The following is a 112,971-nucleotide window of genomic DNA, read 5'->3' as shown; positions in this document are numbered from 1 at the left end:
CGTTCGCCGGATCGTCTCAAGCGCGGAGGCGATGCTGCGCCGGGTGTCGCTGAGCGCAAGGCCGAGGGTTTTCGTGCCCGCATCGATCCCGATCAGGCGCCCCGAAGCAACCAGCCCCGCAAACGTTTCCGCATCGTCCGTGGTGATGCCGCGCGGAGGTGTGGGAGACGGATCGGTCATGGGGGGCTCGCTCATAGGGCTTCGGTTATGGGGCCTCGGGCTCGGGTCGCCAACATCGTAGTCGATGCCGCCGCGATACGAGACCGGCCCGATGCGTGTGCGCTCTAACGTACGTGACCGGAGGGGGTTAACCGCGCCTCGTGCGCCGATGCAATGTTCTTGTGCGCAACCCCTGACAGGACGGCCCATCCCGTTTATGGTCCCGGCGGCGGCGAAGGCCGCACCGGCAGCTTTTTGGCGGGAAAGCGGCGAGGTCCAACGGCGCGAGGTCCAGGGGAAACAGTGACGACACCTTCCGAAATTGAGCCCATCGCCCTGGGAGGCGCAACCGCACATCGCGCTTGGGGCACCTTAGGGATCTTCACGGCCACCACGTTCCTTTCGGCCTTCCTGCTGTTTCTGATCCAGCCGATGTTCGCCAAGATGGTGCTCCCGCTGCTAGGCGGTGCGCCGTCCGTGTGGGCCGTGGCTCTGCTGTTCTTCCAGGGCGCCCTTCTCGTCGGATACGGCTATGCGCATCTGCTTGTGCGTCATGTGCCGGCCGCGTCTACTGGCTTTATCCATCTCGCCCTTTCCGCCTTCGCGTTCCTGTTCCTCCCGATCGCCATCCCGGCAGGCTGGTCCGAGCCGCCCCCCGGCGATGCCTACCTCTGGCAACTCGGCCTGTTTGCCGTTGCCATCGGCATTCCCTTTGCCACCGTGGCCGCAAACGCGCCGCTGCTTCAGGCCTGGTTCTCGCGTGCCGGACACAAGGCGAGTGCGGACCCCTATTTCCTCTACGCCGCCTCGAACCTCGGCAGCCTGATCGCGCTCCTTGGATATCCGTTCGTCTTCGAGCCCGTCTTCGGCCTGAAGACGCTCGCGATCGTCTGGACGGCGGGGTTTGCGGCGCTGGTGGTGGCGCTGGGCCTTTGCTTCCTGCGCGTTCGCGCCGTGGCAGCCGAGGGAGAGAACGGCGCGGACGCGGCGAGCCCGGCAGCAACCGCCGCGGCCTCGCTTCATGCGCCGGCCTGGAACGCCCGTTTGGGCTGGGTTGGCCTCGCGTTCGTCCCGTCCGCGTTGCTCACGGCGTTTACGAACCACATCGCGACCGACGTGGCCTCCGCGCCCCTCGTCTGGGTGGTGCCGCTCGCGCTCTATCTGCTGACGTTCGTCATCGTGTTCCGCGAGCGTGCGCTCATCCCGCGTTCTGTGCTGCTGACGGCCCATGCCGTGGCGGTCGTCCTGGCGTTGCTCCAGCTCTCTCAGACGGAAAAGGAGACCTGGTTCTATGCCGCGGGTTACGGTATCGCAGCCTTCGTAGCGTCCACGCTCGTTGCCCACCGCACGCTCTACGAGGCCCGCCCGGACGCGCGCAATCTCACCGAATTCTACATGTGGATGTCGGTCGGCGGCGTGCTGGGCGGCATCTTCGCGGCTCTTCTCGCGCCTCGCATCTTCTCGGAAGTGTTCGAATACCCGCTGCTGCTCGCCCTCACGTTCGCCTGCCGTCCGGGCGCGATGGATCTGATGAGCCGCTCGCGCGTCCAATGGGCGGGCATGGCCGCGCTCGTCGTCGGCGGATGGGCGCTCATCGCCTGGGGCCCCACGCTCGCGTTCGATTACGATCTCCACTTCGGCCGCTGGGGCACGACGACCGACATCGCGGCAATATTCGCACTTGTCGCTCTCGCGCTCTGGTATTTCCCGCCGCATATGCTGGTGGCGGCGCTCGGCATGTATTTGACGGTCGTTCTCCTGCCGTCCGGCGTCCATCGCGGCGACGCGCAGCGCAGCTACTTCGGCGTCTATCGCGTCATCCAGTCGATGGACGGCGAGTTCAACGTGCTCCAGCACGGCACGACGCTGCACGGCGCCCAACGCATCCGGGACGAGGAAGGCAAGTCCGTCGCCGACGTGACGCCCGCGACCTACTACCACCCCGAGAGCCCGATGGCGTCCGCGATCCGGCTGACGAGCATGATCAACCAGCACGAGGGCGTGAAAGGCAAATTTGGTGTCATCGGCCTCGGTGCGGGGTCTCTCGCCTGCTACTCCGCTCCCGGCGAGACGTGGCGCTTCTTCGAGATCGACCCCGTCGTGGTCGAGATCGCGAAGTCGCGCAACTTCACCTTCCTCTCCAACTGCCAGCCGAACGCGGAGGTGGTGCTTGGCGACGCGCGTCTCACGTTCGCGAGAGAGGAAATCGACAGCTACGACCTCATGATCGTGGACGCGTTCTCCTCCGATGCGATCCCGGTCCACATGATGACGGCCGAGGCGCTCACCCTCTACGCCTCGAAACTGAAGACGCGCGGCGTGGCCGTGCTCCACATCTCGAATCGCTACCTCGACCTCGAAGAGGTCCTCGCCGCCACCCTCCCCACCCTCGACGTGGAGCTCCATGCCCTGGTCATCGAGGACTTCGTGGACGACGGTTACGTCAAGACCGGCTCGACGGTCGTGCTGATCGGCAAGGACAAGGCGACCATCGAGCGCTTCCGGCACGTCGAGGGCTCGCGCGACATCGTCCGCCCCACCGTCCGCCCCTGGACCGACGATTTCTCCGATATTCTAGGGCCCTTCATGGCTCAGTATCGGAAATACTGAGTGCCGGGGCCGCTGTTGCGCGCGTCTGTCGCTCCCGCTATGAGGAACCACGCGGCGGCTCCGCCGCGTCCCCTTTTGGTATCAGGGCGGCCCCATGCAGGTTGACGAGAACACCGTGCGGCGCATCGCGCGTTTGGCGCGGATCAGCATCACGGACGACGAGGCGAAAAGCCTCGAAAGCGAGCTTACGGGCATTCTGACCTGGGTCGAGCAGCTCGGAGAGGTCGACACGAACGACGTCGAGCCGATGACGCGGGTCGTGGCGCAGAAGCTCAAGACGCGGGACGACAAGGTGACGGACGGCGAGATCGCAGACGACGTGGTGAAAAACGCGCCCGTGGTCGACGATCGTTATTTCGTTGTGCCGAAGGTCGTCGAATAGCCGGAGAGATCGAAGATCGGACGGGTACGGAGGCTGAGATGACGAAGATTTTCGCGTTCCTCGCCGTTGCGCTGATCGCGACAGGCGCACTCGTTCTGGCCGTCCCGCGCGAGGAGCCGGGCGGGCCGGGCGCACGCTCGCTTTCGCCGCAAGCCGCCGTCGAAGTGCCCACCTATCTTTTAAAGGCGCGCGAGGTGGCCGAGCAGGTCAATGCGCCGTTGTCCATCCTGTTCGGGTTCGTGAGCCTCTATTACTCGCGCCGCAGCTACAACATCAATAAGTCGAGAGCCGAGGCCGAGAAGGCCCGCTCGGTCTGACGGAGCCCCGGCCTCTCCACGCGCTGCGACGCCAAGAAGGGAAAATAGAACGTGAGTGATCTGACGCAGCTGACGCTCGCCGAGGCGCGCGACGGGCTGAAAAACAAATCCTTCTCCGCCACGGAGCTGGCGGAAGCGCATATCGAGGCCATCGGTGCGGCTAATCCCGCGATCAATGCTTATGTGCTTGTCACGCCCGAGCACGCGCTCGCGCAGGCCAAAGAGAGCGATGCGCGGATCGCGAAGGGAGACGCGCGTGCCCTCGAAGGCATCCCGCTCGGCAACAAGGATCTGTTCTGCACCGACGGCATTCGCACGACCGCCTGCTCGAAGATTTTGGGCGAGTTCACGCCGACCTATGAATCGACCGTCGGCTCAAATCTCTGGAACGCCGGCGCCGTCATGCTCGGCAAGCTCAACAACGACGAGTTCGCCATGGGCTCGTCCAACGAGACGAGCGCGTTCGGCCCGGTCGTTTCGCCCTGGCGGCGCACGGGCAAGACGGACAAGCTCGTGCCGGGCGGTTCCTCCGGCGGCTCGTCGGCGGCTGTCGCGGCGGGCCTTTGCCTGGCCGCCACCGCGACCGACACCGGCGGCTCGATCCGCCAGCCCGCGGCCCTGACCGGCACGGTCGGCATCAAGCCGACCTACGGACGCTGCTCGCGCTGGGGCATCGTAGCCTTCGCCTCGTCGCTCGATCAGGCCGGCCCCATCGCCAAGACGGTGCGGGACGCCGCAATCATGCTCGGCTCGATGGCCGGTCATGACGCGAAGGATTCCACCTCCGTCGATGTCCCCGTCCCGAATTACGAGGCGGCACTCGGCAAAGGCATCAAGGGCCTGCGCGTCGGCGTGCCGAAGGAGTATCGCGTCGAGGGGATGTCGAAGGAGATCGAGGATCTCTGGACCAAGGGCATCGCGTGGCTGAAGGATGCGGGCGCCACGATCCACGAGATCAGCCTGCCGCACACGAAGTATGCGCTGCCTGCCTATTACATCGTCGCCCCCGCCGAGGCGTCGTCCAACCTCGCCCGCTACGATGGCGTGCGCTACGGTTTGCGCGTGCCCGGCCGCGACATCACCGAGACCTATGAGAACACGCGCGCGGCAGGCTTCGGCAAAGAGGTGCGGCGCCGCATCCTCATCGGAACGTACGTTCTGTCGGCTGGCTACTACGATGCCTACTACTTGAAGGCCCAGAAGGTCCGCACGCTCATCAAGCGCGACTTCGACGAAGCCTGGAATACGGTCGACGTGGTGCTGACGCCGACGACGCCGTCGCCCGCGTTCGCGTTCGGGGAAAAGTCTGGCGATCCGCTCGCCATGTACCTCGAAGACATTTTTACGGTGACGGTCAACATGGCGGGACTGCCCGGCATTTCGGTGCCGGCCGGCCTCTCGACGGAAGGCACGCCGCTCGGGCTTCAGCTCATAGGCAAGCCCTTCGACGAGGGCACGCTGTTTGCGGCGGGCGAAGCAATCGAGAACGCGGCGGGCCGCTTTATCGTGCCCGAGCGATGGTGGACGGGTGCCAAGAACCCGGGAGACAACTGAGATGGCGGACCCGAAACGTCCTTCCGAATGCACGGACATGAGCGAGGTCCGCGCCGAGATCGACCGCATTGACGCGGCACTCGTCGACCTCATCGCCGAACGCTTCGGCTACGTCGAGCGCGCCTGGCAGCTCAAGAAAGATCCGAGCGAGGCGAGCGTGCCCTGGCGCATCCAGCAGGTCATCGACAAGGTGAAGACGCAGGCGCGTCAGCGCGGCTTGCCGGCTGAGATGATCGAGATGGTCGGCGCGCAGTGGCGCAACATGATCGGCTGGTTCGTGCAGTACGAAGAAGAAAAGCTGCGCAAGCTGGAAGCGAGCAGCGGCGGGCCGCGGAAATGATCGCCATCAATTCGTTCGATCCGCTGACGCTGGTGCTGATCGCGGCGCTGAACCCGGCGACGATTGTCGTCGCGTTCCTGATGGGCCGGCGCGCTGACCAGTGGCAGAAGCTGCCCGTCGTCGCGTTCGCGGCCTCCATCGTGGGTTTTATTCTTTATTGGCTGAGCGGCCAGGTCGGCCTCGTCAAGGTCCATGCGCTGGGCGGTGAGGCAGCGCTCTTCACGCTGCAGTTCGCGTTCGGCTTGGTTTGGGCGCTGGTGGGATATGTGTTGCGCCCGCGCTAAGCAGGGCGAGAGGAGACGGCGGAAATGCAGGACACCGCAAAGAGCGGCGGCAAGGGCAAGAAAGCGGCGAACAACCTGATTCCGGGCGCAACCGGCGATTGGGAAGTCGTGATCGGCATGGAGGTGCACGCCCAGGTCGCCTCGGAATCGAAACTGTTCTCCGGTTCGTCCACCGCGTTCGGCGCCGAGCCGAACAGCCACGTCTCGCTCGTCGATGCGGCGATGCCCGGCATGTTGCCCGTCATCAACTCCGAGTGCATCGCCCAGGCGATCCGCACCGGCCTAGGCCTCAAGGCTGCGATCAATCTGAAGAGCGTGTTCGACCGCAAGAACTACTTCTATCCCGACCTGCCGCAGGGCTACCAGATCAGCCAGTATAAGCAGCCGATCGTCGGCGAGGGCGAAATCGAGATCGATGTGGACGGCGAGGCGAAGCGCGTCGGCATCGAGCGCCTGCATCTCGAACAGGACGCCGGCAAGTCGATCCACGACCAGCATCCGGAGTATTCGTTCGTCGATCTCAACCGCTCGGGCGTGGCTCTGATGGAGATCGTCTCGCGTCCCGACCTGCGTTCGGCGAAGGAAGCGCAGGCGTACGTCACCAAGCTGCGCACGATCCTGCGCTATCTCGGCACTTGCGACGGCGACATGGAGAAAGGCAACCTTCGCGCCGACGTGAACGTGTCGGTGCGAAAGCCCGGCGGCGACCTCGGCACGCGCTGCGAAATCAAGAACGTCAACTCGATCCGCTTCATCGGCCAGGCCATCGAGGTCGAGGCGCGCCGCCAGATCGACATCATCGAGGACGGCGGCACCATCGACCAGGAGACGCGCCTGTTCGATCCTGGGAAGGGCGAGACACGCTCGATGCGGAGCAAGGAGGAAGCGCACGATTACCGCTACTTCCCCGATCCCGACCTGCTCCCGCTGGAGCTTGACCAGAGCTTTGTCGACGAACTGGCCGGGCACCTGCCGGAGCTGCCCGACGAGAAGCGCGCGCGCTTTATGAAGGACTACGGGCTCTCCGCGTACGATGCGACCGTGCTCGTCGCCGAGCGCGAGAATGCTGATTTCTTCGAAGCGGTCGCCAAGGGGCGTGATGGTAAGCTCTCGGCCAACTGGGTCATCAACGAGCTGTTCGGCCGCCTGAACAAGGAAGGCAAGACGATCGACGAGAGCCCCCTCTCGGCCGCTCAGCTTGGCGGACTTGTCGATCTCATCTCTGCTGGCACGATCTCGGGCAAGATCGCCAAGGACCTCTTTGAGATCCTCTGGACCGAAGGCGGCGATCCGGCCGAGATCGTCGAAAGCCGCGGCATGAAGCAGGTGACGGACACGGGCGCCATCGAGCGCGCCGTGGACGAGATCATTGCCGCAAATCCCGAGAAGGTGGAGCAGGCGAAGGCCAAGCCCTCCATGCTCGGCTGGTTCGTCGGGCAGGTCATGAAGACGACGGGCGGCAAGGCCAACCCGGCCGCCGTCAACGAGATCCTGAAGACGAAGCTCGGCATCTGATCGTCGAAACATTTGCGATTGCCAACGGGCGGGCTCGGGCACGGCATCCTGGGCCCGCCCGACGCATGTCCGCGCTCTCCCTCGTGAGGCGCAATCGACACACGGCGCCCGTGATCGAACCCCAACGTGACCCCGGCGGTTGAATCCACGCCACGCCTCGTCATCGTTGTTGAAAAGGGGAATCGGGAATCCACCCCAAGGGGGCCTTATGAACCGTCTGCAAAAGCTCGTCGCGCAGAGCTGGTCTTGCGCCGCCGTCGTTCTCGCGATGGCCCTGCTCGGCGCAACGGCGGCACCGGCCGTGGACGGCGCAGCACCTTCGCCCCCGGATGCAACCGCGAGCCCCTTCGCGAATCTCGCGGGATGGTGGGGCGGCAGGGGGCGCATCCGCTTCACGGACGGCAAGACGGAAGATGTGCGGTGCCGCGCGACGTACTTCGTCGAGGGCGAAGGCAACGCGCTGCGCCAGAACATTCGTTGCGCGTCGCAGAGCGGCAAGATCGAGCTGAAAAGCGCAGTGCGCCATACCGAGGGCGCGATCTCCGGTGAATGGAGCGAGGACGTCTACAACGTGCGTGGCAGCCTCGACGGCAGCGTGACGCCGCACGGCTTCCGCGTCGGCGTTCAGAGTGCGGACGGTGGAACGCTCAGCGCCAATATGGACATCATCGTCAAAGACACGCGTCAGATGGTGGAGATTCAGTTTTTCAGCGAAACGCTCGTCGGCCTGACGCTCCTGCTCGAAAAGGGCTGATTGTCCGCGGTAGTCGTTTTTCCGACTCCAGAGGCCGGAATATTGTGCGCCACTTTGCCCCGCGGCGCCTCGAAGGCGTGCCCTTGAGCACCCCTGCAAACGATGCCAGAACAAAAGTCGAGCGGCGGGCCCGTCGGGATGAGGCTGTCGAATGTCTGCATTTCGCGCTTGAGATCGCAGTCGCGCGCCTTGCGGAGCAGGCAGGCCTCGGTTAAGTGCTGTCGTACCTGCTTGGCCCAAGATTTTTCGCAGCATTGATGCGTGTTCAACGGTGAACCGCACCGGAGGCGAAAACACTAGAGCGGGGCTGACCAAGGTCAATTCCCTGCAGGGTGCGTCGCGAGTACAACATCCTCGAAATTTGGAGGGCCACGTGGCAAGCGAAGTCGAAGACGTCAATCGCCGCGATTTTCTGGTGATCGCCGGGAACGCGTTCGTGGCCGTGGGAGCGGCCGTCACCCTGTGGCCGTTCGTTGCGCAGATGAATCCCGACGCCGGCGCTCAGGCTCTGGCCTCCATCGAGGTGGACCTGTCGCCGATCCAGCAGGGGCAGGCGGTCACTGTGATGTGGCGCGGCAAGCCGGTCTTCATCCGCAACCGCACGCCCGAAGAGATCGAGACGGCCGAGGCCGACAAGCTCGACGATTTGCCGGATCGCTCCGCCCGCAACGAGTTGCTCCCCGAAGCGACGCCCGCCACCGACGCAAATCGCGTGAAGGAGGGCCACGCCAATTGGCTGGTTCTCGTCGGTATCTGTACGCACCTCGGGTGTATCCCGAAGGGACAGGCGATGGGTGACGCAAAGGGCGAGTTCGGCGGCTGGTTCTGCCCCTGCCACGGTTCGCACTACGATACGTCAGGCCGCATTCGTAAGGGCCCGGCGCCGCGCAACCTCGATGTGCCGCCTTACGAGTTCGTCTCTGACACAAAAATCAAGATCGGCTAAGGGGGCAGCGTCGGATGGACCATACGTCGAGCTACGAGCCGCAAACGAAATTCGGCAAATGGTGGGATGACCGTCTTCCCGTCGCACGCCTTGCCCACGGGCAGTTCGTTGCTTTCCCCACGCCGCGCAATCTCAACTACTGGTGGACCTTCGGCGGCATCCTGACGTTTTTCCTCGCCTCGCAGATCGTGACGGGCATCGTGCTTGCGATGCACTATCAGCCGAGCGGGGCCGAAGCGTTCAACTCGGTGGAGGCGATCCGCCGCGACGTGAACTTCGGCTGGCTGATCCGCAACCTGCACGCGGTCGGCGCCTCGATGTTCTTCATCGCCGTCTACATTCACATCTTTCGCGGCCTCTATTACGGCTCCTACAAGGCGCCGCGCGAGGTGCTGTGGATCCTGGGTGTGCTCATATTCCTGGCCATGATGGCGACGGCCTTCATGGGCTACGCGCTTCCCTGGGGCCAGATGAGCTTCTGGGGCGTGACGGTCATCACCAACCTGTTCTCGTCCGTCAACGAGATCATCCCTGGCCTCGGCACCGCCATCGTCGAGTGGCTGTGGGGTGGCTTCGCCGTCTCCGGCACGACGCTGAACCGCTTCTTCGCGCTTCACTATCTGCTGCCGTTCGTGATCGCGGGACTCGTGATTCTGCACATCTGGGCGCTGCACGTCGCGGGCCAGAACAACCCGACCGGCCTCGACATCAAGACCCGCGAAGACGCGGTCCCGATGTACCCTTACGCGGTGGCCAAGGATGCGGTGGGCCTCTTCGCGTTCCTCATCCTCTTCGCCTGGTTCGTGTTCTTCCTTCCGGATTACCTCGGCCACGCGGACAACTACATCGAAGCGGACCCGCTGGTGACGCCGCCGCACATCGTGCCGGAGTGGTACTTCCTGCCCTTCTACGCAATTCTCCGCGCGATCCCCTCCAAGCTCGGCGGCGTGATTGCCATGTTCGCCGCAATCGCGATCCTGGTCGTCGTGCCCTGGCTCGACACCAGCCGCGTGCGCTCGGCCAAGTACCGCCCGGTCTACAAGTGGTTTTTCTGGCTGCTCGTGATCTCGTGCCTTGCGCTCGGCTACCTCGGCGCCATGCCGGCAGAAGGCGCGTACGTCACCTGGTCGCGGATTTTCACGTTCTACTACTTCGCCCACTTCCTTCTGGTGATGCCGATTGTGGGCCTGATCGAGCGACCGCGACCATTGCCGCGCTCGATCTCGGAGTCCGTGTTGAAGAGTGGAGCGGGTGCGCCCGAGGGTGCCGCCGCGGCCCCAGAGACGCGCTGAGGGGAGAGACAACGATGCGTGTGACCAAAGCCTCTCTCGCTGCGCTGGCCTTTCTCTTCGGCGGAGCTCTCGCGACGCCGGCTCTCGCAGCCGGCGACGCCGTCCACATTGACCGTCAGGCCTGGAGCTTCTCGGGTTTCACCGGCCAGTTCGACCAGGCCCAGCTTCAGCGCGGCTTCCAGGTCTACAAGGACATCTGCGCGGCTTGCCATGGCCTCGACCGGGTACGCTTCCGCAACCTCTTCGAGGCCGGCGGACCGGAGTTCGACGAGGAGGCGGTGAAGGCGCTGGCCGCAAGCTGGCCGAACCAGATCACCGACGGGCCCGACGATCAGGGCAAGATGTTCGAGCGGCCCGCGCTTCAGTCCGATCCTGTCCGCGGTCCCTTCAAGAACAGCAACGAGGCGCGCGCGGCCAACAACGGCGCGCTCCCGCCGGATCTCTCGTTGATCGCCAAGGCCCGCACCACGCACTACACGGGCACATGGTGGGCGCATCCGTTCTCGATGTTGCGCGATATCGCGACCGGCTACCAGGAAGGCGGCGCGGATTATCTCTATGCCCTGCTGACGGGCTATCAGCCGGCCCCCGAAGGCTTCCATCTGGCGGAGGGCATGTCCTACAACGCCGCGTTCCCCGGCCACCAGTTCGCTATGCCGGAGATGCTGTCGAAGGACAGCTTCGTGACGTATCAGGACGGCACCGGCTCGCTCGATCAGAACGCGCGCGACGTTGCTGCTTTCCTTGCGTGGTCCGCAGATCCTTCGTTGAACGAGAGGAAGCGGATCGGCTGGCTGGTCATCCTCTATCTGATCGTGACCACGGGCCTGCTCTACGCCGGCAAGCGCCGCATCTGGGCGAAGGCGCACTGACGCGTATCGCAGAGAAACGGACAAAGAAGATGGGCTCCGTTCGCGGGGCCCTTTTCATATGCGCAAACGCGTCCATCCGCATGCGATGATTGCCCGCTTCAATCCGCAGAAGAACACTTGTACGGTTTCCCCGCACGTCGAGCCATGGCGATAGAAGGGAAGTTCGAATGACGAAAACGGTGCTCGGCATCATCGGCGGAAGCGGTTTTTACAACCTTCCCGGCATCGAAAACGCCCATTGGGAAAAGGTGATGACGCCGTGGGGTGCGCCGTCCGACGAGATCCTGTTTGCGGAGATCGCGGGCTTGCCCGTCCGCTTCCTGCCGCGCCACGGCCGCGGCCACCCCGTGCCGCCGTCCGCCATCAACTTCCGCGCCAACATCGACGCCCTGAAGCGCGCGGGCGTGACCGATCTCGTATCGATCTCGGCCTGCGGTTCGCTGCGTGAGGATCTGGCGCCGGGTCATTTCGTGCTCGTCGACCAATTCGTCGATCGTACCTTCGCGCGCGAGAAGAGCTTCTTCGGCCCCGGCCTCGTCGCGCACGTCTCCGTCGCCGACCCGGTGAGCCCGCTGCTGGTCGACGCCGTCGCGAAAGCAGCCGACGCGGCGGGCGTCGTCTACACGAAGGGCGGAACCTACCTCGTGATGGAAGGCCCGCAGTTCTCCACCCGGGCCGAAAGCTATCTCTATCGGAGTTGGGGCATGGATGTGATCGGCATGACCAACATGCCCGAAGCCAAGCTCGCGCGCGAAGCGGAGATCTGTTACGCGACCGTCGCCATGGTGACCGACTACGACTGCTGGCACGACGACCACGACGACGTGGATGTCGCATCCATCATCGCCGTCATGAAGAGCAACACGGAAAAGGCGCAGCGTCTCGTGACACGCCTCGCGCAGGATTTCCCGCGCGAGCATCCCGAATGCCCAATCGGCTCGGATCGGGCCCTCGACGTCGCGATCATCACCGCGCCCGAAGCACGCGACGCCTCTCTCGTGCGCAAGCTCGATGCGGTGGCCGGGCGCGTCCTCGGCGGATAGATCAACGAGAATGGCTGCTAAGGTTTGCCGGTCAGCGTTTCGATATAGTCGATGATGCGGCCCAGGTCGTACGGCTTGGGATAGAAGGCGTCGGCCACTTTCGAGACGCACCGCGGAGGCGGGCGTCCGGACGCGACGATGACCTTGGTCTCCGGCCACTGGGCGCGGACCATCCGCGCCAGCACCATGCCGTCGCGCGGGCCGGGCATCTGCACGTCCGTGATCAGGACATCCACCGGCGCGCCGGCGGCCAGAACGATCTCGGCCTCGGCCGTGCTGCCGGCTTCGAGAACCTGGAAACCCGCCGCGTCCAGCTCCGACGCAAGCGCGTAGCGGAGCAGCGGCTCGTCCTCGACCACCAGCACGGTCGCAGGGCTCTCGTCCTCGGTACGGGTGCTAAGTTTCTTTGCCATCATCATTTTCACCTTTGGAGCAACGTGGCCCCTAGGTGAAAGTTCCGGCCGTGAAAGACAGGGAGAAAGACTGTTGCGGACCGGGGATACGCGGAGAGCGTGTCCTCCCTCCGCGCCTCGATCCGACAGTGCTCAGTGGCCCTCGACCTCGTTGGCCGGGTCGGCCTGGAGCAGGCCGTAGTTCTCGATGCCGATCCGCGAGATCAGGTCGAGCTGGGTATCGATGAAGTCGATGTGCCCTTCCTCGTCCTTGATGAGATCTTCGAACAACGCCATCGTCACGTAATCCTTGGCGGCCCGGCAGATGTCGCGCCCGCGGATGTAGGTCTCGTGCGCGATCTTTTCGCCCTTGAGATCGCATTCGAGAACTTCCGTGAGGTTCTCGCCGATCATCAGCGGTGCCACGTACTGAAGGTTGGGGTGTCCTTCGAGGAAGATGATGCGTTCGACCAGACGGTCCGCATGCTGCATTTCCTCGATGGATTCGGCGCGCTCCTTCTTGGCGAGCTTCGTAAAGCCCCAGTTTTCCAAGAGCCGATAGTGCAGCCAATACTGGTTAACTGCGCCGAGCTCCAGCTTGAGCGCCTCGTTGAGGATTTCGATGACCTCGCTTTTGCCCTGCATGGGATCTCCCTTCACCGCCGGATCGAAATAAAAAGCCGTCCGCCTCCGGCCACCCGCCGAAAGCACTCATTAGAACAATTCTAAAATGGATTAAACCAGCCCCGCAGACAGGTCAAGCGCGATCCGCGGGGCCGTTGGACGAGACTGCCAGTTTTCCGCGAGGCCGCGCCAACATTCAAGCTGCCGTTGTCGGTTCCCATCGGTTTTTCGTGTCCCCGCCGGAACAGCGGCACAGATCCTGCTGACATAGCGTGCCCGGAAATGAAGTCGGGACACGATTGGGGTGTGTCATGCAGTCGAGTGAGAGGACATTCGGAACGGAGCGAGGACGCGTAGGCGTGCTGCTCATCCATGGGCTCTGCGGCTCGCCGGGTGAGATCCGCTTCGTCGCCAACGGCCTCGTCAGGGAAGGCTACGAGGTCGTCACCCCGACGCTCGCCGGTCATGGCGGGAGCGAGGCCGATCTCGTGGCGACCACCTGGCAGGACTGGTACGCGAGCGCCGAGAAGGGCCTCGAAGAGCTGCACGCAACCTGCGACACGGTGATCGTGGGCGGGCTCTCCACCGGTGCCGTCCTCAGCCTCATGCTGGCCGCCCGCCACCCCGATAAAGTCCAGGGCGTGGCCCTTTATTCGCCCACCCTGTGGCTGAGCGGCCGTCAGGTCCCCTGGTATGTGCCGCTGTTCCGCCTGATCGACAGCAAGAAGGTCGCCAACCTGTTCCGGTTTCCGGTGCCGGTGCACGTCGGCATCAAGGACCAGCGCATCCGCGACTTTATCCGCAGCGCGATGGCGTCCGGCGGCGGAACGAAGGCGGCCCAGGTCTCGACGCCGGGCGGCGCGGTGCTTGAGCGCCGCCGCCTGGCCGATGTGGTCATTCGCGAACTCGATGCGGTGACGCAGCCTGTCCTGATCGTCCATGCGCGCGACGACGACTACGCTGGCCTCGACAACGCCACGTATCTGCAACGCAAGATTGCAGGCCCCGTCGATCTCGTGGTGCTCGACGACAGCTTTCATATGGTGACCATCGACCGGGAGCGGCACACCGTGCTGGCGCGCACGGCGGCCTTCGTGGCGCGGATCGCGGGAGCCGTTGCAGGACGCCGCGATGACGCGAGTGTCGAGAACGCCTGTGCCGAACTGGTCCAGTCGGCAGCCTGAGACCGCGCCCCGAACCAAGATCGAGAATTTTTGCAGGTGTTTCGCCCGGAACAGCGGTCCGGGCGGCGTCCCGTCATTGTGAGCTTCAAGAGATCACGACGGCACCCGCTGGGCCGCACCTGAAACACAACGAGTTCAAAGGAGAGACGACCATGGCCACGAAGCTCACCATCGCCGCAATCGCCGCCACCGTTATCGCCAGCCTGGCAGTCACCCCGGCCGCCAACGCAGGCAGCCGTGGCATCGGCATCGGCCTTGGCATCCTGGCAGTCGGCGCCATCGCCCATTCTGCACACCAGGCGAAGAAGGCGGATCGCGCCCGCGCCAAGGCCCATGCTCGTTCTCAGGCCAAGGCGAAAGCACGTGCTCAGGCACAAGCGCAAGCCAGGGCGAAAGCCCGCGCGCAGGCTCAGGCCAAGGCAAAAGCCCAGGCTGCCGCAGCAGCCAAGCGTCAGCAGGCCATCGCCGCCGCTGAGAAGGCGAAAGCCGCCGACGAGAATTGGATCGAGCAGGACGAGGTGGCCAGCGAAACGACCACGAACGATAAGCCGAGCACGTACGTCGCCGCCCCGTCGAGTTCCGCAGCCCTCACGCAGGTCGACGTGGCCCGCGACAGCGCAACCGCAACGACTGAGCCGGTTGTGTCGGAAACCACCGAGCAGGCGCCCGCAACTGTCGCCGCCGCACCTGAGAACACCGCGCCCGAAACGTGCAAGCGCTACCTGCCGACATTGGGCGTCGCGGTCTCGGTCGGCTGCTGAACGCACGACACCGAACGTGTCAGGAAAGAGCAAGCCGGCCCCGGAACAGGGGCCGGCTTTTTCGTGTGATGCGCGCGATCGGGAAGCTTAAGCCGGCGTCAGCCGCACGCATCATCTCCTTGGCATCCGTGAACGATTTACTCGCGCGATTGTTACGCGCGGAACTGCTCCGCACCCATTCAGCGCGCACGGTGACATCGGATCGTAGCGACGCCGGACATGCGTGCTGGCCCGCGCGTCACCTGACGCCGAAGGAGAGTTTCATGATCACGAAGTTCGCTGCCCTCGCCACCATCCTTGCAGCAGGAGTGGCGGTTGCCCCGGCGGCCGATGCGGCAGGCGGTGTCCGTCTTGGCTTCGGCGGCCCGCTCGGAACCTTCACGGCGACCCCGTCGAAGGGTGCCGCGTCGCGAGCCGTCCACGGTCCCCGTGTCGTACATGCCGGGCGCAAGTCTCGCGCGCGCGCACCCGTTCGCGAAGCTGCAAAAAAGCCCGAAAAACTTGCCCGAATTGCGTCCGCCGAGCGCGCACCGCGCGAGGTCGTGGCGAAGGCCGACATTACAAGCAACCGTGTCGCACCGCTCACGGGCAGCTCCGCCCTGATCCAGTCGGCATTGCCCGATAGGGAGGCTCAAGAGATGCCGGCGCAAACCGGCACTGGCGCGACGGCCGAAGCTCCCGCCGAACGGAAACCGACGGCAGACACCGAGGCGACGGAATCGGGGCCCGCTCAAGAGGCAGCCCGAGGGACGGCAACGTGCTCGAAGTTCATCCCCGCTGTCGGCATGACCGTCACGGTGGCATGCGACGAATAGCGAACGACGACGGCGCGCGGAAAGGAAGCACCGAACGGAAAAGGCGCTTCCGGTGCGTTGACGGCGGGCCCGAATAATCGTCAGAAGTTCTCGACGGACGCTGGACGTGGCACCCGGTTCAGCGCACAACTCGTGCGTTGCCTGAGCGGAGAGGGACATGAGCAAGAGGAACGCAGCGGCTGGCAAGGGGAAGGTCATAAAGATGGCCCCCAAGATCGCCTACCGGAACCTCTTTCACGACAGGATGAGCTTGATCGTCACCCTGGTCGGCATCGTCTTTTCGGTGGTCCTCGTGGCCATCGAGGTGGGCCTCTACAAGGGATCCGAGAACAAGATTGCGACCGTCCTCGACAAAGCGCCCGCCGACTTGTGGATCGTGCCCTACGGCACCAAAAGCTTCGACGATCCCTCGCTCCTGATCGGCCATGAGAAGTATGCGGCGCTTTCGACGCCGGGCGTGCAATACGCCGAGGACATGATCGTGAGTTTCTCGTCGTGGCGTAAGCCGGCTGGCGGCAAGAAGTCGTTTATCCTGATCGGTCTCGATTGGCCGAACGGCGGAACGCGCCCGTGGAGTCTTGAGGAAGGCGCGGTAGAGGATCTGCAATTGCCGAACGCCGTCGCCGTCGATCGCTCCTACTTCGAGGATCTCGGCATAGAAGGCCGAGGCGATTATGCCGAGATCAACAATCACCGCATTCAGGTGACGGCCGTCACGAAGGGTATCCGCTCGTTCACGACGCTGCCCTATATCTTCACGCCCATCACGACGGCCCGCAAGTTTGTGGGCGCAAGCGCCGTGCAGGCCACCTACGTTCTTGTGCGATTGGAAAAAGGCGCCGACGTGAACGCTGTGCGCCAGGCGCTCGAAACGCGGCTCACGGGCGCCGAGGTGCTGACCCACGACGAGTTCACGCGCCGCTCGATCAACTACTGGATGTTCTCGACGGGTGCCGGTCTCGCCCTCATCACGGGCATGGTGCTCGGCGCCATCGTCGGTGTCGTTATCGTCGCCCAGACGCTCTATGCAAGCACCAAGGACCACTTGAACGAGTTCGCGACGCTGCGCGCGCTTGGCGCATCCGCGAGCTACATTCACGCCGTCATTTTGATCCAGGCTCTGTTGAGCGCGGTGCTCGGCTACGCGGCGGGTATGCTGTTGGCGATGCTCGCGATCTACCGGCTCTCCATAAGAGTGCCGACATTGACCATCGTGATGACGCCGACCATTGCCGCCTATCTGTTCGCATTGACGGTCGGAATGTGCGTCTTCGCGGCCATCACGGCGATCCGCAAAGTGACGCGCATCGATCCGGCGGGCGTCTTCAACAGATGAGGACGGGAGCTGATCGAGGCGACGCATACGGAAGCGCTTGCATCGGACAGTGCTGGAAGCGCTTGCATCGGAAATGGCGGCTGCGTAGCGTCGGCGCGAACATGATCCGTTGAGGGAGGAATTGAGAACCCACCCTAAGCGGAAAAGCGAGTGTCTGTGCCGGGCGGAACAGACGCGCTCCGCGCAGAATGAGATGAACGAGAGACAAGACGGAGTGCGCCGGGATGACGGCCGCGCGTTGGATTCGGGAGATGTCGTGAATGTCGAAGACGAAAGCATCATCGAGCGGGCCGCGCCCTCTCCTTGAGGCGCAAAACATCACAAAGTCGATCGACACCGGAGCCGGCGTTCTGCACATCCTGAAGGGGGTCAGCATGGATCTGCGCCCCGGCGAACTGACGCTGCTCATGGGCCCCTCGGGCAGCGGCAAGACGACCCTGCTCTCTATTCTCGGCTGCATCCTCACCGCAACCAGCGGAGAACTGCACCTCGCGGGCCATCAGGCCGTTGGCCTCTCGTCGGAGGATCTGGCGGAGATCCGCCGCCTCCACATCGGTTTCGTGTTTCAGAGCTACAACCTGTTCCCCACGCTCACCGCGCTTGAGAACGTGCTCGTCGCGCTCGACGTACGCGACGCCCGCTCTGCCGATCCGATGGAGACGGCGGCCGAAGCGTTGAGGGCGGTTGGGCTCGGTCATCGCCTCAACAATTATCCGTCGAAGCTTTCCGGCGGCGAGAAGCAGCGCGTTGCGATTGCGCGCTCGCTCGCTGGCCGCCCGTCCGTCGTGCTTGCCGACGAGCCGACGGCGGCCCTCGACAGCGAGAACGGCAAGGCCGTGATGGAGCTGCTCTCCGAGGTTGCGAAAGACCCGACGCGCGCCGTGATGGCCGTGACGCACGACCACCGCACGCTGCATTACGCAGACCGCATCATCACCATTGAGGACGGGCGCATCGTCGGCGACGAACGCCCTCCCAAAAACGGGCCGGGCCAAGGCGCCCCTTCGAAATCTAAAGACGTTGCAGCTTGAGAAAGACGACCGCCATGCTGAAGCCCACCCATCTCGCGATTCTACTCCTCCTGGCCGGAGCCGGCGGCTATCTCGCCTACGACAAATTCCGCAATGCCAATGCGGAGGATGATGAGGTCGTGGTCGTGCCCAAGGACTATGTGGTCGCCGCTCCTGGCCGCGTCGAACCCCGATCCGGAGAAATTCGCCTCGGTGCGTCCTACCTCGGCCGCGTGGAAGAGGTGATGGTGAAGGTGGACGACAAGGTCGAGGAGGGCGAGCTTCTGCTCCGTCTCGACGACGCCGAAGCCCGCGCCAAGCTGGCGTCCGCCGAGACCGAGGCCGAAGCGCTTCGCGAGGATCGCGAGAAGGCTTTCGCGTCCGGCCGCGAGGATGTGCGCAAGGCGGAAGATGCGATCTACTCGGCCGAGCGCGCGGTCACGGGCGCGCGCATCGAGCTCGACTACGCGATCTCCGCGCGTCGCGTCGGAACGGGCAGCGAGACGGCCGTCAGCGACGCGCGCCGACGCCTCAAGGACGCGCACGACCGCCTGGAGCGCGAGCGCATCGCCTACGTGAAGGCGCAGTCGAAAGCCAACTTGCCGGCCCCGAGCCGCGCGGAATCCGCCGTCAGCGCCGCCCGCGCCGAAGTGCGTATGGCCGAGGCCCTGCTCGACAAAACGCGCATCCGCGCGCCGGTGGCCGGGACGATCCTGCAGGTCAATGCCAAGCAGGGTGAGATCGTCGCGCCGTCGCCTGAAGTCCCGCTCGTCGTACTCGGCGACATGAGCGTGCTCCGGGTGAAGGCCGAGGTCGACGAGGGCGACGTCGGCAAGATCTCCGTCAATCAGACCGCCTACGTCACGAGCATCAGCCGCCCCGGCGAGCGGTTCGAAGGGCGTGTGACCAGCATCGCGCCGACCCTCGGCGGGGCCCGCATCGGCCCGCGCGGCCCCCTCCGTCCGAACGACGTCGAGGTCATGGAGGTGATCTTGGAATTGCAGGGGACGGCCGCGGCGTTGAAGCCTGGCATGCGGGTAGACGCCTTTTTTCGTGAGAACTGAGCCCGCGCCGCCTCTGTCTCCCCATCGGCGGGTCCGCCTCGGCGCGTTCGCGCGGCCAGCCCCGAAAACAAAGGGCGTTCAGACCGCAGAACATCGGCTGTGACGCCGAGAAGGCCGCCCGAAAGGGTGGCCTTTTCTACGGACAAATGTTCGCAGGTCGGTTGACAGCGTTGAAAAGATTAGGAATGTTCCGGCTGGAACAGCGCATGGCGCGCATTTCAGGCACCGTCCGACACATCGCCGCTGACTGCGGCTTCGGCCCCTGAGATGTGGAGCGTGCCATGCAAGGCCATATCACCAAGTTTCACGAGAGTATCGGGTTTGGCATCATCAACGCGACCGACGGGCGCAAATATCGCTTTTCGGGGTCGGATATCCAAAACCCAAACGGCCGTTTGGTCGGTCTCGACGTGGATTTTGTCATCGAATCGCATAGTCCCCATCCTCGGGACATCATCTTGTTGCATGGGTCGCCCTGGGCCGTCTTCGGCGCAGCTCGCCCTGCAGGAAAGCGGAGTTAGCCGCCATGTCTAGGCAAGCAGTGATCGAAACCGTACCGGGCGGCGCCGTGGACGCGAGCGACGTGCCGCGCGTCGGCGCCCGCGAGCTTGCCCTCGCCCTCAAGATCCTGTCGTCGGGCAACGGCCTGCTTTTGCCGTCTGTCACGCTGTCCGACGACGATCTCCGCCGCGTCGAGCAGGATTTTTGGCAGATCTCGCCCCGCGCGCGCGTCCGCAAGGTGGCCGTATTGCTGCGCTTCCGCAGTTTCCTGATGGCGTGCCAGTCGCGCCACGTGAGCGATCTCATCGCCCGCCATGGCCAGCAGGCACTGGTTTCCGCGCTCGAAGCAGCCGCCCACATGCGCCTCAACGCCAAGTGGGGCTTCAATCCGCACAAGATGGCTCGCGCCATCAGCGAGACGCTCGCCGCCGCGGCCGAAGGCTATCGCACCGAAGGCCAGGCGGTTCCCGCCTGATCGAACACGTTTGATCGGAGTTACAGTTTTCAGCCCCGCACGCGCATGCCGCTGCGGGGCTTTTCCTTGCGGTTCAGTACGCGTTCTCGGATTTGAACAGCGCGATCGGCGTCATCGCCAGAATGTAGAGATCGAAGAACACAGACCAATTGTCGATGTAGTAGAGATCGTGCTCCACGCGCTGCTCGATCTTCTCCTCGGTGTCCGTTTCGCCTCGCCAGCCGCGGATCTGCGCCCAGCCGGTGATGCCGGGTTTCACCTTGTGGCGCGCGTAATAGCGCGAGACGACCTCGTTATAGAGCCGGTTCTGCGCCTTGGCCGAGACGGCGTGCGGGCGCGGGCCGACGAGCGACAGATCGCCCTTGAGAACGTTGAAGAGCTGCGGCAGCTCGTCGAGGCTTGTCTTGCGGATGAAGCGCCCGACACGCGTGACGCGAGGGTCGCCTTTGGTGACGAGCCGGCCCGCATCGTGGTCGGTCATGTCCGCATGCATGGAGCGAAACTTGAAAACCTCGATCAGCTCGTTGTTGAAGCCGTAGCGGCGCTGCCGGAAAAACACAGGCCCGCGGGAGTCGAGCTTGATCGCGGCAGCGACCAGCAACATGACGGGCGCGAGCGTCATCACGGCCGCGAGCCCGATGGACTTGTCGAACAGCCATTTGACAACATAGCCCCAATCCGCGATCGGCCGGTCGTAGAGATCGAGCATGGCGACGGAGCCGACGTGCGAATAGAGGCGCGGCGCGAGCCTGAGCTGCATCGCGCCCGCAGGCAGGCGAATGTCTGCGGGCAGCACCGAAAGCCGGCTCGCCACGTCATGCAGGCGCCGCTCGCCGGCGAAGGGAATGGAAACGATGACGAGATCGACCCGTGCGGCGCGCGCCGTTTCGAGCAATTCGTCGAGCGTGCCAAGCCGCGATGCGGCGCTCGTGGAAGGGACGCCGCGTGCGGCGCTGCGGTCGTCGAACACGCCGACCACGCGGATTTCCGATCCTTGCTCGTTTTCGAGCGTGTGCAGAAGATCGTCTGTCAGTGCGCCGGTTCCGTAGATGACGGCCCGGCGCACGAGGCGTCCCGAGGCACGGAGACGGGCCAGCACGAGGCTGAGAACGCCGCGTTCGAGTGCGAACGCCGCACCGCCCGCGACCAGCCAGATGGCGAGCCATACACGCGAGAGCTCGGGGCCGGCCTTGAGAAAGAAGATCAACACGCCGGCGGCGGCAAGCGAGGCGCTCCATCCCAGCATGAGACGCGGCAGGTTGATCGGAAAAGCCGCCAGCGCGCGCATGGAGTAGAGGCCGAGCAGGTCGAACGTGAGCAGGGCGACGAGCGCCGCGATGACGATCACGGTGCCGTAGAGAAGCGTTGCCGTAACGACCTCGGCGCCGACGTAGAGGATGGCGAGGGCGAAACCCGAGAGAACGGCGATCGCAAAATCCGCGAAGCGGACGAGACCGACCACGACCACCGGAGAGAGAAGATCTATTTTTCCGCTCGACTGCAAACGCGCGGGCGCCTTCGGCACGATCTGGACGAGCGGGGAAGTGGGCGAAGTCGGGACATTCGGCAGCATGGCGTGGCTCATAATGCGACAGACCCCAGCTATTCGGGGCCGATGCTCACATCGAGTGCAGCGGCCATGCCACACGAGGCGCGCCCCGTTGGCCACGCATGCCGAACGCTGCGATCCTTAACGAAGTGTAAATGCGGGAAGGGGAGGATGGGGGAAGAGCCTGCCGTCGTCCGGCGGTGAGCGTTAAGCGCGTGGGGCTTGAGCCTTACGCGCGCCGTTCCACGCTTCTGTAGAAGTCGAGCACGGCGTCCGTCATCGCGCCGACTGTGAACCGGCGCTGGACCGCGGCGCGCAGCTCCTCGGCGCGCGCGCGCGCGCCGTCGGGATCGTCGAGCACGCTCTCCATTGCACGCACGAGGTCGGGGACGGAGCGGGGCGGGATCAGCGGCACCTGCGTGCCGACCACGATCTCGGGAATGCCGCCGACGGATGTTGCGATGAGTGGCTTACCGGCCGCCCCGGCTTCGAGAACGATGTAGGGAAAGCTCTCGGCGCGGGACGGAACGACGAGGGCCCGCCCCAACGGAAATGCGGCCTCGGCGGGCATCGCGCCCGGAAATGTCACATAGCTGTCAAGCCCGAGCCGCGACGCTTCCGCCTTGAAGGCGTCGCCATCCGGCCCGGCGCCGACGATTGCCGCGCGAACGGGCCGATTGCCGATGACCTCGGCGAGCGCCTTGAGCAATTCGTCCACGCCCTTCAGCGCACGAAGCTCACCGATGAATAGAAAGTCCGCGGCATCGGGCAGAGGCGGGGTCCCGATGAAGTCGCGCGGCTGCAAGCCGTTTGGAATGACACGGCGAGGCGCGCCATGTTCGCCGGCAAGACGGACGTAAGCAAGCCGTGCGAAATCGGATTCGAAGATCAGTCCGTCCGTCAGCCGCCCCATGATGCGTTCGAGAATGCTGAAAACGGTGCCGGCCGCGGTGCCGGGCTTGTAATGCAGGCTCCCGCCGTGCGGCGTGTAGAACACACGCACGCGCCCGCGCGCCCCACGGAGAAACGGCCGCGCAAGCCGGGCGTAAGCGCCGCCCTTGGCGCCGTGACCGTGAAGCACGTCGAGATCGAGCCCATGCGCGAGCTTGCGTACGGCGCGCACCGCCGAAAAGTCGCCGATCCCCGGTTTCCGGCTCATGGGGATCAGCGAAAGCCCGAGCCGCAGGTGCGGCGCGATGGCGGCGAGCTTCTCGGCCGTCAGCCTATCGGTTGCGTTTCTGTCGGCGACGAGGCCGACGAAGTGGCCGCGCGTCGCCTGCTCCCCCGCGAGATCGAGTACGTGCCGGAAAAGCCCGCCGACGGGGGCCCGCATGACATGGAGAATTCGAAGTGGTTGCTGCGCGTCCGTCAATCGAGGGCGCTCCTCAGAGTGCTTCCGGAAAAGTGGGAACCGGTTTTCCGATAAGAAGCACGACAAGTAAAAAATCTAGAGCCGTTCTGCGAAGCAGAGACAACCATAACGGCTCTAGAAGAAGCGCTCGTTGACGTAGACCACGTCGCCCGGCTGGAGAGGATAGTCCCCCGGAGCCTCCATCTGGTCCACGATACCGTTCGCACGGCGCGTGATGCGGTAGCTGCGTGTGCTTGCGCGCTCGGAATAGCCGCCCGCGATGGCAATGGCGGTTTCGACCGTCATGCCGGAGACGAACGGATATTGGCCTGCCGCCTTGACTTCGCCGTAAATGAAGAACGGCCGGTTCTGAAGAACGTCGACCGTGACCTGCGGATCGCGCACGAATTCGGCGCCGAGCCGCCGGCGGATCGTTTCCTCGACGTTGCGCGTCGTCCGTCCACGTGCCTTGACGTCGCCAATAAGCGGCACTGTGATAAGGCCGTCATGATCGACGGCATAGGCGCGCGACAGGTTCGGCTGTCCGTAGACGAAAACCCGAAGCCGGTCGCCGGTGTCGAGCAGATAGGCTCCGCTCGGCTCGGGGGTGCCGTAAGCGGCCGGATGTACGGTCGGCGCACCCCACGTCACGTCCTCGCCCCCATATTGGCCCGAAAACTCGCGGTATTGGGGGCGGCCGCCGTGCTCGAAATTGTTCAGCGCCGCGGAGATCACGGTATCCGGATTATGCGCACACGCACCGAGCGCGAGCATCGCCGCACACGGCAGAATTCGGAACAGGGCTGTAAAGCGGATGCGCATGATCGACCGCTCGGACGGACTAGACATGCCCCCAGTGGTAGGGCCCCAGGGTTAAGAAAACCTAAGGATCCGCCCCTTAATGGGAAGCTTAAGGAAATTCTAACGCTGATCCCCTTATTCCAGTGTGGGATGCAAGCCGATGGCGGAACTGAAAGACATGGCCCACAACCGAGAGCGTAGCGACGATATCGACCTACGGTCGCTGTGGCAGACGGCGGTGAGAAGCTTGCCGCGGCTGATCGTGATCGGTCTCGTCCTGGGCGGTCTGACTTATGGCGCCCTGAGCCTGATCGCGCCGCGCTACACCTCCGAGACGCAGCTCGCCATCGAATCGAAGAGCACCGCCAACCCCTTCACCGACCCCTCTCGCGCAAACAACGACAGCGTCGCCGTGCGCATGGACCGTGAGGCCGTCAACACTCACGTGCGCGCGCTGATGTCGACGGATCTCGGCGAGCGGATCGTCCGCGAGATGCATCTTGCCGAGCTTCCGGAGTTCAACCCGCTCAAGGGCCCGCCGGATGCGATGAGCGCCCTTTTGAGGCGGATCGGGATAGGCAATCCACGGCCCGGCATCAGCGATCAGGATTGGGCGCTCGAAGCCTATTTCGAGCGCCTCGACGTTTACGCCGTGCGCGACAGCCGCTTCATCGGCGTTCGCTTCACGTCGATCGATCCCGAACTCGCAGCCGCGGTCGCAAACCGCATCGCGGAGACCTATCGTGAGCATCTGGCGCAGCAGAGCCTGACCGAGACCGGCGATGTGCAGCAGGCGCTCGCCCCAAAGATCGCGCGCCTTGCCGAAGAAGCGGCGGCGGCGGAAGCCGAGGTCGAGCGGTTCCGCGGCGAAGCCAATATCTTCAAGGGCGGTCAGCAGGCGACGGGCCTCAACGACCAGCAACTCGCCGAGTTGAATGCCGAGCTTTCCAAGATCAAGGCGGCCCGTAGCGAGGCCGAAGCGCGTGCCGATCAGGCCCGCGAGATGCAGAAGACCGGGAACTCCGAAGTTCTGGCCGACATCCAGAAATCGCCGCTGATCCAGAACCTCGTGCAGAGCCGCGTGCGCGTCGAGCGGCAGATCTCGGAGCTGTCGGCCACGCTGCTCCCCGGTCATCCGCGGATGCGCCAGCTCGCGGCGGATCGCGACGGCCTCAAGCGCCAGATCGCCACCGAGGTTGCGAAGATCGTCGATGGGTTGGGTAAGGAAGCCCGCGTGACCGCAGCGCGCGAAGACGCCGTCAGGAAGAGCATCGACGAGATCAAGGCACGCATCGTGAGTGCAGGGCCGGAGGAAGCCAAGCTCCGCAGCCTCGAAGCGGACGCGAAGTCGAAACGTGGCGAGCTGGATCGCCTGCGCGCCCAGTATGAGGCGAACCGTGTGCGCTCGGACGACAGCCGCACCATTCCCGTCGAAGCCCAGATCGTGTCGACCGCGCGTCCGTCGAGCACGCCCGTGTTCCCGAAGAAGGGAGCGAGCGCCGTGCCCGTCACCGTCGCAACGGTGCTGATCGGTCTCGCGTTGGTCGTGACACGTGGGCTGCTCTCGGGCACGGGCGTGGCGCAGGGCGGCAAGACCGCACGTATTCGCCGGCGGCGAGACATGGCTCCGCCGCCGCGGCTGCCGGAGTCCCCCTCGTCCGGGCCGCCCGGCGTTGGGGGCCGCCAGATCAAGCAGCAAACGCCTCCGGCGCGACGCACGCCGGAAAAGCAGGCCCCGCGGTCGGCCCCCCTCGCGGCGGATATGCCCGCCCCTGTGGTGGCGGAAGCGCCTGCCGCTGTGGCGCAACGCGCGGCGCCTGCCCAAGTGGCGCGCACGCCAATGGCGCTGGCGACGGTCGAAACGCCCCGGGCGATGGCCGAGCGGCTTGAGGCCATGCGCCAGTCGGGCCTGGGAGCGCGCGCACGCTGCTCGTCGGATCTGCCGACAGCTTCACACTGGCCGCCGAAGCCTCCGCGCTTGGCCGCGCGCTGGCCGACAAGAGCCTGACCGTGATGCTGATCGACTGGAGCCAGGATGCGTCGGGTATTTCGGAAGCGCTCGGCCAGCCGTCGTGGCCCGGCTTTTCGGAGCTGTTGGAGGGGCAGCTCGGCTTCGAGGACGTCGTCCGTGCGCTTGCCGACAGCGATGTGCAACTCATTCCGTCCGGCAAGAGTGTGGAAACGCGCGGAGAAGGCCTGGACGCCGACAGCCTCAACTTCGCGCTCGACGCGCTCGACGACGTTTACGAGCACATCATCGTTGTCGCGCGAACCGATGCGGGACGGGCGCTATTCGAGGCGATCGAGGGCCGCTTCGACAACGGCATCATGTTGGTCGACGCCGCGGCCGGCCAAGCGCCGCCGCCTGCCGGGTCGTTCCTCGGTTTCGAGGTCGATGGCATCTCGCTCTTCACGCTCAAGATGACGAAGGAAACGGAAGCGCCTCAGCGCCGTCCGCGCGCGGCTCTGACGCGGGCCGGATGACCCGGAGCTATCCGCAGAACGACGGAGGGGCGCGACCGCATTCGAAATATCGGGGATTTTAACGCCTTCGGAACCAACTTCTTTTTAGCTGATGGCCCTGGAAAAAAGGAGCCTGAGCGACCGATGAGCCGTAGAACGATCGGGATGATGCAGGCCGGTTTGACGGCTCTCCATGCGAGCCGTCTCGGTGCGCTGTGCGCGCCGCTGACACGCGGCAAGGGCATCGTTTTCACGCTGCACAGCGTGCATCCGGAACCGCCCTCGGCATTCGATCCCAACGGCATGTTGAGGATCGCACCGGAATTCCTCGAAACGACCATCCGGGTGGTGCGCGAGGCAGGCTATGACATCGTATCGCTGGACGAGGCCGCGCGCCGCCTTAAGGCAGACGACGAGAGCCGCCCCTTCGCGGCCTTCACGCTCGACGACGGGTATCGTGACAACCGCGACCACGCGTATCCGATCTTCAAGAAGCACGACGTCCCCTTCGCGATCTACGTGCCGGCCGACTATGCCGACGGCAAGGGCGACCTGTGGTGGTACGTCCTCGAAGAAGCGCTCCGCCAGGCCGACAGCCTCCAAATCGGGTTTGCGGGCGCGCTGCGCGGGTTCGATCTTTCGACGCCTGACGCCAAAACGCGCGCGTTCCGCGAGATCTATTGGCCGCTGCGCGATCTGCCCGAGCGTGAGCTGAGGGCAACCGTCCGCAAGATCGCGGAAGCCGTCGGCTACGACAGTTCCACGCTTTGCCGCGATCTCATTATGGATTGGGACGAGATCCGCGACTTGGCCGCCGACCCGCTGGTCACGATCGGAGCGCACACCTGCTCGCACTACGCCGTCGGAAAACTTTCCGAGGACGAGGCGAGGAAAGAAATCGCATCGAGCGTCGCCCGCATCGAGAAGGAGCTGAACCGCCCCTGCCGTCACTTCAGCTTCCCGTACGGCGATCCGGCAAGCTGCGGGCCGCGCGATTTTGCCCTCGCCGAGGAGCTAGGGCTCGAAACGGCTGTCACCACGCACAAGGACGTGCTGCGTGAGGCCTACCCGATGACGGGCCTTCCGCGCGTCTCGCTCAACGGCGGCTTCCAGGACGCGCGATACGTCGAAATCATGATGACGGGTTTGCCGTTTCAGCTCTTCGATACGGCGGCCTCCGCGTGGCGCGCCGTCAGGAAGCCTTTCCGGGGTCGGCCGCCCGCGGCCCAGATCCCGGCGGGTTCGCATCCGGGCGCTGCATCCACTTGATCAGCCACATAGCCGGCGGCAGCCAGGCCAGCCCGGCGATGGGGTAATACAGGATCTCGGCGAGCTTGCTCCCGCCCACCTGGAGCACCACGGCCACCATCATCGCAGCCAGCGCATACACGGCCAGAAACACCAGGAGCGCGATCGCGCCGACGAATTTGCGTTGCCGAATGGTCATGAGGCCGGGTCCGCTCCGTAAGGGCGCCGGATCATCGCATTGATCGGCGTGCGGCTTCGCCCTATCACATCCCCGCCCGCCGTGCCCGCCGAAAAGAGGATCCCTCGCGTGATCCCGGGTATCGCGGCTTTCCACGAAAACAGCGAACCCGAAAAGGGCGTCTCAAGGGATATGCGGGACATGGCGGTGAGCGGCACGGCGAAAGAGCGCGGCGGGGCGGTCGGATGGGGCCAGGGCTGGGATCAGGCCGTGGTGCTATGGCTTTGGGTGATTGCGGGCCTCGTGCTGGCCATGATCACCGTCGGCGGCGCGACCCGCCTCACCGATTCCGGGCTGTCGATCACCGAATGGCAGCCGATCCTCGGCACCATCCCGCCGCTCACGGAAGCGCAATGGCAGGAAGCGCTCGAAAAATACCGGCAGATCCCCCAGTACCAGCTCATCAACAAGGGCATGAGCCTGGAGGACTTCAAGTTCATCTTCTGGTGGGAATGGGGCCATCGCTTCCTCGGCCGCATCATCGGCCTCGCGTTTGCCTTGCCGCTGTTGGCGTTCTGGTTCGTCGGCGCGTTGAAGCCCGGCTACGGCGTGAAGTTCCTGGGCGTGCTCGCGCTGGGCGGCCTGCAGGGCGTCATCGGCTGGTACATGGTGAAGTCGGGCCTCGTGGACCGCGTGGATGTCAGCCAGTATCGCCTTGCGCTGCATCTCACGGTGGCGTTCGTCATCCTGGCGTGGGTGGTCTGGTTGGCGCTCGACCTCGCAAAGCCGTCGACGTCGACGGTGCTTCCGCGTATCGCAGCGCCGTCGCGCCTGCCCGGTCTGATCGTGGCGGTGCTGTTCGCACAGGTCGTGCTGGGTGCGTTCGTCGCGGGATTAAAAGGGGGGCTCGTCTACAACACGTGGCCGAGCATGAACGGAGCGTTCGTTCCCTACGATCTCTGGGCCATCGAGCCCTGGTATCTCAACCCGTTCGAAAACCCGGTGATGGCGCAGTTCAACCATCGCCTCGTCGCCTATGCCATCGCGGCGCTTGCGGCGTTGGAGCTGTGGCGGACGCTTCGCAATGTTGAGCGGTCCGGCGCGGAAACTCGTTCGGCAGTTCTGTTGATGGCGGGCGTGATGGCCCAGGTCGCGCTCGGCATTTGGACGCTGCTCGCGGCCGTGCCGATCGGCCTCGGCATCGTGCACCAGGCCGCCGCCGCGGTGCTGCTCGTCATCGCCGTGCGCCATCTGCACGTCGTTCGCCGCAGCGCGTGAGGCCGGCGTCCGAACGCGTGCGGAGGCTCAAAGCCCGAGCATGAGGCGGATGTTCTGAACCGCGGCGCCGGCCGCCCCCTTGCCGAGATTGTCGAGCCGGGCGACGAGCAGCGCCTGCCGTCCGTCCGCATCGGGGAACACGAAGATTTCGAGATTGTCGGTGCCGTTGAGGGCGAGCGCGTCGAGCCGTCCGCCGAGCGACACGCGCTCATCGTTCGACACCACGCGGACGAGATCCGCGCTCCGATAATGATCCGCGAGCGCCCGCTCCACGTCGGCGGGCGAAGGGCTGCCGGGCAGCGCATTGAGGTGCACCGGCAGGCTGACCAGCATCCCCTGGCGGAAGTTGCCGACCGACGGCACGAACATCGGCCGCCGCGTCAAGCGCCCGTACCGCTGCAACTCGGGCACGTGCTTGTGGGCGAGGCCCAGCCCGTAAAGCTCGAAGGCGGGTGCGGTCTTGCCGATCTCGTAGGCTTCGATCATCTGCCGCCCGCCGCCTGAATAGCCCGAGACGGCATTGACCGTCACCGGGTGGTCGGCGGGAAGAAGCCCGGCATCGACGAGCGGGCGGACGAGCGCGATGGCGCCCGTCGGGTAGCAGCCGGGGTTCGCGACGCGCCGTGCCTTGCGGATCGCCTCGCTCTGGTTGGCGTCGAGTTCCGGGAAACCGTAGGCCCAGCCGTCCGCCACGCGATGAGCCGTTGAGGCATCGACGATACGCGGCGCACGGTTGCCGAGGCCGTCCGCCAACGCCACCGCTTCCACGGCCGCCTCGTCCGGCAGGCAAAGCACGACGAGATCCACGTCCGCCATCAGGGCCTGGCGCGCCTCGGCATCCTTGCGTTTGTCGTGGGCGATGCTCGCGACTGTCACAGCGGGCTCGGCCGCCAGCCGTTCGCGGATTTCGAGGCCGGTCGTACCGGCCTCGCCGTCGATGAAGACCCGCGCTTGCGCGCCGGACGTGGTGGCATCTGCCATCGCTAGTATCCAAACAAGCTGCTGAGGCCGAGCCGCTTGACGACGCCTTGGAACAGCGTTTCCGAGCAGCCGACGCCGTAGGTCGCGCAGAAGACCTTGTGGCTATCGGTGTAGATCATGTCGAGCGCAACCCACACGATGATGATGAGGCCGAGCCAGGCGATCCAGGGATAGTTCGCAAGCAGTTTCGCGATGTAGGTCGAGGCCACCGCCATGAGAACGATCGCGAGGCCGAGGCCGATGACGAGGATGGCCATTGGCTCGCTCGTGCCCTGCGCGACGCCCGCGACGGCCAGCACGTTGTCGAGCGACATCGAGACGTCGGCCAGGATGATGGTCCAGAGCGCGCTCCAGAAGCTCACCTCGGTGCCCTTGGTGGGGGCGTTCCCGGCGTTGGCCTCGATGTCGTGGATGGCGTGCATGTCGCCCTCCACGATCTGGCGGTACATCTTCCAGGCGACGAACAGCAGCAGCAGGCCGCCCGCGAGCGTGAGGCCGATGATCTGCAGCAGTTGCACGGCAATGCCGGAGAAGAGAATGCGCAGCACCACCGCGCCGGTGATGCCCCAGAAGATCACGCGCGCCCGGTATTCGGGCGCCACGCGCGAGGCGGCCATGCCGACGACGATCGCGTTATCGCCCGCCAGCGTTAAGTCGATGAGGATGATGTTGAAGAGCGCGACGGAGTGTTCGACAAACCAGTCGTAAAGCCAGTCCATATGTTTTCCCTGCGCTCCCCAGCCAAAGTCCTATGTCTCCTGAACAGGGAGGCATTAGGGGAGCCGCCGAGCCGTAGTCAAGGTGCGCCAAGGGGCGCTGGCCACAAAGTTGCCCGTCTTTACCTTGCCGGGGCGGTCGGCGAATACCGAGGGGAGTAGGTGTGGCCGCGAACGGCAGGCCGCAAACGAAACAGCCCGCCTTTTGGGCGGGCTGTCGCAAACGCGAGATGCGTTCGATACTTAGCGCTTCGAGAACTGGAAGCTGCGGCGAGCCTTGGCCCGGCCGTACTTCTTACGCTCGACGGTACGGCTGTCGCGGGTGAGGAAGCCGCCCTTCTTGAGCACGGCGCGAAGCTCCGGCTCGTAGTAGGTCAGCGCCTTCGAGATGCCGTGACGGATAGCGCCTGCCTGCCCGGAAAGACCGCCGCCGGCGACCGTCGCGACGATGTCGAACTGCGAGGCGCGGTTGGCGGCTGCGAGCGGCTGCTGAAGCAGCATCTGCAGCACCGGACGGGCGAAGTACGCCGTGTAGTCCTTGTTGTTGATCGTGATCTGGCCGCGGCCCGGCTTGATCCAGACGCGTGCGACGGCGTCCTTGCGCTTGCCGGTAGCATAGGCGCGGCCGTAGGGGTCGAGCTTCTGCACGTGGCGCGGGGCTTCGGCCGGAGCGGCATCCTTGAGGGCGCCGAGATCGTCGAGGGTTCTGGTTTCCTGTGCCATGCGTATCAGGCCCTCGCATTCTTGCGGTTGAGAGCGGCAATATCGAGCGGCGTCGGCGTCTGTGCCGCATGCGGATGCTCGGTGCCCTTGTAGATCTTGAGGTTCCGCATCAGCTTACGCTGCAGCGGGCCGCGCGCGAGCATGCGCTCGACGGCGAGTTCGATGACGCGCTCCGGGAAGCGGCCTTCGAGGATCTGCTTCGGCGTGGTGGCCTTGATGCCGCCTGCGTAGCCGGTGTGGCGGTAGTAGACCTTGTCTTCGGTCTTGTTGCCGGTGAAGACGGCCTTCTCGGCGTTGATGACGACGACGTTGTCGCCGCAATCGACGTGAGGCGTATAAAGAGCTTTATGCTTGCCCTTGAGGCGGGTGGCGATGAGGGCGGCGAGACGGCCGACCACGAGGCCTTCCGCATCGATCAAAACCCACTTCTTATCCACCTCGCCGGGTTTGGCGACGAACGTTTTCATATGGCGCTCCGGCCTGAATGGAAATTTGGGGCACGCCCCAGAGAAAAAGTTGTGTACGCGAGCCCATGCGCGCGGTCAACGGCAAAGGAATAAAATAAAGCCGTTAAAATTCAATATCATAATCGTAGAGGTATTCCAGTACCGCCCATAAGGTATTTATCTACCTCATAATAGGTTCTCGAATTTGCTCCAGGCCCTTCTGCGGGTCTTCGGAAAAAAGTGGCCGACGGGTTCCTGTGGCCAGATCCGTCTCACTTCTGCCCCAGGAATTCTGCGTCTGGGCGAGACGCCGGGAAATAAACGAATCGCATTTCCAATTGCGAAGGAGGTTTCGCTTCATGAGCACGTTGATCTCGCGGCTTCGGCCGCTCGTTGTGGCGCTGGGAACAGGCTTGGCCGTCGCGTTGACTGGGACGGCGGGCGCCGTCGCGCAAGAGGATTTCAAGCAGATCGAGCTGAGCGATAGCCTGGTGGCCTCGTTCATCGCGGCCCAGAAGGACTACGAGCCGCTGGCCAAGAAGCTGATCGATGCAGGCGAGAAGCTGGACGACGGTCTGAGCAAAGAGCTTGACGACGTCGCCAAGAAACACGGCTTTGCGGATTTCGCGAACTTCGAGGATGTTGGAGCCAACATCACGCTGGTGCTGGAAGGTTACGACCGGGAGAGCGGAACGTTCTCCGATCCGAAGGCGCTGATGCAGAAAGAGCTGGAAGAGATCAAGGCCGACGCCTCGATTCCGGCCAATGACAAAAAGGAAATCCTGAAGGATCTCGAACAGGAGATCGCAGCCGTTCCCCAGCTCCAGTATCCGTCTAACGTCGATGTCGTGAAGAAGCACCTGAAGGAGATCGAGGCGCTGCTTCCCGACGAGGCCGATGACGGCGAAGATACCTGACGCCACGCCACCGCTTCGGCGGCAGGGGTGGCCATGATCGAGGACCACGCCCGTGGACGCTGAACTGCCTTCGACCGAACCGGCTCCGACCCCTGTCGCGAAGGGGGAGGGGCCGGTTCGCGTTTCCCGGCCCGAGCCCGGCATCGCCCTGATCGTGCTCGACGCCCCCGCTCGGCGCAATGCGCTCTCGCGTGAGATGATGAGCGCACTCGGCCGCGCGCTCGATGAAGTGAGCGGCGACCGCGACATCGCCGCTGTCGTCCTCGCCGCCAGCGGTCCCGCGTTTTCGGCCGGTCACGACTTGAAAGAACTCAACGCCCATCGCACGGATCCGGACGGCGGCCGCGCATTCTACGCCGAGACCATGGAAGCCTGCGCCCGCCTCATGCAGGCCATCGTCTGCACGCGGCAGCCGGTGATTGCCGCCGTCGAAGGTGTGGCGACGGCGGCTGGCTGCCAACTCGTGGCGACGTGCGACCTCGCCGTTGCTGCCGATACCGCGACCTTCGCCACGCCCGGCGTCGACATCGGCCTTTTCTGCTCGACGCCGATGGTGGCGCTCTCCCGCAACGTGCCGAGAAAGCGCGCCATGGAGATGCTGCTCCTGGGCGAGCGCCTCTCGGCGGAGGAGGCCGAGCGATATGGGCTCGTCAATCGCGTGGTCGCGCCGGAGCGGGTGCGTGACGAGGCGCTCGGCATGGCCCGCGCGATCGCCGGGAAGTCGCGCCTCACGGTCGCCATCGGCAAGGAGGCCTTCTACCGACAGATCGAGATGCCGCTCTCGGAGGCTTACGAATATGCCGCGGCCGTGATGGTCGAGAACATGATGGCGGCCGACGCCGCCGAGGGGATCTGCGCGTTTCTGGAAAAACGACCGCCCGTATGGAAAGGGGCGTAGGATGGACCCGCGCCTTTCTCTTGTAACGCTCGGCGTGGAAGACGTTCCGCGAGCGAGGGCGTTCTACGAGCGGCTCGGGTTCGTCGCCTCGTCCGCATCCACAGATGAGGTGGCGTTCTTTCCCGCGGGCGGCGCGGTGCTCGCGCTCTTCGGCCGCGCGGCGCTGGCGAAGGATGCGGCCACCGAAGACGCCGGCAGGACATCCTTCTCGGGCGTGACCCTGGCGCACAATGTCCGCACCGAGCAGGAGGTCGCGGAAACCCTGGCAGACGCCGAGGCGGCGGGCGCGACAATCGTAAAGCTGGCTGAGCACGTCTTCTGGGGCGGCGTGTCCGGCTATTTCAAAGACCCCGACGGTCACCTTTGGGAGGTGGCATTCAATCCGTTCTTCCCGCTGGATGCAGACGGGCGCGTAACGCTCCCGTAACGAGGCAGTCATGACTCACGTCAATCCAAGCGACGACGAGATCCGTAACAGTCTGCGAGCCGCGCGAACGATCGCGCTCGTCGGCGCGTCCGACAAACCGAACCGGCCGAGCAACGGCGTGATGAGATATCTGCAGGCGGAAGGTTATCGGGTGATCCCCGTTAACCCCGCCTTCGCTGGTCAGACGCTCCTGGGTGAGCGCGTGTTTGCGGATTTGGCCTCGATAGAGGAGCCAGTGGACATCGTCGACGTCTTCCGCAATTCGCAAGCCGCCCTTGAAGTGGTGCGGGCCGCAATCGCAGAGAAGGAGCGGCTCGGCATCGGCACCGTGTGGCTGCAGATCGGCGTGATCAACGAGGCGGCGGGTCGCGAGGCGGCTGAGGCGGGGTTCGCCGTCGTCATGGACCGCTGTCTCAAGATCGAGCAGGGGCGGCTCATGGGGTAAGGGGATGAGGAGAGGAAGCCCGCTGCCGTTTGCCTTTTCGGATTTTGTCGCACCTTGCGCCCTGTCTCACATGCTACAACATATCGGCCGACCGCAGAGGGCCCGGGGAATACCTCTCGCGCTCATCCGATGAAGAAAACGAGGACGATCCCGATGCCGACAAGCGGCGTCCAAAAAATGCTTGAGCTCAATGTCGAGCACGCCGCGCGCACGCAGTTGCCGGTGATGCTGAATGGTGCCGAGTTTGTCTTCGAGGCGCGAGCCTATGAAGGTAAAGACCCGCATACGCAGGCCATGGCGCTCATCAACCGCGGCGAAGGCGCGCTTGCTGACGAAGTCCCGCTCGTGCGCGTCCATTCGGGTTGCGTCACCGGCGATATTTTTCACTCGCTCCGCTGCGATTGCCGCGCCCAGCTCGACGGCGCCTTGGAGCGCATCGCCAGGACGCCGAACGGCGTGCTGATCTATCTGCCCTATCACGAAGGGCGCGGCATCGGGCTCTACAACAAGATCAAGGCCTACGCGCTCCAGGATCACGGCCGCGACACGGTGGATGCAAACATCGAAATCGGAGCGCCCGTCGATGCGCGCGACTATGAGCTGGCAGCCGAGATCCTGCGCGATCTCGGCTTTTCGCGCATCCGTCTGATGACGAACAACCCGGCGAAGATCGAGGCGCTCGATGCGGCGGGTATCGAGGTCGTGGATCGCGTGCCGCTCGTCACTCGTCCCGGCGCTCATAACGAGCACTATCTCGAAACCAAGCGCCGCCGCATGGCGCATAAGCTGTAAGCGATTGTCGGAGCGCCGGATCGCCTACCAGGCGAGGTGCCCCATGGCACCGATCGCGCGCGGCGCGTCCGCAGGAAAGAGCCGCGCCAGCTTCTCGCTGTCGATCTCGCCGTTGATCATCGTGTCGTCGCGGTGGATTCCGCCTGCGATGAACAGAGCATCGAGCCCCGCACGCGCGCCGCCTGCGATATCGGTCCGCACCGCATCGCCGATGACGAGGATTTTTTCTCGCGCGACGTCCGCGCCCCGCAGCGTAGCGGCAGCCGCCGTCGCGGTCTCGTAGGCGGTCATATGAGGCTTCCCCGCCCAATAGACGTCGCCGCCAAGCCCCTCGTAGACGTCCGCGAGTGCGCCTGCGCAGAGATAAAGACGGCCGGCGACTTCCACGACAAGATCCGGATTTGCACAGACGAACGGCAAGCCGCGTGCGCGCGCCGCTTCGAGCAACGCTCTGTAGTCGTCCACGGTCTCGTTGACGTCGTCCACGAGACCTGTGCACACGACCGCCTCGGCTATATCGAGCGATACGTCGCGCGCCGTCGCTCGCTCGAAGAACGCCGCGTCGCGTTCGCGCGGACCGATGTAGTGTACCGCGCGATAGCCTTTCTCCGCCATGTGCGCGAGGGCGATCCCGCCCGATGAGACGATGCCGTCATAAGTCGTGGGCGGCACGTGTCGCGCTTCGAGCATCGCTTCCACGCGCGGCCGCGGCACCGGCGCGTTGGTGAGAAGGATTACGGTGCCGCCCCGCTCGCGAAAACGGATCAGCGCGTCGGTTGCACGCGGATAGGCGCGAATGCCGTCGTGCACGACGCCCCACACGTCGCAGAAGAGTACGTCGTAGCGTTCGAGAAGCGATCCCGCGCCAGAAAGGATCGGCGGCGGAAGGGTCGGGGCATTGAGAGAGGAGGAGAGAGGCATTGCGGATCCGGATGGAGGTGGAGCCGGATCCAAGCGCAATGCCCGAGATATGTCTACCGCCTGCGTCGGCCGGCCGCGGATGGCCGGTTTTTCGAGAGTCAAATCCGCTATCGGTTATCGCCCTGGATGTAGGTTTCGAGCTGCTCGATGATGAACTGCTTGTCCGCGATCACGGCTTTGACCAGATCCCCGATCGAGACGAGACCGATGACGGTGTTCTGGTCCAGCACGGGGAGGTGGCGCACGGTCCGGGCTGTCATTACCGCGAGCGATTCCTCGACCGATTGTTCGGGTCGCGCAAAAATCACGCGCCGCGTCATGATCTCGCGAACCGGCGTTTCGAGCGAGGTGCGGCCCATCAGCACGATCTTGCGGGCATAGTCCCGCTCCGTGATCACGCCGGCGACATGGCCATCGTCCATCACCACGAGCGCACCGATGTTGTGCTCGGCCATCGTCTTGAGGGCGTCGCGCACGGTGGCGTCCGGGTGGATGTGATGGAGGTGGCGAGGTTTCTGATTGAGCACATGCCGAACCGTGATCATGCCGCGCCATCCTCCCGCTTGCGTCTGAAATAAAAAATCGAAAGCGTGCTGCCAGCCTTATGCCGAAGCTTTCACGCCGGAGGGACGAACGCAACGTGGTGAACTTTGCTCTCCACGCCTTGCACGCCGTCCACGCTCTGCAGCAGCCGGATGGCTTCGACGATCATATGCTCATCGGTCGAACCGCCCGTAAGAAGCACCTTCCCACTGAAAACGCTGATCTCAAAGCCATTTTGAAGAGAGCGGCTGCCGAAGCGCTGGTCCATCGCCTGTTGCGCCCGCGCCAGGATCGTCCGGTCCAGCAACGCCGCCCGCGAATGTTCCGTTTCCTGGAACGTGGGCAGCTCCGTCATGCGGGCGATCTGGTCGACGCACGCGGAGACGGGCACGCGCGCCGTGTTGAGAACCAGCGAGTAAAGCGTGGGGTCCGACCAATCGATGCCGAACATCTGCTCCATGGTCCCGTTGTGAGCGAAGTCGTGCCGTTCGATCTCGCGCCGGGCCGCGCCGAGATCGGGAAGCCCCCGCCGCTCCATGACGACGCGTTCGCGATAGGACATCGGCGCGCAAGTGCGCACGCACACAACGTGAGGAATATCGCGCAAGAGATAAGCTGCACCCCAGCCCCGGATCACGATATGTCCCCTGAGTGCGAGTTCCAGCACTTCGAGCGCTGTCGTTTGGACGATGCGCCGGCTGTCGACCATCCACCGCTCCCAGAGAGAGGCCTCGCCCTCAAGAAGGCGATGAACGTCGTTGCGGTCGAGGCCCGTGCGCTGGGCAACGTCGTTCTCCACCAACTCCTGGTGGATGACGGTGAGGCCGAGCCGCTCGGCAAGCCCTTGCGCGACCTCGCTGCCCCGCGTACCCATTTCCCGTGTCAATGCGATAACGGCCATGACGTCCTCCTCTGAGGGTGCCTCCTCTGGGCATGCCGGCGTGCAGGTCCTTTGTCGAAGGCGTGGCAGCCGGGTCCAGTGGCGAAGCGATTGCCTCTCCTTTCAGTGAGCGGGTACGCTGATGGGAACGTGGGGCAGGTCGACCGTGAGCCGGTGAAAACCCTGGCCGGTGACATGCAACAGCCTGCGGCGGTCGCCGGCTTCGAAATAGATGTGATCGAAACCTTCGAGGCTGTCGTCCACAACGCCCGAAAGTCCGCACGCACCGGTCATCGGAGAGACGGCGCCCGGCTCGCAATCCGCGAAAACCTGCGCGACCTCGGCTTCCGTCGCGAGCGCATGCAAGGTCGGCTCATGCGTGAGGGCGTCGTAGCTCACGCCCCGGTTTGCGAGGTAGGTCTGAACGGTGCGCGCGATGCCCATGGCAAGTCTCCGGTCGGGCGTCGCCGGAGCGAGCCTCCGCGACGGATGAACGGGAACTCAGCGGCGCGGTCGACACGTCCGACGGAGGATGTGGACCGTTGCCACACCATGTAGGAACGCGGTCTGCGCCCTTCAATGCTCCGCGCACGTACTGCACCGCAGCATCGCGGGCGTTTGCGCCCGGTCCGAGATCGCCGCCTGCCGGACTTAAGTCGGCCCGGGATTTGGATCGGACCGCAGCATCTTTCTGGCGCGGACCCGCCGCACGAGAAACCGGACGAACGCCACGAGGCCGACGAGTAGCGGCGTAAGGAGGACGGCGGCGGCCGTTGCCCCGCTGCGCCCTCCGTCGGGGTAAAGGGAGACATTTTCCGGATTGCTCGCCTCGACGTAGAGCGGGAACGTCCGGCCGGCTGGCCATTTTTCGAGCGCCGCCTCGGCGTCTGCGGCGTTGCGCGTTCGCAGGGCCGCAAGGGCGGCCTCGTACGAGCGGCCGCCGATCTCATAGGAGGCGTTGACGAGGATGCCCCATTGGCGGCCGCTCCGGCCGACGATCGCGTTTTCGATCGAGGACGACTTCACCGTGGCTTCGACGCGCAGCCACGCGTCCGGATAGAGCGAATGAACGGCCTGCCCGACGACGAACATGCATCCCAAAACGATTGCCGCCCAGAACAGCACGCGCTGGACACGCTTCCAAAAGATGCTCATTGAGCCCTCTCAAAAGGAGCGATTACGCACGGCGTCCGCCGGCGGAGCAAGGCGTTATGCTCCACGGGTGACCGCTCTTGCCGGGACGGAGTGGAGGGTGGTGCCGCCTGAGAGACTTGAACTCCCGACCCCCTGATTACAAATCAGCGCTGTGCATATGATCCACTAAAGACCACAACGGATCACAAGATGCCATAAGACCTGTATTGACGGGAATTCCAGGCCCGATACTCTCTGATGTGTTATCCAGGAGAGATCACGGGTGGTCAGAAAGTGCGTGCCGCCCACGTTCCGCAAATCGGGGGTGCTATGGCGAAGATCGTGGAAGGCTACGCCGACCGCCTAAGGGTTCCAGCCGGTGCACGCGATGTGCAGGTGTTTGACGACGATCTGCCAGGCTTCGGTATCCGGAAGTTCGCGTCCGGAAAGGCCTCCTATTTCGTGAAGTACAATGTCGGCGCTCAGCAGCGCCGGAAGACGCTGGGCCGCGCCGTACGCGGCAACCTGAAGGCCATGCGTCTGGAGGCGTCCGGCATCCTGGCAAAGGCGCACCTCGGAACGGATGTGGTTGCTGTGGCTAAGGCCGCGGCCGCAAAGAACACCGCAACGCTTGGAGATCTTGTCCCCAAGTACCTCGATGCGAGAGAGGCGGATCTGCGGCTGAAGAGCCATTTCGAGGTGAAGCGCTACCTGGAGAGATCGTGGAGATCGCTACACCGTCACCCCATCGACGCTATCACCCGTCAGAACGTTGTCCTGATCGTCGACCAGCTGGCGGAAGCCAGCGGCAAGGTGGCCGCCGACCGCGCGCGCATGGCGCTCTCTGGGCTGTTCGGCTGGGCAATCGACCGTGGGTACCTGGACAGCAACCCGACCCTCAATGTCCGCGCCCGCGCCCAGGGGACGGCGCGCAGCCGCGTCCTGACCGAGGCCGAACTCGTTGAAGTCTGGAATGCGTGCCTCGATGACGACTATGGCCGCATCGTCCGCATTTTGATGCTGACAGGCCAGCGCCGGGCGGAAATCGGTGACCTCGAGCGCGGGGAGGCCGACGGCGACAAGCGCCAGATCGAGCTGCCCGAGCACCGCACCAAGAACGGACGCGCCCATATCGTGCCGCTATCGGATTCGGCCATGGACCTCCTGGAGGCAGCCGGCGCCTTCGAGAAGGATGGCCGTGATCTGGTGTTCGGCTACGGAGCCGGCGGATATGGCGGCTGGAGCAAGAGCAAGGCGGAGCTCGACGCCCGGATTTCAGAGGCTCGAGACGAGCGTGCCAAGCAGACGAAGTCCAAGGCGAAGGTGATGCCTCCGTGGACTTTGCACGATCTCCGTCGGTCGTTCGTCACCCACGTGTCGGAGCGCGGGTTCGCCCAGCCGCACGTTGTCGAAGCCATCGTGAACCATGTCAGTGGCGCGAAGGCCGGCGTGGCCGGGATCTACAATCGGGCCTCCTATCTCGCAGAGAAGCGCCAAGCGCTCGAGCTGTGGGCCAACCACCTGAAGGCGCTTGTTGACGGTCGGAGCGGCAGCAACGTGGTTCCACTGACAAGGGATCAGGGGGGCGGCGTTGGAAGCGTTGGAAAAAAGCGAGCGTGAATCGTCTGCGGAACGTCAGCGTGATGTATGATCGCCGTGCGCGGCTAGGCTGATCCCCGAAAGCCGGATTTCGCACCCGGTTGCCGCGCATTCCTCTCGTGCGACGCGCTTGCGAGGCGCTCAATGGCGAAGAAGCCCGCACCACCGCTCCCGGACCCGACTTATTGGGCACACCTCATTCGCGAGCGATACAACGACGATCCAGATATGCGAATGCTGGCGAACCAACTCGACCAGCATTGCATTGCAGATGACCTCCAACTTGTCTTTCAGCGTCGGAAGGCCAAAACGCCGTTCGATGATATCGATGCTGATGTTCGGAGCGCTTATCGCGCATGCTCGGTCGAAGAGGAGCTGCGCCGAATCGAGCAAGCCAACACGGTGAACAACGGTCGGGTGAAGCTGGCAATCACGAACGTGGCGAAGGAGCTTGGTGTGAGCTACCAGACTATTGATGACGCTTGGCAGCTCGCCATGCCAGGCCACCGCCGCTCACGGTAATGGTGGAGAGAGCGAAATTACCGTGACATCCGCCGCGCACACACCGAATTTTTGAGCGAACCTACTGCTCGTTAGCGTAACGAGTAATGAGGTTCCCCGATGACATCAGCCCTTCGCGAAGCCCCCGCCGTCGTTGATCGCATCGTTAGCATCCCCGAGGCTGCGGCCAGACTCGGCATCGCAACAGGCACGTTGCAAAGAATGCGCCTCCGCGGCGAGATCAAGGTGCTGCAGATCTCCCCCCGCCGCATCGGCATTCGGGAGTCCGAGTTGATCCGTGTTCAAAACTCGCTCGCAGAGGCGCCGATTGCCGCTCACGTTCCGCAAGAGCGTGAAAGCGCAGTCTTGGCGTAAATCCGGCCAATACCCGCTGTTCGTTGATCAGTGGATTCAACAAAAACAAAGCCGACACGCCCTGGCAGGGAAACGTGTCGGCGAAGCAGCATCGAATATCAGTTGGAGTAAGGACTATGTACCAGCGAGAGATGACGAGTGCAAGATCGCGCGCGCAAAACGGAAAGCTGCCCTGGCGAAAAGTCTATACGCGCGATTGGCGCGCCGACACGTGTCAGATGAGCTTCGAGCTTCGCGGTTTCTATAACGAGTGTTTGAACGCGATGTGGGAAGCGCAAGGCGCCCTCCCCACAGATGATAAAAAGCTCGCCATGCTCCTTGGCGGAAATCCTCGCACAATCCGCAAGCTCATACCGCAACTCATCGAAGCGAGACTCCTGATCAAAACGGGTGGTGGTTACTGCTCGCCAGCAGCTGTTGAAGACGACGCAGAGCCGGATATTGAGACGGGCAGTTCGCAGCGAATTGAGAGCGATTTGGAAGCGAATTCGAGCGCAATTCGGCACGAATTCACGTCGAAAGTTCCAAAAAGCCCAATGAATTCTACGCGCGACTTAGAGACCAGATTCCAGAGGCTAGAAACCAGAGGCCAGAGGCTTGTCTACCAAGGGAAGGTTCTAGGTAAGGGGGTAGAGGAGGATACGGCGCGCGCCGCCGCCTGGACCCCGCCGCCTGGGATGACCGCTGCCGACTTTGCGGAGATCCCCTCATGATCGTGCCTGGCAAGCAATCGACCACGATACGCTGCACTACATGCGGTCTGAAGCGCCCAATCTCGCGGTTCATCGCAGGTGGAAAAGTGAGCAAGTGCCTGGATTGCATCCTGAGGGCTTCACTACGTGCGCGTCAGGAGCGTGAGAGACGCAACAAGGCTTCTAGGGGGATATGATGGCCACAGCTGCTAATTCAGGATCGTACTACAATTTCGATGAGCCAACGGAAGCGGGCAAACGGCGCTCGCGGATTGCAGAAGCGCTGATTGGCCAAGGCACGAGCACGGCGCCGGTAGGCCACTGGACGCAGGCCGTCGCACGTGCGCTTCAGGGGGCCATGGGCGGCTACGCTTTGCACCAAGCCGAGCAGCGTGATGAAGCGGCGCGGCGGCAACGCTCGGATATGGATCAGCAAACCGTCAACGCCCTTCTCGGCGTTCTCGGACCGCAGCCGCAACAGAGCCAGACCCTCGACCCCGTGGCGGCAGCGTTGACAGGGCAAGAATCTGGCCCGTCCGCCGACGTGCACGATCCCGATATGGTGCGACCGCCGACGCCCGTCAGCCCGACGGGAGAGGCTGGTGTTTTCGAGGGCGCGCCGGGCGGGCGCAATGCAATCATCGCTGCGGAGCCGGCTGGTCATGGCTTTCAACCGGTCCAACCCATGGGTGGCGGCGGCTTGCCAATGCAGACCGGTGGCGTTTCTCCCCAACCTGAGCGGCACGCCCTTGATCCGGTAACGGCAGCGCTCGCCGGCCAGGAGGCCGGTCCTCAGCCTCAAATGATGGGACCGCATCCCCAGCCGATGGGGCGGCCTCAGATGCCCGCGCCGGCTCCCGCTCAGGCTCAGCGGACTGCTGGCCTTCAGGTGGATCCCGCCACGCGGCAGTACCTCGAAACGTTGATCCGCAATCCGCAAACGCGCGCGCAGGGCGTGGCAATGTTGAACGCCTTCATGCAAGAGCGGCGCAAGGCGAACGCACCGCTCAGCCCGATTCAACAGGCGCAGCTTCGCAAGAGTAATCTCGAGATCGAAAAGCTTGAGTTGGAGAAGCAGGCCAAGGCCCGCGAGGGAGAGAAGGTCGACAATCTCGGGCAGAACATCTCCGGCGGCCTCGACCAGCTCGCGCGCGTTTCAAGCGAGTTCAGCCCGTGGACCTTTGAAGCCGCGACGGGCACGTATCAGGGCGACCCGAATTCCTATGTTGGGAGTCTGCTGCGGGGCTGGGGCTCGCTCATCAACACTGGCCGCGACCGGCACACGAGCGAGGTGCGGAACAGGATCGCCGGCGACACCGAAGCGCTGGCCGCCGCCATTAAGCCGCTGATCCGGGCGCCGGGTGAGGGACCGTGGACTGACAAGGACCAGGAGCGCCTCGTCGCCGTGGTAGGCAATCTCGCGCAAGCCAATGACGAAGGGGAGTATCACCGCGCGCTCGAAGGCGTCCGGCAGCGCGTGAAGGCAAACTTCAATATCGATCTTCCGCCGATCAACTTCCCGGAACGACAACTGGGCGGCAGCGGGCGTCCGCGCGCGCAACACCCGCAGACGGGCGAGGTGGTCGAATTTGATGGTCAGCAGTGGAGGCCCGTCAAATGATCCCGAAACCACCGCCGGGCTTCGAGCTCATTCCCACCAACCTCGGCGTTCCACAGCCGCCGCCGGGCTTCGAGATGGTCCCTGAACAGGAAGCCTCGAAGGAGTATGAAGGTTGGGGCGAGTACGGTAAGGACCTGGGGCGCACCGCGTTGCAGGGCGTCACGCTCGGCGCTGGTGATGAACTCGTGGCCGGCATCCGGTCTCTCGCCGGCACGCCGTACGACCAAGCCTTGGGGGAAGAGCGCGCGGCTCTGAGCCGGTTCTCGGAGCACAACCCAGGCACGGCGTTGGGTGCCGAGTTGGCAGGCGGGTTCGCTGTTCCGGGCGGCCTTGCCGCGCGTGCCGTTTCCCGCGCTCCGACCTTCCTGGGCAAAGCAACTCGCTCGTCGGGGGTTGGCGCGGGTTACGGTGCAACCGCCGGCTTCGCGTCGGGTGAAGATGGTTTCCAAAACCGCATCGACAGCGGCATGGAGGGCGCAGGTCTTGGCGCTGCCATCGGCGCGGGCCTGCCTGCTGCTGCGCGCGCTATCGGCGGCGGCCGGCAGGCAGTGACGTCGGTGGCTGACAATGAGGCAGCAGCTCAACTTTACTTTGCTGACCGTCTGCGCAAGGCCGGGATGACGGAGGCCGACATTGCTCGAGAATTGCAGGCTGGACAGCAGGCCACGCGTTTCCAGCACGGAACGGCTGATCTTCCCGAGACCATCGCTGACGTGTCCCCGACGACGCAGCGCGTTCTTCGCGGCATCAAGGTTGGCGGAGACGCGGATGAGATCGTGGAGCCGTTCCTGGCTAACAGACAGGCCGGCCAAATCGACTTCGGCCGCGGCGCGGAGGCAGGTGGTCAGATCGCGCGCCTTCGCGAGAACATGCGCCTGGCTATGGGGCTCTCGGATGAGACCTTCGCGGACAAAGTAGCTGGCGTCACGGCAAAGCGATCGAAAGAGGCCGACAAGCTCTTCGCCAAGGCGCGCCAGAGCTCGCAGCCGTTTGATCTCTCGACCACGCTGCAGCAGTACAGTCTCCGCGCCATGGAGCTCACCGATGTTGAGCGCCGGATGCTCGGGAACGTCATCGCGCAGTTCACGCAAGAGGGAACGGCAGGAATCGGGAGATACGGGCTTCCCCGGTTTCCCGTCACCGACGTTTCTAAGTTCCACAGTGCAAAACAAACGCTGGACGCCGAAATCGCGGGTTCGAAGGGTAATCTTCGGCGACTACTGACGGGCCTGAAACACGATCTCATGCGCGACGTGTTCAAGCCCAACGCGAAAGGCGTTCCGACCATCAACGCGGCCTATCGTGACGCGCTCGACAATTTTGCCTCGAAATCTGAGCTGCTGAACGCAGGTGAACTCGGACGTGCGTTCGCGAACGGGACGGAACAGATTTCGAGAGCGCAGTGGGCGTCTATGTCGGAAGCCGAAAAGGCGATGGTGCGCCGCGCCTGGCTCCAGGTCAGATCGAGCCGCATGGGCGGCAAAGCAGCGGGGCCGACGACTGACTTCACGGGTGCCCTGCGCAGCCCGAATGTCGGTGACCAACTGCGGTTCCTGATGCCACAGCGGGCAGGCGAGACAGGGAAATTCGCATATCCGGGCGGTCGCCGCGCGCAGCTCTCGGAACTCACGCGCCGCGAGACACGCATCTCCGACACAGCCCGGAAGGTTTTGGGGAACTCGACAACTGCGGAAAAGGCCGTGGATGCGATTGATGTGGGGAGCATGGTCCGCTCGCTCCGATATATCCGCGACCAGGGCGGTTTGATCAATGCAGCGGTGAATTCACTGGCTGACGCGCTCGAGAAGCTGTCCGCGATCAAAGGTGAGCGGGCGAAATATCTCGCGCAGCAACTCCTGGCCACCGATCCCGCGCAGCAGGCGGCGTTCCTGGCTCGAGTTGCGCAGGAGTACGGAGAAGCGCAGGCGCGCAAGGTGGGGGCTGTGAGTGAGATCTGGCGAGAGGCGTTCACCGGCGCCATGAGCGCCACAGGGGCCATGGAGATCCAGCGGCCGGCCGGCGACCCTGTTGCGCGCGCCCTCGTCGGGCCGGCGCTCATGCACTGAGGAACGACTATGGACCTTCGCGAGATTGATGCCGAGATCGAAGCCGCGCTGATCGATGACGCGGCACCGGACGATCCCGTGGCCCGGGCGCTTTTCGCGGGCCCCCGAGTGCAGCAGCCCACACGTGACCCTGTCGCGCTCGCGTTGATGGGGAACCAGAGCGGCGCATTCGACCCGACCACACCTCGCCCCGGCGATGCTCCCCCGCCTGCGGAGTTGCGGTCCTACAACCCGTCTCCGTCCGAAAGCGCGGGGTTCCACGCTAGGCAAGGGGCGGAGGCCCTCGGAATTCCACCAAGCACGGCAGAACGGATTGGTGACGGAGTGGGCGGCGTGGTGAATTTGCTCACGCCTTTTGACGACGTTTCGAATGCCGTTCAGAGCGGCGCGCCGTCGGACGCTGCCCTCGCAGCTTTCAGCTTGATTCCCGGATTCCGGGGTGGTCGCAAGGCCGCCGAGGAAGCGCTGCCGGCGCTTAAGTCCGAAGTCGATTCCCTCATGGAGCGCTTCGCTAGCATGGGCGGCAAAGCACGGCCGACACACGATCCGTCAGCGCCCATTGAAACACAGGTCCAGCATCTTCGTGAAACCAAAGACTGGCTGACAAAAGAGATCGAGACTGCCCGTGTAGGCCGGCCGCAATCCCCGACGTCCGTTCCGGTCACGTCTTCGCGGCAGCAGGAGGAAGCGCTGAGGTTCCTCCAGGACAATCCCTACACCCAGGCCATCCCTGGCCGGCAGGGGCTTCCGACGAAGGCGGAACAGGAACGTCTGGTCCGGGAGTTTTTCCAGGGCGGCGGTCAGATGCCTCCGGCGCCATGGGGCCACACTCGCCACTCGGCCACGGAGGATCTTCGCCGGATCATGGGCGAGGCGTATGCCAGAGGCAAGCAACTCTCAGCGCAGGACGCGGCTGCGATCGAGGGAGCCGCGCGGAAAGTGGATGAGGCAGGGCAGCGGTTGGAAAGCCTCCGAGAGCTGTGGCGTCGCGCGGAAGGCGGTGCATACCGAAGCGGGAAAGAGGTGATGGAGCTCAGGCGGCAGCTCGAGCGTGCGGAGTCCCAAGCCAAACACTGGCAGGAACAGTATCAGGGCCTCTGGAAGCGGCTTTTCGGTGAGGACTAGAAACGGGAAGCGATTTCCCAGCCGCGCTTGAAGTAGGTATTGTTCACAGTTACGCGCCCCATCCCGCACTTTTCGGCAAGACAGCACTTCGCCCCCTCGAGCAGAGCAATCAGGTCGACACGCGCCTGATCGTCGCCACGTGCGGTGATCTTCTCCGCCTCCTCGCGGAGCGCCTCGCGGAGATCATGCTTGAACTGGTCCAGGTTCATCGCTGACCTCGTGGAATGAGCTTCACTTTCTTCGGTCTGCGTTTCGGCGGATCTGCAAGCTTTGGCTCTTCCGCCGGTCCCGCCTTAGTGGCGGCTTCACCTACAAGTCGTCTCACCTCAGCCATGGGCACCAGCGTCCGTCCGCGGATTTTCCGAAACGTGATCTCTCCGGCCGAACTCATGCGATAGAGAGTTTGCCGGCACACCCCGAGCAAGGTGGCGGCACGGTTCAGCGTTACCAGGAGTGGCTCGTCGGGATCCGGCTTAACCGGTTGCGCGAGCGGCGGCGATTTACTCGCGGCGAGCCTTGCCCGCTCGGCCTCGTCATCTTCGCGGGCCGCCTGAATAGCGAGCGCGCGCACTAGGTCTCGTAGGATCTCTTGGGAGCTTCGGAGCGGATCGGGACCGTGGCGCGGCATCGGGCAGACACTCCACTATCGACGCTCCATCTTGTCCGCGAAGCTGGATGCCAGCAAGGGCATCCAGTCGGCTTTGAGGTTGAAGGATCTTTTATCGACCCTCCCTCCGTCTGTTGTCGTCAGCCGGATAAGAGGACCAATCGATCATCGGGGAAGGGTTTCAAGGCAAGGATCGCCCGGAACAAACCAACTTCAAGCTTGTGGCAGGATGAGTGTTTTTCGTATGTCTTACAGTCCCAAAGCTCAGAAAAGACCACGTGTGCCGCCTCCGCAACGTCATCCCAAGAGCGGGGGGTGCGGTGCACAACACGCTCGGCTGCCCTGCAGCACTCGTCCCCAAGTTTGTCGATGTGCTGCTCATGCGCTTCAAAAGCAGATTCATCGTATCCACTGTCATCGATCTCAAAGATAGAACAGTAGGCGATGCGTGCGGCGACGTACGACTGATACTCCATCGAGAAGGCGGCCGTCGGGCACTGTGCGCCAGCTTGTAACGGCGCGCTCGCGGCAGGAAGAGCCGCGAGAGCGGCGGCGGCTGTCGTTAGGACGTTACGGCGCGTAGGCGCATGTCCGTCGGACGTGGTAAGGGCGTGAATAGCCTTCGACATTGGGACCTCCATTGTCGCGGGTTAGGGCCTCGTCGGTGGTGGAACACCTGCGAGGCCTGCTTGCTTTCCAAGCGCACTTACAACTATCCTCATTTCATGACATCGTCAATTCGTGATAACAAGAAATCTCGCGGCCGTCCCAAGACAACGGGAACGGGCACGCTCATCGGCATCCGGCTTCATGAGCCAGAGCTTGAAGAAATTGACGAGTGGCGGCGTCGACAGGAAGACATTCCCTCGCGCCCTGAGGCGCTTAGAAGGCTATATAAGCAAGGTTTAGTCGCTGAGACCGTGCAGAACGGTAGAAGGTCGAAGCGACAGCGCTCCTGACGCATGATGCACTAACGTCACGGGACGAACAAAATCCCATGTCCTCGACCAGTTCCCGACACTTCGCTTTTGCGCGAGGGCCCAGTTAGGCAGTAGGCTGCCTTTCATTGACGCGGGGAGAGGATTATGCGCGAGAAATTGCTGCTCGCGTTGCTGTGCTGCGTTTTGGCCGGTTGCGCTTCGTCGGAACAGATACTTTTGACCGCTGCGCCGGATCAGCAGGCGATTGTCCGAGACGGTATCCCTGCGCTTATCTCCCACAAGAAGCACTTGGTGATGCTGCGTCCCAACAATCGGCTGGTTAAGAGCGGTGCTCGGCCAGCGTTTACTCTTGTTGTCCGCAACCAGGGGCAGTCGCCAGAAACTCTATTCGAGGCCTCCATATCTGCGAGCCAAACCCTCGCCGGCAAATCGGCCGCGGTACGCGTCTATCGTTACGACGAACTTGTCCAGGAGGAGCAGACTCGACAGGCGATGGCAGCCGTCGGTGCCGCCCTGGCTGGAGCTGGTCGCGCGATGTCGGCGGCCAACGCTGGCTACGTAAACACGACTGGATCTTTCAACGCTTATAGACCGGGTTATGGAACAGCCTACGGGACATATTCGTCGACAACCTACGATCCTCTGCGAGCACAGATTGCCCAGCAAGCAGCGAACGCTGAGACCACGGCGGACTTCGCAGCGCTACGCGCTCAGGGCGAGAGCAATCTCATGTCTCTGCAGCAGACGATATTGAAGGACAACACCGTGATGCCGGGCGAGTGGTATGGGGGCTCCATCGTCCTGGACGCTCCGGAGAAGACTGGCAACGAAATGATCGCGTACTCGATCGTCGTCATCTTCGCTGGCGAAGAGCACGTCTTTTCGATCTCACACGTCAAAGGCTGAAGACCGAATCGCTCCCCCTTGATTATTCGCACAAAGACGTGTTTAGCTGCGTCCAGCCGCATCGGCATCGCGCTCCGATCAGAAGGAGCCCGGTCCCCGCGCTGCGGCGAGCAAGGCATCAACCCCTGCGCCAAGATCCGGCAATCTCCCGCGGAGCCATCAAAGCCCGCCACAGAATGCCGTCTCACGAACATTTGGCGAGTGGGCGCGGTTTCCGCGCGTGATGCTGATGATGACTGTCGAAAATATTCCGGACGATCTCCGCTTCATCCCGATGCGGATGGTCGCAAAGGCATTGTGTCGGCGTGATCTGCGCGCGGCACGCGGCATCCTCATCCAGCATGGCATCCCTATCATCAAACTGAGCGAGCGCTCGGACGGCACTACGCTGGCCGGGCTGCGACAGCTCCTCGCCAAGGGTCGGGTGGAGAGCAGGGCATGACCGACGAGGAACTCTCGAGGGCGAAGGATGCGGTTTTGCGCGCGCGCCGCGATCTTCCGCTGTTCCGAATGCTCGAAGACGTTATCAGCGATCTCTTTGACCGCGGTCATGTCCCGCAATCCGACGACTACGATGCCGACCTGCGCGCGGCATACGAACTGGCGAAGCAACGCACGCTTAATTGAGGGGACACGCGATGGAACGCGACCAGGCCAACGACACTGCCGAGAGTGGATACGCGGCGCCCTCCGGCCATCCTGACGATACGTTGGGTGAGCGCTACAATGAGATGACGCTCGATGAGCGGAAGCGCTGGAACGAGGATGATCTCGACGCTTCGACCAAGCGAGCGTTTGAGGAAGTTCGATACAAGGAAGCCGAGGAACACGAGTTCGAGGGTTACAAGACGCGCGCGAAGGAAAGCGGGACAACGCTCCCGCAGGCCGTCCGCGCATATGTGAATCTCGAAGACACGCTGCGCAAAGATCCGCGTGCTGGCCTCCTCACTCTCGGATCGAACTTGGGGCTCAACGCCGCGCAGATGATCCAGATGCTCACCCCGTATGCCAATACCGCGGACGGTGGTTTTGCCGCCAGCCATGAAGCCCGCGGCCTGGTGAACACGCATGCCCTTGTTGAGCAAGCCCGGCAGCAGGCTCCAGACTTCGACGCCTTGGCGGGCGACATCGAGAGAATCCTGCTCAGCAAGGATTTCACCCGCACCGGAAATCCCGTCGTCGATCTGCGTCACGCCTACGAAACTGCAAAACGCGCCCGTGAGCAGGCCGATGTGGCGCGCGCCAAGGCGGCCTCGAGATCAGGTGCCGGGCGCGGCTTCCACCGGTCCAACGACGACGATTACACACCGCAAAAACGCCGGGAGTACCTGTCCCTGAGCGACAAGTACGAAAGCGACCTTGAGGCAGACGTCCGCGACGCGATGATGGGCGGCCGGATCTGATGATCGAGACGGTGTCGGTAACGATGCGCCGAGAGGGCGGCATGATCGAGGTTGTAGACGGCCTCCGGCGTGTGCTCGGCCGCGGCCTTACGGTCGACGCCGCCCTTCAAGACGCCGCTCTCCAGCACAGCAAATGGAACTTGTCGCTCGGCGCCATAGTCGTCGGCACCGATCACTTGGGCCAGCCGCTCGCGGAAATGACCGTCGCGCGGCGTGCGCTTCATTTCAGAATGGACTAGGGATGATCAAAGTTTTTGAGAACACCGACGGTTCGTGGACGGCGCACCTTTTCCCGCACGCGGAAGCGGTGGGGGCAACTCCCAAGGACGCCGTACACCATCTGGCGCTTCTGCCTGGTGTCGGCATTCTGCTCGGAAGCAACGTGCTCACTTCAATTAACGCGAGTTGGGGTCAGCTAACGTTCAGCGATATCGTCAACCCGTCTTTCACCGACGTGGATAGCGAAACGTACAACGCTGCGATTGTAGCCCACGAAGCGGCCAAGGGCCGGGGCCAGCCCGTCTACCTGCGCGTAGTCGAGCGCGGTGGAAAATATGAGGTGGAAGATTGGGGCATGGCGCGCGTGCTCGGGTATGGCGCAACAGAGGAAGCCGCACTGCGCATGGCTTGCCGAAGCTCTCGCATCCAGGGTGTCTATTCTCCGACCTCTCCTGTTCGCGGGTTGGATCACGAAGGCCAACCTCTTGCAGAAAAGACGCTGACCCAATGGGCCGCGTGACTAAGGTTCTCAGGATCGGATTCGTATGGCGGGTAGATCCTTCACCTATCGGCCCACCGGTTGGATCGTGGGAGGTCTTCGCGCCCACGGAGCACGGCAGAAAATCCGTTGGCCTAGTCACCGTCGCCAGCCCTGAGCTCATCGTCCGTATGACGGCAGCGCTTCTCAGACATTTTGGATGCGATGAACATGCGCATCTGATCGGTGATCCGTTCCTGCCGCGGCCCGGCCGCACCATCAAGGAGATCATAGCCATGACCACCGAGAAGAAAGTTCAGGCGCCCACGCCAATCGCGGCCAAGTCCCCACTGGATGAATTCATGGAGCAGTACGGCCGCCGCTGCGATCAAATCCTCGCAGGCATGAAGAGTTTGGAGGAAGGGCTCGATACGGCGCCGCGCAAGCGGAAAAGAGGTGTCGCCAGCCGATCCACAGGCGCGGAGTGGAAAGCGGCCGTAAAGGCGTTCCAGGCGGCGAAGGAGGATCAGCGCATGCAGTTGGCCGCCGAGGCTCCGGCGCCGTTCTGGCTGACTCCCGACGTTGATTGGAGCGCCATTCCGGCGGTGCTGCGCTACATGGCGCTGAAGTGGGATGCGGAGGCGGACGAATTTTTCAGAGACCACGCCCCCTTGAAGCCGTTCATGCAGGCTGCCAGGGCGCGTGGCATTTCCCTGAGCGACTATATCCGCGAGTTCGTTGAGCTCGAGAGCACGCTTCGATCTGATCCCGAGCGGGGGATGATCATGATGCTGGAGAAAGAGGCCAGGGCAAGCGGCATCCCACCGGAACAGTTCCGCCCCTGGGCCGCACAGCGAATGGCCCAAGCCTCACAAGCCTGCCTCCGCATGACGCCGCAACTTTGGCAAGGCTCCCGATGAACTGGAAGCCCGTGACGTCCGAGGGGCCGGTCCAGATCGCGACCGACCCGCGCGGCTTTGGCATCTGGCTCTATCGCTACCTCTGGGATCCGCCCACGGTGAGACGCGTGGGCGTCATGGCCGACGAGGTGCAGCAGGTCATGCCGGAGGCAGTGCAAACGGGCGACCACGGCTTTCAGATGGTCGATTACGGGAAACTCTGATGGTCAGCGAAGCACGTATTGCCAGGATCGAGCGAGAGATTGCGCGCCTGGAAAAATCGTGCGGCGTCTCCGTCACCTACGTTCCGATCTATAGCGATGAGACGGAAGCCGACGCGGTTGCAGCGTATGACCGAGAGCCAGGCAACAAGTCCCGGCAGCCGCATGTGATCTTTGCCTATACACCAGGGCCAAGGGCGAGGGCAGTTGCGAGCGGTCTACATGCCGTCGCAAAGCTCTCGCCCGGTGAGCTGTCCAGCCTCCTGTCCTCGATCGACGGCCGATGCAGGGGGGTGCCTGGCGGCACCCGAATGCCGCCATCGAGTAGGATTCAAAAAAGGGGATGACATTGAGCACCGAGCCCGGAAAGAGGAAACCCATACCCCCACCGTCAAAACGGGGCCGGACCATCATCAGGAAGCCGCTCAACACCATCGCCGGCCTCCTCCATGAGCAATGCCGCGTCTACCGGATGCTGGTCGCAGGAAAGATCGACCCTGAGGAGTTCAAAGCCCGCATGTGGGGCACGTCGATCATCCGCCAGACTTTGCACACCCAAGCCGAAATCGACGCCGGTGTCGCATTGCAACGGTTGCAGGAGCGGCTCGACGCCATCGAGGAAGTAGAGGGCCGGAGCAATGGTTTCTCCGCATACCGTCGCCAAGCTCTCCCGGCGAATTGAAGCGCTGGAGCTCCGACGCGACGCCCGTGAGGCGGACCCTGTGCCGACGCTGATTGCCGACGGTGAGGGCGAGGACAAGGTGCTTGCGCGATACCTCGCGGCTCACCCCGATGAGGACCGCGAGCTGATCGTGTTCGTGATTGTGGATGCTGAGCCGCCTGAGATACGTCCTGGCAGTGAAGAGAGTCGGCGCAGCGGGAAGCCGCGATGGGATTACCGGCGCCGGCGCGAAGAAAGGACCGTTTAGGTTCCTCTGACGTTCCGCAATGGGGAAGCTGCGGAACGTGAATTTTGTCTAAGTTATTGAAATTATTGGTGCCGCCTGAGAGACTTGAACTCCCGACCCCCTGATTACAAATCAGGTGCTCTACCAACTGAGCTAAGGCGGCGATCCGCGCAGGATAAGTATCGCGGGCTAGTAACATAAGACGCTTGGCAGGTCATCCGCCTTGACCGGCGACATTTCGACGGCGGCTGTCAGGCCGCGGCTTGCTTGAGCGAGCGCTCCCAGCCGAGCGCATGGGCGACGATGGTGTCGAGGTTTGCGAGCTTGGGCGTCCACCCCAGGCGTTCGCGGATCTTGGCGGAATCTGCCACGATGGCTTCCGCATCGCCCGGCCGGCGCGGACCGAGCGTGACGGCAAACGGCCCACCCGACGCACGCTTCACCGCTTCGATCACTTCGAGTACCGAGTACCCCGACGAGTAGCCGCAGTTGAACACGTCGGACGTGCCGCCGCTCTCCAGGTAGCCTAGAGCCGCCATGTGCGCCGCGACGAGATCGGTCACGTGAATGTAGTCGCGCACGCACGTGCCGTCCGGTGTCGGGTAGTCGGTCCCGAACACGTCCATGGACGCGCGTTTGCCGAGCGCCGTCTCGCAGGCCACCTTGATGAGATGCGTCGCGCGAGGCGTCGATTGTCCGGCGCGGCCGGCAGGGTCCGCGCCCGCCACGTTGAAGTAGCGCAGCGCAACGTAGCGGAAGTCATGCGCGAACGCCGTGTCCGCAAGCATCATCTCCGTCATCAGCTTCGACGTGCCGTAAGGCGAGACGGGCTTGAGGTCGGCGGTCTCCTTGACCGGGATCTCGGCCGGGTTGCCGTAGACAGCGGCCGTCGAGGAGAAGATGAACGCCTTCACGCCGCCCGCAACGGCAGCCGCGATCAGCGTGCGCGAGTTCGAGGTGTTGTTGAGGTAGTAGCCGAGCGGATCGGCGACCGAGTCCGGCACCACGATGGAGCCGGCAAAATGGACGATGGCGCGCACGCCATGCTCTGCGATGATGCGCGAGATGAGATCCTGGTCCCCCACGTTGCCTTCGATGAGGAGGGCAGGCGGCGGGACGGCGGAGCGGAAGCCGGTCGAGAGATTGTCGACCACCACGACGCGTTCGCCCGCGTCGAGCAGGGCAAGCACCATGTGGCTGCCGATGTATCCGGCGCCTCCCGTCACGAGCACGGTCATGAAACGCACCCCCTCCACGGATCATTTGCGCGAGTTAGACCATGATCGCTTCAGGCCCTATCAGCCTGAAGCGTGAATCATCGGTCTCACCAAAGAGATAGAGCGTGATCTCGTTCAATCGAAACCGATCACGCTCTAATACTGATTTCGCGCACTGCGGTTAAAGCCGCGTTACCGGAGTGCGGGCGTCCGCGAGGAGAAGGGTCTGCGACGCAGGGCGAGGCTGGGCGGTTAAAGCAATATTATGCGTTTCACCGTAGAGTGATAAAATGTTCCGATGAGTTCCGCTCCGAGGAGTTTCTTTGTCATGCGTTCCCGGGTCCTCTCCCTGCTTTTGGCCGCCGTTGCTTTGGCCCTTATCCCAGTCGTCGCCGAAGCCGGCTACCGCCACGCGCCGCGCGGCTGGGGCAAGGTGCAGACAGTTCATCACTACCGCTACCAGCCGCGCTACCGCCACGTGTATCACCAGCCCTATCGGTACGACCGCTACGCGTACCGATCGGCCCCGCGTGGTTATTATCCGTATTACAACTCGGGTCATTGGGCGCCGACGAGGGCTTTGCGCTACCGCCGCGATTGCTGCCGCCCCGTCGCGGCGCTGCCGCCCTACTATCGCGCATGGGGCCATCCGCATCGCCACTATTCGCACCGCAAGTGGCATCGCCGTCATCACGGCCACCATCGCCATCACCACTGGTAGACGCGCGCGCAACGCGCTTCGTCGCCAGCATCCACGAATGAGAGAGGGCCGCTTCGTGCGGCCTTCTTGGTGCGTACGCGCATTCGCGTGATCGCGACGAGTATTACCGCGATGCCGAATGCTATCCCGGTCCCGAGGAGTGCGGCTGGACCTGCTGGCGTCCGACCTATTGCGGCTGATCGGCCGCGCGCCGCCTGAGCGGCGGCTCAGCGCTTGCGGCGCGCGACGGCCGCCCAATGGAGCGCGACGGCTGCCGCATTTGAAACGTTGAGGCTGGCAAGCGGCCCGCCAGTCGTGATCGAGACGAGGTGATCGCACGTCTCCGCCGTGAGCTGGCGCAAACCTTTGCCCTCGGCGCCGAGCACCAGCGCGGAGAGGCCCGCGAACGTCTCGTCCTCCAGACGCGCTTCGCTCGTGCCTTCGAGCCCGATCATCCGAAAACCCAGCTCTTTGAGATCCAGCATCGTCCGCGCAAGGTTTTGCACCATCAGCACCGGCACGAGATCGAGCGCCCCCGACGCCGACTTCGCGAGCACGCCATTGAGCGGCGGGCTGTGACGGCGTGTCATGACGACCCCCGACGCGCCGAACGCGGCGGCCGATCGAAGGACGGCCCCTGCATTGTGCGGGTCCGTCACATGATCGAGGAGCACGAGCGGCCCGGTTTCCGCGGCGCGCGCGACGAGTTCGGCGAGACTTGGCTCGGGCAATGGATCGGCTTCGAGCAGCAGGCCCTGATGAACGGTATCCGTGCCGAGCAGGCGGTCGAGTTCACCCGGCGTGGTGCGTTCGACCGCAACCCCGCGCGCCCGGATGGCGTCGGCCAGACGGCGCTCGGCATTCTCGGTGGCCAGGAGCCGGTGGGCGGTGCGCCGGGCGTTGCCGAGCGCCGCCTCGACCGCATGGCTGCCGAACAGCCGCACGAGGCCGTCGTCCGCTTCCGCGAGGGCCCCAGGCGCAGCCGGTTTGCGGGATCTCGGGCGCCCATGCGGCGCACCTTTGTGCCCGCCTGGCCTCCACTTTTTCTGGCCTGTTCCGCGGGCTCGGCCCTCTGTCATCGCACGTCTTGCTCCGAATAGCGGCGGCACACCGCGTGGGCCCGAAGCCATACGGGTTTTCACTCGCTTTTCCAATTGACATCAGAGAGGCGGATTACCATAAGGACGGACGTTGCCCTGCCGCTCGGCGAGCGCAGGGCCATTTTGTTTAAGCGCTGGGTCCGGGCTTGCCCCGGAAATGGGCCGCGAGCGGTCTGGGCGCATTGGGATTGGTCACGGAGGGATGCCCGAGTGGCTAAAGGGGACGGACTGTAAATCCGTTGGCTTCGCCTACGCTGGTTCGAATCCAGCTCCCTCCACCAATCCTCCTCCACATTAAGCCGCTGAATGAGATGAGAGAAATATGTCCGTGGCGGCGCGAAGCGCAGCCAAGCGGGCCCACTTTCGACGCAGATCGTCATGTGCTGTGCACGCCGATCGCGGCGTCTCCTGCCCCGGATCGCGCCAGGGCAGGAGACCGTTTCAGGGCTCTTAAGCCGCTCGGACAGTCGCCAGGAAGCGGCTCACCTCGCTTCTGAGCTGCTCCGATTGCTGAGAAAGGTCGTCTGCGGCCGCGAGGACCTGGCTCGACGCGACGCTTGAGCTTTCCGCCGCCTGATGCACACCCGTGATGTTGGCCGTGACTTCCGTCGTACCATTGGCCGCTTCGTGAACGTTGCGCGTGATTTCGTCGGTCGCGGCGCTCTGCTCTGTTACGGCGGCGGCGATGGCCGAGGCGATACCGTTCATCTCCTCGACCGTTTTGCTGATGACGACGATGCTGCTTGCCGCGTGTTCCGTCGACGTCTGCAGGGAGTTTATTTGAGACGCGATCTCGGCCGTCGCTTTCGTCGTCTGCTCTGCCAAGGCCTTCACTTCCTGAGCCACAACTGAGAAGCCTTTTCCGGCCTCTCCCGCGCGCGCTGCCTCGATGGTGGCATTCAACGCCAGAAGGTTGGTCTGGCGAGCGATATTGTTGATGAGCTCCACGATCGTACCGATCTTGACGGCTCCGTCGGAGAGTTCGGCCACCTGCGCATCGGTGCGCCGCGCTTCTTCCGCTGCTTTTTCGGAGATCCGTGTCGACTGATCGACTTGACGGCTGATCTCCCGGACAGAACCTGAGAGCTGTTCCGAGGCGGCGGCAACGCCACGAACGTTGGTTGACGCCTGTTCGGATGCCGCCGCGACGACCGTCGACTGAGCGGATGTTTGCTCCGATGAGGCCGAGAGCGTTTGAGCCGCTGCGTGGAGTTCGGTTGCGGCATCCGATACAGCCTGAACGACGGATCCGATAGCCTGCTCGAAGTTGTCGGCCAGCTCCAATACGGCACGCTTCCGTTCTTCCTCCGCTGCCGCTTTCTGAGCAACGGCCTCTTCTTCCAGTTCGCGGGTGCGGGTCAGGTTTTCCTTGAAGATCTGGACCGCCGCCGCCATGGAGCCGATCTCGTCCTGCCGGTTCCGGTGCGGGATTTCGATCGAGGTCTCGCCCTTTGACAGGGTATTCATCGTCTCCGTCATGTTCTGGATCGGCGGAACGATGCTCCTCGTGGTCAAGAACGTGACAGCGGCTGCGCCCACAAGGCCTGCGATGAGCAGGAACCATTGCACTGTATTCAGGAACGTCATGCCGGTTGCGACGTCGGCAGAATCCTCAACCAGCATCCTCTGCTGATTGCCTTTGATGCCGCCCACGCGCGCACCATTGGTGTCGCGCGCTCCAATCATGAGATCCAGGATCTTTTCCGCGCGCGGAGCGGCCTCCGTTGCAAGAAGATAAGTAGGCCGATTCCAGTCCGCAGCTTCGCGTGCCGAAATGATCCGTTCCGTGATGGCAGGGAATTCGGAATGGGCGATGGAGAACGCAGCGAAAGCGCGCTCTTGCATGGACGAGAAGGATCCTCGCTGCCCCTCCAGCGACGTGTATGCGTTGGAAAAGCGATTGAAGGACTGGCGGAAATCCGCTTTCGGCGCGTCGTCGCCGGTAAGAAGAAAGGTGCGCAGGTGCGCGGCTGCTGCCGTCAGGTTTCCGCGGACGTCTGCCATGGCCTTCAGAACGCGTTTCCGATCGTAGCTCGCTTCCAGCTTTTCCTCTTCGTCCATCATGGTTGTGATCTGCGAAAGCATGGTGGTCAGTCTCGGAGTCGCCAGCTCGGACAGAAGCTTGGTGGCCGGAAGAGCATCGTCCGTAAACGCGATGTGCAGGATCTGCTCATGCACATCTTTGAACTCCCGCAGGATGTCTTTTGCTTCCGTCCAGCGCTTTTGATTGTCCGGATTGCTAAACCTCACGGCTTGAGCATCGAACGATAAGGCCGCCTTATCGAGTTCGGTCCAAGCATTCGAAAAATCCACTTTCATCTCGTCATTTCCGGTTAGCAGGTAACCGCGGAGGCTCGCCAGCGTGGATAAAACACGTCCTTCCAGTTCCGAGCTGGAAATGGAGACCGGCATTCGCAAGCCAGTCATCCGGTCAACGGTTGTCGAAAGTCCGGATACGATCACGAGTGTGGAACCCACTGCAACGGCGAGTATTGCGGTGATGAGGGCAAAACCGCCGCCGAGACGGCGACCGATTGTGAGAGTGGGGAACGAAAACGAGTTAAGCGCGCGCATGGCGACCTCCGATATTTAGGTAAGCCACACAAAAATCATGCCTCTTTGGTAAGGAATGAATTAAAGCAAGGCGCATAAAGAACGATTCTACATGAATAATTTTCGAGGGTCCTGCCTCGTTGCCGATCAGAGGCATGGGCAACAATGAAGCATTCGATAAATCAATGAAAAATCAGCATGTTGAGGCGCGCTCTTATTGTAAATTGGAGGAGGAGCGCCCATTTTTCTTTGAGTATGTATTTCATTAAAATTTTTATGGTTGTAAAAAATTGGACTGAAAATTAAGCATAGTGCAAGAGCAACTGTTCGTTTTTGAAGAAAATGGCAGGAATGTTTTTTTTGATCGTGCCGTCCGACATTTTGTCAAAGTGAGAAACGCAACTTGTGTCTTTCGGAGAGGCGCTTCGCCGCGGAGGTATCCGGGCCGGGCAGGAAAATGTCGATCCGAAGAGTAAATCATCGCCGATATGTGCGAACTGGCGGCCGGGCTGGAATCGGGTCTCGTCCAGAATAGGTGCCGATGTGACGTGGCGATTTCGCCGGCCGTTATAGAGCGGGGCTCCCCTTCTACCCATGTTCGGATTTCAAGGGGGCCTCATTGCGGTTGCCTCGCATGGGCGGTTGGAGGGAGGTCGACCGGACCGCATCTCGCGCGCCGACCGGACGAGCGCGACACCTCTCGCGAGGCTTAGAGCGCGTGCGAGTATATGTCGGCACGCGATGGGATCGTGGTCGGCCTATGCCGGATCTGGAGAACGATAGCCCGCAGAAAAGGCGGCCCAGTAGAGACCGGGATATAATCCCCGCCTGTTCTGCCATGACACGGCAGGTGAGGTACGCCAAGAGCTACCCCAAATAACAACCGTTATAGGGAGAGAGCCTCGTGAAGCGATTGATGCTCGTGGCGGGACTGCTGTTCGGATTGACCGCGACGGCCCACGCCGATTGCACGGCGGAGGTGGACCAGGCCTTTAGTAAGTTGCGCGGCGGAAAGGGATTTCGCGTCGAAACGAAGATCGTCCATGAAAAGCAGGGCACGCTGGACATGACGGTGGATTACATCCTGCCCGACCGGATGCACCAGCGCGTCCGCATGGGCAACAGCCCCGCCCTCATGGAAACGGTCGCCATCGGCGAGAAGGTCTGGTCGAACCAGGGGCAGGGCTGGACGGAGGTGCCGCAGAATTTTGCGGAGGCGATTGTCGGGCAGCTCAAGGAGCAGGTCTCTCCCTCCACGAAGAACATCCTCAAATACGAGTGCCTGGGCGAGACCGAGTTCGAAGGCAAGACCTACCTAGCCTACAAGGCCGCGCTGCCCGTTCCCGTCGAAGAGCGGCCCAAGAGCGCGCCGGAAGTGCCGGCCCAGCCCGACAACGTGCAGACGGTCTACATCGACAAGGAAACGGGCCTTCCTCTGCGCAATGTCGTGACCAAGCCGGACAAGCCGGACGAGCGCGTGTTCGACAGCACGTTCTCGACGCCGGCGAACGTCGTCATCAACGAGCCGGGCTGACGCGCGCCGCAACAGTTGTTGCTCGCAAAAAAACGCGGGGGGCGATGCGCTCCCCGCGTTTTCGTTTTGCGGTATCAGGTTTCGGCGCTTGCGGGCACTAGTCGCGATTGCGGCGCCCCGACGGTCCGGGCAGATGCTGGATCGCAATCCGCATCAGCTCCGGCAGGCTGCGCGCGCCGAGCTTCATCTTGATCTGCGATGTCGTGTTGGCGACGGTCTTGTAGCTGATGTTGAGTTCTTCCGCGATGACGCCGTAGGACTTGCCTTCCGCAATCAGGGAAAGCGTTTGCAGTTCGCGAACGGTCAGCGCTTGCAGCGGGCTTTGGTTGAGCCGCGTTTCGCTGAATGCGATTTCCGATGCCACCTCGTGACTGAGATAGGGCTTTCCGCTGCGCACGGTATGGAACGCCTTGAGGAACTCGTCCGAAGGTGCGTCTTTCAGCAGATAGCCGGTCGCGCCTGCTTCCAGCGCGCGGCGAATGATCATCGGATCGCTGTGCATGCTGAGCACGAGGATCGGCGTCTTCTTGTCGTGCAGCCGAAGCCTGCGCACGAACGAAAGACCGCCGAGTGCGGCCGTCTTGATCGAAAGATCGACGATGATCACATGCGGGTGATGGGCGCGGTACTGCCGGTAGCCGTCGGCAAGCCCGCCTGATTGAAGCACGCGAGCGACCTCGGCCTCCTCCAGAATGCGTGCGCATCCCTGCAGCACGAAGGGGTGATCGTCGATGATGAGCACGCGAAGTTGCTCAGCGCTTTGCATGGCTAGTCCCATTGGTCGTCTATCCTCGGCACAGTCACGATCTTTTGCCGCTGTAGCGGGCTTTCAAGTCGGCGAGCGCGTCTTCGCGCGTCAGTTTCGCCGACCTCAGATTGAAATAATGTTGAGTCACGGCGCCAAAGCCTTCTGTCATTCCGGCGTCGTTGGCAATGCCGGTCAGATCGTCGAGCAGCGATATGGCGCTTTCTTCGATGCCAAGCGGCGCGAGCATATCGGAAAGTTGCGCGGAGCGGTTCGCGATCATGCGCTCGCTTTCCCGATAGACCCCGTGCGCGGCATCGAGCCGAGCCGCAACCCGCTGGACGTCCGCGTCGTCGACGGGACGGAGCGAAGCCTCGCGGCGGCTCACGAGCCACTGCGCCGGCGTGATCTGGTGGCCGAGATCCAGCCACTTGACCTGATGCGGTGCTGGGGCCTCGGTCGTCGTTTGCGCTTTGTTGCGCGCGTCGGAAGCTTCGTCGCTGCATGCACTCACGGCCGCGCCCATGATGAGGCTCAGCGCCAGCAGCGAAAGGCGTCGGCTCATGCGAGCCGCGACCGCAAAGGAAAGACGATCGTTCAGCACGTTTCCACCCGTCTCCACAGCGTTACGGCTTGGCTAGAATGACAAACTTTTCTTGAAGATGAACACCACAAGACGAGCGAAAGCGTCGATCACAATAACGTTACATCGTTACGTTTTTGCCTGTTGTCCGTGCACGCCCGGCGCCTTTGCATCTTCTTCCTGCCGATGTCTGCCAGTTGGACTAGAGACCGGATCGAATGTCGCAGTCTAGCTTCGCGGCACGGTGCGATCTGATGGTCTCAAGTGGCGATAAACAAGTCCTTAGAGACCGGACAAGATCGGACCGTGAGCGATGTCTCGGGACGTGGGTCACGAGGGCATCGCGAGACTGGAAAGAGGCGGACTTCGGGACGGTCCCCTGGGGCGTGCAGGTACTGTGCGCTCCAAGCGACTTCGCGTGGCAACCGCCTCGGCCTTGGGATGGATAACGCGAGGTTTTGGGAATGATGAAGCACCTGGGTAAGGGGCTGTTGGCTGGCGCGTCGTGCGTTGCGCTTACGGTCGCCATGGGTTCGGCATCCTCCACGTTTGCGAACGACAAGCTCGTTGAGCTGTCGAAGAGCAACGAGGCATGGATTATGCCGGGCAGAAACTACAGCTCGCAGAATTACAGCGAAAACAAGCAGATCAACACCGAGAACGTGAAGGACCTGCGCGCTGCATGGTCGTTCTCGACCGGCCTGCTGCACGGCCATGAGGGCACGCCGCTGGTCGTAGACAACGTGATCTACGTCCACACGTCGTTCCCGAACAACACGTTTGCTCTGGATCTGGACGATCCCGGCCGCATCATCTGGCAGCACAAGCCGAAGCAGGATCCGGCCGCTCGCTCGGTTGCTTGCTGCGACCTCGTCAACCGTGGTCTGGCTTACTGGCCGGGCGACGGCGATGCACCGCCCCTCATCGTCAAGACTCAGCTCGACGGTCACCTTGTGACGCTCAACGCCAAGACCGGCGAAGAGTATTGGAAAGTCGAGAACGGCGACATCTCCGTCGGTCAGACGCTCACCCAGGCTCCTTATGTCATCAAGGATCTGGCGATCGTCGGTTCGTCGGGCGCTGAGCTCGGTGTTCGTGGTCACGTGACCGCCTACAACATCAAGACCGGCGAGCAGGTCTGGCGCATCTACGCGACCGGCCCGGACTCCGACGTTGGCCTGATGGACAACTTCAACGATGCCAACCCGCACTTCGGCCAGAAGAACCTCGGCACGGAAACGTGGGAAGGCGACGCCTGGAAGATCGGCGGCGGCACCAACTGGGGTTGGTACGCTTACGATCCTGAGACGAACCTCTTCCACTACGGCTCGGGCAACCCGGCTCCGTGGAACGAGACCATGCGTCCTGGCGACAACAAGTGGACCATGACCATCTGGGGCCGCGATGCCGACACGGGTCTTGCCCGCTTCGGCTATCAGAAGACCCCGCACGACGAGTGGGACTATGCTGGCGTGAACGTCATGATCCTTTCGGAGCAGACGGACCGCGAAGGCAAGAAGCGCAAGCTTCTGACCCATCCCGATCGTAACGGCATCGTCTACACGCTCGATCGCGAGAACGGTGACCTCATCTCGGCTGACAAGCTCGACGATACGGTCAACTGGGTGAAGCAGGTCGACCTCAAGACGGGTCTTCCGGTTCGCGATCCTGAGTTCGGCACCCGTATGGACCACCGCGGCAAGGAAATCTGCCCGTCGGCCATGGGTTACCACAACCAGGGCCACGACAGCTACGATCCCACGAAGGAACTCTTCTTCATGGGCATCAACCACATCTGCATGGACTGGGAGCCCTTCATGCTTCCGTACCGTGCGGGTCAGTTCTTCGTCGGCGCCACGCTGTGGATGTATCCGGGTCCGAAGGGCGATCGCCAGAACTACCTGGGTCTTGGTCAGATCAAGGCCTACAACTCGATCTCTGGCGAGTACAAGTGGGAGAAGATGGAGCGCTTCTCGGTTTGGGGTGGCACGATGGCTACCGCAGGCAACCTGGTGTTCTACGGAACGCTTGATGGCTTCATCAAGGCTCGCAACTCCGACACCGGCGACCTGCTCTGGAAGTACAAGCTTCCCTCGGGCGTGATCGGTCACCCGATGACGTATGAGCACAAGGGCACGCAGTACGTCGCCATCATGTATGGCGTCGGTGGCTGGCCGGGCGTTGGCCTCGTGTTCGACTTGCAGGATCCGACCGCCGGTCTTGGTGCCGTCGGCGCCTTCAAGAACCTGCAGAACTACACCCAGATGGGTGGCGGCCTCCAGGTGTTCTCGCTCGATGGCAAGAACCCCTACTCCGAGGACGTCAACGTCGGTGAGTACGAGGGCTAAGACAGCCTAAGGTTTCGCCGCAGCGCTGAATGGCGCTGCGGCGGAGCTGCCCAAACAATCGAAAACAAGCATGAGGTTCATGTGCAGGCGCCACCTTGAGAAGGGCGGGCTCGGCAATGGATCGACATGAGGGGCAAAAGCCGCAACGCAAAGCCGGAGACCATCCGCTGCGCGAAGAGACGGCGAGGCCAAACGATCGGACCTGCGAAAGATCAGATCGGCACACAAGAGGAAAACCTAAGGTGACAGTAATGAAGCGTTACGCATCCTCCCGCTTCTTCGGATTCAAGTCCGCCCTCTGCGCGCCTCTCCTTGCAGTTGGTGTTCTTGCCGCGCCGGCGATGGCTGACGACGGCGAAAATCAAAGCAACAAGCTGCGCATCTGTGCCGCGGCCGATGAGCTTCCCTATTCCAATCGCGACCGTTCCGGCTTTGAGAACAAGATTGCCGAAGTTCTCGCCGACGCCATGGGTCGTGAAGTGCAGTTCGTGTGGTTCTCGAAGCCCGCGATCTACATCGTCCGCGACCAGCTCGAAATGAAGATGTGCGACGTGGTCATGGGCCTCGATACGGGCGACGACCGTGTTCTGACATCGAAGCCCTACTACCGCGCCCCCTACGTCTTCATTCAGCGCAAAGATTCCAAGCTCGACATCAAGGACTGGAATAGTCCCGATCTCGCCAAGGCCGGAAAAATCGGCTTCACGCCGGGAACGCCCGCGCAGGTGATGCTGGAGAAGATCGGGCTCTTCCGCGAGCACTTCAACTACATGCATTCGCTGACCAACTTCCAGGACCGGCGTAACCGCTTCACGCGTATCCCGCCGCAGAGGATGGTGAACGAAGTCGTCAATGGAACGGCGGATGTCGCAATCAACTTCGCTCCCGACGTCGCACGTTACGTGAAGGCGTCCGAGCAAGTCGAACTCACCGTCATTCCGGACGACAACGTCCGTAGCGACGGTGAGAAGGTCCCGCATCACTTCGATCAGTCTGTGGGGGTCCGCAAGGACGACACGGCACTTCTCTCGGCGGTGAATCTCGCGCTGGAGAAAGCCAAGCCGCAGATCGAGGAAATCTTGAAGGACGAGGGCATTCCGCTCGTAACGGGGCTGCCGCGCTCGTGAGGCGAGAGAAGTGGATCCGCGTGGGTCTCCGCTTCTTCAGTCTGCCGAGTTCAACCGAAAACGACGATAAACGGTGCGACGAGAGAATGAGAACGATAAAGAGCAGTGTTGTGTTTGCCGCCGCGGCGTTGGTGCTGGGTGGCGTGTTCGGAAGTGCAATGGCTCAGGGTTTGAGCTTTCGCCATACGGTCACCGGCGAGGATCTGAAGGTTCTTGAAAAGGCACCCGAGGAAGGGCGCGACACCGAGGCGGTGAAGCACTTCCTGGAGACAGGCCAGAACCTTTACACCGAGCAGAAGGCATGTCTGAAGGCGGGCGAAGAGGCCTACCTCGTGGGGTGCTCCGGCTGTCACGGGCACGTTGCGGAAGGCAAGCTAGGCCCCGGCCTCAACGACGATTACTGGACCTATCCGAAGAACAAGACGGACAAGGGCTTGTTCGAAACGATCTTCGGAGGCGCCCAGGGCATGATGGGCCCGCACGCCCACACGCCGCTCGACGAGCAGCTCCGTCTGATTGCGTGGATCCGCCATCTCTATGCAGAGGCAGATCCGTCCGAGGCGGGCTGGCTCAGCGACGAGCAGAAGGCGAACTACAAGCCGTTCGATATCAAGGAACACGAAGCCCTTGGCGAAAAAGCGTTCGAGGGCGAGTGCAAGGTATCCGCAAACTAATCGGGCACGCGCCTTTCGAGGTGCTCCGGGAGCGTGCGGTGCAAGGGCGGACAAACCGCCTGAGATTGGAAGACGCTGATTGGAGGAAAACTGACCCATGAAGATCAAAGCTCTTGTTACGCTCGCCGCTAGCGCGGCGATCCTGGCCGCTGGCGCCGGCATGGCCGCTGCTTACGACGGCACCAACTGCAAGGCCCCCGGCAACTGCTGGGAGCCGAAGCCCGGTTATCCGGACAAGGTTGCTGGCTCGAAGTACGACCCGAAGCACGACCCGAAGGAACTCGCCAAGCAGCAGCAGGCTCTTGACGATCAGTCCGCCCGCAACGCGAAGCGCGCCGAGCACTTCAAGAAGACCGGCAACTGGGTCTACGACGTCTCGAAGCTCTAGAAGCATCGAACGTCTAAGTCTCCTCGGCTGCAGTGCCACGCTTGCAAGGGGTGCCCTGCTTCCTCTCCGAGGGTTCTTGGGGTGCGGCTTCGGCCGCACCTCCTTTTGAACTTGGCAAGCGGTGTTCGGCGCGCCGCGAGGATCCATGAGGATCCAAGAGGATCCAAATGCAATTGAACAAGAACGATGCCGGCGAAGAAGCCGGTCGCGTCGACTTGCCGGCATGGCGGGGCCGCGCCGAGAAGTTCGAAACGGAAGTCGCCAAGGCCGTCGTCGGCCAAAGCCGCGTCATTCGCCTCTTGACGATCGCGCTCTTTGCCCGCGGCCACGTGCTGCTCGAAGGCGATGTGGGCGTCGGAAAAACGACGTTACTCCGCGCTGCGGCGCGCTGCGTCGGCGGGTCCTACGAGCGCATCGAGGGCACCATCGACCTGATGCCCGGCGACCTCGTCTACCACACCTATCTTGCTGAGGATGGCCGTCCCCGCGTGGACGAAGGCCCTGTGCTCCGCGCGGGCGAAAACCTCGCCATCTTCTTCTTCAACGAGATCAACCGCGCCCGTCCGCAGGTGCATTCGCTGCTTCTCCGCCTGATGGCGGAGCGTACCGTCACCGCGTTCAACCGCGAGTTCCGCTTCCCCCACCTCACCGTCTTCGCCGACCGCAACCGCGTCGAGCGCGAGGAGACGTTCGAGCTTCCGGCAGCCGCCCGCGATCGCTTTCTCATGGAAATCGCCATCGAAACGCCGGCCGACGCCGCGACGCGCCGGGGCCTCGCGTTCGATACCCGCTTTCACGATACGGATCGGCTGATCGACTCGTTGGCGGAAGGCATCCTTCCTTATGACGAGTTGAATGACATCGGCAGCGCCATTCAGAGCCGCGTCAAGACGAGCGAGGCGCTCGAACGCTACGTGCTCGATCTGTGGCAGGCGGTGCGCAAGCCGGGAGACGCGGGGATCGAAATTCCCGGCGTCGATACGTCTCGCCTGGTCTCTGCCGGCGCGAGCCCGCGCGGCCTCTCCTACCTCGTTCGTGCGGCCCGCGTTGCAGCGTGGCTCGATGGGCGTGAAATCGCAGTGCCCGAGGATGTCCGCGCTGTCTTCTTCGAGACGATGGCGCACCGCATCTTCTTCGAGCCTGTTTACGAGATGCGCCGCGAAACCATCGCTCGCGAACTGATCGACAGGCTGTTCGCGACGGTTCCTGTCCCGTGAGACGCGTCCGATGAGCGCGAGTTCGATGAACGCTGCTGTCCCCGTCGATCTGCCGTACAGGATCGTCTGGCGAAGCCGCGCGCTGCGCCAGGGGATGCACCGCAGCTCGCAATGGGGCGCGGGCGGCATGTTCCGCGACCTTGTCTCGCTGACCGAATATCCGGACCCGCGCCGTATCGATCTGCGCCAGAGCCTGCGCGATCCGTTCGAGGCGCTCCACGTGCGGCGCTTCGAAGAGAAGAGCCAGATCGGCGTGACGATGCTGCTCGACGTTTCGGGCTCGATGGGCTTCGAAGGACGCGCGCGCAAGATGGCGATCGCCGCCGAACTGGCCGAGGTGTTCGCAACGGCGGTTCGCCGCGCGGGCGATACGTTCGCGCTCTATGCGGCCGACGAGGCGGTGAGGGATGAACTCGGGTCGCCGCCCACACGCTCGCGGGCGGGCGAAGCGGAGATGGTGGCCGCGCTCCGCGCCTTCACCCCTGAAGCGCGCAGCGCCTCCGGTCTGGTCGAGGCAGCCCGGAAAGTGGGCCAGAAGCGCAATCTCGTGATTGTGGTCTCCGACTTCCTGTTGCCGGAGGCAGAGCTCGAAGCGCTTTTCGAGGCGCTTGCGGCGCACGACGTGCTCCCGATCCGTCTGGTCGACTCGCGCGAAAGCGCTGACTTGCCGTCCTGGGGGCTTATGGAAATCTCCGATCTCGAAACTGGCCGGCGACGCCTCGTAGCCATGCGGCCTTCTTTGAAGGCCGAGTGGCAAAGGAGGATCGAGGCCCGCCGGTCTTTTTTCCAGTCCCTGGCTGCGCGCTACGGCCGCCAGCCGTTCGAGATTACGGATCGGATCCGCTGGGATCGCCTCGGCGCCCACTTGGCTACGGGAGCGTAAACGATGTTGCGGGCAGCCCTCGCCGTTCTTCTCATCGCAAGCGTTTTTGAGAGCGCTGCCGCGGAAGTGCGCGGCGTCGTCATGCACGAGACGCGCGCCATGGGGTATTTCATCGGCGATACCATCACCCGCACGGCCGAGATCGAAACCGGGCCCGACGATGAGATCTTGCCGGCGGCCTTGCCGCGCCCGGGGCTTCTCAACTACTGGCTCGAATTGCGCGACGTCGAGCTGTCGTCCGAGCGGCGCGGCGACGGGCGCGTCCACAAGCTCACGCTGACCTACCAAACGTTCTACACGCCCCTCGACACGCGCCGCCTCGTCATTCCCTCGTCAGAGATTGCCGTGCGCACGGCCGACGGCACGGAAAACGCCAAGATCCCCGCCTTCAGCTTCATCATGTCGCCTTTGCGCGAGGTCTTGCCCCAGAAGTACAACGACGAGGACGGGTATCTTCTGCCGGACTCGGAGCCTGATAAGCGCCGGTCGGGCGCGCTCCGCACCGCTGCTCTCGCAGCGGCCGGCCTTGCCGCGCTGTTCCTGATCCTCCTCGCGCGTGACCTTGCCTGGTGGCCCTTCAATCGCCGTCCGGCGCGTCCGTTTTCGCGCGCCGCCCGCGAGGTGTCTCGCGTGCTCGGAACAGAGAACGGTGAAGGCTACCGCGGCGCGCTGCTTGCACTGCATCGGGCGTTCGACAGTGCAGCGGGCCGTCGCGTGCTTGCGTCCGACCTCGACCGTTTCCTCGTCACGCATCCTGAGCACGGGGCCAACCGCGCCGATGTCGAGCGCTTCTTTGCGGCATCCCGCACCGTCTTCTTCGGAGATGCCGAGCGGGAAGGGAAGATGGGCCTGCCGCCGTCGGAGCTGCGCGCGCTGGCGTCCACACTCGCCCAGCAGGAGAGAGCGGCCCGATGAACATCGCGCTCGCCACGCCCTGGGTGCTTGCCCTGCTGCCGCTGGCGCTGCTGCCGCTCGTGTTGTCGGCAAACCGGCCGGAAAGCTATCCCTCCATCGACACCATGGAGGCCGATCCGCTCTCCTCGATATTGAATTGGATCTTGCGTCTTGCCGGCGCCATCGCGATTGCGGCGTTGATCCTCGGAATCGGCGGCATCCACCGGCTGGGACAGACCGTCGAGAAGACAGGCGAGGGCGCGCATATCGTCCTCCTCATCGACCGTTCGTCGAGCATGGACAACAACTTCGCCGGCCGCCCGCCCGAGGGCGGAGAGGAGAGCAAGTCCGCGGCTGCGCGTCGCCTGCTGCGCGACTTCGTGCTCGAACGCGATCACGACCTGATCGGCGTCGCGGCGTTTTCGACATCGCCCATGCACGTGCTGCCGATGACCGATCACAAGGAAGCGATCCTGGCCGCCATCGACGCGATCAACCGTCCGGGGCTTGCCTTCACGAATGTGGGACGTGGCCTTGCGCTCGCGCTCGACATCCAGGAGGCCGACCCCTCGCCCGCCGCGCGCGCGATTGTGCTCGTGTCGGACGGCGCCGCCGTCATCGACCGAGAGGTGCAGGAACTGCTGCGCAAGGCCTTCGCGCGGCGGCCCATCAATCTTTACTGGCTGTTCATGCGCACGCAGGGCACGCCTGGCATCGATGCCAAGCCCGAGCCGGGGCAGCGCGACACGCCCCAGGCGCTCCCGGAGCGTCATCTCGACATTTTCTTCAAGTCGCTGGACGTCAAGGCATACCGGGCGTTCGAGGCCGAGAGTCCCCAAGCCGTGGAAGAGGCGATCGACGAGATCGCGACGCTCGAACGCAATCCCATCACGTATGTCGAGCGAATTCCGCACGAGGATCTGAAGCCGCGCGCGTTCGGCGTCGCGCTCGCAGCGATGCTCGTGCTGATCGCCGCGCGCCTGGCTGAAGTGAGGCTCGTGCCGGCAAGAGAGCGGGAGGCCATCTGAGCATGGAACAGAAAGAGAGCGCCCTGAAACGCTTGGCCTGCAGTGCGCTGCGTGGTTTCCGTAAAGTGCGCACCATTCTTCTGACGGCGGGTCTCACGGTCTCCGTCATCGCTCTCGGCGTGCTGACGTGGAACGTTTATCGGGTCAACCAGGACAACGTGACCATTGCCGCGCTGGCCGCCGGAGACGATATCGAAATCGATTACACCACCGCCTCCGACGAAGTGATCTTCGCGCGCTCCCGCTATCTTCTGTACCGGGAGCGCCGCGAGGAAGCGCAGACGCTCTTGGATCTCGGCGGATCGCGAATGACCGACCCGAGTCTCCGCGCGCGCCTGCTCTACAACCATGCCAACGCCCGCGTGCGCGATGCCGTCTCCGCCATCGAGAAAGGCGATCCCGCGCGCGCCATCCCGCTGACGCAGCTTGCCAAGGACGAATATCGCCTGGCCCTCCGCCTGGATCCGTCCAGCTGGGACATCAAGCACAATCTCGACGTCGCCATGCGTCTGGTGCGCGACTTCCCAGGCTATGAAGGTGAGGCGGAGGAGGTTCCGGAAGACGCGCCGAAGAACCTGTGGACCGATCTGCCCGGCGTCCCGCGAGGGCTGCCGTGATGCGTGAGAGATTGGAGGATGCGCGGTTCTGGGTCTTGCTGGCTGCGATGGCGCTGACGGCGCTTGCGCTGCTTGTCCCGCGCATTCAGATGACGCGCAACGTCTACGACGTCGTCGCAATCGTCGATCTCACGAAGTCCATGCTCGTGCGCGACATGCACGTGAACGGAAAGGAAGCCGACCGCCTCGAAGCCACCAAGCGCGCTCTGACGCGGCTTTTGGCCGACATGCCCTGCCAGTCGCGTCTGGGCCTCGGCATCTTCACCGAGCGCCGCTCCTTCCTGCTCTTCAACCCCGTCGAGGTCTGCGAGAACTTCGCTCCTATCGAGATCGCCATTCAAAGCCTCGATTGGCGCATGGCGTGGGAAGGCGACAGCATGGTGACGAGCGGCGTCTACAGCGCCGTTCATATGGCCGAGGATCTGGGCGCCGATCTCGTCTTCTTGACGGACGGGCACGAGGCGCCGCCCCTTCCTCCCGGTGGCGGGCTTCCCGACTACGATGGCGAGATCGGCAAGGTTCGCGGCTTCCTTGCGGGGGTCGGCGGGCGGGACAAAGTGCCGTTGCCTAAGCTCGACGACGACGGCAACGAGACTGGCCATTACGGCCACGACGACGTCCCGCAAGAGAACCGTTCCGGTGCTCCGCCGCCGGACGCGCACCTGCGTCCCGGCTGGCACCCGAAGTGGGCGCCATTCGGCACCGATCCGCCGAAAGGCGACGAGCATCTGGCCTACGTGCGAAGCGAGTATCTCGAAAAGCTGGCGGCAAAGACCGGCTTGGCGCACGTGGACCTGATCGATGCGCCCAATCTTCTGCCTGCGGTCCGCGCGCATGCGCGGCCGCGGCCGGTGGAGGTGTGGGTGGATATTCGCCCGATTCCGGCCGCGCTCGCACTTGCGCTTTTGGTGGCTCTTTACGCCGCGCCGTTTGCGGCGCGAGTGGCGTCTCAAGCGTGGGCCGGCGGACAAAACAGACTTCAAACGAAATGAGGAAGAAAATGACGCGTATTTTGAAATCGATTTGCGCCCTGACCTTGTCGCTGATCGCAGCCACGGCGGCTTTCGCGCATGGTCCTACGCCTCAACGGGCCGACGAAACGATCGCCATCGCCGCGCCGCCCGCAAAGGTGTGGGAAGCGCTTAAGAACTTCGGCGACGTGAGCTGGCATCCCGGCATCACCAAGGCGGAAGCCACCGGCGGCAACGACACCGGCGCCTCGCGCACCATTACGCTCGCGACCGGAAATCTGGTCGAGGGTCTCGACGAGTACAGCGATGAGGAGATGACCTACGGCTATCGCCTCTCGACCGAGAACCTCGAAGCGTTCCCGGTGAGCTTCTATTCAGGAAAGATCACGGTGACGGCGGCCGGCGACGGCAGCGAGGTGACGTGGATCAGCCGCTTCTACCGCGCTGACACCGGCAACTTCCCGCCTGAGCATCTGAACGACGCCGCGGCCGTCAAGGCCATGACCGAGTTCATGCAGCAGGGCCTCAACGGCCTCAAGGCGAAGGTCGAAGGGCAAGGGTAACGAGGCGCTTCTGCCTGCGGAGGTCTTGGGTGATGTCGAGCGTGTTGCGAAGCACGGTTGCCGCGATGCTGTGGATCGGTTGGGCGGGCGCTGCAGCCGCCGAGCGGATCTATATCCTCAGTCAGGACGGCGCCGTTCTGAGCGAAGTCGCCCCCGGGGCGGAAGCGCCAGCAGATGGCGCGGTCATTAAGCTCGAAAAGGGCCCGGCTTTGCTCGCGCTCGCACCCGATGCACCGCTGGCTTACGTCACCCACTCCGATCTCGGTCAGGTGGCGGTCGTGGATCTCGATCGGCGCCGTGTGGTGCGAATGATCGAGGTGCCCGGCTCGCCGTTTGGCATCGCCGCCGGCAAAGGCGGGCGCATCTTCGTCGGCGACTGGCATCAGGATCACGTCATCGCCGTCGACACCGCAGGCGATGGAGAACCCACGTTAACGAAGGTCAAAGTCGGCCGTGCGCCGGCACACGTGGTGCTGTCTCCCGACGGAGAGACGGTGTTCGTCGCCAATCGGGAGGACGACAGCGTGAGCGCCGTTCGCACATCCGACATGACCGTTGCCGCAACGATCCCTGTCGGGCACGCGCCGTTCGCCATGACGCTGTCGCCGGACGGCGCACGCCTGTTTGTCGGCAACATGCAAGGCGGCTCGGTGAGTGTCGTCGATACGGCTAAGCTCGCCGTGACGGACACGTGGAAGACCGGCGCCATGCCGTACGGGGCGGCGGTGACGCCGGATGGCACCCGCGTCCTGATCACGCATCAGGGTGGCGGAACCGTGGGCATATTCGCAGAGACCGATACCGCGCTCGCGACCGTCAAGGTCGGCAGTTATCCCGAAGGCGTGGCGATCGGAGAGAACGGCAAGCGTGCCTACGTCGCCAACTGGTTTTCCGACAACGTCTCGGTCATCGATCTCGAATCGATGAAAGAGGTCCAGCGGATCAAGACGCCTGCGGGCCCGCGCGCAGTCGTCGTGCGCGCCGCGCCGTGATGTCGTGTGCGGTAAAGCGGAGAGGAAACGCGTCATGAAACGCGCTTCACGACCAATCCTTGCGGCGCTTGGCGCCATGATGCTCTGGCTTCCATCGGCCTCCGCCGACGAAGGCCATTTTTGTGGAGACGCGGTAGAGAGCGGACGGTCGTCAGGCGACACCCGCGACGAGGCCGAGACGAAGGCAAAGGGCTGGTGGTCGTCGCGCGCGGGCACGTCTGGCCGCGGCTATGAGCATTGGGAGCACGCCCGCGACAAATCCGTGGAGTGCACCGAGGATAATGTCGGAAAGGTCTATTGCAAAGCGAAGGGGCGCCCCTGTCTGCCCGCGGGGACGCTGCCCGACAACGTGCCGAAGATCGAAATGTGAGGGGGCCGCGTAGGCGCAGCATCGATCGGGCGGAGCCGCACGATGCGGTAGGGATGGCTCCGAGATCTCTTGGACCATCACTTCAGGCCCTATCAGTCTGAAGCGATCACGACCTAGTGCAGCATGGCGCCGCCTGCTGCCACCCTCGTCTCGGGGCGGCCGAGCGCTGCCGCCGTCATCCCGAAACGCGCGGCCGCTCCCGCAAGCACAGGGGCTTCGGGTCTGCGCGCGAAATGTGCCGCCGCGTCCGCGATCCCGGATCGGTCGCCTTGGCAGCCCGCGCGCATGAGTGCGACGAGATCCCACTCATCCTCCGTGATGCGCTGGCGGCAGACAGGACAATGCGGCGAGAGGTACCCGAACGTGCCGTAGCGCTCCGTTCGCATCGCACGCACGAGAACCGCGATGCGGGCCGCAATCCCGGGGCCCAGGTCCGCCCCAAATCTATTTTCTGCGTGACTGATGGCGGAATCCAAGCCATCGACGCGATTGTGCTCATAGCTGGTGCAGTGAAGCCGCAAGAGATACAGCCATTCGCGCTCTATCTCGCCGAGACCGGCTGCGTGAATGTCCGGAAGGATTCCGTGGTCCTCAGTGCACATGAGACGCCTCTTTCGTGTCTCTCTTCGCCGGAGAAGCGGCGTATGCCGCGCCGAAATGCATGTCCTGGCATAGAAGCCAGCTTGCGAACGAAACCAACGCCGCCCCCGAATGCCGACGCCTCTCCGAATGAAAGAGCGGCGGTGCCCGATCTGGTCTCGGAAGAACGACCGATAGGGTCACCGCCGCCAACTTGGGAGCCCAGGCAGTGCGGGAGGATCTCTGGACCCCAAGCTCGGGGATCACGCGCGAGATGCGGACATCGAAACGCGGACAAGAGCACCGTACTAATCTTGAATTATGCAGTCAACAAATAAGGGAGGGTAGTTTGCCGCAGGGGTGCCGCATCGGAGGAGAATGAATAACCATCGCAGAAATTCGCCATTCCGAACATGGAATGAAAGCCTTACGTCGCATCCCATAGCCGCAGTTTCGGACGCATGACGGGCCGGTTCCGTTGGGCTAGCCTGCGGCCGGTATCGACCGGCACGAGCCCAATCAGAAACTGCTCAAGGGAGGATGACGGAAATGACCGATCGTGAAGATGCACCCAAGGTTCAAAGACCGGAAACGGTCGTGCTCCATGCCGGCTGGCGGGCCGATCCTTCGACCGGTGCGGTGGCTGTGCCGATCTACCAGACCACATCCTATCAATTTCGCGATACCGAGCACGCCGAGAACCTCTTCGCGCTGAAGGAACTCGGCAACATCTACACGCGCATGATGAACCCCACGACCGATGTTCTGGAGAAACGTGTGGCGGCGCTCGAAGGTGGTGTCGCGGCACTCGCCGTCGCGTCCGGCCAGGCCGCATCGGCGTTCGCGCTTCAGAACGTTGCGCGCGCGGGCGACAACGTCGTGAGTTCCACCGACTTGTACGGTGGAACGTGGAACCTGTTTGCGAACACGCTGAAAGACTTGGGCATAGAGGTTCGCTTCGTCGATCCGTCGGACCCTGAAAACTTCCGCCGCGCAACCGACGACCGCACGCGAGCCTATTACGCTGAGACGCTGCCGAATCCCAAGCTCGCCGTGTTTCCCATCGCGGAAGTCGCTGCCATCGGCCGCTCGCTCGGAATTCCGCTGATCGTCGATAACACCGCCGCACCCATCCTATGCCGCCCGCTCGATCACGGCGCCGCCGTCGTGGTCTATTCGTCCACGAAGTATTTGGGCGGCCATGGCAACTCCATCGGTGGCGTGATCGTCGATGGCGGCAATTTCGATTGGGCCGCGCATCCCGCGCGGCAACCTGCACTCAACACGCCCGATCCGAGCTATCATGGCGCGGTTTGGACGGAGGCCGTAAAGCCGCTCGGCCCTATCGCCTACATCATTCGCGCGCGCGTCGTCCTTTTGCGCGATCTCGGTGCGGCGCTCTCGCCGTTTAACGCGTTTCTTTTGTTGCAAGGTATCGAGACGCTGCCTCTACGCATCGTGCGCCATTCCGAGAACACCGCCGTGGTTGCGGATTGGCTCGCGAAACACACGGCGGTGACGCGGGTGATTCACCCCTCGCAGCAGAGCGGCGAGCAGCGCGCGCGAGCCGATCGCTATCTCAAGGGTGGACAAGGTGGTCTCGTCGGCTTCGAGCTCAAAGGCGGGCGTGACGCCGGCCGCCGCTTCATCGATGCGCTGAAGCTCTTCTATCATGTCGCCAACATCGGCGACGCGCGCAGCCTCGCCATCCATCCCGCATCGACGACGCACTCGCAGCTCTCGGCCGATGAGCTTCGCGCAACAGGCGTGACGGATGGTTACGTCCGCCTCGCGGTGGGCCTTGAGCACATCGACGATATTCTCGCCGATCTCGAACAGGCGCTTGCCGTAGCCGAGGCGTAGCGGACACCGATTTCCACGTAGCGCGATTTCCGAAAACGAAAACCCCCGAGCCTGGGATCCAGGCTCGGGGGTCACTGCGCCATTCGGGAGAAGGAGCGTCAGTTAGTTGTCGAACTTCCACGTGAAGCCGGCCCAGAGGGTACGTCCAATGCCGGGCTTCGCGCCGTCATTGCGGTCGGCGATGTAGAACTCGTCGGTGAGGTTCTGGCCGGAGACGAACAGCGTCAGCGCGGTGTTCGGCACATGATAGTTGGCCCGTGCCGACAGCAGCCACACATCCGGAACGATGCCAAGCGTGGAGTCCGTGTGAACGCGCGTGTTCTCAGTGTCGGCGAAGAAGTCACCGATATAGGTCCATGTCACGCTTGCGTCCCAAAGACCACGCTCTTCGATGCCGAGCGTGAGGTTGGCATAGTGGAGCGGGCTTTCCGGAACGCGGTTGCCTACGGGAGCGTCGACATCGGAACTCTTGGTGATCTCCGCGTCGGCATAGGTGTAGGTCGCCTCACCGAAGACGTTGAACCGTCCCCCGGTAAACGGCTGGCTGTCGAGACGCGTATAGATCTCGAAACCGTCGATCTCCACCTCGTCCACGGCGCCGTAGATCGCGTTGCCGAGGGCGTTCGACTCCGGTCCCTTGATCTGGAAGTTGTCGATCCGGTTATGGAAGAAGGCGAAGTCGAGCGTCAGGCCGCGCACGGCGGTGGTGCGGAAGCCGAGTTCATAGTTATCGCCCTTTTCGTCGGGTAGCGGCCAGGCAATCTCATCCGCGTTGCGTGCGATGTGAGGCGATATTCCTTGGTGGAAACCGCCGTAGATTGTGCTGCGGGGCATGATTTCCCACGCGAACGCGATTCCGGGCAGCACCACGTCGTGGTTGCTGCGCGCTCTCGTTCCCTCCTGGGCCGTGTCATCCCGCCACACGAGACGATCGCGATCGACGTCATAGTTCTCGAAGCGGACGCCTGGCGTGATCGTGAGGTTGCGCGTGACGTGGATCGCAGTCTGAAGGAAGGCCGCGAAGGAATCGGCCTCATACTTATCGAGCACATCCCGGCAGCCGCCAACAAACGGACCCGCGAGCAGCGGACGGCTGTTACAATTGCGCAGCGAGTGATGCTCGTAGCGAACGCCAGCCTGGAAGTCATGCGTCATTCCGCCGAACAGTGGAAGGTTCGCAAACTCGATGCGGCTGTCCACGCCAGAAAACCGATAGGTGCGTTCGCGACCGCGATAATCGCCGAGGGCGGCTCCGCGATATTCAAAACGGTTGCGTTCGTGGTCTTGATGATAGAGCCGCGTGGTTAGTGTCGTATCGGAGTCAATGTACCAATTGTGAGCGGCCTGAATACGGTAAAGGTCCGCGTTATAGGTGTTGCCGTCGTTCCACGGCCCGCCGTACTCGAAGCCGCCATTCGGATCTCCGCTTTTGCGGCGGCGGTTTGAGAAGAAGTCTGCGTCTGTCCCCTGCCAGTTCTGCTCATCGTATTTGTCACGCTGGCGGAAGTATCCGCCTGAGATCGTGAGATCCTGGTTCGAGCCGCGGAAGCCGAGCGCACCATAGAAGTCGTTGTATCCGAGTTCCTCGTTGTCCCACGCGCCACCTGCATCGCCGCCGGAATACGAGACCACGACGCCGACGTTGCCGAGGCTCTGCCGCGTATGGACGTGACGGAAATTGCTGACGTCCTTTTCGACACCCTCAGTGTGTCCGATCGCCGCCTTGATCACCGTTTCGTTCGGGCCGAACGGGTTGAGATTGCGGAAATTGACCACGCCATGGTTCGTGAGCGGGCCCTGGGAGACAACCATGCCGCGCATCACCTCAACGCTCTCGATGCGTTCCGTCGGTGGCGTGTAGTGGGTGGAAGCGTCGATGTAAGGGGCGAAGTTGATCGGAACTCCGTCCTCCATGACAAGGACCTTGCGCGAGCGCCGCGCCTGCGAACCGCGGATGCCGATGTTCGCGTGACGCCCCATGCCGTCGTCTTGGATCACCATCACGCCGGGCACGCGCGACAGCAGTTCATGGTTGTTGAGCGGACGCTGGTGTTCGATTTGTTCGCTCGAGACGTGGGTCACGGACCCGGTGAAGTTCTGCGTGTCGGCCGGCAGAATTCCGCGCGAGGGATCGACAGGGCTGATTGAGCTTTGATTGTCGACGACCCGTCCATCCGACGCGCGGTCTCCCGGAGCGGGAACGGCCGGTTCGGCGTCCACATAATCATAGGCAGGTGGTGGTTGAGGCGTCGGAGTAGCGGCCTTTGCTGCGGGCGCGGCCTTTTTCTTGGCGGCTGGCGCCTTCTTCTGAATGACTTCGACTTCCGGCAGCGCGCCATCGGCAGGCTGAGCGGCCTCCTGCGCAAACACAGGTGAGGCCATAAGCCCCACCGCTCCGGCCATCACCGTGAGCATAAGCTGTCGACGTACCAACATCCGAACCCCTCCCAGTAACTCTTGCCGGGATTGTCCGGCAAAAGCGTCCCCATCCTCAGTTCACTGCTGTTCCTTGCACGCCTCGCAGGTCAAAACCTGCGCCCCCGTGATTGGAACAGTTTCGTTATAAAGTTGCCGCATGTTCACGGGGCGGTGATGGCCCAGCAACTGAGGAAGCGTACGGGCGGAGGCATCTCCCAGCGGCAATACCGATGGGAAATTACGTAAAAATCAACAATTTCAGGATGTTGGCCCTGTTGTCCGGGATATATTGGCAATGAGCTTGCCAGTCAACACCCGGGAAAATAGGTGCGCACCGAGAGGGCTGCTCGCCTGCGCCGAGCCGATTCTTCGGCTGAAGACCTTAAAGGGTGGTCCGTGAACCGCCCAGTCCGCGAGACCTTCGATCCGCGAAATCAGATCGGGGCTCGAAGGTCTCGCGTCCTTGGGAGAAGGTACTGGGCGGCCCGAGGGAGCCGCCCAGGGTCGTGTCTTAGTCGAACTTCCAGGTAAAGCCGCCCATGACGGTGCGGCCGAGACCGGCCTTGTACCCGCCAGAGACTTCACTGATGTAGAACTCGTTCGTGAGATTCTGGCCGCTGGCCCACAAGGTGACCGCGTCAGTCACGTGGAAGTTTGCGCGTGCCGATAGCAACCATTCGCTGTCGGTCTCGTTTGCGAACGTGTTTTCTTCGTCCATGTAGAAGCTGTCGCGGAACGTATAGGTCACGCTAGCATCCCAAAGATCGCGATACTGAACGCCGAGCGTGAGGTTCGCGAAGTGCTTCATGGCCTCCGGTGCCGTGTTCCCGGCAACGGAAACGCCAGCATCGTCGACGCCCTTTTCGATCTCCGCGTCGGCATACGTGTAAACGGCTTCACCGAAGACGTTCCAGGGCCCTCCCGTGAACGGCTTGCTGTCGATGCGGCCGTAAATTTCGAAGCCGTTGATGTGGACTTCCTCAAGGCTCGAATAGACGGCCGAACCGAACGGGCCCCGGAAAGCTTCCCTGAACTGATAGTTGTCGATCCGGTTGTGGAAGTAGGCCAGATCGAGCGTTACGCCACGCACGGCCGTCGTGCGGAAGCCAAGCTCGAAGTTATCGCCGATCTCGCTGTCCAAAGGCCATCCGTCGACGCCTGCATCGCCTGCGTCGCGCACGATATGCGGTGTGAGGCCGCGATGATATCCGCCATAGAACGTCGAACGCGGAGCTGCTTCCCATGAGAATGCGAGCATCGGCAGCAGCTCGTGATGGTCGGACGTAAGCGTTGCCGGATTGTTGACCGGTGCGCCGCTGTTGAATTCGCGGCTATAGCTGACGTCATAGCTCTCGAAGCGCACGCCGGGCGTGACGGTGAACGTCGGCGTAATATGCACGGCAGCCTGGACGAAGGCGGCAAAGGCCTGAGCGTCGAGCTGTTCCTTGCGGGCTAGGTCGCCCGGCCTGTTGATGCCCAATCCTGGTCCACCTTCGCGGTTCATATTGGTGAACCACTGCTCCTCGTAGCGCACACCGGCTTGAAGGTCGTACGTCATGCCGTTGAAGAGCGAGCGATTGGCGAACTCGACGCGCGTATCGAAGCCAACGTTCTGGTAATGGCGATCGCGTGTTTCCATCTCTGTGGGAACAACGGCGTTAGCGGCATCGTCGGCAAAGTACGAACGAACACGGTGGCTGTCGGCCCCGTAAAGTCGGGTGGACAGCGTGGTGTCACGGTCGAAATAGTAGTTATGTGCGATCTGCAGGCGATAATGATCGGCTTCGTAGACGTTGTCGTCCATGCCGACGATGCCGGTCCCTGGCGTATCTTCGGTAAAGGCGGGGTTGTTGTCGGCCTTCCTGCGCCCGTTGGCGCGGAATTCGGCTTTGCTACCGTTGAAGTTGTATTCGTCGTAGTTGTCGCGCTGGCGGAAATAACCGCCCGAGATCGTGAGATCCTGGTTGGAGCCGCGGAAGCCGAGCGCACCATAGAAGTCGTTGTAGCGCAGGACCTCATTGTCCCAGGATCCGCCCGTATCGGCTCCCGAGTACGAAGCGACGACGCCGACGTTTCCGAGGTTCTGGCGTGTATGAACGTGACGGAAGTTGTTCACGTCCTTATCCACGCCTTCCGTGTAGCCGATGCCGGCTTTGACGACGGTCTCGTTGGCGCCAAAGGGTGACAGGTTGCGGAAGTTGATGACGCCGTGGTTGTTGAGCGGACCGTAGTTGACGATCGGCCCGCGCATCACCTCGATGGATTCCACGCGCTCGATCGGCGGCGTGTAGTGAGTCGAGGAATCGATATAGGTCGAGAAGTTGATCGGCTGGCCGTCTTCCATGACCAGCACTTTGCGCGACCGGCGATAGGTGGAGCCGCGGATACCGAAGCCGCCGTGGCGTCCGGCGCCGTCGTCTGTCACGGTGATCACGCCGGGCACGCGCGCGAGCGCCTCGTGGTTGGTGAGGGGATGCTGCTGATCGATGTCGTCGCGCGTCACCCGCGTTGCGGCGCCCGAGAAGTCCTGCAGATCGTCAGGAAGCATCGTGCGGGCGTTGATCGGCGAGATGGGGCCGATTGCGGCGCGCTCGGCGGCGCCGCTGCTGTTGGTCGCTCCGTAGGGCGAGTTCTCCAGCGCAGCGGCCGGCTCCGCATCGACGTAATCGTATGCGGGCGGAGGTTGGGGCGCCGGAGAGGCCTGCTTCGGCGCTGCAGCCTTCTTTTTGGCGGCCGGTGCCGGTGACTTTTTCTGGATCACCTCGACTTCAGGCAACGCGCCCTCTGCGGGCTGCGCAGCCTCTTGAGCCAGCGCGGGCGATGTCATCACCGCCACGGCGCCAGCCATGACCGATAGCATTAGGTGTCTACGTCCTGGCATTCAAACCCCTCCCCGTACGCGCTTGCCGGCTACTCCCGGCAGGACAAGTCGTTAATCCCCCAGCAGACATCCGCAAACTCCCGCGAATTCTACCAATGATCCCAGTGCCTTTCACGGCTCCGGATGGTTAGTTTTGCTATAAAGTTTCAATAATCTCCCGAGCACATGCTTTAGGTGTCGCCTTGATGCAGCAATTGGGGATGCGCACTGGCGGTGACATCAGTCGGGAAAGTGTCCTACGGATAACTACGATAAATGGCGTAAAATCGGGAATAAATCCCTATTTAGCCGGGATAATTCCGCAACAATGCCGGGAGCCCGTCGTGCGGTCTGACGTCAATCAGGCCTCGTGCGGACGCGGATTAGGGGGTGGGGAGACGGTCGCGGTCTTGATCGTCGAACCAACCGCCTCCCTCCGGCCATCGACAGCAGCAGAATCGGTCTCGATGAACGCATCCGGACACGGTGTCGAACGGTCACCACAGCGATTGGATCGTCCTTCGATCTAATGCCGACTGCGGCAGGACAGGGCATGCATCGAGTGTGTCGTGACGTTCGGGTGCGCCCGCAAGCCTCCTAAAATAGGCCGCCCAATGAAGGGTTACGCGCGGCGCTACGGGCCTCCCCGCTTCTGGACACGATCCGCAGTCACTTTTATGCATGAAAGGGCTGATGGCGCGGCGCTCTCACCGATCATAGGCGCGGGGATGGCGGCCCACACCCCGGGGATAAGGACGGCGCCTGCGGGGTTCGATCGAGCGTCCAACCGGAGATGGCGATGTACAACTGGACGCAGGAGGCGGTCGCAAGAAACTTGCCCGTCGCTGCTCTGTTTTCACGCGCTCCGATCGCGATCGGACTCGCGTTCGTCGCCAGCTATGTTCTGGTCGATTGGCTGGGCGACCTCAGCCATGTGGCAGCCATCGGCGTCACGCCATGGAACCCTGCAACGGGCCTGAGCTTCGCCCTCGTGCTTCTGCTTGGTCGCGAATACATCCCTTGGCTTTTCATTGCGCCGTTCGTGTCCGGGATGGTGGTGCCGTCCGAGCCTTTGCCGCTCGACGTCAATCTGCTCGGGGCCACGCTGATGGGGCTGGGATACGGCAGCGCAACGGCTCTCCTCACGCTGCCAAAGCTCAGGTTCGACCGCACCCTCAGCACCCGCCGCGCACTGATGCTGCTGATCCCCGTGGCCGCGGTGAGCACCGCACTCGTCGCAGTCGCGTATGTGGCGCTGTTGGCCGCCTCCAGCCTGATCGCTGCGGAGGATGTCGTCCCGACGGGTTTGCAGTGGTGGATCGGAAATATGATCGGCGTTACCGTCGTGACGCCGTTCCTCCTGATCCTCTTTACGCGCCGCAGGCTGCTGGTGCCGTCGATCGAACTCGCTGTGCTTGTCCTGGCGCTGGCGGCAACGGTCGCAGCAGTCTTTGGCCTGTCCGACACGTTCCGGTTCAAGCAATTCTACTTGTTCTTTCTGCCCGTCATGTGGACAGCCGTGCGCTTCGGGCTCGAAGGCGTGACGGCGGGCCTCGTGCTCACGCAGATCGGCCTGATGTCGGCGATGCAATATTCGGGGGTAGAGACGAGCGACATAACATCGTATCAAGCACTCATGATCGTACTCGCCCTGACAGGACTGACGATCGGCGCGGTGGTGAACGAGCAGCTCCGCACTCAGGCGCAGTTGCGCCAGAACCAGGAGGCGCTTGAGCGCGCGGCGCGCCTCGACACGATGGGCGCGTTCGCGGCCGTGCTGGCACACGAGATCAACCAGCCGCTGACGGCGATTGCCAACTATACGCGCCTCGTCAAGATGGCCGTGAACAAGGAGCCGACGGACAATGTGACGGCGCGCGAGGCAGCCGAGCATGCGGTTGCCCAGGTCGATCGCGCCGCCGAAGTCGTACGGCGTCTCAGGGATTTCATTCGTATGGGCACCAACGAGATGGTGCCTCAATCCTGCGTCGAGCTGGTCCGCGAAGCCATATCCCACTGCCGCTTCGACAGCGCCACTTCAAACGTGGAGGTGGAAACCCGCATTGCGCGCAATCTTCCGCCTATCGTGTGCGATGGGCTGCAAATTCAACAGGTGCTGATCAATCTGATCCGTAACGCCGCCGAATCCATCAACGCCGGAGGGCGTCCCGATGGGCGCATCCTCGTGTCTGCGAACCTCGTCGAGTCCGGCCGCGTGATCGTGAAGGTCGAGGACAACGGGCCAGGTTTCGACCCGGATATTCTCGCACGCGCCGTCGCGCCGTTCGCGACGACCAAGAGCGAGGGGCTGGGTCTCGGCCTCGCGCTGGCCCATTCGACCGCCGAGTCGCACGGCGGTCAGCTGTCTGTCGAGAACACCGGCAGCGGCGCCGCGGTATCGTTTACCCTTCCAACCACGGTGACCGGTACCTAAATAACGGCAGACAACACACAATAGGAATGGAGACGACGTGACCGTAGCTTTGATCGACGATGATTCCGCTGTCCTGCATTCGATGCGCCTTTTGATCGAAAGCCGGGACATTCCCGTCGCATGTTACGAATCCGCCGAGGCGTTTCTGGAGGAGTTGCCCGACAATAGACCGTCGTGCGTTGTGGCGGACGTGCGGATGCCCGGCATGACAGGGCTCGAACTTCAGCGTGAGCTGAAGTACCGCAATCTGGAAGCGCCCCTGATCCTCATCAGCGGGCATGCCGACGTCTCGATGGCGGTGCAGGCCCTCAAGAACGGCGCCTTCGATTTCTTCGAGAAACCCTATGACGGCGAGCGTTTTGCCAACAGCGTGACCGATGCGGTGCAGAAGGCACGCCGCCAGAGCACCGAGCAGAGCGAGCGCACCGATATCGCCGAGCGTCTGAAAGCCCTTTCGCCGCGCCAGCGCGAAGTGCTGGAGTTCGTGGCGGCGGGAATGTCCAACAAGCAGATCGCAGCCAAGCTTTCGATTAGCCCGCGCACCGTCGAGACGTATCGCGCATGGGTGATGGAGCGCATCGGCGCGCAGAACGTGGCTGATCTCGTTCGCAAGGTGAGCGCTTTGCTTCCGGCCGAGCCGCCGAAGTAGCGTAAGCCGGAGCGAGAAAATCGGCGGGACGTTTTGGTCTGGAACTTCCGTATCTGTCGCGTGTTGAACGAACACGCGGGCTTGAGGCCCGTTCTGGCGACAGAAAAAACGGAATCGGCCATGCGCTATATTCTTCTTTGGGCTTTGGGAGTCCCGGCATCGGTTTTGATTCTGCTTGCGCTGTTCGGCTGGATCTGAACCAGCACAAAAATAAGAAAAGCATCTCCCGCTCTGCGCTTCCGTAGCGTCTTCGTGCCGGCCCTTGAGGCCGGTTTCTTTTTTAGAAATCAGAAATCCTGGGGGCGTCAGGTTCGTGCGCGCTATGCAGGCGAAGGCGTTCAATGAAGCGCCGCATGTTCCGTATGTGCGATCGCCTCATCGTTCGGATCTTCCGTGTAAGCAAGCTCGGAGAGCGCGCTCGCTTGCACCAACTCCTCGGCGATACTGCGGCGGATGTCGGGGATCACTTCGTCGAGCTGCAATTGCTCGGACCAGCGCAAAAGAGATTCGTAGAGCGTGATCTCGTAACGCTTGAGCGCGAGAAGGGCAGCCGCGCAGCCCTGCGCTCCACCTTCGAGGCGGTTTGCGTTCGCCTCCCAGGCATCCCTGAGAAGCGCAGTCGCCACCCAGGACGCTTCCGCCCGCGGCTCAAGATAAAAGACGGTAAACATGCGCTCGATGCGCAGAACCTGATCTTCCGACTGCCGCAGAATTTGCGAGAGGATCGCGACTAGGCGGACGTCCGCGACGTTGCCAGAAATGAGCGAGCGCGACGCAACGAGCTGACGTTCCGTGTCGTAAATCTGCCGCAGGGTGCGCATGTAGACGCGCTCGAACTTTTGCATGGGTAAGACCTGTTCCGCATTCGCTGATGAGAACAACGCAGGTGCGAAATCGAGGTTCCAGCGGAAAGCAGGACTGGCGCTATTTGCGCTTGCGCCGCGTGGTAAACCGCGCGTTGCCAAGCCCTGTGCCGATGGTGAGCACCGCCCAGCGATCGTAGTCGCTCATAAACGGTAACGCGCTGAGCCCTTGCACGACCGCGTCGTTGTGCATGACGACGGCAGTGTCGTGCTTGCCGATCTCGGGGATGGCGGCTCTGAGGCTCTCTGCAAGATTGAAACTCTTGGTTTCCCAGTTGCCGGGCAGGTTCTGCGCTCCGGTTTCGATGGCGCCGTCGTCGCGAATGAGACCGGGGCAGCCGACACCGATGACAGGCGCGAGCTTGAGTTTGTCCTTCGCCGCAACCTTGATGAGGTCCTGAAGCATGTCGACGAGGCGGTCGACGGCCTCGTCGCGCTTCGTCTTCTCGTCGCCGTGCCGCCAAAGCTCCGATTTCCAGACCTTTGCTTTTTCGAGCGTTTTGGATTTCTTGAGGTTGGTCTCCACCACACCGGCGCGGATGTTCGTGCCGCCGATATCGACCGCGAGAATCCCGTCGAACCCTTCGAGCGTCCAGGCGGGCATGAGGTGGGCCGCGCCCACGAGCCCCGCTTCGTCCGGATGATGCCGGATGAGTTCGAGTTCGATGTCCTTGCCGCTCGCCTTGAGCAGAATCTCGGTGCGTCCCACCGCGAGTGCGCCGACGCGGCTGTCCGAAAAGCCGCCGCCGACGACGATGGCTTCCGTTGCCCGCCAACTCGCGGACTTGAGAAAGCGGCGAATGACGTGATCCAGCTCTTTCGAAAAGGCTTCGATGGCGCTGTGGATCAGGCCGCCCGCCTCCGGGTCGCCCTCCGCAAGCAATGCGTCGAGCTTCTTCTTGCTGATGTCCTCGGTCGCATCTTCGCCGAGCGGATCGGCGCCGAGCTTGCGCAAAGGCTCCCGCCATTCGTCCATGATGGCGGTGAACGCGCTACGGCTCGCACGATCGCCGACGAACCCCTCTTCGTCGCGGATTTCGAGGTTATAGCTGTCCACCTCCACACTGGGCAGGACCTTGGCGCCATGTTGGGTGATGACGGGCAATCGCGGTATCCATGGGAAATTGTGAAGAGGAGGCGGCCCACGGCTTGCCACCGCAGATCCCAGAGCGTGTGTGAAACGCCGATGCCCCGCGGAAAGATCGGGCGGCAGGAAATATTTTTTCGCAAAGTGGACGGCGTGCGAGATCGCAGAGCCAGGCGGAACAGCGTAGCCCTGCGATGCCGCGCCGCAGCATGAGTCATGCTTTCGTCGATTTTGAAGGGCATGGAGCCCCTTGATCGAACGAGGAAAATTCCCCGCAGAAGACAATGAGGCTCCGATGCGGATGACACCGTTTGCGTATCTGTTTAAGCGAGTGACGGCGGCGGCCGTGGTGGCGGGAGTTGCGCTGAACGCCGGTCCTGCTCCTGCGGGCGATGCGGACGGCTGCGAGGCGATCAACCGCGGCGCTCTCGATCTTTCCGTCGCTGCGGGGCGAAGCGGCACACGCGATGCGAACCTCGATCAGGGCGACGCGCTCGCCATCGCCATCTCGACCGAGGCCACGGCCGCGCTTTCCGTCGACAGCGCATCCGACGGTCCCGAAACGCTGCACGCGGGCCCCGCATCGTCCGTTTTGTTCATTGCACCGCGCTCGGGCGACTACGGTTTCCGTGTCTCTGCCGAGAGCGGCTCGGGTGCTCGCCTCCGCGTCACGTGCACATCCGCCGCTCATGCGAGGGCCGAACGCCGCCTCAAGGATCGCCGCAAGGCGTTCCTCGCCGCGCGCGACCCCGATCGCATGCGCATCGACCGCCCACGTAGCGAGTTCAACCCCTTCGGGGAAACGGGCCTGGCCGGCGCGCCGGAAGACGGCCCGCCGCGCGACATCACCGCTTCATTCAGCCTGTCGGAGCTGACGGCCGCGATGAACCCCGATCAGAAGCGCGACCCCGGCATTCTCGATTTCTGGTTCGAGGGGCGGCATCTCCATTACGACACCGTCGACATGAATGCGCGCGACACCGACGGCAATCTGATGGTCATGTATTTCGGCAGCAAATACATGCTGGGGCCTGACATCATGCTGGGCACCCTCGCGCAGTTCGACCAGGCGGTGGAGGGCGCTGGCGTATCGGCGCGGGGCTGGATGGCGGGCCCGTATGTCAGCATCCGCTTCGGCCACGGCATTGTGTTCGATGGACGCGCGGCCTGGGGAACGGCAGACGGTCTCCCGCGGGGGATCATGCTCGATACCGCCACGGCCGACCGCCGCTTGATGCGTGGCACCTTGCGCGGCACGCGCCCCGTCGCGGGCTGGACGTTCTCGCCCAGCGTTGGCCTGTCGTATGCGGACGATACCCCGGAATTTCAGGGCACGTCGATGTCTGGCGCCGTTGCGTCGGGCGGGAGCGGACGTCTCGATTTCCTGCCCGAGGTGAAACGCCGCTTCACGCTCGACAGCGAGACCTACTTGGAGCCCCGCTTCGCGGCCGGCGGCTTTCTCGCCTTCGAGGACTTCTCGGAAATCACTCCCGGAAGCGTAACGGCGCACCCCGATTTGCATTGGAAGGCCGAGGCAGGCGTCGCGCTAGGCAAGAAGGACAGCATGAGCTTCGAGGCCAAAGGCGGCGTCGAGACCGGCGGCCAAACCGGCGCCGATACTTGGTCCGGCAGGCTTCAACTCAACATGCCGCTCGGTAAATAGGGGCGTCACGCAGCGCTGCCCCGTCCTGCGGAAAAGCGGGGAACCTTTTTCCCTCGCGCGCATTACCCCCGGTCTGGGTAGCGTGTGGAGGGAAGCGTGCTTAGTCGAGAGAGCGCGGGCGAAGGAGAAGTCCTGCGCTCGGTTCTTGCTGCATTGAAGGCCCTGGGGAACGGCGACAAATCCATCAGGCTGCCGCAAAGCTGGCCGGGACTGGCGGGCGAAGTCGCGGAAGCGTTCAACGCTGTCGCCGTTGCGGAAGCGCCGCCCGTGTCATCCGGTCCGGCGGCCGGAATGCGGAACGGTACGCGTGTGCGCCCTCTCAAGCCGGCCGGCAACGGCCACGGCGCCGCCGACCGGGCACGCCCGCTCTCGACCGATCAGGCAACGGCGCTCCTGGCAGGTTTGCGCGCCGTGAAGCAGGGCGACGAGACCGCGCGCCTCCCGCTCGACTGGCCGGATCTCGCCGGCCGCATCGCCGAGACATTCAACGACGTCGTTCAATTGAACGGCGAACTCCATAAAGAACTCAAGCGTCTCAGCCGTGTTGCGGGCAAGGAAGGCCGGTTGAAGGAACGCGCCCGTCCCGTCGCCGCGACCGGGTTCTGGATGTCGTCGATCGAATCCGTGAACGCCTTGGTCGAGGACCTCGTCCGCCCGACGCGGGAAGTCGCGCGTGTGATCGGCGCTGTCGCACAGGGCGATCTCACGAAATCGATGGCGCTCGAAGTGGACGGCCGTCCGCTCGAAGGCGAATCGCTGCGCACCGCGCGCACGATCAACACCATGGTCGATCAGCTCCGCTCGTTCGCCGCCGAGGTGACGCGCGTGGCGCGCGAGGTGGGCACGGAGGGCAAGCTCGGCGGCCAGGCCGACGTGCAGGGCGTGTCGGGCACATGGCGCGATCTCACCGATAGCGTGAACTCGATGGCCGGCAATCTGACGGCCCAGGTCCGCAACATTGCCGAGGTGACGACGGCGGTGGCCCGCGGCGATCTTTCGAAGAAGATCACGGTCGACGTGAAGGGCGAACTCCTGGAGCTGAAGAGCACCATCAACACGATGGTCGATCAGCTCTCGTCGTTCGCCTCCGAGGTGACGCGCGTGGCGCGCGAGGTGGGCACGGAAGGCAAGCTCGGCGGCGAGGCCGACGTGCAAGGCGTCTCTGGAACCTGGCGCGACCTCACCGAGAACGTGAACCTGATGGCCGGCAACCTCACGGCCCAGGTCCGCAACATCGCCGACGTGACCACGGCGGTGGCCCGCGGCGATCTTTCGAAGAAGATCACGGTCGACGTGAAGGGCGAGCTGCTCGAACTCAAGAGCACCATCAACACGATGGTGGATCAGCTCTCGTCGTTCGCCTCCGAGGTGACGCGCGTGGCGCGCGAGGTCGGCACGGAAGGAAAGCTCGGCGGCCAGGCCGACGTGCAGGGCGTCGCCGGAACGTGGAAGGATCTCACCGACAGCGTCAACTCGATGGCCGGAAACCTGACCGGCCAGGTGCGCAACATCGCCGAGGTGACGACGGCGGTGGCCCGCGGCGATCTCTCGAAGAAGATCACCGTCGACGTGAAGGGCGAAATTTTGGAGCTGAAGAACACCATCAACACGATGGTGGATCAGCTCTCGTCGTTTGCATCGGAGGTGACGCGCGTCGCGCGCGAGGTGGGGACGGACGGCAAGCTCGGCGGCCAGGCGGCCGTGCCGGGCGTGGCTGGAACGTGGAAAACGCTGACCGATAGCGTGAACTCCATGGCCGGAAACCTGACCGACCAGGTGCGCAACATCGCCGACGTGACGACGGCGGTCGCGCGCGGCGACCTGTCGAAGAAGATCACGGTCGACGTCAAGGGCGAGATCCTGGAGCTAAAGGCGACCATCAACACGATGGTGGACCAGCTTCGCTCGTTCGCTGCCGAGGTGACGCGCGTCGCGCGCGAGGTCGGCACCGAAGGCAAGCTTGGCGGCCAGGCCGACGTGCCGGGCGTCGCCGGGACGTGGAAGACGCTGACCGACAGCGTGAACTCGATGGCCGGCAACCTAACCGATCAGGTGCGCAACATCGCAGACGTGACGACGGCGGTCGCCATGGGTGATCTCTCGAAAAAGATCACGGTCGACGTGAAAAGGCGAGATCCTCGAACTCAAGGGCACCATCAACACGATGGTGGACCAGCTCCGCTCGTTCGCGGCCGAGGTGACGCGCGTCGCGCGCGAGGTGGGCACCGAGGGCAAGCTCGGCGGTCAGGCCGACGTGCAGGGCGTCGCAGGAACGTGGCGCGACCTGACCGAAAACGTGAACTCGATGGCCGGCAACCTGACCGACCAGGTGCGTAACATTGCCGAAGTGACGAAGGCCGTGGCTGCGGGCGACCTGTCGCGCAAGATCACCGTCGATGTAAAGGGCGAGATCCTGGAGCTGAAGGCCACCATCAACACGATGGTGGATCAGCTCCGCTCGTTCGCGGCCGAGGTGACGCGCGTGGCGCGCGAGGTGGGCACCGAAGGCAAGCTCGGCGGCCAGGCGGACGTGCCAGGTGTCGCGGGCACATGGAAAGATCTCACCGACAGTGTGAACTCGATGGCCGGCAACCTGACGGCCCAGGTGCGCGGCATTGCGCGCGTCGTGACCGCGGTCGCGACCGGCGATCTGAAACACAAGCTGACCGTGGAAGCGAAGGGCGAGATCGCATCGCTCGCGGACACCATCAACAGCATGACCGAGACGCTCGCCATCTTCGCCGATCAGGTGACGACGGTTGCGCGCGAGGTGGGTGTCGAAGGCCAGCTCGGCGGTCAGGCCAAGGTCCCGGGTGCGGCGGGCACGTGGAAGGCGCTGACCGAGAACGTGAACCAGCTCGCGGCCAATCTCACAACGCAGGTGCGCGCCATCGCGGAAGTCGCCACCGCCGTGACCAAGGGCGACCTCACGCGTTCGATCGCTGTCGGCGCCGAAGGCGAGGTGGCCGCCCTCAAGGATACGATCAACGAGATGATCCGCAATCTGCGCGACACGACGCAGAAGAACAACGAGCAGAACTGGCTGAAGACGAACCTCGCCAAATTCTCGCGAATGCTGCAAGGGCAGGAGGATCTCAACGCGGTTGGCCAGATGATCCTCTCGGATCTGGCGCCCGTCGTCGGCGCCCATCAGGCCGAGATCTATGTTTACGGCGGCGCGGCGGGCCGACCTTATCTGAAGCTGCTTGCAAGTTACGCGGCGGATGGGGAGCGGACCCACGGCAAAGTCGTGGAGCTGGGCGCAGGCCTCGTCGGCCAGTGCGCGCAGGACAAGCGGCGCATCATGCTGGAGGACGTCTGCTCGGGGCCCATCCGCATCGCGACCGGCCTTATCGAAGCCCCGCCCGTCAATGTTCTCGTATTGCCCATCGTCTTCGAAGGCGCGGTGAAGGGCGTGCTGGAGCTTGCCTCACTCGAACGCTTCAACTCCGTGCATCACGACTTTCTGGATCAGCTCACCGAAAGCATCGGCCTCGTCATCAACACGATCGAGGCCAACATGCGCACGGAGGATCTGCTGGCTCAGTCTCAGTCGCTCGCCAAGGAGCTTCAGCAGACCAACGCCGAGTTGCAGGAAAAGGCCCGCCTTCTCGCCTACCAGAACCAGGAGGTGGAACGGAAGAACACGGAGGTGGAGCAGGCCCGCCAGGACTTGGAGGAAAAGGCCGATCAGCTTGCGCGGACATCGAAATACAAGTCGGAGTTCCTGGCCAACATGTCCCACGAGCTCCGCACGCCGCTCAACAGCCTGCTGATCCTCTCCGACCAGCTCTGCCAGAACCGGGACGGCAATCTCACCGAGCGTCAGGTCGAGTTCTCGAAAACGATCCACGCCTCGGGCAACGATCTTCTCACCCTCATCAACGACATCCTCGACCTCGCAAAGATCGAATCTGGAACCGTGGCCGTGGACGTGGTCGAGCTGCGCTTCGACGACCTGTACCATTACGTGAACCGGACGTTCCGCCACATCGCGGAGCAGAAAAATCTCGACTTCGAGGTGAGCATCGATCCGCGCTTGCCCGCAACAGTGGTGACGGACGCAAAACGCTTGCAGCAGATCTTGCAGAACCTGCTCTCGAACGCGTTCAAGTTCACGAAGCAAGGCGAGGTGGCGCTCACTGTCGAGCTTGCGGAAGAGGGATGGCATCCCGACACGGTCGAACTCTCGCAGGCCCCCGCCGTCGTCGCCTTCGTCGTGAGCGATACGGGCATCGGCATTTCGGAGGACAAGCAAGGCATCATCTTCGAAGCGTTTCAGCAGGCGGACGGCTCCACCAGCCGCAAGTACGGCGGAACAGGGCTCGGACTTGCGATCAGCCGCGAGCTGTCGCGCCTGCTCGGCGGCGAGATCCGGCTCGTCTCGTCGCTCGGGCAAGGGTCGAGCTTCGCGCTCTACTTGCCTCTCAATTACGCACCGCCCCGCGCAACGCGCCGCCCGTCGGCCGGAACCGCAGCGCTGGATGCGGACGGTGACGGTGCGGACGAGACCGCAGGCGCCGGCAGCCGCGATCCGGCCGCGCGCCGTCGCGGAGAGAAGGCCGAGATGACGTCGGTCTCGCGATATCTCACGCCGCCGCGAGAGATCTCTGCCGCATTGACGACGGCGCTCACGGGAAAGAAAGTTCTCATCGTGGATGATGACGCGCGGAATATTTTCGCGCTTGCCGCTGTTCTGGAAGATCATGGTATGGACGTGCTGTCGGCGGGAAGCGGGCGCGACGCACTGAAGATCATGTCGGAAAGCCCCGGATTGGACATCGTTCTGATGGACATCATGATGCCGGATATGGATGGCATGGCCACGATCCGTGCGGCTCGGGAAATTCCAGCCTGTCAGGATCTTCCGATCATCGCCGTGACGGCCAAGGCGCTGAAGGGGGATCGGGAGCGCTGCATAGAGGCCGGAGCCTGGGATTATCTCGCCAAACCTGTCGATGCCAGCCACCTGCTGACCGTCATGCAGTCGTGGCTCTACCGCTGACCGGAGACTGACGAAGGTCGCCACCATGAGCAATCCCGTGCCCGCAGATATTCTGATCGTTGACGATCTCCCGGAGAAGCATCTCGTCTATCGCGCGAGCCTGGAGGAATTGAACCAGAACGTCGTGACGGTCACGTCGGGCGAGGAGGCGCTGCGGCTGCTGCTCGAACGGGAGTTCGCCGTCATTCTGCTCGACGTGAACATGCCGGGCATGGGCGGACATGAGACGGCAGCGCTGATCCGCCAGCGCCGCAAGTCGCGCCACACGCCGATCATCTTCATCACCGCCTTCGCCGACGACGTGCAGGCCGCCGAAGGCTATGCGCTGGGCGCGGTGGACTACATCCTCTCCCCCGTGGTGCCGGAGATCCTGCGCGCGAAGGTCAAGGTTTTTGTCGATCTCCACACGATGCGCAGCGAGCTGGCCCGCTCGCACGCGCTGCTCGAAGAGCGCGTCGAGGAGCGCACGGCCGAGCTCGAACGTACCGCCGAGGTTCTGAAAGTCGAGGTGAAGGAGCGCAAACGCGCAGAAGAACGCCTGTCGATCCTCGTCAGCGAACTGACGCACCGCGTGAAGAACCTGCTCGCGGTGCTTCAATCGATCACGAGCCGGACGCTGAGCGACAGCCGCGATGTGGCGGAAGCTCGCGGAATTCTGCTGGGGCGCCTGCACGCGCTGGCGCACGCGCACGAGCTTCTGACGGAAGCCTGTTGGAAGGGTGCGGGTCTCGCCGATATCGTCGATGCGGAAGTGGCTGGATTTTCGGATCGTGTGCAGGCGGCTGGCCCCGAGGTGTTCCTCACCGCATCTGCCGTGCAGACGTTCGCACTCGTGGTCCATGAACTCGCAACCAACGCCGCAAAATACGGTGCACTCGTCACGACCGAGGGAAGCATCCGAATTTGGTGGGACATCATCGACGACGCGGACGGCGAGCGTCATCTCGTGTTTCGATGGAAGGAAACCGGGGGGCCGCTCGTCGTGCCTGCAACCCGGAAGGGCTTCGGGCTGACGCTGATCGACACGCTGGCCAGCACGCTGACGTCGGAGCCGAAAGTGGATTTCGCGCACGATGGCTTGGCCTGCGCGCTGAAGGTGCCGCTTAACATCATCGCTGTCGAAGAGGCATCGGATTTCGTGCTGCCGATGAAAAAAGTCGCCGCAAATTGAGTGAGTGCGGCGCCGCGTCAGGGAAGGCGCTGATCGGGCGGCAGCGGGCTCGCGAGCGGATCGTGCGTTGCGGCTTGGGCGATGGCCTCGCGTGACAGCGAAGTCTGCACCGTTATCCGGTCGCCGTCACCGGCCGCGATCACGAGATGACGCAGCGCGATGGGCACCGACCGCTCTCCGATCCCGAGGAACCCCCCGATCCCGACGAGCACGGCGGCGACTTTCCCGTCTGGCTCGATGACGATGTCGTTCACGATGCCGACCGACTGATTGAGCGCCGTCGTCACCGTCTGCCCTATGAGTTGGCTGGCGCGCCATGCGCCTTGAACGGGCGTCCCCGGCTGCGCGGATTGCGCCTCGGGAGGCGGCGCATCGGCGGGGCCCGGCGGCACCTGAGCCAGCACAGGAGAAAACGCGAGGGTGGCCATGAGCGGCAATGAAGCCAGGCCGAGCGGTTTGATGAGGGTCATGGGTGACCTCTACGGACGATCGGATGGAGCGTGGCCGATGACGGCGGCTGACGAGGGTTCGGAGAGAAAACGGGCTTGACCGTACGATGGTTCCGGCCGGATCAGCGGGCTTCGGCCGAACGCTCGCGTTCGCCGAGACCGAACGTCCGCTCGCGAGGCGGACCCTGATCCCTCACGGGCGATGAAAGCGCAGCCGAGCCCGAGGCATCGGCCGGCGGAATGGGCGCGGGCTGCCGCGTGCCCTTGCGCCCGTAGAGCGCATGCACCCCTGCCACGTCCCCCGCGGTGAGCGTGCGCCCGTCTTCGACGTAGCGGAAGCTCATGAGCTGGCCTTGCGGGCTCGGATGGTCGAGCCCGATGGCGTGCCCGATCTCGTGCGCCATCGTGAAGCGCAAATCGTAGACGTCGAGATTGCCGTCGAAACCGATCTTCCAAGGTTGGTTGGGGTTGAGGCAGATCAGCGACTGGCGGATAGACCCCACCCCGCGCTCAGAACCCGCCTTGAGCGCGACGTTCGTGAAGGCCCGGCCGCGGTCCTTCGCGTCGGCGCCGATGAGGATGCCGGCTTCCACGACCGGCACTTCCTTGAACACGACGTTCGCGGCCTCTTGCCAAAGCGCGAACGCAGCCCGTGTCTCCTCGCGAAAGGCAGTGAGATCGATGCGCGAGTGGTTGAGTGCGGCTTCCGGCGGCAGCATGGAATCGCAGTTGCGCGCGTCTGGGAAATCCTTGGGCTCGGTGAGGAAGGCGTAGGTGATCGTTGCGGGGAGACCTTCCGCCGGCGCGGTCCAGCGCACGGTGCGCCCTTCGAGTTCGAGCAGCCGGAATTCCTTGCCGGACGCTCGGTCACCCGCATGAGCGCCGAGCGCACCGAGCCCGGCCGCCAGCCCGAGACCGGCCGCCAGCGTTGCGCACGCTGCGGAAACGCTTCTCCTCAAATGAACTCCCTCGAACGCCGTAGAGACCCCGGCAAGCATTCGGGATAGCGCTTGCCCATGCAAGCTGTCTAGGCGCGCCCGGCGCGGGGGTCAATTGCGTGGGGCCGCGCAGCGGCGCCGCACCTGTTGACCGGGGCCGAAGTGTCACAGGGAAAATGCGGCGCTGACTGGGCTCTTGGCGTTTTTCGCGCGCGGAACGTGCAAAAAACCGCGCACCCTCTACGAAAGCGAGTGGAGCTTTCCCGCGGCTGGCAAGCGATGCGACAGTTGGTCGAGCCAGCACATCACCGCGCTCGGACCCGGAAAATCGGCGATATCCGGGGGATGGTGCTCGCCCGCTACGCGCAGGCCGAACCCCTTCAACCCCTCGGCGACGGCGAAAGCGGGTTCGTCCCCCACGTCGTCGCCGATCATGATGGGGATGCGATTGCGGAAAGCCGGCAGCGTGGCGAGCTTCGCCAGTGCCGTGCCCTTGGAGAGGCCCGACGGGACCACCTCGAAGATTTTCTTGCCGGGCACCAGTTCGAGCGCGCCCGCGTGCCGCTCGATTGCAGCGGTGAGGGCGGCCAGAATTTCGCGCTCGGCATCCGGCGCCAGGCGATAGTGCAGCGCAAGCCCGCCGCCTTTCGGCTCGGCGATCACGCCTGGAATATCGAGCGCGAGCTTGCGCATCGTCTGGATGATCTCGTCGGGAAGGCCCGCAGTAACGCGCTCGATTTCCAGGTCCGGGTCAAGGCGCATCTCCGCGCCGTGCACGCCGGCCGCGGCAAGCCGCAAGGGCGAAAGCAGATGGTCGATGTCCGAGATGAGTCGGCCCGTGACGATCGCCATCGCACCGTCGAGCCCAAGCGCGAGCCGCTGCAAAAGTGCAATGAGACCGTCCGGGACGATCACGGCTTCGGGCGTATCGGCGAGTTCGATGAGCGTGCCGTCCACGTCGAGAAAGAGGGCGTACCGTCCGGGGTTCGAGAGCACGAAATCGGTGCACGCAGCGAGCCGAGACGTCGCCTCTGGAATTCTGTCGGTAGCCGTCGATCTTTGCTTCAAAGCCTGCTCCGTAACCGTGTTGGAGGCGTTCTGCCAGAGGCCCTGCGTTGCGGGCCTATGCGGTGGGGACTGATAAGGCAGATGCGCGAAGAGCGTGAGCTTTCATAGTCTCCAGCTTATCACATTTGGAGTCCCAATCTTTCCATCGAGGGCTGCCTCGATTTCGCGGCGCGCCATGAGGCCGGTCGTCGTATCGACGTGGCCAAGCACCGCCGCAGCGTTCAGCGTCGCGGCCTGCAGCGCACGGTCAGGCGCGCTGCCGATGGCGGTTTCGGCCGTGAAAGTGGACGCGAAAGCATCGCCCGCGCCCGCCGTTCCGAGCACCGTCACCTCCCGCGCCGGACAGTGATAAAGCCCTCCACGGGAGGCTGCGAACGCACCGTTCTGCCCGTCGGTGACCAGAATAGTGCCGACGCCCCGCCCGAGCAGCGCACGCATGAAGGCGGTGAGGGGCACTTTGCGACCTTCATGCCGGAGCCCTCGTACGGCGAGCGCGGGCGGCGCCATCCCCTCCGGAAACGCCAGCGGTGCCGCATCCTTCGTCTCGTCCCTTTCCAGCATCGAAACGACTTCGTCCGCTTCGCGCCGGTTGAGCGAGAGAACGTCCAGCGCCGGTAGCGTGCCCTGAAAAGCGCCCGCGTGCGCGTGCAGTTGGCGGATGCCGGGATTGACCGCAATCAGCGCGCGCGCCTTCTGCGCTTTCTCGACAATGATCGGGAAGCAACGTGCTGCCTGATCGGAGAGGTTCGCGATATAGACGAGATCGACGGCGAAGGCTTCGTCAGCCAGATCGTCCGGCACCAGCAGCGTGTTGGCGCCGCGGAACGTGAACACGGCGGCGTTCCGGTCATGGGAGGAAACGTGCACCGAAGCCCCGGTCGGTGCGCGGGGATCGCGCAGCGCCCATCGGTGCGAGATATCGTCTCTGTCGAGGGCGGCGATGATCAGCTCTGCGCGGCCGTCGGCCCCGAGCTTGATCAGGACGGACGTATCGAGCCCGAGCCGCGCAAACGCAATCGCCGCGTTGATGCCGCCGCCGCCCGCGTGCGTCGAGACTTCGAGCGCTTCCGTTTTTCCGCCTTCTTCGAGCAGCAGGAACGACGTCCCGGCGTTCAACATGGTCATGCGCTCGATACCGGCGTTCTCGATGATCGCGATGGTATCCACCATCGCGCCGCCGATCGTGAGCGCTTTCATGACCGCCCGCCCGGGCGCTTTCGTGCGGCGGCCTTGAGGTCAGCCTCGGGCTTCGCGTCGGCATCGTTCGCGGGCGGACCCGAAGAACGGCGCGCGGCCTCGGCAAGTTTGGCAAGCGCCGCATGAATGGGCGTGCTGGCCGAGATCCGCGCCGTCGACCGCTCTTCGGCGGCCGCTTCGAGCGTTGCCAGGAACGACGCCGACCACACGGCCGAATCGTACGTGCGAATGACGCTCATCAGCCGCTCGTAGCGGGCGATGCGCTCTGCCTTGTCCATTTCGAGGGCCTGCTTGATGGCGTCGGCCATTTCTTCGACGTTGTAGGGGTTGACGATGATCGCATCCACGAGCTGTTCGGCAGCGCCTGCGAAACGCGAAAGGATCGGAACGCCTGGGTCGTCCGGAGCCTGCGCCGCGACGTACTCCTTGGCGACGAGGTTCATGCCGTCCCGCAGCGGTGTGAAGAAGCCGATGCGCGACGCGCGATAGATGTCGCGCAGCCGGTCGCGTGGCGCAGAGCGATGAATGTAGTGGATCGGGACCCAATCGAGTTCTCCGAACATGCCGTTGATTTTTCCGGAGAGTGCTTCGAGCGTCTGGCGGATGTCGGTGTAGGCTTCCACGCTTTCGCGCGTCGGCGGTGCGATCTGGGTGAGCACCACTTTGCGGAGATATGCGGGATACTTTTCGAGAAAACGGCCGAACGCGCGCAGCTTTTGTGGAAGACCCTTGGTGTAATCGAGCCTGTCGACCCCGATGATCCTTTGAGCGTCGGACGGCGACTGCACGAGATTGCGGACGGGCGTCGCCCCCATGAAATCCCGCGCATCGATGCCGACGGGAAAGCGGTGGATGGAAAGCCGCTGGTCGAATGCGAGAACGCGCCCGTCCTGTAGGATTCGCCCTTGCCCGCTGTCCTTGAAGACCTGGATCAGGTTCGAAACATCCGCTTCCGTCTGCAGTCCGACGAGGTCGTAGGCGGCGAGCGCTTGCGCCAGGTCGGCATATTCAGGAATTGCGAGGAAGGTCTGTGGGGGCGGGACCGGAATATGCAGATAGAACCCGATCGGATTTTCGATGCCGAGCCTGCGCAACTCCACCGCGAGGGGGATCAGATGATAATCGTGCACCCACACGATGTCGTCGGGCTGGATGAGAGAAGCGAGCGCCGCCGCGAAGCGTTTGTTGACGCCCGTGTAGCGCGGGTAGAATCCGGCATCGAAGTGCGCGAGGTCGAGCCGGTTGTGAAACACCGGCCACAGCACCGAGTTGGAATAACCGAGATAGTAGTCGCGATGTTCCTCGGCGGTCAGTGGGAGCGTCGCGAGCGCGCTTTGCCCCGCCGCTTTGCGAACCTTGACGTCGGAAAGAGCCGTGTCGCCGTCTTCGACCACCTTGCCGTTCCAGCCGAACCATAAACCCGGCCGGGCCTTGAGAAGATCGGCGATGGCGACGGCCACGCCGCCCGCTTGGGTGGCGCGTCTCAGCTCCATCACGCGATTGGACACGACGACGATGCGGCTCAAGGTTTGCCTCCGCGCAGCCCGCAAACACGCGTCAGCGGCGGCTCAAATTGCCATCGCAGGGTGCGAAAAACGAATTGCTGTCCTGGATCAAACGCTTGAGGTCGCCCCAGGTTCCGGTGCGGCATCGCGCGGCCACGCGTCCGCCCAATTACGAGAGAGGTTCATGCAGGAGTTGACGATGCCCGCCATCGAGTAGGTCTGCGGCAGGTTGCCCCAGAGTTGGCCCGTCTCGGGGTGAATGTCCTCGGATAAAATACCGAAGGCATTGCGCCGCGAGAGAAGCTCATCCAGCAGCACCCGCGCCTCGTCCACGCGCCCCGCGGCGGTGAGCGCATCGATGTACCAGAACTGACACGCGAGGAACGACGTCTCCGGCGCGCCGAAGTCGTCGTTGGTGTAGCGGAGCATGAAGCCGTTGCGGCCAAGCTCGCGCCCGATCACATCCAGCGTCTTCGTGAAGCGCGGATCCTTCGGCGAGATCAGTCCGAGTTCCGGAAGCAGCAACACGCTGGCGTCGAGCTCGTCCAGATCGAGAGCGCCCGCAAATGCGCCGAGTTTCTCGCTCCAGCCGCGCGTCAGGATCTCGCGCCGCACGCGGTCCGCCTGCGTCCGCCATTGATCGGCGTCGCCCGGCAAGCCCAGCAGCGCCGCGATCCGCGCGAGCCGGTCGAGCGCGACCCAGCACATGGTCGCCGAGTGGGTGTGAATGCGCGAGCGCCCGCGATACTCCCAGATACCCGCATCCGGCTCCAGGAAAACGCGGAGCGCATGGTGTCCGAGAGTTTCGAGGCGGCGGTAGAGCGCCTCGTCGCCCATGCGCGGCAGACGTTGGTCGATGAACATCTGCGACACGCCGAGAATGATGCTCCCGCACGAGTCGTGTTGGATCTGCTCGGCCGCCTGGTTGCCGACGCGCACCGGACCCATACCGAGAAAGCCGGCGAGATTTTCGGCCACGCTCTCCGTCAGCGGCTGATCGTGCACGATGCCGTACACCGGGCGCAGCGCACCTTTGGAATCGATGGCGAGCGTCGTGATGTAGTCGAGGTACGATTCCATCGTCTGCGTCGCACCGAGCCGGTTGAGCGCCATGATGACGAAATAGGCATCCCGGAGCCAGCAATAGCGGTAGTCCCAGTTGCGCTGGGTGAACGGGGCCTCGGGGACAGACGTCGTGTGCGCCGCCACGATGGCGCCCGTCTCGTCGAAATTGCAGAGCTGAAGCGTGATCGCCGCGCGAATGACGTCGCTCTGCCAATCGAGCGGGACCGCAAGCCCGCGGACCCAGCCGAGCCAATACTCGCGCGTGCGCTCCAGCGCTTCGCGGGAGACGGTGTCGGCTGCGGCTTCGAGCGACTCGTCCGGCCCGAACACGAGCGTGACCGGCCGAGCGAGCGCGAATGAGGTCTCGTGCACGATGTAGGAGAGCGGTGCGTCCGTCGTGAGCCTCAGCGTAATCTCGCCGCCGCTGTAGCGGATATGGTTGGAGCCCACCACTTGCGCGGCGCGTGGTTCGCCGTAGTTAAAGGTCGGACGCACGCGAAGCTTTACGCGTGGAAGCCCGATCGGCTCGATGCGGCGGATCACTTGTGCGGGGTGCAGCATCCGCTCGAAGCGGGGATAGCGCGGTGCGAAGTCGATGATGCGCACGCCGTTTCCGGCATCGTCCTCGATGACGGTTTCGACGATGGCGGTGTTGCGCAAATAGGCCGACCGGGTGCGCACCGCACCTTCGACCACGACATCCGTAAAGCCTTTTTCCTCGTCGCCCGCGAGCATGCGCGAGAAGACGGGATCGCCGTCGAAACGCGGGAAGCACCACCACACGATGCGGGTAGACCGATCGAGCAGGGCGGCAATGCGGCCGTTGCCGATGATCGCATAATCGAGCGGTTGAGGCGCTTGCGTGTTGGCGATCATCGAGACCTGATGATGAGATTGAGACGGCATATCCACGTGGTGACACGCTCCCCAAGCGGGTTTGCTTCGGGAGCAGGAACACGCCTTGCCCGGCCGAAAAGCGGTTGAGGTCTTTGCGGTGGTTCTTCGCCCCTGCTCCTGGCGCGGGGCGCCGCCGCGTGTGGCCGACGGTCACGGTCGTCACGGACGCACCCCGACGGGACGCCGAAAAACATAATGACCATCATCATCGATATGACAACCGGATTATGGCGACCGTTCGAACGGGATGCCGGACAGATGCAGTGCGGATAAGGGCAGGGGGAACCGGAAAAGAAAAGTCGCCGCAGGCCCGGAGACCCGCGGCGAACGCTCGAAACCGAGCTTAGTACTGGCTGGGTGCACCCTCGGGTGCGGGCAGGGTGTCGCTGCCCTGGACGCCTTCGCCGGCGCCGGTCGCGGAGCTGTCGTGAATGAGCCCCTGGTCGCACGCAGCCATGAACTCCGTGCTTGAGAGAGAACCGTCGCCATCCGTGTCGGCAGCGGAAAAGTTGGAAACGTAGCGGTCGGCATCTGCGGCCGACAAGGAACCGGAGCCCGCGGCATCGGCGCGGTTCCAGATGGTCTGACACTCAGCCTGAGACAGTTGCATTTCCGCGTCCGCTGGCGCATCGACCTGCGCGAACGCGGTGCCTCCAGTGGCGATAAGGAGCGCCGCTATGCTTGCAGTGCACAGCTTTTTCATCGTGTCCTCCTTGTTCGTTTTCTGGATACCCGAGGCGTGAGCAATGACGCACGAACGCCCCGACCGAGACGTAACGGGCACGCCGCGCAGGGGTTCCGGATACGGGCGGCACAAAGGAATGGGACGCGCGTTAATCACGCGAAGATACGCAGCGGGAAGGCGCGCGTATGTGGGCGTGGCGTCGCGCAGAAACGGAAGAACCCGAGGAACTTAAGCCCTGCGCCGACGTTTGCGACACAGGCAGGTTATCGCCCGCCGCATGCACGAAAATCGTGATGCGCCGCACTCAGAGTGCGCCACACGGTGGACCGTGCGGCATCTCCCAAAAGCATAATTCAACAAGGAGAGTATTCCATGAAATCGAAGCTGCTGATGTCCGCTATTGCCATGCCCGCGGCTCTTGCGCTCGGCACCTCTGCGTTCGCGCAGGACACCACCCCGCCTCCCGCAGCCGCGCCGCCAGCCGCCGAGCGGATGGAAACAACCCCTGCGCCGACGACCGTGACGCCTGCGCCGGGTGCTGCCGCTGAAACGACAGCCACGGGCGCGTTCGCAACCGCCCAATCGGCTGACGAGTGGCGTTCGTCGCGTCTGGTCGGCACGGCCGTCTACAACGAAGCCAACGAGCGCGTCGGCGACATCAGCGAGCTGGTCCTCGACGATAACGGTCAGATCGAGCACGTTGTGATCGGCGTCGGCGGGTTCCTCGGGATCGGCGAAAAGCTCGTCGCAGTGTCCTTCAAGGACCTCAACATCGCCCGCGAGGAAAACGGCAACGCTCGCGTGACGATGAACACGACGAAGGAAGCGCTCCAGAACGCCCCCGATTACAAGTATCACACCACGGGTGGCATGGGCACGAGCGACTAAGCTGATAAGCGGAGCATCCGCACGTCAGCCGAGAGGGAGCGAGCGATCGCTCCCTCTTTTCCGTTTGCGCATCTCGACGATCATCAGCGCTTCCGAGCGGGAGGCAGATCCGTGCACACGCCTTCGAACACCTCGGCCGCCATCCCGATCGATTCCGACAGCGTCGGATGCGGGTGAATGGTCTTTCCGATATCGACCGCATCTGCACCCATCTCGATCGCAAGCGCAATCTCGCCGATGAGATCGCCTGCGTGCGCGCCGACGATCCCGCCGCCGATCACGCGCTTGGTCTCGGGATCGAACAGAAGCTTCGTGAAGCCTTCGTCACGGCCCATGGCGATAGCGCGCCCAGACGCCGCCCACGGAAACACAGCCTTGCCGAACGGCAAACCCTGCGCCTTGAGCGCGTCCTCCGTTTTGCCCGTCCAGGCGATCTCGGGGTCCGTATAGGCGACGGAAGGGATCTGCGGTGCGTCGAAATACGCGGGCTTTTCGGCTGCGGCTTCTGCCGCAACGTGCCCCTCGTGCACGGCTTTGTGCGCGAGCATTGGCTCTTTGGCGATGTCGCCGATAGCGAAGATGTGCGGAATGTTGGTGCGCATCTGGCGGTCCACCGGCACGAAACCGCGCTCGTCGAGGGCAAGGCCCGCGCGCTCTGCGCCGATCCGCCGACCGTTCGGCGTCCGCCCCACAGCGACCAGAACGAGATCGTAGATCTCCGCACGCTCCGGCGCGTTGTCGCCCTCGAACCGCACGTGAAGACCGTCGCGCTTGGCGTTCGCGCCCGCGACTTTCGTCTGGCGCATAATTCGGCCGAGGCGTGGCCCGTTGTGCTTCTCCCAGATGCGCACGAGATCGCGGTCGGCGCCTGCCATCAGCCCGTCCAGCATTTCCACGACATCGACGGACGCGCCGAGCGCCGCGTAGATGGTTGCCATTTCGAGCCCGATAATGCCGCCGCCGATCACGAGCATCCGCTTCGGGACGAGCGGCAAGGCGAGCGCGCCTGTAGAATCCACGATGCGCGGATCGTCCGGCAGGAACGGCAGTGAGGCGGCTTCCGACCCGGCCGCGACGATGGCGCTCTCGAAACGCACGACGGCCGTGCCGCCCTCGGCCAGCGTCACCTCGAAGTGCCTCGCATCGCGAAAAACGCCGCGTCCCCGGATCACGTCCACGTGTCGGGCCTTCGCCAGGCCCGCAAGTCCGCTCGTGAGCTTCCCGATGACGGCGTCCTTATGGGCGCGGAGCTTTTCGAGGTCGATCCTGGGCGTGTCGAAGCCGATCCCATGCTCGCGAAACGCGTCCGCCTGGGAAATCAGCGATGCTACGTGCAAGAGCGCCTTCGAGGGAATGCAACCGACGTTGAGGCAGACGCCTCCGAGAACGCGGTCGCGCTCGATCAACACGGTCTTAAGGCCGAGATCGGCAGCGCGGAAGGCGGCCGAATAGCCGCCCGGCCCCGCGCCGAGCACGGCCACATCGCAGGTGATGAGATCTCCCTCGGCCATGCCGCTCTCCCTCACAGCACCAACTGGCGCACGTCTTCCAGGATCACCGCGAGACGCCGCGTGAACTGCGCCGCCTCCGCGCCGTCGATCACCCGATGATCGTAGCTAAGCATCAGCGGCAGCATGAGGCGCGGCAGGAACTGTTCGCCATCCCACTTCGGCGTCATCTCGGCGCGCACCACGCCGAGGATCGCGACCTCCGGCGCATTGATGATGGGCGTGAAGGAGGTGCCGCCGATGCCGCCCAGGCTCGAAATGGAGAACGTGCCGCCCTGGATGTCCTGAGGTGCGATCTTGCCCAAGCGCATCCGCTCCGACATCGTGCCGATCTCTTGCGAAAGCTCGACGATCCCCTTGCGGTCCACATCCCGTATGACGGGCACGACGAGACCATCGGGCGTGTCGACGGCAATGCCGAGATGATAATAGTGCTTGAGGATCAGGGTCTCTTTGTCCGGCGCAAGCGAGGCGTTGAACGCCGGGAATTCCTTGAGCGCGACTACGCAGGCTTTCATGATGAAGGCAAGCAGCGTCACGCGGTAGCCTTTCTCCTTCGCCGCCGTGTCGAGAGACTTTCGATAGGCTTCGAGGTCGGTAATGTCGGCCTGATCCGCGTGCGTAACGTGGGGAATGTTGAGCCAGGCGCGGTGGAGGTGTGGACCGCCGAGGCGCTTGAGGCGGGACAGCGGCCGGTTCTCGACTGGGCCATACTTCGTGAAGTCCTGAGGAGGAATCTCGGGAATTCCGGCTCCGCCGCCGCCCGCACCGCCGAGCGCGCGCTTCACGTCGTCCTTTGTGATGCGCCCCTTTTCGCCCGTGCCTTTGAGCTTGGTGAGGTCGATGTCGAGTTCGCGCGCAAGACGCCGCACGGAAGGGCTTGCATGCACTCCGCCGAAGTCCGAGCCAAGCGGCAAAGGTACGCGTGTCCCGCTTTCGACGTCGCCCTGCGGCTCGCGCGACGTTGGCGACGTCGCTTCGCCGTCGGAATCGACGGAAGACGGAGATGACTTAGCCTCTGCCGTCTCCGTCTCCGTCTTCTTTTCGGCCTCGGCCGTCTCGCCGGCATCTCCGGAAGCGCCCTGCGAGGCAAGCCGCACGATCGGCGATCCCTCGCTCACCTTGTCGCCGACCTTCACGAGCACTTCCGAAATTTCGCCGTCTTCAGGCGCCGGAACCTCCATCGCCGCCTTGTCGCTTTCGAGCGTGATCAGCGGATCGTCACGGCGCACGGCATCGCCCGCCTTCACATGCACCTCGATGACCGGCACGTCCTTGTAGTCGCCGATGTCGGGAACTTTGACCTCGATGGCGGACATGCTGGGTTCCTGATGTTCAAGCGCGCGCGGGATCTGGCTTGTCGGGATCGATCCCGTAGCGGGCGATGGCCTCGACAACCTTAGATGAGGGAAGCTTGTTGTCGTCGGCCAGCGCCTTGAGCGCCGCAACGGCAACGAAATGCCGGTCCACTTCGAAATGGTGACGTAGCCGCTCGCGCGTGTCGGAGCGTCCGAAGCCATCGGTGCCGAGCACCTGATACGGTCCGCGCACGAAGGGGCGGATCTGGTCGGCAAAAAGCTTCATGTAATCGGTCGAGGCGACGGCAGGCGCATCGCCCCGCGACGCGAGGCATTGTGTGACGTAGGGCACGCGCGGCGTCTCGGCGGGATGCAGCATGTTCCAGCGCTCGACTTCAAGCGCTTCGCGGCGAAGCTCGGTGAAGCTCGTGACGCTCCACACGTCGGCCGCGACGCCGAAATCCTCTTCGAGCAGTTCCGCGCCCGCAATCACTTCGTTGAGGATCGATCCGCTTCCCATGAGCTGCACGCGAGGGCGTGCGTTCGTTGTGGGCTCGTTTGAGGCACGCAACAGATACATGCCGCGCACGATGCCTTCTTCCGCGCCGTCCGGCATCGCGGGCTGCGCGTAGTTCTCGTTCAGCGCGGTGATGTAATAGAAAACGTCCTCCTGGTTTCCGAGCATGCGTTCGAGCCCCTTGTGCACGATCACCGCAAGCTCGTAGCCGAACGCGGGATCGTACGAGAGGCAGTTCGGAATGGTGGACGAAAGGATGTGGCTGTGCCCGTCCTGGTGCTGCAAGCCTTCGCCGTTGAGGGTCGTCCGCCCGCTCGTGCCGCCGATCAGGAAGCCGCGCGCGCGGCAATCGCCCGCCGCCCACGCGAGATCGCCGATGCGCTGGAAGCCGAACATCGAATAATAGATGAAGAACGGCACCATCGGCACGTCGGACGACGAGTAGGAGGTGGCCGCCGCGATCCAGGACGCCATGCCGCCCGCCTCGCTGATGCCCTCTTGCAGGATCTGCCCGTCCTTGTCCTCCTTGTAGAACATGAGCTGGTCGGCATCTTCCGGCCGGTAGAGCTGTCCCACCTGGCTGTAGATGCCGAACGTGCGGAACATGCCCTCCATGCCGAAGGTGCGGCTCTCGTCGGGTACGATCGGCACGATGTGCCGTCCGAGCGCCTTGTCGCGCAGAAGCTTGGTGAGAAGCTGCACGAACACCATCGTGGTCGAGATTTCGCGCTCGCCCGAGCCCGCAAGCTGAGCATCGAAGAGCGAGAGCGGAGGCGCGGAGATGTCGAACGACGTCTTGGTGCGGCGCTGGGGCAGCGGCCCGCCGAGCACCGCGCGCCGGTCCTTGAGATAAGCGAGTTCCGAGCTGCCCTCGGCGAACTTGAGGAACGGCAACGCCTCCACCTGGTCGTCCGCAACCGTCACCTTGAAGCGGTCGCGGAATGCGACGAGCGCGTCGAGCCCCATCTTCTTCTGCTGGTGCGCGATCATCTGCCCTTCGCCGGCGGCTCCCATGCCGTAGCCCTTCACGGTCTTGGCGAGGATCACGGTCGGCTGGCCCGTATGCGCCACAGCCTCCGCATAGGCGGCATAGACCTTGTTCGGATCGTGCCCGCCGCGCGTGAGCGACCAGATCTGTTCGTCGGACCAATCGGCGACGAGCGCGGCCGTTTCCGGATAGCGCCCGAAGAAGTTCTTGCGGATGTACGCGCCGTCCTTGGACTTGAAGTCCTGGTATGCGCCGTCGGTACACTCCTCCATCAACTGGCGCAGCCGCCCCGATGTATCGCGCGCCAGCAGCGGGTCCCAGTTCGAGCCCCACACCACCTTGATGACATTCCAGCCCGCGCCGCGGAACACGCCTTCAAGCTCCTGGATGATCTTCCCGTTGCCGCGGACGGGTCCGTCGAGCCGCTGCAGATTGCAGTTGATGACGAAGATCAGGTTGTCGAGCTTTTCGCGCCCGCCAAGCGAGATCGCGCCGAGGCTCTCCGGCTCGTCCATCTCGCCGTCGCCGCAAAACACCCACACGTGCCGGTTGGACGTATCCGCAAGCCCGCGGTCGTGAAGGTATTTCAGGAAGCGGGCCTGATAGATCGCCATGATCGGCCCGAGGCCCATCGAGACGGTGGGGAACTGCCAGAACTCCGGCATCAGCCAGGGGTGCGGATACGACGGAAGCCCATGCCCGCTCGTCTCGCGGCGGAAGTTGACGAGTTGGTCTTCGGTCAGCCGCCCTTCGAGGAAGGCGCGCGCATAGATGCCGGGCGATGAGTGCCCCTGCACGAACACGAGATCCCCGCCGTGCTCGGCGGAAGGCGCGTGCCAGAAATGCGTAAAGCCCGTATCGTAAAGCGTCGCGGCTGACTGGAAGCTCGCGATATGCCCGCCGAGCCCGGCGTGGTCCATGTTCGCGCGCACGACCATCGCGAGCGCGTTCCAGCGGATGGCTGAGCGAATGCGCCCTTCGATCTCCCGGTCGCCGGGATGTGCGGCCTGCTTATGCGGCGGGATGGTGTTGATGTAGGCGGTGTTGGCTGCGAACGGCACGGCCGCGCCCTGCCGCCTGGCCATGTCGACGGCGCGTCCGAGCAGGTGATCGGCCCGCGCGCTCCCCTCGAACGCCATGACGGACGAAACCGCGTCCATCCATTCGCGGGCTTCCGGATCGTCCGGCTCGCGGCCATCGTGAATTTCGAGAACGGTCCTGGTCATGAGGGCTCCGCTGTCTCAGATTCGCGCGTAGACAGAGCATACTATGTCCGTCGCCGAAATGGCTCCGAGATTCCACATGGGAGCTGTGACACGCGTGTGAAAGAGCACGAGGCGTGAACGCGGGTCCTGGGCTGCCGGTTGCGGTCCAGGCGGCCAGGGCGATGTGGGTGAAGCGCGCAGTCTACGGCCGAGCGATCTGAGCAGTCTACGGCCGAGCGATCTGAAATGCGCCGCGCGTGTCGAGATACCAGTCGCGCCCGTGCATGCGCCCGATCAGGTCGAGCTTCTCGGTCGCGATGTAGTGACGGGACGCGTCGAGGAGATAAGCGTCTTCCACATGCGCATGCACGATCTCCCCGATGGCGATGAGCTGGTTCGGCGTCGGCGTCAGAGGCGTGTGCAACCTGCACTCGAACGCGACGGGACTTGCGGCGATCCGCGGCGGCGCAATCTTCACGGATGGCCGCGCATCGAGCCCGGCCAGGGCCAATTCATCCACGTCGGGAGCCACGCCCGCCGACGTCGCGTTCATGGCCTCCTGCGCCGCGCGCGGAACGAGGTTCACCACGAACTCGCCTGTGTCCAGGATATTGCGCGCCGTGTCTTTCATCGTGCCGTCCTTGTCGGCCTGGATACCGACAGCGAGCAGCGGCGGGTCTTTGCTCAGCGCGTTGAAAAAGCTGAATGGCGCGGCGTTTCGCACGCCATCGAGCGAAAGCGTCGTGACCCACGCGATGGGGCGCGGCACGACCGTCGAAGCGAGAAGCTTGTAACGGTCGTCCGGCGCCAGGGTTTGAAAGTCGAAGTCCATCGCGTGAGCCTTATCGTGTTTGCCCGTTACCTACGGGGAGGAATATCCGCCAGGATACGCTGAACATGGCGGATCTCGTCGTCGACGATGGTATGCGCCATGCCCGGATAGATGCGTGTCGTCACGTTGCCGCCGAGTGCGGTGAGCACATCGGCGGATTCGTGCACGCGCGCCTCCGGAATGTGCGCATCGACATCGCTACAGCCGAGAAAAACCGGCGTGGCTGCGAGCGAGCCCGCATAGTCGCGCGGCGTCCCCGGCGGTCCGATCAACCCTCCGCTGAGGCCCGCTACGCCCCCGTAGCGGCGCGCCGTGCGAGCCGCATATTCGAGCGCGAGACAGGCCCCCTGCGAGAAGCCGATCAGCACGATCCGCTCGGGGCCGAGCCCTTCGCCGGCGAGGGCATCGACGGTTTCACCGACGATGCCGAGCGCCTGGCTGAGGTGCGGCTCGTTCTCCTCCAAGGGGGCCAGGAACGAGTGCGAATACCAGCTCCCGGCCGGAGCCTGCGGCGCGATGAGCGCCACGTCCTTCGCGCCGAGCGCTCCGCCGAGGGCGAGCATGCCCTCGGCGGTCGCGCCGCGACCGTGGATCAGAACCGCCGCCGCGCGGGCCGCCTCAAGCGGCACACCCGCGCGCACGACGTCGAACGTCTGAGCCGTCATGACTGAGCCTCCTTCTCCGTTGGCTCGCCTGAAACCGGAACGAGTGTGGCCTCGATCTGAGCGCGGCGCCGGCGTCAATGCGACAACGATCAACCCGCTCGACATCGCCACGGCGGAGCAGCACCCGGACGGCTTGCTCAGGCCGGTCCCGTTTCGCGGCTACATGCTTCTTTGTGGAACGCGCTCTATCGAGGTTTGGTCGAATTCAGGAAACCCGGAGGGCTTCCCTTTCTCTTGGTCTCACACGATACCGTCAGGGCTTCTGTCTCAGCACGCGATTGCTGGTGGTACGGACGAATTTGCGGAAATCCTATTGTGGGTTTCTGACGACAAGACCGTTCGCCGCCTCGATGGGTATGAGCCGACCGTCGTCTCCCCGTCGTGGCTGAACAGACGGCTGAGCGCGCTCCAAAACCAACATACGCTGGAAGCCTGCGTTTACACGTCAGCTGGGCACAAGTTTTGGCAACTGTCGTGCGACGAGTGGAGTGTCGCGTTCGACGTTACAACTGGCAAATGGTCTGAGCGCAACAGTTACTTGCAGAAGCGCTCACGGATCACCCAAGCCTTTCCGATTGGCGACGCTTTTCCGAACGTCACGAAATGGCTCTGTGGCGACATGTTGTCCGAAAAGCTCCAGGAAATCACCGCGGATGCTCTCCGAGAAGATGGGCAGCCGCTCGTGTGGATGATGGAAAGCGGGGAGGTGAAAAACTTCCCGAACAGTATCCAAGTCGCAAGAGCTGATTTCGACTTTGTGCCCGGCGTCGGCATCGCAACAGGCGACGACCCGATTCAGACAGATCCGAGTGTGGAAATCTCGTGGTCGAACGATGGCGGGTTGAAGTGGTCGCGCCCCCTGATCCGAAAGCTCGGACGCCAGCAGATCGCACAGCATCCGCCCTATGTTTTGAATACCGGACTATCTGGCCCTAGGGGCCGGCGCTGGCGGATCACGATCTCTGACCCGGTCGACGTGATGTTTTTCGGCGCGGACCAAAAAGCAGACGTGAGGGCGACGTAGATGACGCCATGGTCGAAAAATGCTAAAATGTATGCTCCTCCGCAGAGGCCACAACGGCCTTTCGAGGCAGACTATCCGGGTGGAGCAAGAGCTGATGAAACAGGACGACTCACACACGACATCGAAGGAAGACCCCTCACGGCAGACTACGTTGTCGGTCGAAGAATGGTGGGCGGACCTGATGAAGCCGTCCCGCAGACGCCGGAAGCCATTAACGCAATCGCAGAGGGACTCTTTGGCTCGCGGATATCGCCAGTTGCGCGCCGAGAGATTGGTGGCGACGCAGGACGCTTCACAGTAAGCGCCGGCCCGGACGGGCCAACAGGCGTCTTATAGAGCTCGAAGGCAACCTTCATGGCCGACCTTAAGCTCCGTCCTTTGCCACAACCCCATATTCCACTTGTCAGCCCGATCAACGAACAGGCGGCACAAGCCTTCTACGAATACTGGAAGGACGCAGATAGAATCCTCCGGGCTGTTGCAAAGTTCGTTAATGAAGACGAGCCGTATCAGCCGGATTTTGCGACAGACGGCGACGTGTACGCTGCGGCCGCAAATGACAAGGTTTTGACGACAGAGCGGTTGGCAACGGCTGCGGCTCCGGTCGCGATCACGGACGGATCGTCTCCCACTTTCGACTGGGCTGCGGGTGTCAACAGAACGTGGGTCCTATCGGCAAACCGGACCGTTCCGAATCCGACGAATGTGCAGCCCGGGACGTGGCGCACGATCAGAGCGATTGGTGCTGACGGGTCTAGCCGATCAATTGGTTTTGGCTCAAACTTTGCTGGCGACATCCCGACGGTGGCCGTGACCAACTCTGCTCCTATGCTTCTGACGTTCTTCGCGGTGAGCGCGACGAGAATCCTCGTCTCTGCGATGAAGGCGTAGGTCGTGAGCTTCTTGCCCGGTTGGTTTCCATCTCCCTCACAGAGGAAGATCGAAGTCCTGCGGCTCGGCAGCACGACGATGGGGATCAACCCTGCAGAGCCCGTCCATGTTTGGTCTGGTACTCCGATTGCGGCAAAGGATTACGCTCGCGTTGTCTGTGTTTGTATCGTGGCCGCGCGAAGCCTCACCACGTCTTTTAGTGGTCTATCGTCGTGTACGATAGCCGGTGTGTCCGCCACGATAGGCGGCCAATGCGAACTGACGGCCAACATTTCGCAAAACCGCAGCGGCTTCATTGCGTTTGCCTATGCGACCATTTCAGCGGGTGCGAGCGGGAACGTTACGGTCGTCGTCAACCCATACGCTAACCAGGTTATCATTCATGCCTTTGAGGTTAGCGGTTCAACTGGTGTTGCCTCCATTCTGACCTATCCGACCCGCTCCCAAACGCATGTGATGAGCCGGAACGTTCCAGCGGGGAGTGCAGTAATTGGGCTCGGTGGAACGACAAGCACTTCGGCATCTGTCACTGGGTCATCATGGAGTGGTCTAGGGAACGCGTTTGAAACGCAATACCCCTCTCCTTTCAGCACGCAGCGGTGCACGTTGAGCACGGCGTTCCAGCAGGACCTCCCTGCGGCATCGCCAAAAATTATTTCGACCACTGTCTCGAATTTCCCTGACGTCGTGGCGCATCAGGCCATCTCAGCTCTGTTCATTCTATAGAAGGAGGCTCGTATGAGCTTGCTCAGTGCATTTTCGTCCGGCAGCGC

General features: G+C 63.5%; 110 protein-coding genes, 2 tRNA genes and 1 pseudogene (2 of these 113 running past the window's edge). 70 read left to right on the top strand and 43 right to left on the bottom strand.

Features of this window, described 5'->3' with window-relative positions:
• Window positions 1-180, bottom strand: the start of a protein-coding gene (gene ruvX, locus W911_RS14495; RefSeq protein WP_023788289.1) for a Holliday junction resolvase RuvX. 327 nt of this gene lie to the left of the window's left edge; 180 of the gene's 507 nt are visible here — the first part of the coding sequence; its start codon is at window positions 178-180; its stop codon lies beyond the left edge, outside the window.
• Between the two features lie 282 nt (window positions 181-462).
• Between ruvX and W911_RS14490 the strand changes: the two genes are divergently transcribed.
• The 12 genes from W911_RS14490 (at window position 463) to W911_RS14435 (ending at window position 12,068) form a co-directional block, all read left to right on the top strand.
• Entirely contained in the window at window positions 463-2,769 is a 2,307-nt protein-coding gene (locus W911_RS14490; protein WP_023788288.1) for a fused MFS/spermidine synthase, read from the top strand.
• Between the two features lie 94 nt (window positions 2,770-2,863).
• Window positions 2,864-3,151, top strand: a complete 288-nt coding sequence (gene gatC / locus W911_RS14485; protein WP_023788287.1) for an Asp-tRNA(Asn)/Glu-tRNA(Gln) amidotransferase subunit GatC — start codon at window positions 2,864-2,866, stop codon at window positions 3,149-3,151.
• A gap of 38 nt (window positions 3,152-3,189) precedes the next feature.
• Complete coding sequence (locus tag W911_RS14480) at window positions 3,190-3,468, top strand: hypothetical protein (RefSeq protein WP_023788286.1); 279 nt, start codon at window positions 3,190-3,192, stop codon at window positions 3,466-3,468.
• 51 nt (window positions 3,469-3,519) lie between these two features.
• A complete protein-coding gene (gene gatA, locus W911_RS14475) occupies window positions 3,520-5,022 on the top strand; it encodes an Asp-tRNA(Asn)/Glu-tRNA(Gln) amidotransferase subunit GatA (RefSeq protein WP_023788285.1) in 1,503 nt (500 codons plus the stop codon).
• A gap of 1 nt (window position 5,023) precedes the next feature.
• On the top strand, window positions 5,024-5,362 hold the full coding sequence (locus tag W911_RS14470; protein WP_023788284.1) for a chorismate mutase: 339 nt from the start codon (window positions 5,024-5,026) through the stop codon (window positions 5,360-5,362).
• Window positions 5,359-5,646 (top strand): hypothetical protein, encoded by a 288-nt coding sequence (locus tag W911_RS14465; RefSeq protein ID WP_023788283.1) that lies wholly within the window; start codon window positions 5,359-5,361, stop codon window positions 5,644-5,646. The genes W911_RS14470 and W911_RS14465 overlap by 4 nt, the downstream gene beginning before the upstream one ends.
• Window positions 5,647-5,670: 24 nt before the next feature.
• Entirely contained in the window at window positions 5,671-7,161 is a 1,491-nt protein-coding gene (gatB, locus tag W911_RS14460) for an Asp-tRNA(Asn)/Glu-tRNA(Gln) amidotransferase subunit GatB (RefSeq protein ID WP_023788282.1), read from the top strand.
• A 208-nt stretch (window positions 7,162-7,369) separates the two neighbouring features.
• Window positions 7,370-7,915 carry a hypothetical protein gene (locus W911_RS14455; RefSeq protein ID WP_023788281.1) on the top strand — a complete coding sequence of 182 codons (546 nt, stop codon included), beginning with the start codon at window positions 7,370-7,372 and terminating at the stop codon, window positions 7,913-7,915.
• A gap of 373 nt (window positions 7,916-8,288) precedes the next feature.
• On the top strand, window positions 8,289-8,861 hold the full coding sequence (gene petA, locus W911_RS14450) for a ubiquinol-cytochrome c reductase iron-sulfur subunit (RefSeq protein WP_023788280.1): 573 nt from the start codon (window positions 8,289-8,291) through the stop codon (window positions 8,859-8,861).
• 14 nt (window positions 8,862-8,875) lie between these two features.
• Window positions 8,876-10,153 (top strand): cytochrome b, encoded by a 1,278-nt coding sequence (locus tag W911_RS14445; RefSeq protein ID WP_023788279.1) that lies wholly within the window; start codon window positions 8,876-8,878, stop codon window positions 10,151-10,153.
• A 14-nt stretch (window positions 10,154-10,167) separates the two neighbouring features.
• Complete coding sequence (locus W911_RS14440) at window positions 10,168-11,025, top strand: cytochrome c1 (RefSeq protein WP_023788278.1); 858 nt, start codon at window positions 10,168-10,170, stop codon at window positions 11,023-11,025.
• 167 nt (window positions 11,026-11,192) lie between these two features.
• Window positions 11,193-12,068: an S-methyl-5'-thioadenosine phosphorylase gene (locus tag W911_RS14435; protein ID WP_023788277.1), complete on the top strand. Its 876-nt coding sequence runs from the start codon at window positions 11,193-11,195 to the stop codon at window positions 12,066-12,068.
• A gap of 17 nt (window positions 12,069-12,085) precedes the next feature.
• On the opposite strand, the gene W911_RS14430 is transcribed toward W911_RS14435, so the two are convergent.
• Together W911_RS14430 and bfr are read right to left on the bottom strand one after the other, a co-directional pair.
• A complete protein-coding gene (locus tag W911_RS14430; protein ID WP_023788276.1) occupies window positions 12,086-12,481 on the bottom strand; it encodes a response regulator in 396 nt (131 codons plus the stop codon).
• 132 nt (window positions 12,482-12,613) lie between these two features.
• Window positions 12,614-13,105 (bottom strand): bacterioferritin, encoded by a 492-nt coding sequence (gene bfr, locus W911_RS14425; RefSeq protein ID WP_023788275.1) that lies wholly within the window; start codon window positions 13,103-13,105, stop codon window positions 12,614-12,616.
• Window positions 13,106-13,443: 338 nt separating this feature from the next.
• Between bfr and W911_RS14420 the strand changes: the two genes are divergently transcribed.
• The 6 genes from W911_RS14420 to W911_RS14395 all read left to right on the top strand — a co-directional run bounded on the left by W911_RS14420 (window position 13,444) and on the right by W911_RS14395 (window position 19,254).
• A complete protein-coding gene (locus W911_RS14420) occupies window positions 13,444-14,268 on the top strand; it encodes an alpha/beta hydrolase (protein ID WP_244438537.1) in 825 nt (274 codons plus the stop codon).
• Window positions 14,269-14,420: 152 nt separating this feature from the next.
• Window positions 14,421-15,029 carry a hypothetical protein gene (locus W911_RS17520; protein ID WP_023788273.1) on the top strand — a complete coding sequence of 203 codons (609 nt, stop codon included), beginning with the start codon at window positions 14,421-14,423 and terminating at the stop codon, window positions 15,027-15,029.
• Window positions 15,030-15,292: 263 nt separating this feature from the next.
• A complete protein-coding gene (locus tag W911_RS14410) occupies window positions 15,293-15,844 on the top strand; it encodes a hypothetical protein (RefSeq protein WP_144083621.1) in 552 nt (183 codons plus the stop codon).
• A gap of 157 nt (window positions 15,845-16,001) precedes the next feature.
• A complete protein-coding gene (locus W911_RS14405) occupies window positions 16,002-17,180 on the top strand; it encodes an ABC transporter permease (RefSeq protein WP_023788271.1) in 1,179 nt (392 codons plus the stop codon).
• Window positions 17,181-17,440: 260 nt separating this feature from the next.
• Complete coding sequence (locus W911_RS14400) at window positions 17,441-18,211, top strand: ABC transporter ATP-binding protein (protein ID WP_023788270.1); 771 nt, start codon at window positions 17,441-17,443, stop codon at window positions 18,209-18,211.
• Between the two features lie 14 nt (window positions 18,212-18,225).
• Window positions 18,226-19,254: an HlyD family secretion protein gene (locus tag W911_RS14395; protein WP_023788269.1), complete on the top strand. Its 1,029-nt coding sequence runs from the start codon at window positions 18,226-18,228 to the stop codon at window positions 19,252-19,254.
• A gap of 218 nt (window positions 19,255-19,472) precedes the next feature.
• Here W911_RS14395 and W911_RS14390 read toward each other — a convergent pair whose 3' ends face one another.
• Complete coding sequence (locus tag W911_RS14390) at window positions 19,473-19,688, bottom strand: hypothetical protein (protein WP_144083620.1); 216 nt, start codon at window positions 19,686-19,688, stop codon at window positions 19,473-19,475.
• A gap of 92 nt (window positions 19,689-19,780) precedes the next feature.
• Between W911_RS14390 and W911_RS17515 the strand changes: the two genes are divergently transcribed.
• Window positions 19,781-20,230, top strand: coding sequence for a hypothetical protein (locus W911_RS17515; protein WP_144083619.1), 450 nt, complete (start codon window positions 19,781-19,783; stop codon window positions 20,228-20,230).
• Window positions 20,231-20,303: 73 nt separating this feature from the next.
• On the opposite strand, the gene W911_RS14380 is transcribed toward W911_RS17515, so the two are convergent.
• From W911_RS14380 to W911_RS14370, 3 genes are all read right to left on the bottom strand, one after another.
• Window positions 20,304-21,803 carry an undecaprenyl-phosphate glucose phosphotransferase gene (locus tag W911_RS14380; protein ID WP_041318901.1) on the bottom strand — a complete coding sequence of 500 codons (1,500 nt, stop codon included), beginning with the start codon at window positions 21,801-21,803 and terminating at the stop codon, window positions 20,304-20,306.
• 205 nt (window positions 21,804-22,008) lie between these two features.
• Window positions 22,009-23,112, bottom strand: coding sequence for a glycosyltransferase (locus W911_RS14375; RefSeq protein WP_041316614.1), 1,104 nt, complete (start codon window positions 23,110-23,112; stop codon window positions 22,009-22,011).
• A gap of 153 nt (window positions 23,113-23,265) precedes the next feature.
• The gene (locus W911_RS14370) at window positions 23,266-23,952 is read right to left on the bottom strand and encodes a polysaccharide biosynthesis/export family protein (protein ID WP_023788264.1); all 687 of its coding nucleotides are present in this window, start codon (window positions 23,950-23,952) and stop codon (window positions 23,266-23,268) included.
• 139 nt (window positions 23,953-24,091) lie between these two features.
• Between W911_RS14370 and W911_RS14365 the strand changes: the two genes are divergently transcribed.
• The 3 genes from W911_RS14365 (at window position 24,092) to W911_RS14355 (ending at window position 27,663) form a co-directional block, all read left to right on the top strand.
• On the top strand, window positions 24,092-25,939 hold the full coding sequence (locus tag W911_RS14365; protein WP_051388565.1) for a GumC family protein: 1,848 nt from the start codon (window positions 24,092-24,094) through the stop codon (window positions 25,937-25,939).
• A 2-nt stretch (window positions 25,940-25,941) separates the two neighbouring features.
• On the top strand, window positions 25,942-26,415 hold the full coding sequence (locus tag W911_RS14360) for a P-loop NTPase family protein (protein ID WP_144083618.1): 474 nt from the start codon (window positions 25,942-25,944) through the stop codon (window positions 26,413-26,415).
• A gap of 123 nt (window positions 26,416-26,538) precedes the next feature.
• A complete protein-coding gene (locus tag W911_RS14355; RefSeq protein WP_023788263.1) occupies window positions 26,539-27,663 on the top strand; it encodes a polysaccharide deacetylase family protein in 1,125 nt (374 codons plus the stop codon).
• Here W911_RS14355 and W911_RS14350 read toward each other — a convergent pair.
• Entirely contained in the window at window positions 27,587-27,841 is a 255-nt protein-coding gene (locus W911_RS14350) for a DUF2842 domain-containing protein (protein WP_023788262.1), read from the bottom strand. The two genes, W911_RS14355 and W911_RS14350, sit on opposite strands and share 77 nt — an antisense overlap.
• Window positions 27,842-27,949: 108 nt before the next feature.
• On the opposite strand from W911_RS14350, the gene W911_RS14345 reads away from it, so the two are divergent.
• Window positions 27,950-29,098 (top strand): COX15/CtaA family protein, encoded by a 1,149-nt coding sequence (locus W911_RS14345; RefSeq protein ID WP_244438536.1) that lies wholly within the window; start codon window positions 27,950-27,952, stop codon window positions 29,096-29,098.
• A 27-nt stretch (window positions 29,099-29,125) separates the two neighbouring features.
• On the opposite strand, the gene argC is transcribed toward W911_RS14345, so the two are convergent.
• The 4 genes from argC to rplM all read right to left on the bottom strand — a co-directional run bounded on the left by argC (window position 29,126) and on the right by rplM (window position 31,985).
• The gene (gene argC, locus W911_RS14340) at window positions 29,126-30,079 is read right to left on the bottom strand and encodes an N-acetyl-gamma-glutamyl-phosphate reductase (RefSeq protein WP_023788260.1); all 954 of its coding nucleotides are present in this window, start codon (window positions 30,077-30,079) and stop codon (window positions 29,126-29,128) included.
• A gap of 2 nt (window positions 30,080-30,081) precedes the next feature.
• A complete protein-coding gene (locus W911_RS14335; RefSeq protein WP_023788259.1) occupies window positions 30,082-30,798 on the bottom strand; it encodes a YjbE family putative metal transport protein in 717 nt (238 codons plus the stop codon).
• 240 nt (window positions 30,799-31,038) lie between these two features.
• Window positions 31,039-31,518 (bottom strand): 30S ribosomal protein S9, encoded by a 480-nt coding sequence (gene rpsI / locus W911_RS14330; RefSeq protein WP_023788258.1) that lies wholly within the window; start codon window positions 31,516-31,518, stop codon window positions 31,039-31,041.
• A 5-nt stretch (window positions 31,519-31,523) separates the two neighbouring features.
• Complete coding sequence (gene rplM / locus W911_RS14325) at window positions 31,524-31,985, bottom strand: 50S ribosomal protein L13 (protein WP_023788257.1); 462 nt, start codon at window positions 31,983-31,985, stop codon at window positions 31,524-31,526.
• A gap of 338 nt (window positions 31,986-32,323) precedes the next feature.
• Between rplM and W911_RS14320 the strand changes: the two genes are divergently transcribed.
• From W911_RS14320 to ribA, 5 genes are all read left to right on the top strand, one after another.
• Complete coding sequence (locus W911_RS14320) at window positions 32,324-32,881, top strand: hypothetical protein (RefSeq protein ID WP_023788256.1); 558 nt, start codon at window positions 32,324-32,326, stop codon at window positions 32,879-32,881.
• A 64-nt stretch (window positions 32,882-32,945) separates the two neighbouring features.
• Window positions 32,946-33,779 carry an enoyl-CoA hydratase gene (locus tag W911_RS14315; RefSeq protein WP_041318889.1) on the top strand — a complete coding sequence of 278 codons (834 nt, stop codon included), beginning with the start codon at window positions 32,946-32,948 and terminating at the stop codon, window positions 33,777-33,779.
• 1 nt (window position 33,780) lies between these two features.
• Complete coding sequence (locus W911_RS14310; RefSeq protein WP_023788254.1) at window positions 33,781-34,206, top strand: VOC family protein; 426 nt, start codon at window positions 33,781-33,783, stop codon at window positions 34,204-34,206.
• A gap of 10 nt (window positions 34,207-34,216) precedes the next feature.
• Window positions 34,217-34,651, top strand: coding sequence for a CoA-binding protein (locus tag W911_RS14305; protein ID WP_041316610.1), 435 nt, complete (start codon window positions 34,217-34,219; stop codon window positions 34,649-34,651).
• Between the two features lie 177 nt (window positions 34,652-34,828).
• Complete coding sequence (ribA, locus tag W911_RS14300) at window positions 34,829-35,443, top strand: GTP cyclohydrolase II (protein WP_041318886.1); 615 nt, start codon at window positions 34,829-34,831, stop codon at window positions 35,441-35,443.
• 24 nt (window positions 35,444-35,467) lie between these two features.
• Here the strand turns inward: ribA and W911_RS14295 are convergent, their stop codons facing one another.
• The 5 genes from W911_RS14295 to W911_RS14275 all read right to left on the bottom strand — a co-directional run bounded on the left by W911_RS14295 (window position 35,468) and on the right by W911_RS14275 (window position 38,942).
• Window positions 35,468-36,364 carry a TIGR01459 family HAD-type hydrolase gene (locus tag W911_RS14295; RefSeq protein WP_023788253.1) on the bottom strand — a complete coding sequence of 299 codons (897 nt, stop codon included), beginning with the start codon at window positions 36,362-36,364 and terminating at the stop codon, window positions 35,468-35,470.
• Window positions 36,365-36,471: 107 nt separating this feature from the next.
• The gene (locus W911_RS14290) at window positions 36,472-36,909 is read right to left on the bottom strand and encodes a CBS domain-containing protein (RefSeq protein WP_023788252.1); all 438 of its coding nucleotides are present in this window, start codon (window positions 36,907-36,909) and stop codon (window positions 36,472-36,474) included.
• A 71-nt stretch (window positions 36,910-36,980) separates the two neighbouring features.
• Window positions 36,981-37,808, bottom strand: a complete 828-nt coding sequence (locus W911_RS14285) for a cytidylate kinase-like family protein (protein ID WP_023788251.1) — start codon at window positions 37,806-37,808, stop codon at window positions 36,981-36,983.
• Between the two features lie 102 nt (window positions 37,809-37,910).
• Window positions 37,911-38,231, bottom strand: coding sequence for a YbaK/EbsC family protein (locus tag W911_RS14280; protein ID WP_023788250.1), 321 nt, complete (start codon window positions 38,229-38,231; stop codon window positions 37,911-37,913).
• A 207-nt stretch (window positions 38,232-38,438) separates the two neighbouring features.
• Window positions 38,439-38,942, bottom strand: coding sequence for a DUF3592 domain-containing protein (locus tag W911_RS14275; protein WP_023788249.1), 504 nt, complete (start codon window positions 38,940-38,942; stop codon window positions 38,439-38,441).
• Between the two features lie 309 nt (window positions 38,943-39,251).
• Here W911_RS14275 and W911_RS14265 point away from each other — a divergent pair, with 309 nt between their 5' ends.
• From W911_RS14265 to W911_RS14235, 7 genes are all read left to right on the top strand, one after another.
• Entirely contained in the window at window positions 39,252-40,541 is a 1,290-nt protein-coding gene (locus tag W911_RS14265; RefSeq protein ID WP_023788248.1) for a tyrosine-type recombinase/integrase, read from the top strand.
• A gap of 123 nt (window positions 40,542-40,664) precedes the next feature.
• Complete coding sequence (locus W911_RS14260; RefSeq protein ID WP_023788247.1) at window positions 40,665-41,042, top strand: hypothetical protein; 378 nt, start codon at window positions 40,665-40,667, stop codon at window positions 41,040-41,042.
• Window positions 41,043-41,141: 99 nt separating this feature from the next.
• On the top strand, window positions 41,142-41,396 hold the full coding sequence (locus tag W911_RS14255; RefSeq protein WP_023788246.1) for a helix-turn-helix transcriptional regulator: 255 nt from the start codon (window positions 41,142-41,144) through the stop codon (window positions 41,394-41,396).
• Between the two features lie 116 nt (window positions 41,397-41,512).
• Complete coding sequence (locus W911_RS14250; protein ID WP_023788245.1) at window positions 41,513-42,109, top strand: DUF1376 domain-containing protein; 597 nt, start codon at window positions 41,513-41,515, stop codon at window positions 42,107-42,109.
• 172 nt (window positions 42,110-42,281) lie between these two features.
• On the top strand, window positions 42,282-43,709 hold the full coding sequence (locus tag W911_RS14245) for a hypothetical protein (RefSeq protein ID WP_023788244.1): 1,428 nt from the start codon (window positions 42,282-42,284) through the stop codon (window positions 43,707-43,709).
• Window positions 43,710-43,858: 149 nt separating this feature from the next.
• Window positions 43,859-45,775 (top strand): hypothetical protein, encoded by a 1,917-nt coding sequence (locus W911_RS14240; protein ID WP_144083617.1) that lies wholly within the window; start codon window positions 43,859-43,861, stop codon window positions 45,773-45,775.
• Window positions 45,776-46,108: 333 nt separating this feature from the next.
• Window positions 46,109-46,900 (top strand): hypothetical protein, encoded by a 792-nt coding sequence (locus tag W911_RS14235; protein ID WP_144083616.1) that lies wholly within the window; start codon window positions 46,109-46,111, stop codon window positions 46,898-46,900.
• Here W911_RS14235 and W911_RS14230 read toward each other — a convergent pair.
• The 3 genes from W911_RS14230 to W911_RS14225 form a co-directional block, all read right to left on the bottom strand.
• Complete coding sequence (locus W911_RS14230) at window positions 46,897-47,109, bottom strand: hypothetical protein (protein WP_023788241.1); 213 nt, start codon at window positions 47,107-47,109, stop codon at window positions 46,897-46,899. The genes W911_RS14235 and W911_RS14230 overlap by 4 nt on opposite strands.
• A complete protein-coding gene (locus W911_RS17920) occupies window positions 47,106-47,471 on the bottom strand; it encodes a helix-turn-helix domain-containing protein (RefSeq protein WP_158412870.1) in 366 nt (121 codons plus the stop codon). The genes W911_RS14230 and W911_RS17920 overlap by 4 nt, the downstream gene beginning before the upstream one ends.
• Window positions 47,472-47,647: 176 nt before the next feature.
• Entirely contained in the window at window positions 47,648-48,136 is a 489-nt protein-coding gene (locus W911_RS14225; protein WP_144083615.1) for a hypothetical protein, read from the bottom strand.
• Window positions 48,137-48,592: 456 nt separating this feature from the next.
• Here W911_RS14225 and W911_RS14220 point away from each other — a divergent pair, with 456 nt between their 5' ends.
• From W911_RS14220 to W911_RS14180, 9 genes are all read left to right on the top strand, one after another.
• Complete coding sequence (locus W911_RS14220) at window positions 48,593-49,354, top strand: hypothetical protein (RefSeq protein WP_023788239.1); 762 nt, start codon at window positions 48,593-48,595, stop codon at window positions 49,352-49,354.
• A gap of 223 nt (window positions 49,355-49,577) precedes the next feature.
• Window positions 49,578-49,796: a hypothetical protein gene (locus W911_RS14215; RefSeq protein ID WP_023788238.1), complete on the top strand. Its 219-nt coding sequence runs from the start codon at window positions 49,578-49,580 to the stop codon at window positions 49,794-49,796.
• Window positions 49,793-49,981, top strand: coding sequence for a hypothetical protein (locus tag W911_RS14210; protein WP_023788237.1), 189 nt, complete (start codon window positions 49,793-49,795; stop codon window positions 49,979-49,981). The genes W911_RS14215 and W911_RS14210 overlap by 4 nt, the downstream gene beginning before the upstream one ends.
• Window positions 49,982-49,992: 11 nt before the next feature.
• Window positions 49,993-50,757, top strand: coding sequence for a hypothetical protein (locus W911_RS14205; protein WP_023788236.1), 765 nt, complete (start codon window positions 49,993-49,995; stop codon window positions 50,755-50,757).
• Window positions 50,757-50,996 carry a hypothetical protein gene (locus W911_RS14200; RefSeq protein ID WP_023788235.1) on the top strand — a complete coding sequence of 80 codons (240 nt, stop codon included), beginning with the start codon at window positions 50,757-50,759 and terminating at the stop codon, window positions 50,994-50,996. Before W911_RS14205 ends, W911_RS14200 begins: the two co-directional genes overlap by 1 nt.
• Before the next feature lie 2 nt (window positions 50,997-50,998).
• Window positions 50,999-51,496 (top strand): hypothetical protein, encoded by a 498-nt coding sequence (locus W911_RS14195; protein WP_023788234.1) that lies wholly within the window; start codon window positions 50,999-51,001, stop codon window positions 51,494-51,496.
• Between the two features lie 149 nt (window positions 51,497-51,645).
• Entirely contained in the window at window positions 51,646-52,374 is a 729-nt protein-coding gene (locus W911_RS14190) for a hypothetical protein (protein WP_144083613.1), read from the top strand.
• Window positions 52,371-52,577: a tail fiber domain-containing protein gene (locus W911_RS14185; protein ID WP_023788232.1), complete on the top strand. Its 207-nt coding sequence runs from the start codon at window positions 52,371-52,373 to the stop codon at window positions 52,575-52,577. The genes W911_RS14190 and W911_RS14185 overlap by 4 nt, the downstream gene beginning before the upstream one ends.
• A gap of 346 nt (window positions 52,578-52,923) precedes the next feature.
• On the top strand, window positions 52,924-53,256 hold the full coding sequence (locus tag W911_RS14180) for a hypothetical protein (RefSeq protein WP_144083612.1): 333 nt from the start codon (window positions 52,924-52,926) through the stop codon (window positions 53,254-53,256).
• A 313-nt stretch (window positions 53,257-53,569) separates the two neighbouring features.
• Here W911_RS14180 and W911_RS14170 read toward each other — a convergent pair.
• Window positions 53,570-53,645: transfer RNA gene (locus W911_RS14170), tRNA-Thr, on the bottom strand.
• Between the two features lie 88 nt (window positions 53,646-53,733).
• Window positions 53,734-54,720, bottom strand: coding sequence for a UDP-glucose 4-epimerase GalE (gene galE, locus W911_RS14165; protein ID WP_023788229.1), 987 nt, complete (start codon window positions 54,718-54,720; stop codon window positions 53,734-53,736).
• Window positions 54,721-55,027: 307 nt separating this feature from the next.
• Between galE and W911_RS17510 the strand changes: the two genes are divergently transcribed.
• Window positions 55,028-55,420 (top strand): hypothetical protein, encoded by a 393-nt coding sequence (locus tag W911_RS17510; RefSeq protein WP_023788228.1) that lies wholly within the window; start codon window positions 55,028-55,030, stop codon window positions 55,418-55,420.
• A 206-nt stretch (window positions 55,421-55,626) separates the two neighbouring features.
• On the opposite strand, the gene rlmB is transcribed toward W911_RS17510, so the two are convergent.
• On the bottom strand, window positions 55,627-56,478 hold the full coding sequence (gene rlmB / locus W911_RS14155; protein WP_023788227.1) for a 23S rRNA (guanosine(2251)-2'-O)-methyltransferase RlmB: 852 nt from the start codon (window positions 56,476-56,478) through the stop codon (window positions 55,627-55,629).
• A gap of 217 nt (window positions 56,479-56,695) precedes the next feature.
• Between rlmB and W911_RS14150 the strand changes: the two genes are divergently transcribed.
• Window positions 56,696-56,780, top strand: a tRNA-Tyr gene (locus tag W911_RS14150).
• A 169-nt stretch (window positions 56,781-56,949) separates the two neighbouring features.
• Here the strand turns inward: W911_RS14150 and W911_RS14140 are convergent.
• Window positions 56,950-59,073 carry a methyl-accepting chemotaxis protein gene (locus W911_RS14140; protein WP_023788226.1) on the bottom strand — a complete coding sequence of 708 codons (2,124 nt, stop codon included), beginning with the start codon at window positions 59,071-59,073 and terminating at the stop codon, window positions 56,950-56,952.
• Window positions 59,074-59,956: 883 nt separating this feature from the next.
• On the opposite strand from W911_RS14140, the gene W911_RS14135 reads away from it, so the two are divergent.
• Entirely contained in the window at window positions 59,957-60,586 is a 630-nt protein-coding gene (locus tag W911_RS14135) for a hypothetical protein (RefSeq protein ID WP_244438535.1), read from the top strand.
• A gap of 97 nt (window positions 60,587-60,683) precedes the next feature.
• Here W911_RS14135 and W911_RS14130 read toward each other — a convergent pair whose 3' ends face one another.
• Entirely contained in the window at window positions 60,684-61,364 is a 681-nt protein-coding gene (locus tag W911_RS14130) for a response regulator transcription factor (protein ID WP_244438533.1), read from the bottom strand.
• A gap of 22 nt (window positions 61,365-61,386) precedes the next feature.
• On the bottom strand, window positions 61,387-61,935 hold the full coding sequence (locus W911_RS17505; protein ID WP_144083610.1) for a hypothetical protein: 549 nt from the start codon (window positions 61,933-61,935) through the stop codon (window positions 61,387-61,389).
• 506 nt (window positions 61,936-62,441) lie between these two features.
• Here W911_RS17505 and W911_RS14120 point away from each other — a divergent pair.
• The 13 genes from W911_RS14120 to W911_RS14060 all read left to right on the top strand — a co-directional run bounded on the left by W911_RS14120 (window position 62,442) and on the right by W911_RS14060 (window position 73,986).
• Window positions 62,442-64,262, top strand: coding sequence for a methanol/ethanol family PQQ-dependent dehydrogenase (locus W911_RS14120; protein ID WP_425277592.1), 1,821 nt, complete (start codon window positions 62,442-62,444; stop codon window positions 64,260-64,262).
• A 251-nt stretch (window positions 64,263-64,513) separates the two neighbouring features.
• Window positions 64,514-65,389 (top strand): methanol oxidation system protein MoxJ, encoded by an 876-nt coding sequence (moxJ, locus tag W911_RS14115; protein ID WP_023788221.1) that lies wholly within the window; start codon window positions 64,514-64,516, stop codon window positions 65,387-65,389.
• Window positions 65,390-65,547: 158 nt separating this feature from the next.
• Window positions 65,548-66,063, top strand: a complete 516-nt coding sequence (moxG, locus tag W911_RS14110; RefSeq protein ID WP_244438531.1) for a cytochrome c(L), periplasmic — start codon at window positions 65,548-65,550, stop codon at window positions 66,061-66,063.
• A gap of 97 nt (window positions 66,064-66,160) precedes the next feature.
• Window positions 66,161-66,451, top strand: coding sequence for a methanol dehydrogenase [cytochrome c] subunit (locus tag W911_RS14105; protein ID WP_023788219.1), 291 nt, complete (start codon window positions 66,161-66,163; stop codon window positions 66,449-66,451).
• 167 nt (window positions 66,452-66,618) lie between these two features.
• Window positions 66,619-67,668, top strand: a complete 1,050-nt coding sequence (locus W911_RS14100; protein WP_023788218.1) for an AAA family ATPase — start codon at window positions 66,619-66,621, stop codon at window positions 67,666-67,668.
• Between the two features lie 25 nt (window positions 67,669-67,693).
• Window positions 67,694-68,551, top strand: coding sequence for a DUF58 domain-containing protein (locus W911_RS14095; RefSeq protein WP_041318863.1), 858 nt, complete (start codon window positions 67,694-67,696; stop codon window positions 68,549-68,551).
• A 3-nt stretch (window positions 68,552-68,554) separates the two neighbouring features.
• On the top strand, window positions 68,555-69,466 hold the full coding sequence (locus tag W911_RS14090) for a hypothetical protein (RefSeq protein ID WP_023788216.1): 912 nt from the start codon (window positions 68,555-68,557) through the stop codon (window positions 69,464-69,466).
• Window positions 69,463-70,473 (top strand): vWA domain-containing protein, encoded by a 1,011-nt coding sequence (locus tag W911_RS14085; RefSeq protein WP_023788215.1) that lies wholly within the window; start codon window positions 69,463-69,465, stop codon window positions 70,471-70,473. The genes W911_RS14090 and W911_RS14085 overlap by 4 nt, the downstream gene beginning before the upstream one ends.
• Window positions 70,474-70,475: 2 nt before the next feature.
• Complete coding sequence (locus tag W911_RS14080; protein ID WP_023788214.1) at window positions 70,476-71,090, top strand: hypothetical protein; 615 nt, start codon at window positions 70,476-70,478, stop codon at window positions 71,088-71,090.
• The gene (locus W911_RS14075; RefSeq protein ID WP_023788213.1) at window positions 71,090-72,082 is read left to right on the top strand and encodes a vWA domain-containing protein; all 993 of its coding nucleotides are present in this window, start codon (window positions 71,090-71,092) and stop codon (window positions 72,080-72,082) included. Before W911_RS14080 ends, W911_RS14075 begins: the two co-directional genes overlap by 1 nt.
• A gap of 8 nt (window positions 72,083-72,090) precedes the next feature.
• The gene (locus tag W911_RS14070; protein ID WP_023788212.1) at window positions 72,091-72,624 is read left to right on the top strand and encodes an SRPBCC family protein; all 534 of its coding nucleotides are present in this window, start codon (window positions 72,091-72,093) and stop codon (window positions 72,622-72,624) included.
• A 32-nt stretch (window positions 72,625-72,656) separates the two neighbouring features.
• A complete protein-coding gene (locus W911_RS14065; protein ID WP_023788211.1) occupies window positions 72,657-73,616 on the top strand; it encodes a YncE family protein in 960 nt (319 codons plus the stop codon).
• A gap of 34 nt (window positions 73,617-73,650) precedes the next feature.
• On the top strand, window positions 73,651-73,986 hold the full coding sequence (locus tag W911_RS14060) for a hypothetical protein (RefSeq protein ID WP_023788210.1): 336 nt from the start codon (window positions 73,651-73,653) through the stop codon (window positions 73,984-73,986).
• 113 nt (window positions 73,987-74,099) lie between these two features.
• Here the strand turns inward: W911_RS14060 and W911_RS14055 are convergent, their stop codons facing one another.
• Entirely contained in the window at window positions 74,100-74,588 is a 489-nt protein-coding gene (locus tag W911_RS14055; protein ID WP_023788209.1) for a hypothetical protein, read from the bottom strand.
• Between the two features lie 526 nt (window positions 74,589-75,114).
• Here W911_RS14055 and W911_RS14050 point away from each other — a divergent pair.
• Window positions 75,115-76,428, top strand: a complete 1,314-nt coding sequence (locus tag W911_RS14050; RefSeq protein ID WP_023788208.1) for an O-acetylhomoserine aminocarboxypropyltransferase/cysteine synthase family protein — start codon at window positions 75,115-75,117, stop codon at window positions 76,426-76,428.
• Window positions 76,429-76,530: 102 nt separating this feature from the next.
• Here the strand turns inward: W911_RS14050 and W911_RS14045 are convergent, their stop codons facing one another.
• Both W911_RS14045 and W911_RS14040 read right to left on the bottom strand, forming a co-directional pair.
• A complete protein-coding gene (locus W911_RS14045) occupies window positions 76,531-78,864 on the bottom strand; it encodes a TonB-dependent receptor family protein (RefSeq protein WP_081717750.1) in 2,334 nt (777 codons plus the stop codon).
• A gap of 493 nt (window positions 78,865-79,357) precedes the next feature.
• A complete protein-coding gene (locus tag W911_RS14040; RefSeq protein ID WP_023788206.1) occupies window positions 79,358-81,706 on the bottom strand; it encodes a TonB-dependent receptor family protein in 2,349 nt (782 codons plus the stop codon).
• A gap of 799 nt (window positions 81,707-82,505) precedes the next feature.
• Here W911_RS14040 and W911_RS14035 point away from each other — a divergent pair.
• Window positions 82,506-84,140, top strand: coding sequence for an MASE1 domain-containing protein (locus W911_RS14035; RefSeq protein WP_041316603.1), 1,635 nt, complete (start codon window positions 82,506-82,508; stop codon window positions 84,138-84,140).
• Between the two features lie 37 nt (window positions 84,141-84,177).
• Window positions 84,178-84,789: a response regulator transcription factor gene (locus W911_RS14030; RefSeq protein ID WP_023788204.1), complete on the top strand. Its 612-nt coding sequence runs from the start codon at window positions 84,178-84,180 to the stop codon at window positions 84,787-84,789.
• A gap of 338 nt (window positions 84,790-85,127) precedes the next feature.
• Here W911_RS14030 and W911_RS17500 read toward each other — a convergent pair whose 3' ends face one another.
• Both W911_RS17500 and W911_RS14020 read right to left on the bottom strand, forming a co-directional pair.
• Window positions 85,128-85,634 (bottom strand): DUF892 family protein, encoded by a 507-nt coding sequence (locus W911_RS17500; protein WP_023788202.1) that lies wholly within the window; start codon window positions 85,632-85,634, stop codon window positions 85,128-85,130.
• A 79-nt stretch (window positions 85,635-85,713) separates the two neighbouring features.
• On the bottom strand, window positions 85,714-86,757 hold the full coding sequence (locus tag W911_RS14020; protein WP_023788201.1) for an ROK family protein: 1,044 nt from the start codon (window positions 86,755-86,757) through the stop codon (window positions 85,714-85,716).
• A gap of 283 nt (window positions 86,758-87,040) precedes the next feature.
• Here W911_RS14020 and W911_RS14015 point away from each other — a divergent pair, with 283 nt between their 5' ends.
• The 3 genes and pseudogenes from W911_RS14015 (at window position 87,041) to W911_RS14005 (ending at window position 94,578) form a co-directional block, all read left to right on the top strand.
• Complete coding sequence (locus W911_RS14015; protein WP_023788200.1) at window positions 87,041-88,402, top strand: autotransporter outer membrane beta-barrel domain-containing protein; 1,362 nt, start codon at window positions 87,041-87,043, stop codon at window positions 88,400-88,402.
• A gap of 402 nt (window positions 88,403-88,804) precedes the next feature.
• Window positions 88,805-93,407: pseudogene (locus tag W911_RS14010) on the top strand (HAMP domain-containing protein).
• A gap of 25 nt (window positions 93,408-93,432) precedes the next feature.
• Window positions 93,433-94,578: a response regulator gene (locus W911_RS14005; protein WP_023788199.1), complete on the top strand. Its 1,146-nt coding sequence runs from the start codon at window positions 93,433-93,435 to the stop codon at window positions 94,576-94,578.
• A 17-nt stretch (window positions 94,579-94,595) separates the two neighbouring features.
• On the opposite strand, the gene W911_RS14000 is transcribed toward W911_RS14005, so the two are convergent.
• The 7 genes from W911_RS14000 to W911_RS13970 form a co-directional block, all read right to left on the bottom strand.
• The gene (locus tag W911_RS14000) at window positions 94,596-95,048 is read right to left on the bottom strand and encodes a PRC-barrel domain-containing protein (protein ID WP_023788198.1); all 453 of its coding nucleotides are present in this window, start codon (window positions 95,046-95,048) and stop codon (window positions 94,596-94,598) included.
• Window positions 95,049-95,149: 101 nt separating this feature from the next.
• Window positions 95,150-95,986: a matrixin family metalloprotease gene (locus W911_RS13995; RefSeq protein WP_158412869.1), complete on the bottom strand. Its 837-nt coding sequence runs from the start codon at window positions 95,984-95,986 to the stop codon at window positions 95,150-95,152.
• Between the two features lie 219 nt (window positions 95,987-96,205).
• Window positions 96,206-97,033, bottom strand: a complete 828-nt coding sequence (gene otsB, locus W911_RS13990) for a trehalose-phosphatase (RefSeq protein ID WP_023788196.1) — start codon at window positions 97,031-97,033, stop codon at window positions 96,206-96,208.
• 102 nt (window positions 97,034-97,135) lie between these two features.
• Window positions 97,136-98,230 (bottom strand): carbohydrate kinase family protein, encoded by a 1,095-nt coding sequence (locus W911_RS13985; RefSeq protein WP_023788195.1) that lies wholly within the window; start codon window positions 98,228-98,230, stop codon window positions 97,136-97,138.
• The gene (locus W911_RS13980; RefSeq protein WP_023788194.1) at window positions 98,227-99,756 is read right to left on the bottom strand and encodes an alpha,alpha-trehalose-phosphate synthase (UDP-forming); all 1,530 of its coding nucleotides are present in this window, start codon (window positions 99,754-99,756) and stop codon (window positions 98,227-98,229) included. The genes W911_RS13985 and W911_RS13980 overlap by 4 nt, the downstream gene beginning before the upstream one ends.
• Window positions 99,757-99,843: 87 nt before the next feature.
• Entirely contained in the window at window positions 99,844-101,706 is a 1,863-nt protein-coding gene (locus tag W911_RS13975) for a glycoside hydrolase family 15 protein (RefSeq protein WP_023788193.1), read from the bottom strand.
• A gap of 334 nt (window positions 101,707-102,040) precedes the next feature.
• A complete protein-coding gene (locus W911_RS13970) occupies window positions 102,041-102,400 on the bottom strand; it encodes an EF-hand domain-containing protein (protein ID WP_023788192.1) in 360 nt (119 codons plus the stop codon).
• Window positions 102,401-102,754: 354 nt separating this feature from the next.
• Here W911_RS13970 and W911_RS13965 point away from each other — a divergent pair, with 354 nt between their 5' ends.
• Window positions 102,755-103,270 (top strand): PRC-barrel domain-containing protein, encoded by a 516-nt coding sequence (locus W911_RS13965; protein ID WP_023788191.1) that lies wholly within the window; start codon window positions 102,755-102,757, stop codon window positions 103,268-103,270.
• Between the two features lie 83 nt (window positions 103,271-103,353).
• On the opposite strand, the gene lpdA is transcribed toward W911_RS13965, so the two are convergent.
• From lpdA to W911_RS13940, 5 genes are all read right to left on the bottom strand, one after another.
• Window positions 103,354-104,781 (bottom strand): dihydrolipoyl dehydrogenase, encoded by a 1,428-nt coding sequence (lpdA, locus tag W911_RS13960; RefSeq protein ID WP_023788190.1) that lies wholly within the window; start codon window positions 104,779-104,781, stop codon window positions 103,354-103,356.
• An 11-nt stretch (window positions 104,782-104,792) separates the two neighbouring features.
• Entirely contained in the window at window positions 104,793-106,097 is a 1,305-nt protein-coding gene (locus W911_RS13955; protein ID WP_023788189.1) for a 2-oxo acid dehydrogenase subunit E2, read from the bottom strand.
• Window positions 106,098-106,113: 16 nt separating this feature from the next.
• Window positions 106,114-108,807, bottom strand: coding sequence for a pyruvate dehydrogenase (acetyl-transferring), homodimeric type (gene aceE / locus W911_RS13950; RefSeq protein WP_023788188.1), 2,694 nt, complete (start codon window positions 108,805-108,807; stop codon window positions 106,114-106,116).
• Window positions 108,808-109,012: 205 nt separating this feature from the next.
• Window positions 109,013-109,618 (bottom strand): flavin reductase family protein, encoded by a 606-nt coding sequence (locus tag W911_RS13945; RefSeq protein ID WP_023788187.1) that lies wholly within the window; start codon window positions 109,616-109,618, stop codon window positions 109,013-109,015.
• A gap of 26 nt (window positions 109,619-109,644) precedes the next feature.
• A complete protein-coding gene (locus W911_RS13940) occupies window positions 109,645-110,283 on the bottom strand; it encodes an alpha/beta hydrolase (RefSeq protein WP_023788186.1) in 639 nt (212 codons plus the stop codon).
• Here W911_RS13940 and W911_RS13935 point away from each other — a divergent pair.
• The 3 genes from W911_RS13935 to W911_RS13920 all read left to right on the top strand — a co-directional run.
• Window positions 110,282-111,307, top strand: coding sequence for a hypothetical protein (locus W911_RS13935; protein ID WP_144083608.1), 1,026 nt, complete (start codon window positions 110,282-110,284; stop codon window positions 111,305-111,307). The genes W911_RS13940 and W911_RS13935 overlap by 2 nt on opposite strands.
• Window positions 111,308-111,661: 354 nt before the next feature.
• On the top strand, window positions 111,662-112,198 hold the full coding sequence (locus tag W911_RS13925) for a hypothetical protein (protein WP_023788183.1): 537 nt from the start codon (window positions 111,662-111,664) through the stop codon (window positions 112,196-112,198).
• Window positions 112,199-112,936: 738 nt separating this feature from the next.
• Window positions 112,937-112,971, top strand: partial view of a hypothetical protein gene (locus W911_RS13920; RefSeq protein WP_023788182.1) — the beginning only. 649 nt of this gene lie beyond the right edge of the window; only the first 35 of its 684 coding nucleotides appear in the window; it begins with the start codon at window positions 112,937-112,939; its stop codon lies beyond the right edge, outside the window.

This window comes from Hyphomicrobium nitrativorans NL23 (genome assembly GCF_000503895.1).
In the GTDB taxonomy this organism is placed as follows: Bacteria; Pseudomonadota; Alphaproteobacteria; order Rhizobiales; family Hyphomicrobiaceae; genus Hyphomicrobium_C; species Hyphomicrobium_C nitrativorans.
Note: the sequence above shows the minus strand (reverse complement) of the source record. Positions and strands in the feature narration are given on the sequence as shown.

Excerpts from the sequence above, each read along its gene's own strand:
- W911_RS14215 (WP_023788238.1), top strand. The coding sequence starts at position 49,578 with ATGCTGATGATGACTGTCGAAAATATTCCGGACGATCTCCGCTTCATC.
- W911_RS14005 (WP_023788199.1), top strand. The coding sequence starts at position 93,433 with ATGAGCAATCCCGTGCCCGCAGATATTCTGATCGTTGACGATCTCCCG.
- W911_RS14310 (WP_023788254.1), top strand. The coding sequence starts at position 33,781 with ATGGACCCGCGCCTTTCTCTTGTAACGCTCGGCGTGGAAGACGTTCCG.
- gatB (WP_023788282.1), top strand. The coding sequence starts at position 5,671 with ATGCAGGACACCGCAAAGAGCGGCGGCAAGGGCAAGAAAGCGGCGAAC.
- W911_RS14060 (WP_023788210.1), top strand. The coding sequence starts at position 73,651 with ATGAAACGCGCTTCACGACCAATCCTTGCGGCGCTTGGCGCCATGATG.
- W911_RS14200 (WP_023788235.1), top strand. The coding sequence starts at position 50,757 with ATGATCGAGACGGTGTCGGTAACGATGCGCCGAGAGGGCGGCATGATC.
- W911_RS14355 (WP_023788263.1), top strand. The coding sequence starts at position 26,539 with ATGAGCCGTAGAACGATCGGGATGATGCAGGCCGGTTTGACGGCTCTC.
- W911_RS14190 (WP_144083613.1), top strand. The coding sequence starts at position 51,646 with ATGACGGCAGCGCTTCTCAGACATTTTGGATGCGATGAACATGCGCAT.
- W911_RS14375 (WP_041316614.1), bottom strand. The coding sequence starts at position 23,112 with ATGCGGGCCCCCGTCGGCGGGCTTTTCCGGCACGTACTCGATCTCGCG.
- W911_RS14120 (WP_425277592.1), top strand. The coding sequence starts at position 62,442 with ATGGGTTCGGCATCCTCCACGTTTGCGAACGACAAGCTCGTTGAGCTG.
- W911_RS13975 (WP_023788193.1), bottom strand. The coding sequence starts at position 101,706 with ATGCCGTCTCAATCTCATCATCAGGTCTCGATGATCGCCAACACGCAA.
- W911_RS14080 (WP_023788214.1), top strand. The coding sequence starts at position 70,476 with ATGGAACAGAAAGAGAGCGCCCTGAAACGCTTGGCCTGCAGTGCGCTG.
- moxG (WP_244438531.1), top strand. The coding sequence starts at position 65,548 with ATGGCTCAGGGTTTGAGCTTTCGCCATACGGTCACCGGCGAGGATCTG.
- W911_RS14390 (WP_144083620.1), bottom strand. The coding sequence starts at position 19,688 with ATGCGATTCGATGACAAAATCCACGTCGAGACCGACCAAACGGCCGTT.
- W911_RS14040 (WP_023788206.1), bottom strand. The coding sequence starts at position 81,706 with ATGCTATCGGTCATGGCTGGCGCCGTGGCGGTGATGACATCGCCCGCG.
- rpsI (WP_023788258.1), bottom strand. The coding sequence starts at position 31,518 with ATGGCACAGGAAACCAGAACCCTCGACGATCTCGGCGCCCTCAAGGAT.
- rplM (WP_023788257.1), bottom strand. The coding sequence starts at position 31,985 with ATGAAAACGTTCGTCGCCAAACCCGGCGAGGTGGATAAGAAGTGGGTT.
- W911_RS14335 (WP_023788259.1), bottom strand. The coding sequence starts at position 30,798 with ATGGACTGGCTTTACGACTGGTTTGTCGAACACTCCGTCGCGCTCTTC.
- W911_RS14140 (WP_023788226.1), bottom strand. The coding sequence starts at position 59,073 with ATGCGCGCGCTTAACTCGTTTTCGTTCCCCACTCTCACAATCGGTCGC.
- W911_RS17510 (WP_023788228.1), top strand. The coding sequence starts at position 55,028 with ATGCGTTCCCGGGTCCTCTCCCTGCTTTTGGCCGCCGTTGCTTTGGCC.
- W911_RS13985 (WP_023788195.1), bottom strand. The coding sequence starts at position 98,230 with ATGAAAGCGCTCACGATCGGCGGCGCGATGGTGGATACCATCGCGATC.
- W911_RS14465 (WP_023788283.1), top strand. The coding sequence starts at position 5,359 with ATGATCGCCATCAATTCGTTCGATCCGCTGACGCTGGTGCTGATCGCG.
- W911_RS14075 (WP_023788213.1), top strand. The coding sequence starts at position 71,090 with ATGCGTGAGAGATTGGAGGATGCGCGGTTCTGGGTCTTGCTGGCTGCG.
- W911_RS13965 (WP_023788191.1), top strand. The coding sequence starts at position 102,755 with ATGAAATCGAAGCTGCTGATGTCCGCTATTGCCATGCCCGCGGCTCTT.
- W911_RS14370 (WP_023788264.1), bottom strand. The coding sequence starts at position 23,952 with ATGCGCATCCGCTTTACAGCCCTGTTCCGAATTCTGCCGTGTGCGGCG.
- W911_RS14050 (WP_023788208.1), top strand. The coding sequence starts at position 75,115 with ATGACCGATCGTGAAGATGCACCCAAGGTTCAAAGACCGGAAACGGTC.
- W911_RS14295 (WP_023788253.1), bottom strand. The coding sequence starts at position 36,364 with ATGCCTCTCTCCTCCTCTCTCAATGCCCCGACCCTTCCGCCGCCGATC.
- W911_RS14350 (WP_023788262.1), bottom strand. The coding sequence starts at position 27,841 with ATGACCATTCGGCAACGCAAATTCGTCGGCGCGATCGCGCTCCTGGTG.
- W911_RS14440 (WP_023788278.1), top strand. The coding sequence starts at position 10,168 with ATGCGTGTGACCAAAGCCTCTCTCGCTGCGCTGGCCTTTCTCTTCGGC.
- ribA (WP_041318886.1), top strand. The coding sequence starts at position 34,829 with ATGCTTGAGCTCAATGTCGAGCACGCCGCGCGCACGCAGTTGCCGGTG.
- W911_RS13945 (WP_023788187.1), bottom strand. The coding sequence starts at position 109,618 with ATGGACTTCGACTTTCAAACCCTGGCGCCGGACGACCGTTACAAGCTT.
- W911_RS14410 (WP_144083621.1), top strand. The coding sequence starts at position 15,293 with ATGATCACGAAGTTCGCTGCCCTCGCCACCATCCTTGCAGCAGGAGTG.
- W911_RS14430 (WP_023788276.1), bottom strand. The coding sequence starts at position 12,481 with ATGGCAAAGAAACTTAGCACCCGTACCGAGGACGAGAGCCCTGCGACC.
- W911_RS14225 (WP_144083615.1), bottom strand. The coding sequence starts at position 48,136 with ATGTCGAAGGCTATTCACGCCCTTACCACGTCCGACGGACATGCGCCT.
- W911_RS13935 (WP_144083608.1), top strand. The coding sequence starts at position 110,282 with ATGACTGAGCCTCCTTCTCCGTTGGCTCGCCTGAAACCGGAACGAGTG.
- W911_RS14380 (WP_041318901.1), bottom strand. The coding sequence starts at position 21,803 with ATGCTGCCGAATGTCCCGACTTCGCCCACTTCCCCGCTCGTCCAGATC.
- W911_RS14105 (WP_023788219.1), top strand. The coding sequence starts at position 66,161 with ATGAAGATCAAAGCTCTTGTTACGCTCGCCGCTAGCGCGGCGATCCTG.
- W911_RS14395 (WP_023788269.1), top strand. The coding sequence starts at position 18,226 with ATGCTGAAGCCCACCCATCTCGCGATTCTACTCCTCCTGGCCGGAGCC.
- W911_RS14055 (WP_023788209.1), bottom strand. The coding sequence starts at position 74,588 with ATGTGCACTGAGGACCACGGAATCCTTCCGGACATTCACGCAGCCGGT.
- W911_RS17520 (WP_023788273.1), top strand. The coding sequence starts at position 14,421 with ATGGCCACGAAGCTCACCATCGCCGCAATCGCCGCCACCGTTATCGCC.
- moxJ (WP_023788221.1), top strand. The coding sequence starts at position 64,514 with ATGAAGCGTTACGCATCCTCCCGCTTCTTCGGATTCAAGTCCGCCCTC.
- W911_RS14255 (WP_023788246.1), top strand. The coding sequence starts at position 41,142 with ATGACATCAGCCCTTCGCGAAGCCCCCGCCGTCGTTGATCGCATCGTT.
- W911_RS14015 (WP_023788200.1), top strand. The coding sequence starts at position 87,041 with ATGACACCGTTTGCGTATCTGTTTAAGCGAGTGACGGCGGCGGCCGTG.
- W911_RS14320 (WP_023788256.1), top strand. The coding sequence starts at position 32,324 with ATGAGCACGTTGATCTCGCGGCTTCGGCCGCTCGTTGTGGCGCTGGGA.
- W911_RS14130 (WP_244438533.1), bottom strand. The coding sequence starts at position 61,364 with ATGGGACTAGCCATGCAAAGCGCTGAGCAACTTCGCGTGCTCATCATC.
- W911_RS17515 (WP_144083619.1), top strand. The coding sequence starts at position 19,781 with ATGTCTAGGCAAGCAGTGATCGAAACCGTACCGGGCGGCGCCGTGGAC.
- W911_RS14035 (WP_041316603.1), top strand. The coding sequence starts at position 82,506 with ATGTACAACTGGACGCAGGAGGCGGTCGCAAGAAACTTGCCCGTCGCT.
- W911_RS14085 (WP_023788215.1), top strand. The coding sequence starts at position 69,463 with ATGAACATCGCGCTCGCCACGCCCTGGGTGCTTGCCCTGCTGCCGCTG.
- W911_RS14290 (WP_023788252.1), bottom strand. The coding sequence starts at position 36,909 with ATGATCACGGTTCGGCATGTGCTCAATCAGAAACCTCGCCACCTCCAT.
- W911_RS13925 (WP_023788183.1), top strand. The coding sequence starts at position 111,662 with ATGGCCGACCTTAAGCTCCGTCCTTTGCCACAACCCCATATTCCACTT.
- argC (WP_023788260.1), bottom strand. The coding sequence starts at position 30,079 with ATGGCAGATGCCACCACGTCCGGCGCGCAAGCGCGGGTCTTCATCGAC.
- W911_RS14470 (WP_023788284.1), top strand. The coding sequence starts at position 5,024 with ATGGCGGACCCGAAACGTCCTTCCGAATGCACGGACATGAGCGAGGTC.
- lpdA (WP_023788190.1), bottom strand. The coding sequence starts at position 104,781 with ATGGCCGAGGGAGATCTCATCACCTGCGATGTGGCCGTGCTCGGCGCG.
- W911_RS14205 (WP_023788236.1), top strand. The coding sequence starts at position 49,993 with ATGGAACGCGACCAGGCCAACGACACTGCCGAGAGTGGATACGCGGCG.
- W911_RS13970 (WP_023788192.1), bottom strand. The coding sequence starts at position 102,400 with ATGAAAAAGCTGTGCACTGCAAGCATAGCGGCGCTCCTTATCGCCACT.
- W911_RS14065 (WP_023788211.1), top strand. The coding sequence starts at position 72,657 with ATGTCGAGCGTGTTGCGAAGCACGGTTGCCGCGATGCTGTGGATCGGT.
- W911_RS14400 (WP_023788270.1), top strand. The coding sequence starts at position 17,441 with ATGTCGAAGACGAAAGCATCATCGAGCGGGCCGCGCCCTCTCCTTGAG.
- W911_RS14195 (WP_023788234.1), top strand. The coding sequence starts at position 50,999 with ATGATCAAAGTTTTTGAGAACACCGACGGTTCGTGGACGGCGCACCTT.
- W911_RS14405 (WP_023788271.1), top strand. The coding sequence starts at position 16,002 with ATGAGCAAGAGGAACGCAGCGGCTGGCAAGGGGAAGGTCATAAAGATG.
- W911_RS14435 (WP_023788277.1), top strand. The coding sequence starts at position 11,193 with ATGACGAAAACGGTGCTCGGCATCATCGGCGGAAGCGGTTTTTACAAC.
- W911_RS14185 (WP_023788232.1), top strand. The coding sequence starts at position 52,371 with ATGAACTGGAAGCCCGTGACGTCCGAGGGGCCGGTCCAGATCGCGACC.
- W911_RS14455 (WP_023788281.1), top strand. The coding sequence starts at position 7,370 with ATGAACCGTCTGCAAAAGCTCGTCGCGCAGAGCTGGTCTTGCGCCGCC.
- W911_RS14285 (WP_023788251.1), bottom strand. The coding sequence starts at position 37,808 with ATGGCCGTTATCGCATTGACACGGGAAATGGGTACGCGGGGCAGCGAG.
- W911_RS14100 (WP_023788218.1), top strand. The coding sequence starts at position 66,619 with ATGCAATTGAACAAGAACGATGCCGGCGAAGAAGCCGGTCGCGTCGAC.
- W911_RS14210 (WP_023788237.1), top strand. The coding sequence starts at position 49,793 with ATGACCGACGAGGAACTCTCGAGGGCGAAGGATGCGGTTTTGCGCGCG.
- W911_RS14305 (WP_041316610.1), top strand. The coding sequence starts at position 34,217 with ATGACTCACGTCAATCCAAGCGACGACGAGATCCGTAACAGTCTGCGA.
- rlmB (WP_023788227.1), bottom strand. The coding sequence starts at position 56,478 with ATGACAGAGGGCCGAGCCCGCGGAACAGGCCAGAAAAAGTGGAGGCCA.
- aceE (WP_023788188.1), bottom strand. The coding sequence starts at position 108,807 with ATGACCAGGACCGTTCTCGAAATTCACGATGGCCGCGAGCCGGACGAT.
- W911_RS14000 (WP_023788198.1), bottom strand. The coding sequence starts at position 95,048 with ATGACCCTCATCAAACCGCTCGGCCTGGCTTCATTGCCGCTCATGGCC.
- W911_RS14445 (WP_023788279.1), top strand. The coding sequence starts at position 8,876 with ATGGACCATACGTCGAGCTACGAGCCGCAAACGAAATTCGGCAAATGG.
- galE (WP_023788229.1), bottom strand. The coding sequence starts at position 54,720 with ATGACCGTGCTCGTGACGGGAGGCGCCGGATACATCGGCAGCCACATG.
- bfr (WP_023788275.1), bottom strand. The coding sequence starts at position 13,105 with ATGCAGGGCAAAAGCGAGGTCATCGAAATCCTCAACGAGGCGCTCAAG.
- W911_RS14095 (WP_041318863.1), top strand. The coding sequence starts at position 67,694 with ATGAACGCTGCTGTCCCCGTCGATCTGCCGTACAGGATCGTCTGGCGA.
- W911_RS14280 (WP_023788250.1), bottom strand. The coding sequence starts at position 38,231 with ATGGGCATCGCGCGCACCGTTCAGACCTACCTCGCAAACCGGGGCGTG.
- W911_RS13940 (WP_023788186.1), bottom strand. The coding sequence starts at position 110,283 with ATGACGGCTCAGACGTTCGACGTCGTGCGCGCGGGTGTGCCGCTTGAG.
- W911_RS14230 (WP_023788241.1), bottom strand. The coding sequence starts at position 47,109 with ATGAACCTGGACCAGTTCAAGCATGATCTCCGCGAGGCGCTCCGCGAG.
- W911_RS13955 (WP_023788189.1), bottom strand. The coding sequence starts at position 106,097 with ATGTCCGCCATCGAGGTCAAAGTTCCCGACATCGGCGACTACAAGGAC.
- W911_RS14220 (WP_023788239.1), top strand. The coding sequence starts at position 48,593 with ATGCGCGAGAAATTGCTGCTCGCGTTGCTGTGCTGCGTTTTGGCCGGT.
- W911_RS14090 (WP_023788216.1), top strand. The coding sequence starts at position 68,555 with ATGTTGCGGGCAGCCCTCGCCGTTCTTCTCATCGCAAGCGTTTTTGAG.
- W911_RS14480 (WP_023788286.1), top strand. The coding sequence starts at position 3,190 with ATGACGAAGATTTTCGCGTTCCTCGCCGTTGCGCTGATCGCGACAGGC.
- W911_RS14260 (WP_023788247.1), top strand. The coding sequence starts at position 40,665 with ATGGCGAAGAAGCCCGCACCACCGCTCCCGGACCCGACTTATTGGGCA.
- W911_RS14365 (WP_051388565.1), top strand. The coding sequence starts at position 24,092 with ATGGCGGAACTGAAAGACATGGCCCACAACCGAGAGCGTAGCGACGAT.
- W911_RS17500 (WP_023788202.1), bottom strand. The coding sequence starts at position 85,634 with ATGCAAAAGTTCGAGCGCGTCTACATGCGCACCCTGCGGCAGATTTAC.
- W911_RS14070 (WP_023788212.1), top strand. The coding sequence starts at position 72,091 with ATGACGCGTATTTTGAAATCGATTTGCGCCCTGACCTTGTCGCTGATC.
- W911_RS14265 (WP_023788248.1), top strand. The coding sequence starts at position 39,252 with ATGGCGAAGATCGTGGAAGGCTACGCCGACCGCCTAAGGGTTCCAGCC.
- W911_RS14245 (WP_023788244.1), top strand. The coding sequence starts at position 42,282 with ATGATGGCCACAGCTGCTAATTCAGGATCGTACTACAATTTCGATGAG.
- W911_RS14275 (WP_023788249.1), bottom strand. The coding sequence starts at position 38,942 with ATGAGCATCTTTTGGAAGCGTGTCCAGCGCGTGCTGTTCTGGGCGGCA.
- gatC (WP_023788287.1), top strand. The coding sequence starts at position 2,864 with ATGCAGGTTGACGAGAACACCGTGCGGCGCATCGCGCGTTTGGCGCGG.
- W911_RS14045 (WP_081717750.1), bottom strand. The coding sequence starts at position 78,864 with ATGTTGGTACGTCGACAGCTTATGCTCACGGTGATGGCCGGAGCGGTG.
- W911_RS14250 (WP_023788245.1), top strand. The coding sequence starts at position 41,513 with ATGTACCAGCGAGAGATGACGAGTGCAAGATCGCGCGCGCAAAACGGA.